A 110,519-nucleotide genomic window follows, 5' to 3' on the forward strand; every position below is an offset into this window, starting at 1 on the left:
GCCCTCGAAGAGTTGACCCTCGGACAGGCGGCGGACCGTCTCGATATCTCTCGAATGGAGATGCGAACCATTCTCAGCGACTCCGGTGTCTCTCTGCGGTTAGGACCGAAATCGAAAGACGAAATTCTGAGCGATATCGACGCGCTTTCTGACGAATAGATGAGTGGACACTCCCAATTTGTAGTTCTCGACGCTACTGTGCTCTCTAATTTCGCGCACACGGATTCGATAGACTTTCTCGTGGATGTATTCGACCAATTATATACTGCTCGTCAAGTAGTGGCTGAGCTAGAACAGGGTGTCGAAGATGGGTACGGATTTTTAGAGCGGGCACTTTCCGAATTGCCGCCTAAAACGGTTTCAAGTGCAGAGATTGGCTGTGAAATTTCTGCACCACGACTAAATAGTTCTTTCGTAGACATGATGTCTCCACGGCTGAACAGGGAACTGGATACTGGAGAAGCACATGCCCTCGCAGTTGCTCTTGATGAGAGTACGTGGAAAAGACATGCTCATATCGGTGGTCATGACGAATATTCGATCATCTTCGCAAGCGACGACGGAGATGCCCGGACGCTAGCACGAGACCTCGATGTCCAAGTCACTGGCTCGATTGGAATTTTAGTCCACGGAATTCGGAAAGACATGCTCTCGGTAAAAACCGCTGACGAGTGGCTTCGTGCATGGGTGGAAGACATCGGATACTATTCACCGGTCGATAGCGTCGAAGAAGTACTCTAACGACCTCTTCTACATCACCCGCAAAATGGCATTATTCCGGCGTCGGCACCGCGTCATCCCGCGCGACGGCGATGTCGAGGTAGGCGTCGGCTTGGTCGGCGTGAATCCCCTTGTCGATGAGACTGCGTTCCTCGTCGTACTGGACGAGTCCGGCCATCGCCAGTTTCGGCAGTTGGGTGTGCTGGAGGGACATGAGGACGTTGCGGCGGTGTTCGTCGGAGACGAGGTCGATGGATTTGTCCATCTCCCATGCGGCGACGGTGTCGACGATCGTGTCGAGGGTGACCGGCGTGTCCTCCGACCGCAGATTGTGAAGGATGTAGCGACTTCGACGGGACGCGAGGGCGTCGAAGAGGGCGTCCTGTGAAAGCGGTGGGACGTCCGTACTCGGCCCCGCTGGCGAGGCGGTGGCGCGTGAAGAACCACCGTCATCGTTTGTCGTCTGGTCTGCCATAAGGACTAGCACTCGTCGGACGAGGGTTACTCTGGTGGTTCAGTATTCAGGCTATTTATCTCCCTATCGATAATGAAGCTCAGTCGGCGGCGGGTTCCTGCACGTCACGAACGTACTCCGTGAAGTTCTCGAAGACGAGTTTCGTCTCGCAGGCTGCCGTGAAGTTTTCCTCGTTGATGCCGTCCAACACTTTCTGAAGGCGTTCCTCCGCGAGGTCCTTGCCCTGCGTGACCTCCTCGGCGGTGTCGGTGTCGTACTCGGGATGGAACTGGAGTCCGAACACGTCCCCCTTTCGGAAGCCGTGGTTCGAGTATTCGTTTTCCGCGATGGGCGTCGCACCCGGCGGGAGCTCCGCGACTTCGTCCGAGTGGGTCGTGAACGCGGTAAATTCGCGGTCGATACCCTCGAACAGCACGGATTCGCCGGTGTGCTCGACGACTCGATAGCCGATTTCGTACTCGCCCATGTCACGAACGTCGCCGCCGAGAACGTCGGCCAGCAGTTGATGGCCGTAGCAGATGCCGAGCATCGGCATTCCGGTCTCGATGGCGTCGTCCACCCACGATTTGAGGGGTGGAATCCAATCTTCGTCCCAGTACACCGACGCGCGCGACCCGGAGATGACGGCCGCGTCGAAGTCGAAACTGTCGGGAAGGTGGCGTTCGGTCGCGTCGAACTCGACGAGGTCCGCGTCGAGTTCGCGACGGAAGTTTCGTCGCGTGTTCGTATCGCCGTGTGCGGCGTTCAAAAATGCGATTCGGAGCCGACTCATTCGCCTACAGATAGCAACTCGATCCCTCAAATGCGTTTCGTTAGCGGGGATTTCGCCGCTGTCTACCCGCCCTCGGAGTTCCACGTTCCAAACCGTCGGCGTAGCTCACCCCGGTCGAGTTCGCCGCTCGAATGCCGAGGAAGCGACGGGACCGATTCGATGGACCGTGGCACTTCGTGCGCCGCGAGTCGTTCCTCCGCGAACTCCCTGAGTTCGCCCGGCGAAACGTCCCCGACGACGAGCGCCTTCGATGCCATCCCTCCGGTCTCCGCGACGGTTTCGACGATGCCCGCAGCGCGCACGTCCGGATGTGATTCGAGCACCGTCTCGACTGCCCAGGGGTGGATCGGTTCCGCTCCGCTTTCGATGGCTTCGTCGTCGGCGACGAGGACGTAGCCGTTCGACTCGTTCGAATCCTCCGAGTCCTTCGGTCCACGTCGGAACACGTCGCCCGTCGGCACCCACTCGCCGAACGCCTCGCCGTCGAGGGACCCGCTGGCCGTCGCCGGACCGCTGACGAACAGTTCACCGATCTCCTCGTCCGTTTTCGTCCCGTCTCCGATTCGAACCGCATAGCTCGGGAACGGATAGAGCGTTCCCTCCGACCCCGGCGACTCGCGGAGGACGTTCGGTCCCGTCTCCGGACGGCCGTAGACGCGGAGCAGTGGAACCGGGAACGCTTCGCGCACGTCCGGCGGCACGTGGCCGCGGGCTCGCGCCCAGTCGAGCGACGAGCGGTTCGTCAGCGACCCCCCTTCGTCGACCAGTTCGCGGAACTCGGTCGACCGCCCTCCATGCAGGTCACGCCGTGGTTCTCGATCGCGAACAACGCGTCCGCCGGGTCGAACGACACGCCGGAGCACGACTCGGCCGCCGACCGTGAGGAGCGGAAGCGCGAAGCCGAGCAAACAATCCGGGAGTGACAGCGGACGTACGGTGAGCGTACAGTCGTTTCTGCCGAGACCCCAGCCAGCGGTGGCCGCGCGACAGTTCCATTCCACTGCCCGGTTCGACAGACTGACGACTCGCGTTCCGTCCTCGGTGTGAACCAGTAGGGTGGTGTCTCGACCGTCCCCTTCGTTCTCATCCCACTCGACCGATTGTGCGTCGTTCGGCGTCACGCGGTCGAACTCCTCGAACGAACGGGCGTCGAACTGCCGAACGAGATCGCGCTGTGCCGACTCGAACAGCACGAGGTCGGGATCGATTTGCGCCATCGGTTCCGAGACGGTAGCCGGTGTCAAGTGATGTGAAACTGGTGCGAACACGCCGCCGACGCGGCGGACGGCGAACAGGTAAACCAGGACTTCGACGCGATTTCTGGAGACGAGGGCTACCCTATCCCCGTGTCCGACTTCGAGCGCAGTGAGTCGGCCCGCTGCCGTCTCGACGCGCGCTGCCAGTTCGGTATAGGAAACCCGCTCGTCCCCGTCCACGATTGCCGTCCGATCTCCCCAGCGATCGGCGTGTCGCTTCGATGCGAGCGACATACCTTCTCTGCGACGCGAGACGGGTTAGCAGTTCGGGGGCGAATCGACGTTTCTCGAACCTATCATGTATATGTCAGAACCATATAAAATAGGTTAATAAGCAAGTCCTACAATGTCATTCACGGACAAAATGACACAGGATAGTGAAACCGATACGGAGGACGTCCTCGTCGAGTGTGATGAGTGCGGAAAGCAGGTACTCTCGGTTTATATCGAAGACGGGACGTGCGACGAGTGTCGGATCGAATAGTTTGGGATCGGTAACAACGGAATCGGTTCGACGCGTAACGGTTAGTCGAACGTCTCGTCAACGTGTCGGGCGAGGAAGTCGAGCAGTGCGTCGTTGACCGCCTTCGAGTGCTCGACGTGAACGAGATGTGGCGCGTCCTCGAACGTCACCAACTCGCCGCGTGGCAGTCCATCGGCCAGTTCCTTTCCGGCCTCCACGGGGATCACTCGGTCGTCGGTGCCGTGACAAACGATTGCCGGCGTCGTTATTTCGTACAGTTCGTCGCTCACGTCGAACGCCTCTAGCGCCGCGAATTGGGCACGCTGGGCGGGGAGGGAGGCGTCGTCCGCGAGCCGCCACTCCACCACGTCCTCCAGTCCGGCCGCGAACGCTTCCTCGCTCACGGCCGGTCGGAGCGACTCGTGAAGCGCGTCGGGTGTCTTTTCGGCCAGCAGGCGGTCCCGAACGTCCGGCGCGAGGGAGGACCCGTCCGCCGCCGTGCCGATGAGCGTCAGCGTCTTCGCGCGCGAGAACTGCTTCGCGTAGTGGAGCGCGACCATCCCACCCAGTCCGGCACCGACGAGGTGAGCTTTTCTGACCCCGTGGTCGGCCAGCACCGCATCCAAGTCGCCCGCCATCTCCGCGACCGAGTAGGGTCCGTCCGGCGCGTCGGACTTCCCCGTCCCGCGGTGGTCCCACACCAGCGACTCGAACGGCCCGGTGACGGCGGCGTGTTGCCATCCCCACTGCCACGCGCCGTAGGCCGCATCACCCACGAACGCCACCGTATCGTGTTTCGACGACCCGTCCGTCTCGTAGTAGATCGAAGTTCCATCGTGTTCCGCGAAAGGCATCTCTGTCGAGTGTAGGTGGTTCGTGCGTTTCAAATCGTCCGTTTCGAACGCGACTAGAGATGGGTGTTGGTTATCTCTAACATCTACTTTTCTTTCTTATTTTCTACGGACATGTGAAGGATGTCTGGTGGTATCGTGTCCGACTTCGACAGCAACCAAGTTGCTAGGAAGCAGACCTCGGAAGCCTCCGTCCGGTCGCGCGAGCGCTGCGAGCGTGACGTCGTCAGAGCAACGCTCCGACTGAACTCGCTACGAATCGGTGCGGTTGGGTAGGCTGGCATTTCAGTAACCGAGCCGCATCATACCGCAACCGCAACGCACCACGAACCTCCCCAGCCGATTCCTCGCTGACGCTCGTCATCCCTCGCGCGCGTTTCTCGCACGCGCCACTCGGCCGGACGAACTAGCCGAGACGGACCAAATCGGAGCAAAAATCCCCTCTCCATCCTCGTCGTTGTCGAAAAAAACGAGACACTTTATCGCTCCCACAAAAATCTCCACCTCTCATGCAGGCGATCAAGGATAGCGTTCACGACTACGTGGAACTCCCGGCGGTCGCGGCGGCGTTGCTGGACACGGCACCCGTCCAGCGCTTGCGACACATCAAGCAGTTGAGTACGGTTCGGCTGGTGTATCCGTCGGCGAACCACACGCGATTCGAACACAGCATCGGCGTCACCCACCTAGCGGGACAGGCTGTGGACCGCCTCGGAATCGACGACCGCCGAGCGACGGCGGTGCAAGCCGCGGCCTTGCTTCACGACGTGGGGCACGGCCCCTACGGCCACCAGACCGAGGGCATCATCGAACGGCGACTGGGCAGACATCACGACGAAGTCGTGGACCTGCTCGATCACGGGGAACTGGCCGCGGTGCTCGAACGCTACGACCTGAATCCGAAGGAAATCGCCGCACTCGTCGCTGGCGAGGGCGAACTCGGCCAACTCGTGGCGGGCGAACTCGACGTTGATCGAATGGATTACCTCGTGCGCGACGCCCACCACACCGGCGTCCCCTACGGCACCGTGGATTACGGTCGCCTACTCAGTGCACTCCGGTTCGCGGACGGCAACCTCGTGCTGGCGGACGGAAACGTCCAGACCGCGGAAAGCCTCCTCGTCGCCCGCGCGTTGATGAACGCCACCGTCTACCGCCACCACGTCTCCCGAATCGCTGGTGCGATGCTGGAACGGACGAGCGAGCGACTGCTGGATTCGACGGAGATATCGTCCGAGAAATTCCAGCGATTCACCGACGCCGAACTGCTCGCGGCGCTCCGAAACTGCGAGGAGACGGCGGCGATTGCGAACCGAATCGCCGAACGAAACCTGTTCAAACGCGCGGTGTGGGCCGAATGGGGGGCGGTCCCGGACGACGTCGTGACGACGAGCCACGAGTCGGTCCGGGAGTTCGAGCGCGACATCGCCGCGAAGGCAGGGGTCGAACCCGAACACGTCCTGCTCGACACGCCCGGGGAACCGAGCATGCCCGAATCGTCGAGTCGAGTGGTCGTCAACGGCGAAATCAGGCGGCTGGCCGACCAATCCCCGCTGGTGCAGGGATTGCAGGAGTCACAGCGAACGCAGTGGCGGTTGGGCGTGTACGCGCCGGAAGCGACGACGGACGACGTTGAACGCGCGGCGAAATCGGTTCTCGGACTGGCACGCTGACGTAGTTGGCGTTTCCAATTACGAGCGAGCGGTTGCTGGATCCGAATTGGCTGCGTTTGCGGTCCGTCTTCGAACGACTTGATGGCGTGAAACGCCGTTATCCGCGGATATACGTCGTCTCCATTCGAATGATGGAAAACGAGGTGCTACGCGGCTGCTTCTGAATAAATTCTATGACGCTATATAGAATCTCCTGACGGAGATACCAGCCCGGACGAAACGGGTTCGGGTTCGAGGGAGGTGCGAGAACGCTATGACTACCGAATGCGTAGCGACCGTATGGACGACGGCATTCCGGACGCGGAGGAGATCATCGAACGCGGACGACGGTATCGGGACGAACTCGATGAGTACGGGGAACCCGAGCAAAAAGAGACGGTCGCGGAACTGTTCACGCTGCTCGGGCGTGCCTATGCCCTCCCTGTCCTCCACCTCTTCTCCCTGAACGAGGGACCGCTTCGATTCTCCGACCTCGAAGACCGACTCGACGTGTCGCCGACGACGCTCTCCAAACGGCTCTCGGAACTCACCGATGCGGGGCTTTTGACCCGTCACTCCTACGACGAGATACCGCCGCGAGTCGAGTACGAACCGACCGACGCCGCCAACGGTCTCGCGCCGGTTTTCATCCACCTCTACGAGTGGGCGTCGGTCTACGACCTCGACGGCGATGGCGATTGAGTCGCCGAAGGTTCCATTACTACAAATTCTGTAGTCGATACACTACTACTGACTCGATAGTATATGACTACAGAAGCGAAAGCAAAGGGCGTGATGAAACACATCCTTACACTCCAACCAGAGCGGACGGAGGGTCCGAGATGACCGACGCGATTCGCGCCGAGGACGTTCACGTCGTCTACCCCGACGGTACCGAGGCCGTCAACGGCGTGGACATGCGCGTTCCGGAGGGCGAGTTCTTCGGCTTCCTCGGTCCGAACGGGGCCGGGAAGACGACGACGATTCGAACGCTCGTCACGCTGTTGCGACCGACCGACGGCGCGGTGACGGTGAACGGCTACGACGTGGCCGAGGACCCGAAGAGCGTCCGCCGGTCGGTCGGCTACATGGCACAGGAGACGAGCATCGACGAGGAGTTGACCGCCCGCGAGAACGTCGAGTACATGGCGGCCGCGTACGGCATCCCAAAGCCCGATCGCGGCGAGCGCGCGGACGAACTGCTCGACCTCGCCGACCTGCTGGACGTCGCGGACAAGTCGGCGAAAACCTTCTCCGGTGGGATGAAAAAGCGACTCGACGCTGTCACCGCGCTGGTCCACCGCCCGCCGGTCGTCTTCCTCGACGAACCGACGACCGGACTCGACCCGAAGGCGCGCAACCGCCTCTGGGACTACTTCCGCGAGATAAACCGCGAGGGAACCACGGTGTTCCTCACGACGCAGTACTTGGAGGAAGCGGACCAACTGTGCGACCGAATTTCGCTCATCAAGGACGGCGAAATCGACCTGACCGGCTCCCCGGACGAACTCAAACGCGAGGTCGGCGGCGATATCCTCGAACTCGAACTCGCGCCGTCCGACGCGGACGTGGCGACCCGCATCGCCGAATCGGGTGACGTGTTCGACGACGCCGTCGTCACCGAGACGACGAACGGCATCTCGGTCGGGTCCACGAGGATTCGAACGAACACCCCCGACTACTTCGTCGCGCTTCGTGAGGCGGGCGTGGAAATCGACGGTTTCGACGTTCGCTCGCCGACGCTCGACGACGTGTTCCTCGCGGTGACGGGCGAAGGTGTCGAAGCGGAGGAGGCGGTCGAATCGAACACGGAGGTGATGTTATGAGCACCGATACGGACAACCACCACAAGCTCGCGCCCGGGAACGGCTTCCTCGGCGACACGTGGGTGAACATGCGGCGGTGGCTGCTCAAATCGGTTCGAAACCCGTTCATCGTCACGTCCTCCATCGTCCAGCCGCTCATCTTCCTCGTCCTGTTCTCGCAGGTGTTCGGACAGGTCACGGGTGGCGCTATCGGCGGACCCGGTCAGGACATCAAGTACATCAGTTTCCTCCTGCCCGCCATCGTCATTCAGGTGTCGCTCGTCGCCGCCGCGAGTTCCGGTATCGGGCTGGTCAACGACATCGAGACGGGAATGTTCGCGAAGGCGCTCGTCTCGCCGATGAATCGCGGAGCGGTGTTCCTCGGGAAGACGCTCGCCGAAGTCGCCCGTATCTGCGTGCAGATCATCATCGTCGTCGTGGTCGGCGTCGCCCTCGGAGCGAACATCGCCACGGGATTCCTCGGCGTGCTCGCGCTGATGTTCATCGGCATCCTGTTCTCGATTTGGTTCACGGCGCTCTCGAACGTCGTCGGGATTCAGACCGAGGACACTGAATCGACTATCATCGCCGTGAACTTCCTACAACTCCCGTTGCTGTTCGTCTCCAGCGCGTTCCTGCCGGTCGACCGGCTACCGCAGTGGATTCAGTACATCAGCGCCGTCAATCCCATCACTTACGGCGTCGATGCGGCGCGCGCGCTCGTCATCACCGGCTGGGAGTGGGACACCATCCTCCCGTCGATTGCCGTCCTCATCGTCCTCGACCTCATCCTCGCCGGACTCGCGTTGGTCGTGATTCGACGCGCCACCAGCGCCAGTGCGCGGTGAAGAACGGCGGCAACGGCGAGGACGACTCGCCGCGGATCAGAACAAGTCGTCGAGGATTTTCGACTCCGCTGCCGCGAGGTGTTCGCTGAACGTGGAGGGGTTGATGTCGAGCGCTTCGGCGATTTCCGTCGCGTTCGCCTGTCGCGGGCGCTCGAAATACCCCATTTCGTACGATTTTCGGAGAATCTGCCGTTGGCGAGCCGTTAGCTTGCCCCGGTCCACGAAGACGAGATCACGAGTCCGTTCCCCCGCTGGAGAACGAATGAACCGTTTGATGTCCACGTCGGGAAAGCGCTCACGGAGATCAGCGATAACGTCCTGTAGTTGGTCGTAGCCATCGGCGTAGAAAACCAGTATCAGCGTCCCCTCCCGAATATCGTAGCGGGTGATCGGACAGCCATGTTGCCCCAAGCACTCACACGGGCAGCTTACACCGTCCTCGTGGACGAACCGATACCGTCGCGTCGTCCCGTGCGAGAATATCGGCGTGATATCCCCCTCCGGGTCGTACTCCGCGTCCATCGAAAATTCGGTTACGAGTTCCGTGTCGTCAGAGGGGCGAGCGCTCACGGCGACCGAGTGGATAGTGGTTTCCGCCAACGCCGAGTGTTTGGCGAGCGGACACCCTTCGGGCGTCCGAAACTCCACGGTTGCTCGGATTCCAGGTAACATGGCTGTTTGCGGGATGGTTTGCGTTGGCGCTTTTTCGACCTACCGCTCCACTATCTAATCGCTCTCCTATCTACTCGACGTCGCTCTCCCGCTCGACTCTCACTCGGCGGCCGCTCAACTCGTCCGGCGTGAGTTGGTAGAGCTGAATATCGAGATTCTGCTTCGATTCGCCCCAAATCTCGAACAGCGGACGTTTCGCCTCGCCGTACTGTTCGATATGCTCGACGGTCAACTCGTCCCGCGAAATCTCCCGGAGGGTTCCGGTTGCGACGACGCTTCGATACAGATTCCCGTTCTCGTCGTACACGACGAGACGGGCTTGTGGCGCGGACGCCAGAAAGCGCCGCTTCTCGCTCTGTGGTGTCGAAACCAATCGTAAGTAGAACCGCCGGTTCTCGACGTCGTAGCCGTATGAAATCGGAATGGCGTACGGATCGTTCTCGCGCGCGAGTGAGAGCACGCCGGTTTCGTGATCGCCAAGGATTGTATCCGTCTCCTCTGTAGATAGCTCGACCTGCTGATCCAAAGCCATATCTTATATTGCCGAATGGAGAGAGTCCCATTAATAGTTGCCTGTGATGCTGTCCGTTTCGGACGAAATCACGTCCCTACAAGAAAGAACAGATGCGGCGGTATCACGAGGAGTCCGCAATCGACGCTTCCGTGAACGCGTCCGCCGTGACGGCACTCCCACAGATGACGCATCCCTTTCCGATAAGGGCGGCCCTCATCGAATCGTTCACGGTCAACGTTTCCCCGCACTCCGGACAGGCGAAGATGTACTCGTCTATCCCTTCGCTACTCATCGTATTCGCTACTACGCTTCCCCGTAATAAATACCATCCTCTCTTTCCGAACGCGAGAGAATCGGGGGTCTCCGCGTACAACGCGGCCAAAGCGGTGTCTCTCCTGATTCGATGAGAATCACGTGTCTGCCCGCTACTGTGAGCGAATCGAGGTCTTCCCACCAAACGATAACTCTTCTCACCGAACGGTAATTAGCGCTACACTTGGTACATCGACGGTCGTTTCTCGAACTGGAGTAAGACAAATGGTAGAAAACGTCAACACAAGTCTCCTCGGAAGGGAGGTCTCGTTCGACTTCTCGGGTCCGTGGTCGAGTTACGTGATCGTTCTCACGCGCCTCCTCGTCGGCTGGTGGTTCACCGCCGCGGGTCTCGAAAAGTTCGCAAATCTCTGGTACGCCCCCGCGGAATCGTTCGACGCGAGCGGATGGCTCATCCACGGTACGACCGCTGCACCGGACTGGCTTCACGGCTTCCTCGTGTGGGCCGGAAACACGGGATGGCTCCTCGCCTTCGCGAACGTCATGATCCCGCTCGGTGAACTGCTGATCGGTCTCGGTGTGCTTTTCGGCGTTCTCACCCGCCTCGCGTCGTTTTTCGGCGCGTTCCTGTTGTTCTTCTTCTATCTCGGCGGTGCCGACTTCGCCAACGGCTACGTGACCGGCGAGTTGCTGGGAATTCTCCTCTTCGTGCAGCTTATCGTGTTCGGCGCCGGTCGAATTTGGGGACTCGACGCCATCATCGAGGGAACTGACTTCGTGAACGACCACACGTGGATGCGGTACCTGCTCGGCTAAGGAGGCGACAAGACATGACAACAACACACTCGGAACTCGGTATCGTTGATAAGATTGCAATGGTCCTCGGCGGCGGGCTCATCCTGCTCGGAACGGTCGTGTTAGGGTTCATCGATACCTTCCTCGGGGACCCTTCCGCGATTGCGACGACGAACGACGCGGGACAGGTCGTCACGACCCCCGCGTTCCCAGTTGAGGTTCGCGGAACGATCATCGCCCTCGGACTCGTCGTGTTCATGCTGTACGCGGTTTACAAACTATTCACGGTGATCACTTCGCCGGAGGCGAGGCACACGCCCGAACGGAGCGCCTCAACCGGACATCACTGATCCCGGTTCGGGAGTTTCAACGACCGCTTCGAAGGATAATCGTGCTTTTCGTCCGGAGTCGCTTACCATCAGCGTCCCGCTACCGACCACGTCACGTCGAAGCGCCGCGAACGTGCGAGTGGACGCGAAATCGCGCGTCCGTCGCCCATCGCTGACGGGACGATTCGAACCAGTATATAAAGTACCCCGAGTACTGTGGCTGTTAATTGTTCCTCCAAGCACGTGATCGAATAGTATGAGTCAATCACAGAACGTCGTCGGTGCGGTTGAAACGTTCGAGCAGTCGCCGAAGCGACGGACGGTAGTCGAAAACGAGGACGCCGTTCGAGATCTCCTCACCGTACTCAACACGTCGGACTGTCAGGACATTCTCGATGCGACCAGCAACGAAGCGCTTTCGGCAAGCGAGATTTCGAACCGATGTGGATTGCCGCTCTCGACCACGTACCGCAAACTCAACCTGCTCGCGGACGACGGACTACTCGAAGAACGCGTGCGGATCAGCGGGGCCGGAAAACACGTGAGCGAGTACGTCCGAATCGTCGATAACGTGGTCATCTCGATGTCTCCCGAGGGGACGTTCGAACTACACATCTCACAGCACGAGGGACCCAAATCACACACCGGCTTTGGGTTCGGGATGGAGGACTGATCGTGATGAACCGAACCGAACGAACCGAGCATTTCGCGTCGCTGTTCGAGTCCATCACCGGAGAACCGACGATTACCGAACCACAGCAGACCGATATTCCTATTCGGTTGGACGAGTCCGGGGAGGAGGAAACGATATCCCAGTATCTCGCAACCGCGGGGGCACACGAGTTCGATGACGTCATCAACGAACCGGATACGTACTGAACTCCGATGGCCTGTGCCGACGATCCAGTCGCTCTCATGCGGTTCTACTGCGATACGTGATTTCTCCGGGACGATTCCGAACGCTCATCGCTCGGCCTTCGATGATTGAACCAGATTGCCTTTCATACTCCGGTTACAAACCTCGGCTATGAACCGACGGGGATATCTCCGTTCACTTTCGGCGACAGGAATCGCGGTCACGGCGGCCGGTTGTTTGGGGTCGTTCGGCGGTGACTCGCATCCGAACGTCACGATGAGCAAACCCGACGTGAATTACGACGTTTCGAAGCTTCCGTATCCCGCGTGGAATCAGCAAATCCCCGATTTGACGATTCCGGCACCGCTCGAAGAAAAGAAAATATCGCTCCGTGATGTGAACAAACCGAGTCTCATCACGTTCATCTATACGCACTGTAAGACGATCTGTCCGGTGCTCGTCTCGACGCTCAGAAACGTCCAGACACACGCACAGCAGAACGGATACGCCTCGGACGTCGCCTTCCTGCCGATTTCGTTCGACCCGCAGCGTGACGATGCCCAACGGTTGAAGAAATATTCGAAACAGATGAACATCGATCAGTCCATCGACGACTGGCACTTCCTTCGCCCGCAGTCGAAGAAACGGGCGAAAACTATCGTCACGGACGATTTCGGCGTCCATTTCGAACGAACGAAGCAAAAATCCAAGGACAAATACATGTTCACCCACTCGGCGCTCGTCCTACTGGCCAACGAGAAGGGCTACGTCGAGCGCTCGTACCGTGGACAGAGTCCGCCGCAGAAACAGATCATCGACGATCTCGAAAAAGTTCGAGGATGAACCGACGTCGTCTCCTCACCGGAATCGCCGGACTCGGCATTACCGGCGGCAGTGCGTGGATCGCGCTGAACGGCCTTTCGGGTGACGACGGCGGATTGCCGAGGAAGGTCACGACGATGCGTGCACCGGGTTCCGAATCCGGGTCGGTGCGGGTTCCGGTTTCGGACACCGTCACCGTTATCGACCTCTTTGCGACGTGGTGTTCGCCGTGTGCAAAGCAGATGCGGGCGCTCACGAAAGCACACGACGAGTACGGTGACGACGTCCGGTTCGTCTCGATAACGAACGAGCGAATCGGCGGGACGCTGACGAAGGGTGACGTTCGCTCGTGGTGGAAAAAACACGACGGTCAGTGGACGCTCGGTCTCGACCCGGACAGCGAGATTATGTCCTCGTTGAACGCGGGCGGTCTCCCGTTCCTCGCGGTCGCGGATGCGGACGGCACCATCGTCTGGTCGGATCGCGGTGTGGCCAGCATCGATACGCTGCGCTCAAAAATCGAGGCGGCAAAGAAACAGAGTAAATAGGGTAGATGAGATGAGCTCCTCGACACTCCTTCCGACGATTGCTTTCGCGGCGAGCGCGGGAATCGCGACGTTTTTCGCCCCGTGCGCGTTTCCCTTGCTTCCCGGCTACATCGGCTACTACCTCCAACACCGCGACGAGGAGTCCGTTTCGTCGGTGCTCCTTCCGGCCATGGGTGCCGCGCTCGGGGCGCTCGTCACGCTCGGCGTCGTCGGTATCGCCGTCTTCGCCGCCGGTGGTGAACTCGTCCGATACCTCCAGTGGTTCGAACCCCTCGCCGGGGTCGTCCTCCTCGTCGTGGGAGTGCTCGTGCTCGTCGGCAAGCAACCGACGATTCGCGTCCCGCTACCGGAACGACCCGCATCCACCACCGGATTCGTCCTCTTCGGCGGCGGGTACGCTCTCGCCGCCGCCGGTTGCGTGGCACCGGTCTTCCTCGGCGTCGTCACACAGACGTTGACGCTCCCGCTCACGGGCCGCGTCCTCTCGTTCGGAAGCTACGCTTTGGGCGTCGTCGTCCCGCTGAGCGGCGTGACGCTGCTGATGGCGGCGGGCGTCGATTGGTGGCGGGAACTGGGGAAGTACTCCTACACCCTCGAACGCGCCGCGGGCGGATTGATGATTCTGGCCGGTCTCGGCCAACTGTACCTCTCGTTCGTCGTGCTCAACGCGTTTTAAGCCGGAACGAGGTATCGATCCGTTCGCGTGTGTATCAGGGCCACACCGTTTGACGAGTTGTGGCCACGTCCCCGTCGAAGTGCGGTGCAGAAACATCCGAAGTCGTGCTCGAATTCCCCGTGACTCCGAGTAAACTTTTCCTCAATATAGCAAGAACGGTGAGCCATGGAAAATTCACCTTACGAGCCGGGCAGTCCGCGGGGGAGACGAGGGACGGCGTAGAGCGGTCCACGAAGGACGAAATCGTCGCGTTCACCGACGTATCGACGAAAAACACGTTCATCAACTACTACGAGACCGATCATCACTCACAGGACGTACTAGCACTCGACTACACCTATGACGTGTGAACGATCCGTGTCGTCCGACATAAATATCCGATCCTCGATCAACCAGTGATGATGCTATCACGAGTCTCGAACCTCGATTTCTCCGAACGGCTCCGGATCGGCGGGCTGTTCGGTGTCGTCGCGCTCATGCACCTCGTCGGATGGGGCGTCCTCTTCCTCGTCGCGCCCGACAACCCGACACTCCTCGGAACCGGTGTTCTCGCGTACAGCCTCGGACTTCGCCACGCGTTCGACGCCGACCACATCGTCGCTATCGACAACACCACGCGTGCCGCGCTACAGGACGGGCGCCGACACGTCGGCGTCGGTTTCTTCTTCTCGCTCGGCCATTCCACGGTCGTCGCCGCGATGGCGCTCGCGCTCGCCGTCGCAACCGACACCGCTCGGACGGCGCTTCCGTCGCTCGAAACCGTCGGTGGGTTCATCGGTACGCTCGTCTCCGGGAGTTTCCTCTATGCTACCGGGCTGCTCAATCTTCTCGTCCTCGTCGACCTCTTCCGGGTCTTCCTCCGGATGCGCGACGGCGACCACGACCCCGAGGGGCTCGAAGCAAAATTCCGGAAACGTGGCTTCGTCAACCGGTTCGCTGGCCGGTACTTCGATGCCGTGCGCCGAAGCTGGCACGTCTACCCGCTCGGCGTACTGTTCGGTCTCGGCTTCGACACTGCGTCCGAGGTTGCGCTGCTCGCGATTGCGGCCGGAGCGGCGTCCGACGGCCTGTCACCGACTGCCATCGCCGTCCTTCCGCTCCTCTTCGCGGCGGGGATGTCGCTCCTCGACACGGCTGACGGTGCGTTCATGCTCTACGCCTACGACTGGGCGTTCTCCACGCCACTCAGGAAAATCTACTACAATCTCACCGTCACCGGCGTTTCGGTTGCCGTCGCACTCTTCATCGGTACGGTCGAACTCCTCCAAGTCCTCGCAAGTGGTCTCGACCTCCGAGGCGGCCTCTGGACTGCTGCCCGGTCCATCGACACCGGAAACGTCGGCTACGCCATCGTCGCTCTCTTCGTCTTCGCGTGGCTCGCATCCTACCTCTTCTGGCGAATCGGCAACATCGAAGAACGGTGGAGTGCCGAGTCATCGTAGCCCTCGACTCGGCGCACTGACGACCATCCGTTCGACGGGTTCGTAATAATCGACTCGGTTCTACAGCACCGAATATCCGTGACCGGGGTCGATCGAATCGAGATACGAGTAGGGCGTTCCGTCCTCCGACGTTTTCCGCTTCACACCGAACGGGTAGCTCCCGTCCACTTCTATCTCGTCGTAGATTTCCGACGAACTCAGGTACGGAATTTCGATAGTCGTCTTCCCGAACGCATGCTTCAGTTCGACGTATCTGCTGTCTTCGTCCGGCGAAATCGTCCCAAAGCGCCCGTCCGTGGGTTTCTCCTTTTTCTCCGCGACCGTTCCGTCGCGGACGACCCGATGAAAACTCCCGATGGAATCGGTGATGGTGGTGGCGAGGATGACGAAGTCGTCTATCTGGACGGTGTTGAACTGGTCGACCGGAGTCGAATACCACTTCACCGAGCCATCCGCAGGCGCTAACTGTATCCCGTCGTACCCCTCGTGGCGTATCTTCAGATAGTAGCCGATATTCCCGTATTTTCGCCCCAACTTCCCCCGCAACTCCTCGTCGAGCACGAAACCTGGTCCGATAGAACGTCCGTGAAGGACGGAGCCGACCGATGGACCATCGCCGTCATCCGTCACACTCAGGAGTGGCGTCTGTCCACCACCGGACTTCCCCACCACTGACCGCTCGATGATCTTCCCTTTCGGCGGTGGGAGGGGATGGCTGCAACCGGAGACGAGTGAGAGACCCCCCAGCGCGAAGAGACGATTGAATGACCGCCGATTCATACGAAAGTAAAGACCGTTCTCGATGAAGAAAGTAGTGATAACTGCAATGGATTTCAACTGTGGGAGTTCGACGCTCGGGATCGAAATTATTCGCGCCGCGCACGATTTCATATAGCAATATGAGATTCACCATCCGTGACGTTGGCCGTTCTAACGACAATGAAATACACCACAAACTCCCTTCTAAACCTCTGTAATGGCTGTTCTTGGCAGTGTGGTGATTGTGTGACCATCCCCGAAGAACGTTGACTCCCGGTTCGCTAATTTCGACTGCCGGAATCGGGTCGGACGAGAACGACTTTTAAACGGGCTTTCAGAGCAGCACCGTGCTCTTGTCGTCGGGACACCAATCGATATTCAACGATGCAAGCAGCCATCTATCGCGGCCCGAGCGACATCCGAATCGAAGAAATCTCCGACCCCGCTATCGAGAAATCGACGGACGCAATCGTCCGCATCACCCACACCGCCATCTGTGGATCGGACCTCTGGTTCTACCGCGGACACCGCGACTACGAGGAGGGCGCTCCCGTCGGGCACGAACCGATGGGAATCGTCGAGGCGGTCGGCGACGACGTCCGTTCGGTCGAACCCGGCGACCGCGTGTTCGCGCCGTTCTCGATTAGCTGTGGGGAGTGTGAGTTCTGTCGGAAAGGACTCCACACGTCGTGTGCCAACGGCGATGGCTGGGGCGGTGACAACGGCGGCGCACAGGGCGAGAAAGTCCGTGCGACCCACGCCGACGGGACGCTCGTTCGCGTCCCCGACGAGTACGCCGACGACGAAGCCGTCCTCGAATCCCTCCTGCCGTTGACGGACGTGATGGGAACGGGACACCACGCCGCCGTCAGCGCGGGCGTCGAAGCGGGGGAGACCGCGGTCGTCGTCGGCGACGGCGCGGTCGGACTCTGCGGCGTCCTCGCCGCGAGACGCCTCGGGGCCGAGCGAATCATCGCGATGGGCCACCACGAGGACCGCCTCGAAATCGCCGAGGAGTTCGGCGCGACCGACGTCGTCTCCGCTCGCGGCGAGGAGGCGGTCGAGGAAGCGCGCGAACTCACCTACGGTGGTGCGAACCACGTCCTCGAATGCGTCGGCGCGGAATCTTCCATGGAGACCGCCGCCGAAGTCGCCCGCCCCGGCGGGACCATCGGTTACGTCGGCGTGCCGCAGGGCGTCGAGACGACCGGCTTTCTCGGAACGATGTTCGGGAAGAACGTCTCGCTCAAGGGTGGCGTCGCGCCGGTTCGGAACTACGCCGACGAACTCATGGCCGACGTGCTACAGGGAACCCCCGATCCATCACCGATCTTCACGAAGACCGTCGGTCTCGACGGCGTTCCCGAGGGCTATCGAGCGATGGACGAGCGCGACGCGGTGAAGGTCATGGTGCGACTCGACGAGTGACCGGTAACGACACGAACCGGGAGAAATGATTCGTCCCCAACGGATTGGGATTCGTCTCATCGACGATACCAACCGACGAAAACTGTCCGTCGAATCTCAGGCGTTTTCGACTTGCTGGAGCACGTCGGGCGCGCTCTCCAACGCTTCGTCGAGTTTGTCGGCGTCGGGGCCGCCGCCCTGGGCGAAGTCGGCGGGACCGCCGCCACCACCGCCGACGAGGGAGGCGAGTTCGCCGACGACTTCTCCGGCCTTCACCGAGACGCCGTCCGGAACCGCGACGACGAACTGCGCACCGTCAGCACCGCTGCCGATGACCGCGATTTTACCGTCCTCGACCATCGCGTTGGCGGTGGCGCGGAGTTCGTCCATGTCTGTGTCGATGCGCTGGATGACGGCGGTCGTGCCACCGACCTCTATTTCCTCGCCGCCGCCCGCACCGCTGGCGCGGGCCTCGGCGAGTTGCTCTTTCAGGTCCTCGATCTGTTTGCCGCGGGCCTTCCACTCCTCGAAGAAGCGCTCGGCGGTGTCGGGTACCTCGGACGGCGAAACCGAGAGCGTGTCGGCGGCCGTTCGGAGGTAGTCCTCGGTCTCCTGTGTCGCCTCGATGGCGGCGTCACCGGCGGCGAACGTGAGTCGTTCGACCCCGTCCTGCACGCGCTCCGTGTTCAGGAGTTTGATAGCGCCGACGTCGCCGGTTCGGCGGACGTGCGTCCCACCGCAGGCCTGCACGTCCTCGGCGACGTGGATGAGGCGGATGTTCGTTCCGCCGGGAATTCCACCCTGATAGAGGTCGAACCCGAACTCCTCCTCGGCCTCGTGGCGGTTGGGCCACTCCTGCTGGACCGTCGTGTTCTCCATGACGATCTCGTTGGCGAGCAGTTCGATGTGTTTGGCCGTCTCGCGGTCGATGCGCTCGTAGTGGCGCACGTCGATGCGCGAACTGTCGGTTCCCTTCTGGGCACCGGCCTGTCGGATGTGGTCGCCGAGTATCTGGCGGGCCGCGTGGACGACGATGTGGGTCGCCGTGTGATGACGCATCAACCTGCGACGGCGTTGGGCGTCGATCTTCCCGCGGACGATGGCTCCCTTATCGACGGCTTCGTCGGTTCGATGGAGGACGACGCCGTTCTCGATCTGCGTGTCCGACACCTGTACCGTCTTCTCGTCGGTCGAAAGCGTACCGTGGTCGCCCGGTTGTCCTCCGCCTTCGGGGTAGAACATCGTCTGGTCGAGGACGACGTCGTAGCCCTCCTCGCGGTCGAACACGTCGAGGACGACGGCTTCGAAGTCGGTTCGGTACTGGTCCTCGTAGTAGAGGCGTTCGGTCTTCGGCAGGTCGGTGAAGCGGTCGTCTTCGGACTCCTCCTCCTCGAAGGCTTCCCCGCTGTCGTGGCGTTCGGCGACGAGGCTGTAGAAGTCGTCCGGGACCGCCACCGACGCGCCGAACTCGTCGGCGATCTCCTCGACCATGTCCGGTTGCAGTCCGTGGGAATCGTACAACTCGACGAGCGTCTCGGTCGGAATCGGCTTGCCTTCCTCGGCGTGTCGCTTGGCGATGCGGCGAACGCGACGGCCGCCCTGTTCGAGCGTCTCGCGGTACTTTTCGACCTCCGTCCGGACGATGTCGCGGATGGTGTCGCGGTTCTGATAGCCCAGACGTTCGGCCTGCATGTCCACGAGTTCGTCCAGCGGTGCATCGACGCCCGCTGTGTCACAGAGACGCTTGGTTCGCCGGAGTACCATCCGGGCGAGGTAACCGGTCGCGACGTTGCTCGGGACGATGCCGTCACCGAACATGTAGGCGAGCGTCCGGCAGTGGTCGGCAATCGCGTAGATGGCTTCGAGCGGTTCCAGTAGCTCGACGAGTTCCGTCGTCGAGACGCCGATTTTGTCCGCGATGTTGTCGCGGGCGGCTTCCATGTCCTCGGCTTCGTCGATGTCCATGTGCCCCGCGAGCTTCGAGGCGCGGTGAACGAGTTCTTCCTCCTCGTCGGTGTGTTCGATTCCCGCGTTCTCCTTGAGGAAATCGATCATGTCGGGGTAGACGGCTTCGTACACCGTCGGCGTTCCCTGTGAAACCCACGTCCAGCGTTCGAGGCCGTACCCGGTGTCCACGATGTACGTGTCCATCGGGCTGTACCGGTTGCCGTCCTTCATCTCGTACTCGCCCTCCGGGTCTTGCTCCATCGACATGAAGACGAGCGTGGCGAGTTCGACGCCCCGGTAGATGACTTCGATAGCGGGTCCGGCGTTGCCGCCGCCGACCCACGGGTCCTCGATGTAGATGACTTCATCGAGGTTCGCACCCATCGACTCGAAGAACTCGTCACAGTACTCGACCGTCTGGTCCTTCCAGTACACCTCTCCCTCGTACGCGTACTGCTCGGGGTCGTCGATGTCCTCCCGGGCGTTGAACGCGTGATGGGCCATCATCTCGAAGGCCATCGTGTGTCGCCCCGTCTTCCCGACGTTGTCGATGTCCTGCATCCGGATGCAGGGTTGACTGATGGTCAGCGGGTTGGCCGGTGGTGGCGTCTCTCCGGAGGTGACCAGCGGCTGAAAGTCCGCGATAGAAGCGATAGTGAGTAGCATGTCGTCCCGCCAGCGGTTCGCCGCCACTGGGTACGGGTCGATCCGTTGGTGGTCGTTGTCCTCGAAGAACGACAGGAACGCTTCCCGCATTTCCGCCAGCGAGTACGTCTCGTCGAAACTCGGGTTGTCGATGAATCCGTACTCCTCACACGGTGGTTCTCCGCACGTCTTTCGGTCGTGGTCGCGCGTCCAGAAATGCGCTCCACATTCGGAGCATTCCTTTCGCACAAAGCCGTTTTCCTCGAAATAATCGAGGCGATACTCCTCCTCAAGTTGGCTCATTGTTGGTAGTTCTTCACCCACCGGGGCGTAAAACAGTTCCGCAACCGTGTGAGACCCCAGATACGACCGTCATCGTCCGTTCTGGGCCGAGCGATCCGAATCGAAAAGGGGCATCTGTCAGGCGTGATCGAACAGGTCGAACAATCCTCGGAGGGCGGCACTACCGGAATCGTCCCCGTCGAGGACGTACGAGTCGAACCGCCGAACCGAGTAGCGGTAGGCGGCCGGGGGTGCGACGAGACCGAGCACTGCCGCAACCGCTCCGGCGACGAGACGAACCCTTCCGGGTGAAATCTCCAGCGCGTAGCCGAGAACTCCGGTGAGGAAGTGAACCATCGAGGCGACGGAGGCGGCCGTGGATGGTGTGATCGCGATGACGGCACCGCCGTACCCGATCATCAGCACGGCCGAATACGTGACGAACGCCGTCTTGCTCGGGACGACCGCCCGGCGGCTTTTCGTGACGTTGACCTCGCCGAACCGGGGGAACGTCGATCCGATTCCGATCGCGACGGCGATTCCCGCCAGACCGAGCAGCACGCTCACCCCCATCAACAGGATCCAGCGCGTCGGTTCGAGCGGACTCAAAAACCCGGTGAGCGCCGTGGCGACGACGATAATCGGGAGTCCGACGATGCTCACCGCGATCATGTGGCCTTTGACGAACTGTTTGCCCTCGACGGTCGAGATGAGCGTCACGGGCAACATGGCTCCCTCGTCACCGAGCGGATTGAGCGTCGCGCCGCCGAGCGCCCACGCCCCGTAAAAGGAGACGAGGACGGGAAGGGACCCCGTGACGTGGCCCGCCTGCACGGCGTCCTGAATCGGACCGGTGAGGAAGAAGATCGGATAAATGACGTAGAGGAGTCGAAGCGGCGAGCGTTTCGTCCGCCGCCACACGTTTTCGACCACGGAGCGCGTCGGTCCCGACGCGATCCCGGCGAGGAAATCGGCGTTCGTCTCGTCGGCGTCGTACTGTTTGTTCTCGGGTTGGACTCGGTCGCCGTACCAGAGTCGCATCGCCAACTGAACGTCGATGACGGTCAGGATCGGAACGCCGACGACCACGAGGGCAATCGCGCCACCGACCCGAACCAGCGAGGGAGACGTTCCCGGAATGCCGAGCACGAGGAAGTCGCCGAGCCACGCCGTCGGCGCGTTCTGGAGTATCAGACCGAGCGACGTCATGATGTCACCGAACGCGTTCGTTACGATCGCTCCCATGTAGAGAACGAAGACGATGACCGTGATGATCGATTTGTACTGTGCGAGGACCTCCGAGCGCGCGAGTGCGAGTTTGAGCAGGAGACCGACGATGTGCCCGCTGAGCAGCGCCAGAAGTATCAATCCGAGCAGCGCGAGGACGATGGCGATGAGCGGAAGCGGCGTCCCGAGCGACGCGCTGAGTGCGCCGCTGATCGCCAGAACGGGAATCGCGCCGACGGTGACGAACCGCATGAGTTCCCCGCCGAGGAGACCGCCGACCACGTCGCGGGCGGGAACCGTCGTCAGCATGCCCGCCTCGTTGTTGATCCGTCCGGTTTTCCCGATGGAGCGCGAGGCAACCATCACCGAAAGACCGACCCACGCGACGGCGAACGCACCGCGTGCGCCCATCAGTATCGGTGCCGATGTCGTCCGGAGTTCACCACCCAACTTGTACGCGAGATACGCGCCGAGAACGGTCGCTCCGGCGGGTAGCAGGAGGAAAACCCCGAACGCGAGCATCTGCACGGGATTTTTGGCGATGGCGCGGATGCTCCGTCGATACTCCATTCGGGCGATACTGGCACTCCGTCGGGGTGTCGGCCAGTTCATTGTTCCACCGACGCCGCGGCGGGGTGTTCGCTCGTCACGTCGAGGAACACGTCTTCGAGCGTCTGTTCCTCCTCGGCGCGGTGGGTGAGTCGCTCGGGGGAGTCCTCGGCGACGAGCGACCCGTCGTACAGCACGCCGACCGTGTCGGCGAGTTCCTCCACGACGGGGAGGATGTGCGTCGAGAGGAAGACGGTCATCCCGTCGTGGGTGAGTTCCGAAATAAGCTCGCGTACCGTCCGTGCCGCACGTGGGTCGAGGCCCGACGTCGGTTCGTCGAGGAAGACGACGTCGGGTTCGTGAAGGACGGTCTGGATCAGCGCCGTCTTCTGTTTCATCCCCTTCGAGTACGTCCCGACGCGTTCGTTCGCGTCGTCGAGGAGGTCGAATCGGTCGAGAAGCCGTTCGATTCGGTCGTCAGCGTCCACGCCCCGGAGACCGGCGATGTACTGCAACTGCTCGTAGGCGGTGAGTTCGTCGTACAGCGGTGGCTCCTCGGGCATGTAACCGATGTGCGAAACGACGGCATCCCGGTCCGTGATGGGTTCACCGGCAACGCGGGCAGTGCCGCTCGTCGGCGGCGTCAGCGTCGTCAACATTCGCATGGTCGTCGTCTTCCCCGCGCCGTTCGGACCGAGGAATCCGTAGACGGATTCGGACGGAACGGTCAGTTCGAGGTTCGAGACGACCGTCGTATCGTCGAACCGCTTCGTCAACCCGTCCGTTTCGATGGCAGGCATCATCGTGTCGCCTCCGACCGCACGCGTTCGTCATCGATGTGGAGAGCAACGACAGCGGTGGGGACTGCGCGAACCATATCGGCTCCGTTGTACCGAGAGGTAAAAAACCCGATTGAAATGGTTGTTCACATTTCCAACCAATTCTGATATGTATTTTCAGTTCAGGGACAGTGACGCCAGCATCGCTTCGAGCTGTACGCGCTCGTTCGCACCCTCGGTGATGCGGAAGTCGGCCTCGCCGACGCGTTCGAGGACGCGAACCGCATCCTCGTCCTCCAACTCGAAGTCCCATATCGAGCGGTGGAGTTGGTCGATGATGTCCCCGCCCGCCATGCCGCGCTCGGTCAGCAGTTCGTCCAAGATGGAGCGTGCGCGGGTGAAATCCCCGTCGATGGCGTGTCGAACCATCTCCTTGATGTCCTCGGGGCGGGCCGTGCTGGTGATGACGAAGACGCTCTCCTCGTCCACCTGTTCGCCCATGACCGCGGCGGCTTGCAGGGCGTTGATGGCTTTGCGCATGTCGCCGTCCGCCGCGTACACGAGGGCGTCGATGCCGTCCTCGGTGGTTTCGATTCCTTCCTCGTCCGCGACGTAGCGGATGTACTCCGCCACGGCGTCGTCCGGAATCGGGCCGAACCGGAACACCGCACACCGCGACTGGATGGGGTCGATGATCTTCGAGGAGTAGTTACACGACATGATGAACCGCGTTCGCTTCGAGAACTGCTCCATCGTTCGGCGGAGGGCGGCCTGTGCGTCGCTGGTCAGGGAGTCCGCCTCGTCGAGGAAGATGATCTGAAAGTCAACCGCGCCGGGGTCGTGGCGGGCGAAGTTCTTGATCTGGTCGCGCACGACGTCGATACCGCGCTCGTCGGAGGCGTTCAGTTCGAGAAAGTGGCTCTGCCAGCTATCGCCGTACAACTCCTTGGCGATAGCGACGGCACAGGTCGTCTTGCCGATACCCGCCTGTCCCGAGAAGAGCAGGTTGGGCAAGTCGTTTTGCTCGATGTAACTCGCCAGTCGAGCGGTGATGTCGTCGTGACCAGCCACCTCGTCGAGGGTCTGTGGTCGGTACTTCTCGACCCAGATGGTGCCGCGTCCGGGGACGCTTTCCGCGTCGGCCTCGCTCATGGTCCAGCAAAGGAACCTATCGTTCTTAAAGCCCCCGAGAATCTACGCTGGCGGTTCGGAATTCCGGTGGGTGACGGCCGTCGGTTAGGCCGCCGATTCCGGCGTGAAAATCCACGATTCTCGTGGATAACGACTCAATTACTATTCTCCCGGAAATCGACACCTTGGACCATGTGCGCACTCGTAACTCGTCGTAGACTCGTTCCGATCATCGTCCTCGTGCTCCTTCTCGCCATCGCACCGGCGACGGCGGCGGCGGAGCAGACGCGGACCGGTGGAACCGTCGTCGTCGGACAGGGCCAAACCGTCAGCGGTGGCCTCTCCGCAACCGCCGGGACCGTCGTGATTCGCGGCACGTCGACGGTAATCTCGACGCGTTTTCGGGTAACGTCCTCGTCGCCCGAACCGGAACCGTCAACGGCGACGTGTCGGCGTTCGCCGGAAACGTCCGTATCGAGGGCACCGTCAACGGGAACGTGGACGCCCAGACCGGCAACCTCGTCGTCGCCAAAAGCGCGACGGTCGGACAATCACTCGAAGGGGCCTCGGGTTACACCCTGATTGCTGGAACGGTCAACGGCGACGCTCAAGTCGCGGGCGATACGCTCACGCTCGCCAACTCGGCGAACGTCGGCGGCAACCTCGTGTACGACGTGAACGAATTCAACCGGCAAAACGGCGCGACCGTCGGCGGAACCGTCCGGCAGGACGAGTCGTTGACGGACGCCGGTCCCTCGCCGATACCGAAAATTCCAGGCTGGGTCGGCGCGGTGTACGGTTTCTTCGTGAATCTCCTGCTCGGAATCGTGCTGCTGGCGCTGTTCCCGACGTTCTCCGATAGCGTCGCGGACAACGGCCGAACCAACCCGTTGTTCTCCATCGGGGTCGGCATCCTCTTTCTCGTCCTCGTCCCCATCGTCCTTCTCGTCTTCGCCATCACCGTGATCGGGATTCCCATCTCGATTCTCGGTGCCATCGTCTTCGCCATCTTCCTCTGGATCGCGTCCGTCTACGGGTCGCTCACACTCGGTGTCTGGTTGCTCTCGCTCGCCGACTCGGGTGGACACTGGCTTGGATTGATTCTCGGTCTGTTCGTGGTCGCAATCCTCTCCCGAATCCCGGTCGTCGGTGGAATCTTCACCTTCGTCGTCCTGCTGTTGGGTCTCGGGGCGCTGGCCGCCGCCCTCTGGTCGCGCTATCGCGGACGGCGGAACACGCCGGAGTACATGGAAGCCCCCACAGGCGGTGACGAGGAGACGCCCGCAGACTAACTTTTAGCGCGTCCTACTGATTCTCAACACTCTCCATCGACTTCCCGCTCGAACCTGTCGATGAACGTCTCCACGAACGCCCGTCGTTCGTCGGCCACGCGTCGGCCAGCGTCGGTGTACATCCGCGACGGAAGTCGGAGAATCTTCTTGTGGAAGTGGTTCATCGACGTCGCACCCGCCCGCGTTTCGTCGGCGTCGAGCGGCATACCGGGGTCGTGCATAGTGTTGCGGTGCTCGCCGCCGTAGCAGAAGACGCGCGCGATACCGACGGCACCGAGCGCGTCGAGGTTGTCCGCGTCGGACAGCAGTTTCGCCTCCAGCGTCTCGGGTTCCACGTCGTTCGAGAATCGATGGGCGCGAATGCAGTGTTGGACGGCACGGATTTCGTGCTCCGCCGCCCCGAACTCCGCGAGAATCCCTTTTGCCTCCTCGGCACCCCACTCGGCGTGGTCCTCGATTTCGCCGCGGTCCTCGCGCCCCCGGCCGATGTCGTGCAACCACACCGCCGAGAAGAGGATTCGTCCGTCCGGGTCGTACTCCGCGGCGAGCGTTTCGGCGAGATTGGCGACCCGTTGAACGTGATGCCAGTCGTGTGCGGGGGCGACGTTCTCGAAGTAGGGTTTCACACGGGGTCGGACCGCCTCGGGAAGGGTTTCCGTCATGGTTCGTCTCCCCTATCGATGGTTGTGACGATGCCATGAAACCTTGTTTTCGATTCACTCGAACGGGATTACATCGCGTCTTCGAGGGCCGCCCGAAGCGGGGTGGCGTCCCACTGCTCGTCGTAGCGTTCCCCGTTGATGAAGAACGTCGGCGTTCCGATCACGCCGCTTTGAGCACCCGAAATGATATCTTCGTGAACTCGGTCGCGGTACGCGTGTCGTTCGAGGTCGTCGTCGAACCGAGCGAGGTCGAGGTCAAGGGTTGCGGCGGCATCCCGCAATTTTGTCTCCCCTATCTCACCCGGTACCTCGAAGAGCAGGTCGTGCATCTCCCAAAACTTCCCCTGTGCCGCCGCCGCTTCCGCCGCTTCCGCCGCCTCCTCCGCGTGCGGATGTAGCTGTGAAAGCGGGAAATGCCGGAAGACGAACCGCACTTGGTCGTCCATCGTCCGTCTCAGTTCTTTCACCGCCCGCTGTGCACCCCCACAGTACGAGCACTCGTAATCACCGTATTCGACGAGTGTGACGGGTGCATCGTCGATTCCGTCGATGTGGTCGTTCCGATTAACCGGTACAGCAAGCTGTGAGACGCGTGATTGACTCATGGTTCCCCCGTCTACCCTACCGCTAGCATCGGTCATAGACCTATCTCACGGACGAGAATACGCTCCCGAGAATCGAGATTCGAGGGTTATCTCGCGAACAACTGCCGAGCGTCGTCCACGGCCTCGACCAGTTTATCGACCTCTTCGCGGGTGTTGTAGATGTAGAAGGACGCCCGCGCGGATGCCGCGACGCCGAGTTTGTCGTGAAGCGGTTGGGTGCAGTGGTCACCGGCGCGGATGGCGACGGCGTGGTCGTTGAGGATGCTGGAGAGGTCGTGGGCGTGAACGCCGTCCACGTTGAACGAGACGAGGCCGCCGCGGTCGTCGCCCGGCGGGCCGTAAATCTCCACGTCGCCCTCCTCGGTCAGGCGGTCGTAAGCGTACTCGGCGAGTTCCTCCTCGTGGCGCTGGATACGCTCCATGCCGATGTCGTCGAGGTAGTCGGCGGCAGCGGCCATGGCGATTCCTTGCGCGATGTTCGGCGTTCCGGCCTCGAACTTCCACGGCAGGTCCTCCCACGTCGAATCCTCGTAGGTGACCTTTCGGATCATCTCGCCGCCGTAGAGGTACGGTTCCATCTCCTCCAGGATGTGCTCCTTGCCGTACAGGCCGCCGATGCCGGTCGGGCCAGCCATCTTGTGGCCGGAGAAGGCGTAGAAGTCGGCGTCGATGGCCTCGACGTCCACCGGGCGGTTCGGGACGGCCTGTGCGCCGTCGACGAAGATGAGGGCGTCGTGGTCGTGTGCGAGGTCCGCGAGTTCGCCGACGGGGTTCGCCGTTCCGAGCGTGTTCGAGACGTGGACGACGCTGACCATCTTCGTGTCGTCGGTGATGAGTTCCGCGGCGGCGTCCATGTCGAGATACCCCTGTTCGTTCACGGGGATGTACTTCACGTCCGCGCCGGTCTTCTTGGCGAGTTGCTGCCACGTCACGAGCGACGCGTGGTGTTCCATCTCGGTGAGGACGACTTCGTCGCCCGGGCCGAGTTCGTTCAGTCCCCACGCGTAGGCGACGAGGTTCTCGGATTCGGTCGTGTTCTTCGTGAACACCATCTCCTCGCGCCCGCTCGCGCCGATGAACTCGGCCATGCGGTCGTGAGCCTCCTCGTAGGCGATGGAGGCCTCCTGGCTCAACTGGTGGATGCCGCGGTGGACGTTCGCGTTGTAGGTCCGGTAGTAGTCGCTGATGGTATCGACGACTTGGTCGGGCGTTTGGGTCGTCGCCGCGTTGTCGAGATACACCACCTGCTTGCCGTTGAACTCCCGCTGAAGAATCGGGAAGTCCTCCCGGATGCGTTCGACATCCAGTGTGTCCGACTGCTGTGATTCCATTAGGTAATGATTGGAGTTCGAGTGGGAACACTTCTTCGGTCTCCCCAAGCCACACCGCTATCTGGTTCGGGCTTTCGGTTGGCAACGGACGTTAAGACCCTTCAGTTCATAGGTCCGCTATGGTTTCGAAACGACGCTTGGTCGGCAATCTACTCTTTCTCGCCCTCCTGTTCGTCGGCCTCTTTCACACGTTTCTGACAGTGGCATTCCACGCTGGCTACCTACCAGTCGCTATCGGAACGGTCGTCGGTTCCCTCCTCTGTCTCATCGCGGTGAACGTCCCGGCGTATCTCGATTAGTCGATCAGTCGAATAGAAATAACAGTCCGCTTTTCGGCGCTTACATCCGCAGGAACTGCGCGTGTCGAGTGGAGTCGAGTTCGAGGACGTTCGTCTCGTCCACGAACCCGGCGTCCACCGCGAGCGCCACGGCGTCGGTGCCGACGATGTTGGCCACGTTGGCCCGCGTGAGGCTGCTTACGACTTCGTCCTCGTCGGCCTCGTCGCCGCCGTAGAACTCCTCGCTGACGGTGAACGAGAGGTCGCCGTTTTCGAACGTCTCGCCCAACACGTCGTCGTCACAGACCGCGACCAGCAGCCCTTCGCCCGTGTCGCGCTCCTTGAGTATCATTCCTGGATCAACTCTTCCTCGGCCTCCCGTCGCATCTCCTCGGCTTCCTCGGCGAGCTTTTCGGCCTCTTCGTCCTCACCCAACTCCTCCAGCGCGCGGGCCTTCTCCTCGATGACCTGCGCGTTCCGGAAGCCGAGGCGAATCGCGTTGTCGAAGCAGTTCACCGAATCCTCGACCAGTCCGCGTTCGAGCAGGAAGAAGCCGCGGTTGAACCACGCTTGCGGGAACCGCTGATCGATCTCGACCGCCCGCTCGGAGTGTTCGAGCGCCTGCTCCGTTCGGCCGGATTCCCAGAGCGCGTACGCGAGGTTCGTCTCCGCCGTCGCGGCGTGTTCGCTGTCGTCGTCGATGTGCAGCGCTTCGCGGTATGCGCCGATGGCCTCGTCCCACTCCTCCAGTTCTGCGTGGGCAACGCCTTTGTTCGCCCACGCTTCCTGTGCGTCGAGGGAGTCCTCGTCGGCGAACCGCGCCGCCCGCTCGAACGTCTCGGTCGCCTGCTCGAAGCGGTTGATCTGCATGTAGCTCAGCCCGACCTCCATGAGGTCGGAAACCGAAACCCTGTCCCGCGGAATCGCCTGCTGGTCGAGGAGGTCGGTCACGACTCGGGAGTCCACCGGGTCCACCTCGTCCGGATTCACTTCGAGTTCCGGCGGGTCCAAGTCGAACTCATCGTACGGGTCGTCGAAGCCTTGTCCCTCGGAGAATTTGTGACTTCGCTCGTCGGTCATTACATCCCGCTTGGTGCGGCGCACTGTTAAGGACTGCGCCACGAGGACGGCGAGAATCGAGATTCTGGGATGGTAGCCACTGAAGGGCGTTCCAATCAAAATCAACCCCCTCCCTTTCAGTCGTCCAATCGCGCCAACACGGCTTCCGGATCGTAGCGCAGCGACAGCGACCGCGACCGCCCGCGGCCATCGACGTTGGTGTAGGTGGCGTCGATGATGCCGAGTTGGTCGAGTTTGTTGATGATCTCCGAGTAGCGAGTGTAGCCCAAGTCGGTCTGGTCGTGGAACACGTCGTACACCTCACCCGCCTGCTCGCCGTCGTGTTCGGCGATGACGCGGACGAGGGTGACCTCGTGATCGCTCAGTGCGTGCAGGCTGTGCGAGAGGTGGACGAACTTGGACTTCTCGTAGGCGTCCTCCACGTCCTGCGAACTCACGGTTCGACTGGCGCGCATCTCGGCGTTCAGCCCCGCCCGCCGGAGCAGATCGATGCCGACGCGCAGGTCGCCGCTCTCGGACGTGAGTTCCGCGACGCGCTCCAGCACGTCGGGGCCGATGACGCCGTCGTGGAATCCACGCTTGACGCGCTCGCCGAGGATGTCGATTATCTCCTGGCGGTCGTACACCGGGAAGTACACGTCCTCGGGCCTGAAGACGCTCTGGACGCGGGTGTCCAGTTCCTCGATGACGTCGAGGTTGAGGTCGGACGAGATGACGAGAACGCCGATCTTCGCCCCGCTGTGGGCCTCGTGAGCGCGGAGGAGCGAATACAGCGTGTCCGACGCCTCTCCCTCGTAGAACAGGTAGTTCACGTCGTCCAGCGCGACGACCAGCACCTCGTCCTCCTCCACCAGTTTGTCCGTAATTTGTCGGAACAGCTTCTTGAACGAAATGCCGCTGGACGGCGGTTCGTAGTCGAAGATACCCTCGAAGATGCGCGAGAAAATCGCATAGCGCGTCGAATCGACCTGACAGTTGACGCGAACCGTCCGTACGTCCGTCTGGGCCGATAGTTCGTCGAACAACTTCTGGACGGACGTCGTCTTGCCAGTCCCCGGCGGCCCGCGTGCCATCACGTTGAGTGGACGCGACCCGCGAACTGCTGGCCGAAGCGCGTATTGGAGGCTCTGTGTTTGGGATTCGCGGTGTTTGAACGTCTCCGGAATATAATCGATTTCGAAGACGTGCTCCTCGCGGAACACCGACTCGTCCCACGACAACATCCCCTCCTCGGGGTCGTCTGCCATCACTTTCACCACGCTCCCGTAGCTACTTAATCCTTCGCCAGCGACAAAAGAGGTCGAACACAGGCGTTTGAGCTATCAGATCTGCTCTATTGCTCCTTGGACGTCATTTCTGTCCATCGACATACCGTGCTTTTCCTGGGCGTGTTCTTGCACCATATCGATGATTTCTTGCTCGTCGTTCGCCCGTACCATAAAGTCACAATCCTGTTGCGTACATTCGAATTCTTGTGCCATGATGAATCTCCCCCCGTTTCGGGGCACAAACGGGAACGGTATACTGATAGGTAACCGTTCTGGCTGTCGAAACGAGGAGAAGCGGTCAATCACGCTCGCTCACAGGACCTGTAACACGAGGCCAGCAGTGGATAGCACCGCCCCCAGAACGGCACAGTAAGTCAGTGGGCTTTTGGCGGCGGGTCCCCCCGCCTCGTCCGGCCGAAGCGTACCGTAAATGCCACCGACTATGATTCCGAGGGCGGCGACGCCGGTCACGAGCGATACGACGGTGAGGGGTCCCGGAAGCGATTCGGCGACCCACCGTATCGAGACGCTGATTCCGTACACCGCAAGAGCGACCCAAAAAACCCGAGACGAGGACATGTACATCTAATTCTCCAGCCAACCGAAAGTATATTCCGGAGGGTCACATCCCGCAGTTGGCGACGACCCCTAACCGAACTTCTCCAACAGGCGCTCGTAAAAGCCGTTTTCGCCTCCGTCGGCCAGTTTCTCCACGATGAGTTCGGGTGTCGAACGAGCGAGGTGGTCCTTGACCGGCGAGCGCTCCACCACGAGTTCGCCGTCGACCAACCCTTTCGCTTCGATTCCGTCGACCGCGACGTCGTAGTTCGCCACGGCCCGAATCTCGTCGGCGAGGTGTGAGACGAATACGCCGGTCACGTCGCGCTCGCCGAGTTCCTCCAGAATCCCCGCGATGATCTTCGCGCTCGCGCCCGGTTCGGTGATGCTTTCGAGTTCGTCCACCAGCACGAGTCTACCCGTCTCCCCGTCGGCGAGGGCGGCGAACTGTCGGAGCGTGCTCTCGAACGCGCCAGCGTCCAAGGTACCCTGCGTCTTCCCGTGGTAGTGCAGTTCCTCGAATCGCCGCAGTCGAACCGATTCAGCGGGAACTGGCAGGCCCATGTGGGCGAGGATGACGACGAGCGCCACCAGATCCAGCGTCGACGTCTTCCCGCCGCTGTTGACGCCCGAGAGCAGTGCCACACCGGAAACGCCGTAATCGACAGGGTCCACGTCCTCGAACGCCACGTCGAGGAGCGGCGAGCGCCCGCCGACGATGTCGAAGCCGTCCCCGTCGAAATCGGGCATCGTGCAGTCGAAGTCGCGGGCGAACCGTGCGACGGCCAACTCGACATCCAGTTCGAGCGCGGCGCGAACCAGTTCCCTCGCCGCCTCCCGTTCGTCCGCGAGTTCACGCGCGAGTTCGCGCTTGTGTCGCGCCGCGCGGCGTGATTTCTCCGCCGTCAGTTGCTCCCGAAGCCGCGAAATCACGCCCTCGTCGTGTTCGACGGGAAACGTCGGGTCGTCCGAGAACGCCTGTCGAGCGAGTTCGGATTCGCCCGCGTCCAGCGCCAGCGTCTCGATCAGATGCTCGCGGGCGGCGTCAACCGCGGCGTCGTACTCGTCGTTCAGTTCGCGCGAGAGGAGCGAATCCACCCCCGCGCCGCGTTCGACCAGCGAGAGCAGGTCGGAGCCTTCGATGGTCACGTCCTGCTCCCGAATCGCCTCGCGGAGTCGGTCGTTGGCGACGTTTTCGGCCATCGAGACGCCAGCGTCCAGATCCGAAATCGCGTCGGTCAACCGGGAGAGTTCCTCGTCGCCCGTCACGCCGCCGTCCGCGGTGACGCGGGCCAACGCGGATTCGAGTCCGTCGATGTCGAGCGGTGCGTCCAATCCCGCGACGCGATGAACCTCGGCGGCCGCGAGCAACGTCTCCCGATTCTCGGCGAAGAAGGCCAGCGGTCGTTCGGGAACGAGTTCCACCGGGGTGTCCAACGCGTCGGGTTCGACGCGAACGTCGCCGTCGATGGCGACGCCCGTGAACGCCTCGTCCAGCGCGACGACGGTCGAGTAGCCACGTGCGAGTTCCGCCAGTTCACGCGTGTCCTCCACGACCTCTATCGGCAGTTCCGGGATCGACTCGCGCGCTTCCGCGTACCGTTCGGCATCTGTCGTCGCCAGACAGCGGTCGTTGACTCGAACCCCCCGCGGACTCGATAGCGGTTCGACGCCCGCCAGCGCGTCGCGTACGTCGGCCGTCGGCGTTCGGTCCATCGCCCGACGGGTGAACTCGTGGACCTCCTCGATTCGGGACGCGGTGGAACTCGGGTACAGCGTTTCGAGGCGCTTCTCGGCGTACGTCGTGGCGGCGCGCGTTTGCACCAAGGAAAGCACGTCGCGGTACAGTTCGCGCGCTCTATCGGTTGCGAGAAAGCCACCGCCGTCGTCGTGTCGAATTCTGATGGCACCGCGCGCGATGGCGGCGGCGCGTCCTTCCGTGATGCCCGGCGCTCGCGCGAGCGTGGCGACGTCGCCGGTCTCCAGCGCTCGCTCGGCGTTATCCAGTTCCGCGAGCGCGTCGGCCGTCTTCGCACCGACGCCGGGTACCGCCTCGAACTCCATTCGCTCCGTGATATTGCGGCATACATAAAAAACGTTCCCGACGCGCATCGATCGGCGGTCGTCCGCTACCGTGGGGAGTCGGATCGGTGGAATTCGATGTACTTTCCCCCTCCAACGTGTTTTTGCCGGTCCACAACAATCACGAGGTATGTCGACCATTGACGAGAAACTGACCGCCGCGAAAGCCGACCTCGCGGACCGCGACGGCGTGCTCGTCGCGTTCAGCGGCGGCGTCGATTCGAGCGTCGTCGCCGCCATCGCATACGACGCGCTGGGCGACGACGCCGTCGCCTGTACCGCGAAGAGCGAAACACTGCCGGAAGCCGAACTCACGGATGCAAAGCGGGTCACCGATGAGATCGGCATCCGCCACGAAATCGCCGAATTCAGCGAGTTGGACGACCCGAACTTCGTCGAGAACGACGACGAGCGATGTTATCACTGCCGGACGATGCGCCTCGGTTCGATGTTCGAGGCGGCGGCGAAACTCGACATCGGGGTCGTCTGCGACGGGACGAACGCCGACGACGTGAGCGCGGGTCACCGCCCCGGCCTCCGCGCCGTCGAGGAACTCGACGCCTACTCGCCGCTTCTCCAGCACGACATCTCGAAATCGGAGGTGCGCGAAATCGCCGAGCGGTACGACCTCTCGGTCGCCGACAAACCCGCGATGGCGTGTCTCTCCTCCCGAATCCCGACCGGATTGGAAGTGACCGAGGAGCGACTTTCGCGCATCGAGCGCGCCGAAACCCTCCTTCGCCAGTGGGGGTTCACCCAGTTCCGCGTCCGCGACCACGACGGACTCGCCCGGATCGAACTCGGCGAGGCGGAACTGTCGCGGGCGCTGGACGAGGAGTTCGTTCGCACCGCCCGCGACCACTTCGCGGACCTCGGCTTCGACCACGTCACGCTCGACCTACACGGGTATCGGACTGGAAGTGTGAGTCCGGAGGGCGATGCGCGTGAACCGGATGGTGAGCGCGCGTCGGATAGTGAGCGGGGAGCGCGAGACTCCAACGGAGTCTCGTACGAGCGGTGAAATCGCCGAGCAAAGCTCGGCGGTCAGCCAGACTCCGTCTGGCAAAACCGCGAGTAGCGACCCGCGAACAAGAGGGCGATGTTCACTCGGCGACTGGCGAGTGAACATCGAAGAGCGAACGGTGTCCGAGGAAACGAATCTGACACGGTGAACCGCTGATCGAGGACGGGTTCAGTGCGGACTCGGGGACTGGCGATCCATAGAAAGCAGCGCCGGGCGTTCGCACCCAAAGGGTGGCAGTTTGCTGGCACGCGAACTGCGGTCTGTAGCTGCTGGCACGCGAGCTAAGGGCAGGTACGAACGCTACCACTACATTGAGGGCTGATCCCCTTAGTTATATACCGATTACAGCTATCGAAAGCTCCCATTGTGTAGCTCAACGAGAATGGGTGGACCAAAACTGTGTCAAACGGTCACCTGCCCGTCCATTTTAGGAGGAGCAGAGTTCCCTCGAACAGACCGACCATCGTGATCGCGACGAGGAACGGGGCCATTCCCGTCGGGTCGGGGCTGAAGAGGAAGGCGAACCCGGCGAACGCACCCCAGAAGTACAGGCGTTTGCTGGCCATCCACTGGCGTGTCGTCAGTCCCATCATGATGGCGAGCATGATGAGGAGCGGAATCTGGAAAACGATGGCCAACACGCCCATCATCATCAGGATGAGGTTGAACGTTTTCGTCAACCCGAAGGCGATGCCGACGTCCGCGCTCGACGTGTACGAGAGGAAGTATTTGAAGATGGCGGGCAGGATGAGGAAGTCGGCGAAACAGAGCCCGACGAACGCGAGGACGAGGCTGGTCGGGACCGCGGCGAGGTAGTAGCGTCGCTCGTTCGGGTAGAGTCCGGGGCGCATGAAGAGGTACGTCTCGTACACCATGACGGGGAGCGCCACGACGAGGCCGCCGAGGCTGGCGACTTTGAGCTTCGTCATCACGAGCGCCAGCGGGGCGTAGATTCGCGGTCGGGTGTCCTTCGCGACCGGCAGGATTTGATACCAGAGGAAGTTGATGATGTGGTCCGCGGTCGGAAGGATGAGAAGGGTGACGACCGCCGCGATGACGATGACGACGGCGAGTCGTTTTATCATCTCCTCGACGTGGTCGGCCAGCGGCATCTCCTCGTCCTCCATCGGCTGACTCGGCCGCTCGACTGCTTGCTCCGGGTCCTCTGGCTCGTACAGGTCTTCGTCCGGCGGCGCCGGCGCTTCTTCCGACGCCGGGACTTTGGACAGATTACTACCTGCCGTCGCATCCGATTCTTCGCCCATTCACCCGAGGATAAGCAGCCGTATTATTATAGGCTTTCTTCATCTCGCGAGACGGGAAGATTGATAACTGACACGGGGCTACCATCCCCAAGCAATGTCTACCTCGGGGAACAGTCTCATCGGCGAGGATACGGCGAGAACGGTTGCTTCAGGCCGTGAAACCATTGGCGGCCTATTGAGAACGGCACAGAAGGAACTCCAGAAGGTTTTCATCGTCTTCGTCATCGGGTTTCTCGGCACGTTCTATAGCATGTCGTGGGTGGTCATCCCGTTCCTCCGCCACGTGACGAAATCCGGGATGTCACCCGAGATACGGAGGCACGTCAACATCGTCGCCGTAACGCCATTCGACGTCATCCTTCTTCAGGCAAAAGTTGCGATGTTCGCCGGAATCGCCGTCTCCATCCCCGCTCTCCTCTACCTCGGCCGAAATTCGATCCGGGATCAGGATTGGTATCCCGATGCCTCCATCTCCTACTGGAAAATCATCCCGCTGGTGTTGCTCGGAATCCTGTTGTTCGTCGGCGGGATCGCCTACGGCTACTCCGTCTATCTCCCGATAATGTTCAGCTTCCTGGCGAAAAACGCCGTGAACGCCGGTTTGAATCCAAAGTACGGTATCGTACAGTGGATCGAATTCGTCCTCATCATCTCCCTTTCGTTCGGTCTCGCAGCGGAACTCCCGCTGATCATGAGTTCGCTGAGCTACTCGGGTATCGTGCGCTACGAGACGTTCCGTGACAAGTGGCGGTACGCCGTCCTCATCATCTTCGTCTTCGGTGCCGTGGCCTCGCCGCCCGACCCGTTCACGCAGGTGATGTGGGCGGTTCCGCTCTGTCTCCTCTACGGGTTCAGCCTCTACCTGTCGAAGTTCCTCGTCACCATCAAACGGGGAAGCAACGAGGTGAGTCCGAGGACGGCGATTCGGGACAAGTGGAACTACATCGCCGGAATCACGCTCGTCGCGGCGGCGGCGGCGTACCTGTTCATCACGCAGAACGGCATCGACTTCGTGAACGAACAGCTCCTTTCGGGACTCCCGGCGAAGTACCGTCCAGCGCCGTTCCCGCCGATACAACAAGCCATCGGCGTCCCGCGCGAAACGGCCGTCGTCCTGACCGCCGTCGCGGTCGCGCTCGTCGCGCTGATCCTCGCTACGCTCTACTTCCTGTTTACCTCCCTCGAAGAGAGCGCGGCCATCGGTCAGTCCACTGGTCTCGACCCGTACGAACTCGACGCGGCGGGTATCCGTGCCGCTCCGCCGGAACTGTTCGCCGAGATGGGCGAGGGCGAGTCGGTCGAGTACGCCCGCGCCGCGATGGATTCCGACCAACCCGAGAAGGCACAGGCCATCCTCGACCGCTACGACGCGGCACAGGAAGCGAAGGAGGCCGACGCGGCGGTTCAGACGGGCGAGAGTGATCCCGACGCACCCGAGGGCGAAGCACCACTCGCCGAGGACGTGGCACAACAGAGTACCGAGCAGGAGGGGAACGTCTTCCAGCGCACCACGGCGGGGATGGCGAGCGCGTTCACCGACGACGAGACGACCGAGGACGACATCGGCGGCTACTACTACGACTTCGCGTTCATCGCCCAGAGCCTCATGTCGAAGATGTTCCGCATCGTCATCGTGTTCATGCTCGTGCTCGCGGGCGTCTTCGTCTACCTCTATCAGGGTGGTATCGGAACCATCAACGAGGACTTCACCAGTCGCGTCCCGGCGGCCGTGACGGCCGTCGCCGGTAACGGACAACTGCTCAACGTCGTGACCCTCCATCCGGTCGAGGCGCTCATCTTCGAAGTGAAGATCAGCACGCTGCTCGCCGTCGTGTCCGTGCTCCCGATGGTGCTGTACTACGGATGGCCCGCGATGAAGGAGCGAAACCTCGTCCGCGGGAACCGAAACGTGTTCTTCGCGTGGGGTGGCGCGCTCTTCGCCGGTCTCCTCGTCGGCAGCTACATCGGCTACACCATCGTCGCGCCGGAGATCATCTCGTGGCTGGTCATGGACGCCCACCGCGCGGACATGGTCATTTACTACCGAGTGAAGGCGTTCTTCTGGCTGGTCTTCCTCACCACGGTCGGTATCGGCCTTCTCGCCGACATCCCCGTGACGATGTTCCTGTTCCACTGGGGCGGCATTCTCAACTTCAAGACGATGTTCGAACACTGGCGTCCGGCCATCATCGGCATCTTCGTCATCGCCGCGCTCGTGACCCCGGACAGCCTGTACACGCTGTTCCTCATCGCGATTCCCCTCTCGGTCGCCTACCTCATCGGTCTCGGCGGCCTCTGGGTCGGGACGCTCGGCGGTCGGCGCGCCTGACGGTGCGCTTAAGTATTCTTCACGGAATACCACGGTATGAGCAAGATAAGCGTCGAGATACCCGACGAACTGCTCGCCGACTTGGACGACCACGTCGGCGACGACGGTAAATTCGTGAACAGAAGCGACGCCATTCGTGCGTCGATCCGGAAAATGCTGGATATTTTGGACGAGATAGACGAACGTCACGGACGACTCGAAGATGACTGAGAGAGTGCAACCGGGGTCCGCGCTCGCAACCGGTCAACTCGTCCTCACCGGGTTGTTCGTGACGGCGCTGGTGACGGCACAGCTCACGGCGGCGAAAGTGCTCCAGTTCACGATTCCGCTCTCGCTTCCGGTCACGGGCGACGCGCTCGTTCTGCCGGGGGCGGCGCTGGCCTACGCGCTGACGTTCTTCGCGTCGGATTGCTACGCCGAAGTGTACGGGCGGAAGGCGGCCCAGCGACTCGTCAACGTCGCTTTCGTGATGATATTCGTCATGCTCGTGCTCGTCTGGTCCACCATCGAGGCACCCGCCGCACAGTCCAGCGTGGACCCCACGAAGTTCCAGACCGTCCTCAGCGCGAGCACGAACATCGTGATTGGAAGCCTCTGTGCGTACGTCGTCAGCCAGAACTGGGACGTCATCGTCTTCCACGAAATCCGCGAACTCACCGACGGCGACCACCTCTGGGCGCGCAACATCGGTTCGACGGCGACCAGTCAGGCCATCGATACGGTCATCTTCGTCGGAATCGCGTTCTACGCGCTCCCCCGATTCGCCGGTATCGGTCCGGAAATACCGACGAGCGTCGTCCTGTCGCTCATCGTCGGCCAGTACGTCTTCAAGCTGTTCGTCGCACTCCTCGACACGCCCTTCGTCTACGCCGTCGTGGGCTATCTGCGTTCACAGACGAACGCCGGTCGAGTGCCGAGTTCGGCGGACTGAAAATCAGACGGAAGTGATTCGGTGATGGACGACGAGAACCGTTAGTCCAGTCGCTGGGCGAAGCCGAACTTCGGCTTCACGTCCTCGACGCGGATTTCGACGGTTTCCCCTTCCTCGGTGTTCGGCACGAACAGCGTGTACTCCTCGACTTTCGCCACGCCGTCGCCTTCGCTTCCCACGCCTTCGATGGTCACTTCGAGTCTGTCGCCCGCTCTGACGGGTGCAGTGAGGCGCTTGCGGGCGACGAGGTAGACCTCGGAGGACTCGTCACGCGAGGCGTCGGGACTCATCGTTCGGACGTACTCGAATTCGGGTTCCATGTCGTCGCGCAGGTCGTCCAAGTCCGGTCCCTGAAACACTTTGACGACGAAGTCGCCGCCCGAATCGAGCAGTTCGAGTGCCGTTTCGAACGCCTGTCGGGCGAGGTACACCGAGCGAGCGTGGTCGAGGCTGTACTCGCCGGTCATGTTCGGTGCCATGTCGGAGAGGACGACGTCGGCCGAACCGGCGACGTCGATGACTTCCTGTTGGGTTTCCTCCTCGGTCATGTCGCCGCGGATGGTCTCGACGCCGTCGATGGATTTGATTCGCTGGAGGTCGACACCGATCACGGTTCCGTCGTCGCCGACTTCCTCGGCGGCGACCTGCAACCACCCACCGGGGGCCGCCCCGAGGTCGACGACCGTCTCGCCCTCGTGGAGGAGATGTGCGGATTCGTCCAACTGCTTCAGTTTGTAGGCCGCCCGCGAGCGGTAGCCTTGCTGCTTGGATTTGTTGTAGTAGTGATCTTTACGGGCCATTTGTTAGGAATGAGTTGTCTACGAGGATGTTTACGCCCTTCGTTGTCCGTCGCTCTCCGTGGCGTCCCACCGTTCAAAAATCGTAACTGGCCGACGAGGAACGCCCCGTCAGCGGTATTCACACTCGTCCTGATGACGAACGAGGTCGGATTTGTTCTTCCCGCCGACGAAGACCTTCTTCTTGCAGTAGTTGCACACTCCCCATCGAGGGTCGTCTTCGTCGAGCGTGTATTCTTCTGGCCGCCACTCCTGCGACATATTTCTTCAGAGTACCTTCTAGCGTAAAAAGTTTATCAAAAATCTGTATATTATCTCTTGTAATAATGGGGTAGCGGTGGTATGATTGTCCTCCGTTCGATGGCGTGGTGCGCCCTCAATATGCACATGCCGCGCGCGCGAACGGATGACTTTTATGCCACCCTTTCATACCCCCTATCAACATGTTCAAGGCTATCGTGAGCGCAGATACGCTCCGGACGACAATCGATTCCGTGGGCGTTCTTGTGGATGAATGTAAAATCCACTTGGAGGAGGATGGCCTCACTATCAAAGCAGTCGACCCGGCCAACGTCGGCATGGTTGACCTCCAACTCGACGCCGAAGCGTTCGAGTCCTACGAGTCGAACGGCGGTATTCTCGGCGTCAATCTCGACCGCCTCGAAAGCGTCGCAGGCATGGCTAGCTCCGACCAACTCATCGAGATGGAGTTGGACGAGGAGACGCGAAAACTCCACATCAAGATCGACGGCTTGGAGTACACCCTCGCGCTCATCGACCCCGATTCCATCCGCCAGGAACCCGACATCCCGGACCTCGATCTCTCCGCTACCATCGTCGTCGAAGGGTCCGATATCGACCGTGCGGTCAAAGCGGCCGACATGGTGTCCGACCACATCGCCCTCGGCGTGGACGAGGACGACGAGTTGTTCTACGTCGAAGCGGAAGGTGACACCGACGACGTCGATCTGAAACTCGACCGCGACGACCTCATCGACCTCACGACCGGACCCGCCCACTCCCTGTTCAGTCTCGACTATCTCAAGGACATGAACAAGGCCATCCCGAACGACGGCGAAGTGAGCATCGACCTCGGCGAGGAGTTCCCCGTCAAACTTCACTTCGAAATCGCGGAAGGCATGGGTCAAGTGACGTACATGCTCGCACCGCGCATCCAGAGCGACTGAAAACAGCCTCGACGACTCTCGTACCTCTCGTTCTACAGATTCCGGTCGATAACGGCCTTCGTCGCTTCCGCCTTCTCCTTCCAGCCATAGCCGACCTCGTAGACGTGACGCTTGTTCTCGACCAGTTCTTCGGGCGTGGACTCCTCGAATCCGCCGCGTCCCCACGTTCCGCTCTTGTGCAGCCACTCGACCACGTTTTCACGCGTCTCGGGCCACGACAGGCCGACCATCTCGTACCACGCGACCATGGCGAAGACGGCGTTGTCGTGACACCCCGGTACGCTCCCCTTCTCGTAAATCGTCCGCATCGGCTCGAAACTCGGTTCGGAGACGGTTTCGCGGAACTCGTCGCCGGTGAGCAATCGGAGCGCACCGTCGCTCTCCACGACGCGCTTTTCGTGTCGAAGTCGGTCGAGTGCGGCAGCGTGGGTCGCATCCCACCGTCCGTGAACCGTTTCGCGGAGTTCTTCCTCGGGGAGGGAGTCGGCCGATAGGATCGAGACGATGTCCGTGTACGCCTTTTCGATGTTCGTCCACGGCTCCCCGTCGAATCGGCAGTCGGGGCCGTGGAGGTTCGTCGTGGTCCGACAGTCGGGACAGGGATAGTCGAAACGTGGCACGCAATTCCGTTCTCACGCGTCGGTAATAGGTGATTGGATTCGGCCGAATCGAGGAAATGCGGCATTTCCGTCCCCTTTGTTCGAGAAATCTCTCGTTACTGGCGACCGTCGCGTTTATCCGCCACCGCTCGAAACGGCGAACAATGAATTCGCTCCATGCCCGATACCCGTTCCTCGCGTCCGCCCGCGAGGCGGTTCGGGACGCAAACCTGGACCCTGCGGCGGTTATCGCGGGCGAGGGAGAGCGCCACCCCGCCGTCGAGCGTGGCGTGGAGCGCGTGCGCCGAGCACTGCTCGATGGAACCGTGCGCGCCCCTGACGACGGACGACGGTGGGCGACATCGACGGAGGTGCTTTCCTATCCCATCGCCCGACTGTTAGTGTCGCTCCTCAACGCACCGGGTGCGGTGGAAAAGTACGCCAGCGCCGAGGCGACGACGGCCTACGAACGGTTCACCGCCGATTTCGAGACGCCCGACGACGGCCTGAAGAGCACGGGCGGAACGTCGCTCACGCTCCAACAGTTGCTCGCGGATTTCGACCTCTCGGAGGACGTTCGTCGCGCGCGGCGACGACTTCGGCGTCGACGTCGTCACCTACATCTCGCTCGCGGGTGACTACGGCGACGATTGGCGACTCGTCACGCGCCAACTTTCGGACGGCGTCGTCACCGTCTCGCAGGCCGAACTGCACGAACTGCTCCGGACGGCGGTGGAGGTGCGAATCGCCGAGGATCTACCGCTTTCGGTCCCCTCGGAAATCGCGGCCGCACTCGACGAGGAACTGTCGGAATTGGAGTCGTCGTTCACCGACGCGGACTTTTCACACGATATCGACACGCTCGCCCCGGAACTGTTCCCGCCGTGCATGACGGCGCTGCTCTCGCGGATGCGGGACGCGGAAACGCTTCCCGCCCACTCCGAGTTCACGCTCGTCTCGTTTCTCGCCAGCATCGGACTCGACGCGGACGAGATACTGTCGCTCTGTGAGGTTCGAGAATCGGGTCGAGGAGATCGGCTACGCGCTCGAATCGAGCGCGTCCGCGACGAGCGAACGACGCAGTTCGCGCCGCCGAGTTGCGCGACGTTACAGGCGTACGACGACTGCGTGAACCAGGATCAGCGCTGTGAAACGGTGACGCATCCGCTCGTCTACTACGAGGATGCGCTGGATGAAAACGGGACCGTGACCGACTGGCGCGACCGTTAGTGCTGATTCGCCAACCAGAATCCGACGCCAGTCATGACGAGAATGAAGAGTGCGATGACGCCGACGATTTCGAGCGCTCCCGCTCCAGTGATACCGCCGGTATCGTACTGAGATCCGACGATATACATCGCTACGATAAAGAATCCAACCGACACGACGGAGACGACGATGTCGCGGAGCGTATCGCCCTCGAGTTCCATGCTCTGGATTTCCCGGGGTTACATCAAAAGTTCTCCGCTTCGCGGTCGGCGCTCGTCCGTCGTCGTGAGCCACAGATTTTCCTTCATTTTTGACGGCTCAGAAATACGAATCGAGGATTCAACGAGCCATTTCCGTCGAGTTCGCCGCCGAAACGGTCTCAGCTTGCGTTGACAGGTGAAAGCCTTAGGGTCGTTCGGCACGTACCCTAATACGTCGAAACCACCGCTGAGGAGTCGCAACGTGCTGATTTTCGTCGCCGGGTTTCACGGAGGAAGCACCCATGATAGACACAGCCGCTTCCAGAAAAGTATCGCTGGCTCCGCTGGCGGAGACGGAGGAGACGAATCCACGCTCACAACGTGCCAGAGCGGAGCGAATGTCCGTCACGCCGCTCGGTGGCGGACTGTACGAAGTCGAAAGCCAGAGCGACAACACGTACTTCGTGGACCTGATCGGGGGTCGCTGTACCTGCCCCGACCACATGATGCGGGGCGTCCGGTGCAAGCACATCCGGCGGGTCGCCATCGAAATCAACGAGGGGCGCGTACCCCCGCCGGGAAAGGAGGCCGTCGAGTGTACACGATGTGACTCGACCGTCTTCGTGGACGAGAAGACGGCCGCCGCCGGGCCGCACTTCTGTGACCACTGTCGGCTCGAACCCGGCGAACCCGTCGTGGACCGCGCGAGCGCGACCTGCTGGTCGTCGTTCGGATGACCGACTACAGGGCCGACCAGGTCGAGGTACCGGGCCGCGACTGCACCGTCGCCGAGTATCCCACGAACGAGGGCTACCCGGCGGACGACCCGGTGGTCGAAGTGCTCTACCCGATTCCGTCGGGGCTTCGACCCGAACAGGTTGAGTCGCGTCACCTTCGGCGCTACTCGTTCCCGCGCTCGCGGCTCAAGCGGCCGGGACGCCCGAACGAGCAGTCCGAGTTGACCGACTTCCCGGACGCCGAGTAGTCGGATCGATTTTTCAGTATTTTCGAGCTTGACCGCGGAGCGACCGTTATTCCAAAATTTCCGTCGCCTCTTCCACCGAGAGAACGCCTTGATCGACCGCGTGCAGGATGTCCGAGACGCTGTGTTTCGATTCCTCGTCCTCGTCGTCGCTTTGGAGGTCGTCCATCGAGTCCCCGTCCTCCAGCGCTTTCTCCTTTTTCACCCGGTAGTTCCCGCCTTTCGTCTGGTGCACGTCGGCGGGGTGGAAGAAGTACCAATCCTCGCGGTCGAAGCGCACGCCGATCTTCGGTTTCGCGCCGAAGTTCTGCGAGAAGTAGACCAGCGCCTCGACTTCCTCCCCCGTGAGATAGATCGGGTCGCCGGAACTCGATTTCGCCTCGATGGCGTAGAAGACGTTCCCGTTCCCGGCCAGCACGTCCGGCAGTTCGCGCTGGGTCGCACCCCCGCTCGCGGGAGCGCGCATGACCGCAAATCCGACCTCGTCCAACCTGTTGACGAGTTCGCGCTCCCGTCTGTCGCCTTTCCGATTCGCCATATGGTCGATGGTCGGCGGTCGCGGGCAATAAAACGGCCGATAGCGCGGCGAAAGTGGAAGCGAGGACGTGATGATTCTTGTTTTTGGTCGAGCAGGTCCATGGAAAGTCCCTAACCGTTCGCTACGATGAGACGTTTCTGATTCATATGCGATTTCAATAACTGTGATGAAGACTTCGAAAGCCCCCGCCCGCTCGCGGTTGCTGTGCAGGATATTTTGGCCTCTCAACACCGCTCGGCCAAAATAGTGGCCCACACAGCAACCAAGTAAACGCGACCGAGCGGCCCCTTTCAGTCCACCCACACATCGCAACCGCCACCGCACCACGTCCTCCCCAACCGATTTCTCCTTCGTCGTTTCACTCCTCAGTCGTCATCCCTCGCGCGGGCGCACTGCCGTGCGCCTTCGCGCGCCGTGCATCTGGTCCGTAGCACTCAGTCCATCCAGCCGGGCGGCGCGCGAGAAACGCGTGCGAGGGATGAGCGGAACGACTGTAGGGAGTGGAGTTCCCGTGAGTTTGCGAACGGGAGCAGGGGAGAGCAAAGCTCTCCCGAAGCGAATCGGTTGGGGAGGCGTGTGGTGCGGTGCGGTTGCGGTATTCGTGCGGCTCGGTCATTGCAATCACAACTGAATCAGATTCGTCTGTTCGTAGCGGGCGGATGGTGGTTTTCGAGGTTGTCCTTTCGGTAACTGTAATCGCAGAATGACAGAACTCAGCAACTCGTCGTAATCGGACGCGAAACCCCACAAAAATCCCCTTTCTATTCCTGTTTACGTCCCATGCTGCCAGCTTCCCATGTACTCCGTCTGCTCGTCGGAGAGGGAATCGAACTCCACGCCGTCGGCGTCGAGTTTGATCTCGGCGATTTCCTTGTCGAGTTCGTCGGGCACGTCGTGGACGCCAGCGTCGTATTTCTCGCCGTTTTCGACCATCTCTCGCACACAGGCCGACTGCACGCCGAAGCTCTGGTCCATGACTTCGACGGGGTGACCCAGCGCGATGGGTGCGGCGAGGTTGACGAGGCGGCCCTCCGCGATGACGTTGAGTCGGCGGCCGTCCGCCATCTCGTACTCGTGGACGCCGTCGCGGGCGTCTCGCTCGGCGACGGCGAGGTCCGAGAGGTCGTTGAGGTTGACTTCCACGTCGAAGTGACCCGCGTTGGCGAGCAGGACGCCGTCCTTCATGACCTCGAAGTGCTCTTCGGTGATGACGTCGCGGTTGCCCGTCGTCGTGATGAACACGTCGCCGACCTCGGCGGCCTCGGCCATCGGCATCACGTCGTAACCCTCCATGTGGGCTTCGAGCGCGCGGCGCGGTTCGACTTCGGTGACGATGACGTTCGCGTTCTGGCCCGCCGCCTTCTTCGCGACGCCTTTGCCGCAGTAGCCGTAGCCGCCGACGACGACGTTCTTCCCGGCCCACGAGAGGTTGGTCGTCATGGCGATGGTCGCCAAGGACGATTCGCCCGTGCCGTGGACGTTATCGAACAGGCGCTTCATCGGCGTGTCGTTGACGGCGAAGACGGGGTAGTCGAGCGCGCCGTCCTCGTCCATCGCGCGGAGTCGGTGGACGCCGGTGGTCGTCTCCTCACACCCGCCGATGACGGTGTCGATGAGTTCCGGATAGTCCTCGTGGATGGCGGCGACCATGTCCATGCCGTCGTCCACGGTGATGGTGGGTTCGAGGTCGATAACGGATTCGATGGCCTCGTAGTAGCCCTCGTCGTCCACGCCACGCTTCGCGTAGCTGGTGATGTTCGGGTGTTCGTCCAGCGCGGCGCTCACGTCGTCGTGGGTCGAGAGCGGGTTACAGCCTGTGACGGCGACTTCCGCGCCACCCTCGGCCAGCGTCTCGACGAGGACGGCGGTCTTCGCCTCGACGTGCATTGCCATGCCGATTCGCTGCCCCGAAAGCGGTTTGTCGGCGACGAACTCCTCCTGAATCGTCGTCATGATCGGCATGTGCTGGCGCGCCCAGTCCATCTTGCGGTGCCCCTCGACGCGAGCGGACTCCAGGTCGTCCAATTGCTCGCTTATCGGCGGGTAGTCTGCCATACGTTCGAGATGGACGAGCGCGTTGAAAACGGTACCGAAGAAAACAGGGATTCGAATCGTCACCAGCGATCAGTCGTCCGGCGCGTCGAAGATGTCCTCGATGGAACAGCCGAAGTATCCCGCCAGTCGAAACGCGAGTTCGAGGCTGGGGTCGTATCGCCCTCCCTCGATGGCGTTGATGGTCTGACGGGAGACATCGACCACGTCCGCGAGGTCGGCCTGCGTGAGGTCGGCTTTCGCCCGCCTAACTTTGAGGTCGTTTTCCATCGCTACATCACGCGTCTGTAGTACAGTCCCGACCCGAAGTAGACTGCCTGTCCGAGCAGAAACGCGAGAAATTCGAACCGAACCTTCTCGAAATTGTCGAAGCCGTGCTGGTAGACGTGGGCCACCACCACCGCCAACAGCAACGCCGATAGCGCGATGTACGCCGTCCGAGAACTTCGGCGACCGATTTCGAGCGCGCGTTCGTCTGCGGTTTCCATGTAAAGTACTCTTTACTTGATGTCTGTAAAACTTTCCACCGGACTGGCTGTTCTGTCGCTACGTGGACCGGCTTTCCACTCGTGTCCTGTCGCTATCGAGTCGGCAGCAGGAAAATCGAGAGACCCTCCTCCGAAAGAGACGCCCTTCCAAAGACAGAGACGCCCTTCCAAAGACAGAGACGCCCTTCCAAAGACAGAGACGCCCTTCCGAAAACTCACTCCGTCGCGCGTGCGACCAGTTCGTGTGCCTTCTCCTCGGCGGTCTCCCGGACCGATTCCTCGTCCAGCGTCAGCACCTCGCGGTCTTCCATGAGGATGCGCCCGTCACCGATCGTGTGTCGAACGTCGCTCCCGTTGACGGCGTAGGCGAGGTGGCTGACGAGGTCGTGGTGCGGGGTGAGGTGCGGTGCCGATAGGTCGATGACGGCGAGGTCGGCGTTCGCCCCTTCCTCGATTCGGCCGCTGTTGAAGCCGATAGCGTCCGCGCTTCCGGCGGTCGCCATCTCCACGACCGCCTCGGCGGGGACGGCGCTGGCGTCGTTCGCGGCGAGTTTGCCGAGCATGGCCGCGTCGCGCATCTCGTCGAACATGTCGAGGTCGTTGTTCGACGCCGCGCCGTCGGTTCCGAGTCCGACGGTGACGCCCGCGTCCAACATCGCCTGTACGGGAGCCATCCCGCTGGCGAGTTTCATGTTCGAGGCCGGGCAGTGGACGACGCCCGTGCCCGTCTCCGCGAGCAGTTCGATTTCCGCCGTGTTGACGTGGACGCCGTGTGCGATGAAATCCCCTTCCTCGGTCATGCCCTCGTCGCGAGCGTATTCGAGCGGCCGCTCCCCGCGCTCTTCGACGATGGGCGCGACTTCGTCACGCGTCTCGTTTGCGTGATAGTGCACGGGAACGTCCGCTTCCCGGGCGAGCGGGACGTACTCGTCCAGATACTCCTCGCCGACGGTGGTCAGACTGTGTGGCATCACCGCGGTCGAGATGCGACCGTCCGCCGCGCCGTCGAACTCCTGGGCGATGTCGAGGCTCGTTTGGAAGTCCTCGCGCGCGGCGTCCTCGTCCCGTCCGATGGTGACCACGCCGTGGCCGATTCGGGCGCGAAGACCCGCTTCCTCGACGGCCTCCGCGACTTGTTCCATCTCGAAGTACATATCCGCAAAGCCGGTCGTTCCGGATTTGATCATCTCCAACAGACCGAGGTCCGTTCCGGCGCGAACGTCCTCCGGCGTCAGTTCGGCCTCGACCGGCCACACGTCCTCCCGGAGCCACGTGCCGAGCGGTTTGTCGTCGGCGTAGCCGCGCAGGAGCGTCATCGCGGCGTGGCAGTGGGCGTTCACGAGCCCCGGAATCACGAGGTCCCCCTCCGCGTCGAGGGTCTCGTCCGCGTCCGCGACGTCGCCGACGGAAAGGATCGTTCCGTCGTCCTGATTCACCAGCACGTCCGCGCGTTCGACGGTCATGTCCGGTCGTAGTACCTTCCCACCAGAAATTTTGAGCGTCGTCATGGGCCGAAATAGTTCACCCCCTCGCATGACTCTGCTGGATTCCCCCGTGATACGGTACAGTATGGCACAATTTGCAGTTTGAACCGGGAAAGCAAGAGTAATCCGTCTGGCCGACCGAAGCCGAGATAATGCGAATCGCGGTCCCTAACAAGGGCAGGTTGCACGACCCGTCGATGGAATTGCTCGAACACGCCGGGCTGCATGTCGTGGACGGTGCGGACCGCAAGCTGTACGCGAACACAGTGGACCCGGACGTGACGCTGCTGTTCGCCCGCGCCGCCGACATCCCCGAGTACGTGAGCGACGGCGCGGCCGACCTCGGCATCACCGGCCTCGACCAAATGCAGGAGGCAAACCCCGGCAACGTCTCGGACCTCCTCGATTTGGGCTACGGCCAGTGCCGACTCGTGTTGGCCGCACCCGAAGAGGGCGACATCAAAGAGGTAACCGACCTCGCGGGCAAGACCGTCGCCACCGAGTTCCCCAACGTCGCGAAGCAGTATTTCGCGGAAACCGAGGTCTCCCCCGAAATCGTGGAGGTCTCCGGCGCGACCGAACTCACGCCGCACGTCGACATGGCCGACGCCATCATCGACATCACGAGCACCGGCACGACGCTGCGCGTCAACAGCCTCGGCATCATCGACGAGGTGTTGGCGAGTTCGGTTCGACTGTTCGCCCGCGACGACGTGGTCGGCGACGACAAGGTCGATCAGGTCACCATGGCGCTCCAGTCGGTCATCTCCGCCGAAGGCAAACGCTACCTCATGATGAACGCGCCCGAGGACAAACTGGACGAAATTCGAGAAGTAATTCCCGGCCTCGGCGGCCCGACGGTCATGGACATCGCCGGAAACGGCAAGGTCGCCGTCCATACCGTCGTGGACGAACAGGACGTGTTCGAGACCATCAACGAGGTCAAACAACTCGGAGCCAGTGGCATCCTCGTGACGGAAATCGAACGCCTCGTGGACTGAACGGCTCTTTTTGCGCTTCGTTGCGTTTTTGTGGGCAGAAAGAACTTATTTTCTGACGATCGATCACTGATATGGACGTGCTCGCAGTCTACGGATTTTCTGACGCCACCGTCGGTACCGTCATCGCGGTGGCGTGGTTCGCCCTCCTCGTCGTCGGTGTCGTTCAGTATCGGAAGGGTACCCGCTCGCGTCAGCGACTGTATCGAACGATAGCGCTCTCCTTCTTCTGGTTGGCATACGGTTTGTTTCAGATATCGACCGCGCTCGACGGCGTGTTGGACATCGTCATCGGCCTCTTCGGCATGGTTCTGATGATACTCGGTTTCGTCTTCGGCATCCGGTGGTGGCGAGGTCGGAGCAGTGCTGAAAATCCCGAAACATCCGGATAGACTCCCGCGAAGAAATTACTCTCACTTCTGACCGACGGTTCTCATCGACTACGCGCTTGCCGACGAACGTCGGCCGCTCCCCGCAGAGAGCATGTCTACTTCGATGGTGATTTTCTCGTACGGCACGAATGGGGCTTTTGCTCGCCCTTCCTCGCGGAAATAGACGATTCCGTACTCGGCGAGGAGGTTCACATCTGCAACCACTTCGCTCGGGTTGCGGTCGAGTCGCTCGGCAAGTCGTCGGAGACTCATTGGCGGATCATTCTTGATGCTCCGAAGGACTTGGAGCCGCCGCTGTGTCAGAAGTTTTCGCAAATCCTCGGGATTATCGAAATTCAGCAGGTGTGGTACCTGTTCGCCACGCTCGAAGCGCTCCGCAAGTTCGATTTCCCGCTCGGTCGCTTTCTCCTGTGAATCCGCAGTGATGAGCAGGAGTTCGGGATATTCCGCTTCTTCAGGCGTTGGTTCGGTGGTGTGGTCGGTGTCAGTCATCGGTCGTTCACTTCTTGTTTGAATTGCCGGACGTGGCTTGCGAGTCCCTCGAATTCGATTCCGTCGACGGTATCCGGTGTGTGGCGGTGATGCATCCCGACACCTTCCCGGTAGGGGCTGTTGTCGCATCGAAGCAAGGTAGTCCCATCGGCGGTCATATACTGAAATCGGTAGCGAATCCCGTTCGGATACGCTTCACTTTCGGGAACTTGCCATGCACGCATTTCGTATCGGCTCCCGTCTTCGAACTCTGTATCGGCTTTGTAGACCAGCGTCGCCAACCTTGTCGCACCTATGTATGGGTGACACCCCTACACAGATAGTTGTTTGGGTGTATGCCAAACACCCAAACAATCTCCCCGCTCCCCTAAATCCCTGTTGAACTCCAACCCGTCCTCCCCTCTACGCCGTCCCCAACTCCGCCAACAGGTGTGAAATCTGCAACCTGTCGCTCGTCCCTTGTGCCAAGTCCATGTCCACCTCGGCGGCGAGGACGACGAGTTCGGCGAGTTCCTCCCCTGAATAGCGGTTCTGCCGGAAGGCGTCCATGATGGCTTCGAGCACTTCCTCGCCGCTGTAGCCGTCGTCCACGAGCAGGTCGTCCAAGTCCTTGCGGGCGTCGTTGAAATCGCCGCGTTCGGCCTTGTCGAGCATGTCGCCGATGCGGCCGCTGATACCGAAGTTGCGGATGATTTCGTAATCCTCGCTGCTGACTTGGCCCTCCTGTTCGTAGAGCAGTTGCGCGTAGAGGATGGCCTTCCGCACGTCGCCTTTGACGTACCCGGAAATGAGTTGCACGCCGCCTTCGTCGTACTCGACGTCCTCGGCGTCGAGAATCCTCGTGAGAACTTCCTCTATCTCCGTGCTGGTCGGTTTTCGCATCGCCACGGGGAAACACCGCGACTTGATCGGCGGGATGAGCTTCGTCGGTTGGCGCGTGGTGATGACGAACTGCGTCGTCTCGTGATACTGTTCCATCACCCGGCGAAGCGCCTGCTGGAAGTCCTCGCGGATGGATTCGGCGTTGTCGAGGACGATGGTCTTGTAGCTCCCGGTGGAGGGCGCATAGCCCGCGTACTCCTTGAGGACGTGGTTTATCATCTCGCGCTTCGACCAGTTGCGCTTGTACTTGTTCTTCCCCGACCCCTGTCGGTACTGCTTGGAGAACTCCGTCTGCCCCTGGAGGAAATTAGAGAACCGCGGGTCCTCCCGAATCTCCTTCTTCGTTCGGTCGAAGAAGTCGGCGACGTTGATCTCCACGAGGTCGTTGTCCGGGTCGTCGTGTGCCTCGCGGGCCAGTGCTCGCACGGCGGCGGTCTTCCCACTCCCCTCCGGGCCGTGGATGACGAGGTTTATCGGCTCGTTCACCGCCCGCTCCAGATAGTCGCGGACTTCGGGTTGGGGCAGGTCGGCGAGGTCCGGCGCGTGCGTTTCAGTCCACAGCGGCGACTCCATTGCCGTTTTCTACGAAGTCGCCGGACAAGAATCGGTCGGTTGCGCCGCACGCTGAATCGATCCCGACAAAAGAAGCGGTTGATGACTTATAGCAGGTTCCCGATGGCGCTGAAGACGGAACCGATGACGCTCGAATTCGTCGCGTTGGTGCTGGTCGTTCCTGCTTGGGTCGTCGTCTGCTCGGTCATCGTCGCGTTTCCGGCACTCGTCGTTTCGCTCTGGGTCGTCGCGGTACCGGCACTCGTCGTCGGTTGTGCAGTCGCGGTCGCTTGCGACGTCGTCGTCGCAGTCGTGCTCGTTCCTGCACTCGTACTCGTCGTGGTTCCTGCCTGTGTCGTCGCCCCTGCTGTCGCGGTCTCCTGCGACGTCGTTGCGGCCGACGTCGTGGTCGTCGCGTTACCGGCCGACTCGAACGTTATCGTCGCTATTTTGCCGAAGTTACGGGTGTACACGCCGTGCGTGTACGTTCCGGGTTCGACACCGGTGCTGTCGACCTCGTAGCTCACGCCCGTCTGTTGTCCGGGCGAGAGGGTGACGTTCTTCCGCTGAACGACGTTCCCTTCGATTCGGAAGTCCACGGCCTGCGTGAGCGTCTGGTCGGTCGGGTTGTTGATCGTCGCTTTCACGGTGAACGTGTCACCGGCCGTCACGTTCTCCGGTGCGCTGAGACTCTGCACGTCGAACGACGGGCCGAGGTCGTTGACGTTCTCCATGTTCCCACTCGTGGTCGTCGCGGTCTGCGTGGTCGTCTGCTGTGCCGTAGTCGTCGTCGCTGGCGACGTGGTCGTCGTGCTCGTACTCGGCGTGCTCGTCGTTGTACCTGCCTGTGTCGTCGTCGGCGACGTAGTCTGCGTGGTCGCCGCTCCACCACAGCCACAGTTGGCCCCGCTGGTCGTGGTTGCTTGCGACGTGGTCGACGTGGTCGTCGGCGTCGCAGTCGTGGTCGCAGCGGTCGTCGTTGCGGCCGTCGTGGTCGCGGCCGATGTCGTGGTCGCACCACCGGCCTGCGTCGTGGTCGACGTGGTCGTCGGTTGTTCCGTCGTAGTCGTCGTCGCGCCGCCGCCCTGCACCGTCACGTAGGCCGGGTCAATGACGATGTTGTTGTCCACGATGTACGGGATGTCCGCAGTGCCGCCCGACGTGACGAAATCGTACACACGATTTCGGTTGGTGTCGAGATGCGGCATGGCGATGAGCGTCTGGCTCTCGGTCAACGGTTTGTCGAGCGTCACGGTGACGTCCTTGTGCGTGCCCGGCCCGAGGTACTGCGAGGTGCCGACCACGCTACCGATGACGTTCCCGTCCGCAAGACTCGCGTCGTGGATGGTGACGAAGCCACCCTCCGACATGGTGACCGAATCGACCGTCACCGTCTGCCCGTCGCTAGTCTGGTTGTCGAACGTAACGTTCGCGTTCAACTTCGACGGGGACGTCGGTCCTTCCGGAATCCCCGGCCCGCCCGGCATGTAGGGCGCGAGGTTGGGAAGGCTCACGTTCCCCGGCGCTTCCACGACGAACGTCGTGTTCTGCACCGAGATGTCGCGGAGCACCACGCGAACGCTACTGACGTTGCCCGCTGCCGCCGCTTTGGCGTGTTCGGACGCCCGCTTCAGGTCACCCTCCGAAACGCTCGGTCCGTTCTGAACGACGTCGTTTGCCGATTTGTTTTCGAGCAAAGCGGTCGCGTTGATGCGGACCGTCTCGTCCTTCAGGTGAACTCCTTCGACGACCTCGGTTCGGTCCGGGGTCGAGTCGGTCCCGACCACGAACGACCAGTCGGCGATGGAGAACGATTTGACGTGGAAGACGAACTGCTGTCCGGTCGCGTTCGTCTCGTTCGTCGCGTTCCCCGCTCCGCCTTGCTGGCCGACCGAGATCTGCGCCTGGTCGATCACGACCGTGCCGTTCGCGGTGTACGGCCCATCGACGGACCCGTTACCGATGACGAAGTCGTACACTTGGTTCGAGTTCGTGTCCATGTGCGGCATGGCGATGAGCGTCTGGCTCTCGTTGATGGGACGTGCGAGCGTCACGGTGACGTTCTTGTGCGTTCCCGGTGAGAGGTAGACGGAGTTGCCCACCACGCTGCCGACGACGTTCCCGTCGAGCAGGCTCTGGTCGTGGATGGCGACGAAGCCACCCTTCTCCATGGTCACGGACGAGATGACGATCGTCTCGCCGTCACTTTGTTGATTGTCTATCGTTACGTTTGCCTGCGATGTATTCATCTGAGTGACATCGTTCAGGCTCGTAACCTGTGTTTCCGATGCTGTATTTGCTCCCCCACCACCGCCCGACGTCGCTAGCGATGTCGCAACACCGCCGGCGAAGACGACGAGAAGGGACACGAGTACAGCACTCACTGTTCTCGGGATTCGTGTCATATCTCTCCCATTCCGCGTCCGACGTGACGACGAGATGTCGGATAAACCGGTTCGACCGTTCACGCGTTAAGACGCCGATTCGCCGGGTTAAGTCGAAGTTGCGGCGGTTCCCTCGAACGCCCCCGAAACGCGGCGAAGCGGGACAATTCGGAATTTCACTCGCTACGTTCCGACCGACAACGGTGATTTCGAACGACGAGGACGGCTTCGGAAGCGGTTTCGAAGGCTGTTTAATCGTCCGCCCGCGAATTGCGAGTAGATGTCGATGCGCGTTACCTTCCTCGGAACCAGTGGGGCAGTGCCGACGACGGAGCGAAACCCGAGTTCTATTCTCGTCAACCGGGAAGGCGACCGCTTGCTCTTCGACGCCGGGGAGGGCACCCAGCGCCAGATGATGCGCTTCGGGACCGGATTCACCATCTCCGACCTGTTCGTCACGCACCTCCACGGCGACCACATCCTCGGGATTCCCGGTCTGATCCAGACGTGGGACTTCAACGACCGCGACGACCCGCTCATGATCTACACGCCGCGGGGGACCGGCGACGCCATCGACTCGCTCGTCCGAACGGCGGGCCACCAGCCCTCGTTCCCCATCCACATTACGGAAGTCGCACCCGGCGAGGTCGCCGTCCGTCGCGACGACTACGAGGTTCGCGCCTTCCGCACCGACCACGACGCCAACTCGCTCGGCTACGCGCTGGTCGAGGACGAACGAAAGGGCCGCTTCGACCGCGACCACGCCGAGGAATTGGGCGTTCCCGTCGGCCCGAAATTCCAGCAACTCCACTCCGGCACCCCCGTCGAGTTGGAGGACGGCACCGTCGTTCGCCCCGAACAGGTCGTCGGCGAACCCCGTCCCGGCCGCCGATTCGTGTACACCGGGGACACCCGCCCCACGGAGCAGGCCGTCGATGCCGCCGAGGACGCTGACCTGCTCGTTCACGACGCCACGTTCGCCGACGACCGGGCGGACCGCGCGGCAAAAACGGCGCATTCGACCGCACGGCAGGCCGCCACCGTCGCCCGCCGCGCTGAAGCGAAACGGCTCGCCATCACCCACGTCTCCTCGCGGTACGCCGGGAACGTCTCGGATCATCTGGCGGAGGCCCACGAGGAGTTCGACGGCGAAATCTTCGCCCCCGACGACGGGGATACGGTCGAGATTCCGTTCCCGGACGAGTAGCGGAACTGGCATTTCGGCGGTCGTTCTTTCGAATTTGAAACCCGTCAGAACCAATAGAATTAACTCCCCATAGTCAATACTCCCATCCGAAGCATGCGGGGTAAAGCCGCAAAAGGCCAGTGCAGGAACACTGACCCCGTCTGCTTCGGAGCCTACCGAAGCATGTCGGACAACGAACCTTCTAATGAAAAGCGTATCGCCACCACACAAACCGTTCTCTGTCTCAAAGGCATCGACCGCGAGGACGTGGACGAGCAGTTGTTGGAACTGATCCACGAGCATTTCAAGCAAAAGGGGCTGGTCGTGCGAGATATCTCGGTTCACGCCCAGCGACGGTACGCGTCCGGTCGTTCGTGGCGTGAAACACCGTGAAGAGGACAGCGAGTGGTAGAATTCTTCTGTTTTTTGTGAGTTGCTCAGTCACGGCTCGTTGATTCTGGTGGAGTAAGTGCAGCAACTGCGATGAAGTCCTCGAAAGCCCCCGCCCGTTCGCGGTCATTGCGCGGGATATTCGCGCTCTCCACAACGCCCGCGCGAATACTGGCCCGCGCAAGCGACCAAGCAAGCGCGAGCGGACGGAAGCTTTCGGGGTCTGCCTCTCAGTAGCTGCAATCGCAATAGAATCAAAACTAAACGCATCATTTCGCCACAAGCGCAGTCTAGTCCCTCCCGCCGTTCGTGTTGCGCGTCGGATTTATATTTCGAGAGACCCTACCACGAATCGTGAGCGAGCGAACGAGTGCCCTCGACGCCCTCGTTTTCGGTGTCGATATCCAAAGCGGGGACGTTCGGGGTGATTCTCCCTCTTACGCGCTCGTCGTCTACGACGGCGAGGGAATAGACCGCGATGTCGTCTCTTACCGCAAACTCCGGCGGCTCATCCACCGCGACGAACCGACGTTCGTCGCCACGGACAACATGTACGAACTCGCCGCCGACAAGAACGCTCTCGTCCACTTCCTCGGCTCCCTGCCGGACGACACCCGCCTCGTGCAGGTGACCGGCGCGGAGCGACCCGAACCGCTTTCCCGGGTCGCCTCGCGCCACGGCGTTCCATACGGCAAGAAACCGATGCGCGAAGCGGAGGCTGCGGCCCGCCTCGCGGCCATGAACGTCGGCCAAGAAGTCTCGGCGTTCACGAACACCACACAAGTCAAAGTCGCACGTGGGCGTTCGACCGGAAAGGGTGGCTGGAGTGCCGACCGCTACACCCGCCGGATTCACGGCTCGGTGAAGGAGTACTCCCGGAAAGTCGAATCGAAGCTCAAGGAGGCTGGACTCGACTACGAACGCGACGTGACCGAGAAGTACGGCGGCTACTCGAACGCGATTTTCAGCGTGGAGGCCCGGCCGAGCGACATCCCGGTCTCGGCCCGGCGTTCCGGCGACATCCGCGTCGAAGTCGAACGCCTCCGCCGCGACGGCATCGAGTTCGAACCGCTGGCGAAGCGCCGCGATCACGTCATCGTTGGGATCGACCCCGGTACGACCACCGCTGTAGCGATGACCGATTTGGACGGCAACGTGCTCGACGTGTTGAGCACGCGAACCGCCGACACGGCCGACGTCATCGAGTGGATCATCGAACGCGGGCGCCGGTCATCATCGCGGCGGACGTGACGCCGATGCCCGAGACGGTCGAGAAGTTCCGCCGGAGTTTCGACGCGGCCGGATGGACTCCCGACACGGACCTGCCGGTGGACGAGAAGCAACACCGCACGAGAGAAGACGGCTACGACAACGACCACCAGCGCGACGCGATGGCGGCCGCGCTGTTCGCCTACGACAGCCACGAGGACCAGTTCGGGCGAATCGCCCGGAAGGTCCCGCCGGGAATCAGCCGCGGCGAGGTAACCGCCCGTGTCGTCGCGGGCGACGAGAGCGTCGAAAGCGTCCTCCGTGACCTGTCGGACGACCCGGAACCCGAGGAGGAACAGTCCGAACACACCGTCCGCGAACTCTCCCCCGAGGAGAAACGCATCAAACAACTCGAATCGCAGGTCGAACGCCTCCAGTCGCACGCGGACGATTTGAACGAGAAAGTCGAGCGAAAGGACGAGCGAATCGACGAGTTGGAGACGGAACTCTCGGACACGCGGCGGAAGGAACGGCAGAGCGCCCGCGAACGCAGGGAAATCTCGCGCCTGCAACGCGAGAACAACAGACTGGAGGACGAACTCGACGACCGCGACGAGACCATCGAGGCGCTGGAAGGCAAACTCGCGCGACTCAAGGAACTGTGGAAACTCGACCACTCGAACTTCAGCGACGTGTCGGAGAAGCAGGCCGGACTCGTCGCCGTCAAACCTATCGAGAAGTTCACCAACGACGCCATCGACGCCGCCGACGAGAGCTACGGCCTCGCCGACGGCGACGTGATTTTCCTCCGCGACGCGAGCGGCGCGGGACATTCGACCGCCGAGCGGTTAGCGGACATCGCTCCCCGCGTCGTCCTGAAAGCGGGTGGCATCTCCGACGCGGCGGACGAGGTACTGTTCGAACACGACGTTCCGGTCGGCCCCGCCGACGGAGTGACGATTCAGGAGATAGACGAACTCGCCGTCGCACGCGAGTCGGAAGTCGAAGCCGTCATCGACGACTGGCACGACCGGGCCGAGGAACGCCAGAAACAGGAAAAGGCCGACCAACTCGACCAACTCATCAGCGAACATCGGGCTGAGAGTCGAGCGGACGGTCGCGGGTCGTCCTCGCTCGGGAACTGATCTTACGTCGTCCAGTCGGTCGTCAGCGTTCGCAGGACGCTCAATCCCCAGATGGCGACACCGAATCCGAGTACCAGCACGGTCGCATACAGAAGCACGTACTCCGGGAGCGTCGTCGAAACTCCTTCCTGAAATCGAATGGCAGGATACAGCGCGAGGGCGCCGACGACGGTCATCCAGAGACCGATCCGTTTTCCGTTCATACCTCCGGGTTTTTCTTCCGACGACTTGGCTGTTGGGAGTGCGATTCCCAGTAGCATGATGACGCAACCCTAAAGCCGGTGAACCATCTTTTCCCGAGCATGGATGCCTACGAGTTAATCTCACGGAACGCCGAGGAGTTGGTGACCGAGGAGGAAGTGCGCGAACTCGCGGCGGACCCCGAGGGCAAGCGCGCCTACGTCGGCTACGAACCCTCCGGCGTGCTCCACATCGGGCACATGCTCACCGCCAACAAACTCATCGACTTGCAGGAAGCCGGCTTCGAGGTCGTCATCCTGCTCGCGGACGTGCACGCCTACCTGAACGACAAGGGAACGTTCGAGGAGATTCAGGAGACCGCGGAGAAGATGAAAGAGCAGTTCATCGCCTACGGACTGGACGAGGAGAACACGGAGTTCCGATTCGGGTCCGAGTTCCAGATGGACGACGACTACGTCCTCGACCTCCACTCGCTCGAACTGGAGACGACGCTCAACCGTGCGAGCCGCGCGATGTCGGAAATCCAGAGCGGCGAATCCACGAAAGTATCACAGGCGGTCTACCCGCTCATGCAGTCGCTCGACATCGAATACCTCGACCTCGACCTCGCCATCGGTGGGATGGAACAGCGTAAAGTCCACATGCTCGCCCGCGACACGCTACCGAGCATCGGCTACGACGCGCCGACCTGCATGCACACTCCGCTCATCGCCGAACTCTCCTCCGGCGAGGGCAAGATGTCCTCCAGCAAGGGCGTCACCATCTCGATGGAGGATTCGACCGAGGACATCGAGGAGAAGGTCAACGGTGCGTTCTGCCCGCCGACCCGCGACCCCGAGGGTGACCTCGAAAACCCCGTCCTCCAAATCTTCGAGTACCACGTCTTCCCGCGCTTCGAGCAGGTCGTCGTGGAACGCCCCGACAAGTACGGCGGCAACCTCGAATACGACGACTACGAAACTCTCGAAGACGACTTGGAGAGCGGCGAACTCCACCCCGCCGACGCGAAGGGCGCGCTGGCGACCTATCTCGACGAACTCATCGCACCGGGCCGCGAGAAGATTCGACAGGCCGAGTAACGCGTTCTAATTGCAGCGCTTTTGACCGTCCGTCGTGGATTTCCGTACTACTTCCCTTCCATACACACCGAGACGCTATACGAAATCCCGTATCTGGACGGCAGTGGCGGGGTGACCGTTTCGGCGTTGTCTGATGGTGGGGAAGAATAATATCGCCTGAAAGTCTCGCCTCAAACAATGACCACATCCCTACCGGATGGCGTCCGCCACGTCGACTGTCGAACACGGGACAAACCGAACGTGTACATCGTCGACGACGGTGAAATTACGCTCGTAGATGCCGGTTGGCCCGGCGACGAAGCGACCGTACGGGACGGCGTTCACGATGCCGGTCTCGAACTGGCGGATATCGACCGCGTTCTGTTGACCCACTACGACGGCGACCACGTGGGAACGCTCTCGCGGTTGACGCCCGACTTGGATGCACCGGTGTACATCCATCGGTTGGAAGCACCGTACGTCGCCGGGGACCAACTCCCGCCGTGGACCGCTCGCCACGGGATCGAGGCGCTGCAACGATTGTATTATCGGCGGCTCACGCTTCCCGACCTTCCGATTCGTTCTATCGAGGACGGGGAAACGATCGGCGACTTTCGGGCGTACCACACGCCGGGGCATACGCCCGGCCACGTGGTTTACCTTCACGAGGACCTCTCCGCCGCGTTTCTGGGTGACCTCGCGTACGGGCTCGGGGACAGTCTTCGTTCGTCCGGCAGGATCACCAGTTACGACACCACCCAAGTCACCGAAAGCATCGAATCACTCTGTGAACGAACCGAGGAGTTTCAGTACGCGTGTCCCGGGCACGGTCCCCCGCTCGAAGACGGTCACGACCTGTTGGCGAGCCTCGTCGCGTAATCTGCGGCCTGCTGTCGTCTTATTCTCCCGAACTCGACGCTTTCCGAATCATTTCGACTACGCCCTCCCCTCGAAACGACGTTCCAACCCGGACCCCGTTCTCCCGTGATGTCGATTTGATATCGCTGATTTGGGTTTATCGACGATGGGATTCGGACCGCTTTTCCGGCATCTACGATCAGGAACGGTGTTCGAAAAGAAGAAAACAGCCCTTGAGAACGGATATATCGACGGAATCCCTGGATTACTATCCGCTGCCGGAATGAAAACCGCCCGTCGATTATTCGAATCCGCCGCCCATCATCCCGCCCATTCCGAAGTTGGCGAGCAGGCCCGAGACCAGTCCCCACGCGGTCAGCACGAAGCCGACGACGACGAGCGCGATTCCGGCGGCGATAATGAGGCTCTGAACGGCGATGACGCCGATTCCGACGATGAGGACGAGTAGTCCCGCGATACCTTTCGTGCCGAGTTTTCCGAGCATAGCCCGGATTGTGTCTGCCACGGCCTTAAAACCGACAGTTGGAGAGATGAGCCTTACAGCTCCCCCATCGCTTGACGCCGACCAGTTCGTCGTCGGCGTACATACCGAACAGGCGGTAATCCGGTTCGTCTTTCCATTCACGAATCGCGGACGCGTCTGTTTCCGCCCACAACTGTTGAATGACCGGAATCGCGGTTGCCCACTCTCGGGTCGTCGTCAACTCTTCGACGCTCGTCGTTTCCACGTTCAACTGTCCCAATGGACGGCGGATTTAAAAGCATACCAACCGAATATACACGGTGAGACATGAGTGACAGCAGTGGACGGAATAACCTCCGAATGCCGGACGACAACGAGGTATTCGCCACAGTCACGAACATGCTCGGTGCCAACCGGGTGAAAGTGCGCTGTGCGGATGGTAAGGAACGAACCGCTCGTATTCCGGGCAAGATGCAAAAACGCGTCTGGATTCGTGAGGACGATATCGTTCTCGTCGAGCCGTGGGACTGGCAGGACGAGAAGGCCGACATCACGTGGCGCTACGAGAAGCAACAGGCCGACCAACTTCGACGCGAAGGCCACATCAACTGAGCCGAATCGGGAGCGTTTTACCCGTAATCCGTTGCCGAGAGTACCAACGCGGTCTCACTATGATTCCTGGTATCATACTGCAACCGGAAAGCGCGGCCGTTTCCGCTGTTCGGTTAAATACGTGGTTCCTCCGTCCCTCTATGTCCGAACAGATCACTGTCCAAGACGTTGCACACGATGCGGAGTTCCCGGAACTCATCGAAGGGATTCGAAGCCGACGCTCGGGTCACAACTACGACCCGGACGAGGACATCTCCGACGAGACGCTCGAAGAACTGATCCGGGATGCGGCGATTGCGCCGTCGTCGTACAACCTCCAACCGTGGGAGTTCGTCGCCGTTCAGGACGACGAACGACTCGACGAAGTCGTGGACATCGCCTACGGGCAAGAACACATCCGCGACGCCGGAACGGCCATCCTCGTCGTCGGCCACACGAACGCGAAGACGGCCGACCGCGTCTTCGAGGAGTGGGCCGAGGCGGGTCGAATGGACGAGGAAACCGCACAGCAGACGAAAGCGCAGACGGCGGAGATGTACGAGGGCGACGCGATGGGCCGTGACTACGCGATTCGGAACGCGAGCCTCGCCGCCCAGAACCTCATGCTCTCCGCGCACGCACGCGGGCTGACGGCCACGCCGATGATCGGTTTCGATCAGGAACGCATCGCGGAGTTCCTCGACCTGCCGGACGACGAGATTCCGGTGATGTTGCTCGCTGTCGGTCCAAGTGGCGGCGATGAACCCGAACGTCTCCCCCGCCGTTCGGTCGACGAAATTCTCCACCGCGAAACGTACTAACCGAACAGGCCATCCTTTTACGGTTCCTCCACATAGTCCGGTGTAGATGAACGAGGAGTACGGATTACTCGACCCTGACAACGCTGACGCCCCCGGCGACGAGTGGGAGGAAATCGACGTTTCCGACACCGAAGCGGACCGCATCGCGCGCCGTCGTGACCGGGAGTTCAACCAGTTCAGAAAACGGGTCAAGGATTCCGACCAGTTCAAAGTCGAACAGTCGGTGTTCGACGACGCGACACTGGCCGCGCTGTACAAACTCGTTCAGGACGGCTACGTTCAAGCCTTCGGCGGGCCGATTTCGTCCGGAAAGGAGGCGACGGTTTACTCCGCACTCGGCGGCGACGGAGAGGAAGAAGTCGCCGTCAAAATCTACCGCATCAACGCCAGCGACTTCCGCGACATGCGGGAGTATCTCGTCGGAGACCCCCGATTCGAGGAACTCGGCGGGAACAAACGGCGAGTCGTCGTCGCGTGGGTTCGCAAGGAATTCGCCAACCTCGAACGCGCCCGTAAAGCCGGGATTCGGGTTCCGGAACCGGTCGCCGTCCAGCGGAACGTACTCGTGATGGAGTTCATGGGCAACGACGGCAAGCGTGCGCCCACGCTCGCCGACGCCCACCTCGAAAATCCCCAAACCGCGTTCGAAGTCGTTCGGGAGTACATGCGGCGGTTGTTCGACGCGGGCCTCGTCCACGGCGACCTCTCGGAGTACAACATCCTCGTCAGCAACGGCGAACTCTGCATCATCGACGTGGGACAGGCCGTCACCTTCCACCATCCGAACAGCGGCGAATTCCTCACGCGCGATTGTGTGAACATCGCCTCGTTCTTCCGCCGACAGGGGCTGGAGATTCAGGGCGACGAACTCGAAGAGTGGATTCGGGAGAATGCCGAGACGGAACGCTGATCTCTCATTAGTTGACAGCTAGGGTATGAGCGACATCGAGATTCGCCACGCGCGCCGCTCCGATGTTCCCCACATTCGCCGTGTGGCGAGACGCGGTTGGCAAGAAGCCTACGCCGATTTTCTCTCGGAGACCGTCATCGAAGCTGAACTCTCGACGTGGTACACGTCGGATGCGGTCGAAGCCGCCATCAGGGACGAGACTCGTCCGTACTTCGTCGCGACGCACGACGAAACCGTCGTCGGCTATTCGAAAGCGGTTGCCGACACACCAATCGCTACTCTCTCGACGTTGTACGTGTCGCCCGATTGCTGGAGCGGCGGTGTCGGAACGCGACTGCTCGACGCCGCCACGACCGAACTCGAATCCCGTGGCGCAACGGCACTCGAACTGACCGTCTTCGCCGAAAACGGCGCCGCGATTGGATTCTACGAATCGAACGGCTTCGAGCGCGTCGGCGAGCAAATCTCAGAACTCGAAGCGGGAAGCGCCCCGGAGTACGTGTATCGGAAGTCGATCAACCGCCCGAAATAGGCCGGTGACACAACCGCTAGAAATCAGCAAGCTACTCAGCCACCAGTCACTAGCGTTTTCTCCGGAAAATCGCAGATTTTCCGGGCCGACGACCGAATGGAGCGCAGCGAAATGAGGGAGGAGCGCTTTTGCTCCAGCTGTTACAGGGAGACTGCCAGCGGGTGCGCGCTATGGCACGCACCCGCTGGCTCTCGACCGTCGTAAAAGGTGGCAGTCAAAAGGTCGTGGGGAAGGGCTTAAACCGTCTCAAGTGATAGAATTTTCCATGAAGCACGTGACGATTCCGCAGGACAGGATTGGTGTTCTCATCGGCCAAGGTGGTGAGACGATGCGAGAAATCGAAAGCCGTGCAGAGGTGCGTCTCGATATCGACTCGGACGACGGTTCCGTGCGCGTCGAACAGACCGGCGACCCGCTTCAGGGGTTGAAAGCACCTGACATCGTGAAGGCCATCGGTCGAGGGTTCTCGCCCGAGGAGGCGCTTGCGTTGCTCGACGACGACTTGATGCTGTTCGATCTCGTGGATATCGAAGCCGCAGCGCGGAACAAGAACGACCTTCAACGACAGAAGGGCCGTCTCATCGGCGAGAACGGTCGAACACGGCAATTGCTGGAGGAACTATCGGGTGCGAACGTCGTCATTTACGGAACGACGCTCGGCATCATCGGCCAACCACAGCAGGTCGAAGTCGTTCGAAGCGCAGTCGAGATGCTCCTCGACGGTGCGCCACACGGCTCGGTGTACTCCTTCCTCGAACGCAAACGCAACGAGATGAAGCGCCAAGGGATGGAATACCACCAGTTCAGCGGTTAAATCCGATTTTTCACATATAAACAATTCGTGTTACTCCGTGGCACTCCCCGTCGAGAGGCTCGTGTGCCTCGTTCTCATAGCACCAAGGAAAGATTTATATAGAATCGCAATCAACGGATGTGATGACTATGTCACAACCAATGGGCAACCAGCCACTTATCGTTCTTTCCGAGGACAGTCAGCGAACCTCCGGACGGGACGCACAATCGATGAACATCACGGCCGGGAAAGCGGTCGCAGAGGCCGCACGTACCACACTCGGCCCGAAAGGGATGGACAAGATGCTCGTCGATTCGACGGGCGACGTCGTCGTAACGAACGACGGTGTAACCATCCTCAAAGAGATGGACATCGAGCACCCGGCGGCGAACATGATCGTCGAAGTCGCCCAGACGCAGGAAGACGAAGTCGGCGACGGGACGACCAGCGCCGTCGTCGTCGCTGGTGAACTCCTCCAGAAGGCGGAGGACCTGCTCGAACAGGACATCCACGCCACGACCCTCGCACAGGGGTACCGTCAGGCCGCCGAGAAGGCGAAGGAAATCCTCGAAGAGAACGCGATCGAAGTCGATTCCGACGACACCGAGTATCTCGAAAAGATCGCCGCGACGGCGATGACCGGCAAAGGCGCGGAGAACGCCAAAGACCACCTCGCCGAACTCGTCGTTAGCGCCGTGCAGAGCGTCGCCGACGAGGACGGCGTCGACACGGACAACATCAAAGTCGAGAAGGTCGTCGGTGGCACCATCGACAACTCCGAACTCGTCGACGGCGTCATCATCGACAAGGAGCGCGTCCACGACAACATGCCGTACTTCGCCGAGGACGCAAACGTGGCCCTCGTCGACGGTGCGCTCGAAATCGCCGAGACGGAAATCGACGCGGAAGTCAACGTCACCGACCCCGACCAACTCCAGCAGTTCCTCGACCAAGAGGAATCCCAACTGCGTGAGATGGTCGATTCGCTGGTCGAGTCGGCCGCCGACGTCGTCTTCGTCGACGGCGGTATCGACGACATGGCACAGCACTTCCTCGCACAGGAAGGCATCCTCGCCGTCCGCCGTGCGAAATCGAGCGACATGCAGAAGCTGGCCCGCGCGACCGGTGCCTCCCTCGTCAACAACGTCAACGACATCACCGAGGACGACCTCGGATTCGCCGGAAGCGTCGCCCAGAAGGACGTCGGCGGCGACCAGCGCATCTTCGTCGAGGAAGTCGAAGAGGCGAAATCCTGCAGTCTCATCCTCCGCGGCGGCACGGAACACGTCGTCGACGAAGTCGAGCGCGCAATCGAGGACAGCCTCGGTGTCGTTCGCGTCACGCTCGAAGACGGCAAAGTGCTCCCCGGCGGTGGCGCTCCGGAAACGGAACTCGCCCTCTCCCTGCGTGACTACGCCGACAGCGTCGGCGGCCGCGAACAGTTGGCCGTCGAAGCGTTCGCTGACACGCTGGAAGTCATCCCGCGCACCCTCGCCGAGAACGCGGGTCTCGACCCCATCGACTCGCTCGTGGACCTCCGTAGCAAACACGACGGCGGTCAGAAGAGCGCAGGTCTCGACGCATACACCGGCGACATCGTCGACATGGAAGAGGACGGCGTCGTCGAACCGCTCCGCGTGAAAACGCAGGCGGTCGAAAGCGCCACGGAAGCGGCCGTCATGCTCCTCCGCATCGACGACGTCATCGCGGCCGGTGACCTCTCCGGCGGCAAAGTCGGCGACGACGATGACGAAGCGGTCGCCCGGCGGTGCCCCCGGCGGAATGGGTGGCATGGGCGGTATGGGCGGCATGGGCGGTATGGGCGGTGCGATGTAAGTTTCGACGAAAGGAGAAACTTCATCGACGGCCGAGGGAACCTCGGCCAAGGCTATGTAAGAGAGGTTTCGAAGACACCTCTACTGTCGAACGGGCTGTGCCCGTGAGACAATTTCGACGAAAGGAGAAATTCATCGCACGACCGAGACCCCCTCGGTCGAGGCTATTGAAAATCGGTCAACGACCGGTTTTCATAGTCCGTCAGGCTCTGCCTGACGGAGACGATGTAACCGAGGTTCGTTCCGAACCTCGCTCCATAGAAGTGACGACTGCCCATTCGACGATCGAAACGAATCCCGTTTCGAACGTTATTTTTCGCGCATCGATTCGTATCGTTCCGCCAGCACCAGGTACGGTTCGATAGCTTCGATACAGTTTCCGAGCGTGACGATATCGTCCTCGACTGTGACCATTCCCGAATCTTCGAGCTTGGGGAGATGGCTGTGATGTAACTGGGCGAAAATACGCCTGGAGTCGGTATCCGGGTGCTCGTCCGAAATATTCTCCGAGAGGGCTGTTACTGTCAACGATGGGCCATTCTTGATGAGTTCTCGAAGCACGACTCGGCGTCGTGCACTCGCCAGTGTGGAGAAGATGACGGACGGTGCGGGCCTATCGACGTTGTCTAGTGAGGGCATCGGTGGAATATCGTGGAATTCGTAGTTACTGGTATCTCCCGTCGCTGGATATCTATGTACTAGAATGTATTCGCACGAATCGATCTGAACCTTGGCCTTATATTTCAGGCTTTTTATGACGTGTTTTCACCCTGCCGCGAATCTCTTTTTTACTAAAATAATTATGAATGCACTTTCCTCGGCTCTATCGTGGTTTACCCTTTTCTCCGAGGACGGTGTTCTCGACGAGGCGTGATTGTGCCCGTCGCAAACGCTCCGAAACGGACTGTTTGCTGATGTCCAGCGTGGTACTCAGGTTCGTAAGGGTGGCGTCGCGAGGAACTTCGAAATACCCGGATTCGTAGGCGGCGACGAGGGCTTCGCGCTGTGGCTCGGTGAGGTGAAACGCCGTTTCGTTGTCGCCCGGCGTGTACAATCGCTTGAGGGAAAAATCGACGTGCTCTCGTCGGCAGAACTGTTGAAATTCGATCAGGGCGGATCGCTCCGGAAACCGGACCCGTCGCGTCCACGTTCCCGACGTGCCGTGACCCGCCATCGGAACCGCACCGAGTTCCTGATAGGTGGGATAGACGGGAAGGATCGATTCCCGTTCCAGTCGAAGCCGATAGAGTTTCCGAACGTCCAACTCTTCGACGATGGAGTACGACTCGATCGTCGGGTCGGTGCGAAGGGAATCGTCGAACGCGTCGAAACACCCTCCGGTTGCCCAAACGATGAGGAGCGCGGACCCGGCCGTGCTCGCCATCTGCTGTTCGAGTTCGACGGTCATTTCCGGAACTGCTTCGAGCGTCTCGGTAAGAACGAGGTCCGGAGCACGTATCGTAAACTCCGCGATGACGCTCATGACCGGTGGAACTCGCCCCGGGGTCTAAGTAGTATTGGTCGGTTACCGGGACTCGTCCAGTTTGAACTGTTCGTGCTCGCTCGCAGCGTTGAGCACGACGCTCGTGTTACTCTCTTTGATATCGGGGTCGATGAGCAGCTTTTTGATCTGTTCGTTCATTCCGTCCGTGTCGGTAAATTTGCCGATGGCGATGATATCATAGTCCCCGGTAACCTCGTACACACTTATCATCTGATCATGGTCTTGCAACCGTTCGGTCACTTCCGGCAGGGCGTTCCCCTCGACTTTCAGTTGGACGACTGCCGTCACGTCGTATCCCAACTCGTCGTAATCGACGAGCGGAGAGTACCCTTGAATGACCCCCTGTTCTTCCAAGTGGGTCAAGTGATTCGAAATCGTCGTCACCGAGACGTCCAGTTCCTCCGCGAGGCTTCGGAGACTCGCTCGTCCGTCGCCGAGTAGTTCGTTTACGAGCTTCGCATCCAGATTTTCGTACGTCATTACACCAACCAACTCACTCCACCCATTAGAATTTAACGAATATCCAATTCTAGGTCTAAATCGTACAGTTGACTAACCGATACTGTTTTAATGGTGGATGTATTTGCATACGGTGTCTATAAAGATGACAGACGGAAATATTGCCACCGAAAAGGATACAGGGTTATCCGCTGAAGAACAGGAAGTTCTCGACGCAATCGAGACCGAAAACGTCGATTTTGTCCGTCTCCAGTTCACCGACATCACTGGGACGGTGAAAAACGTCAGCATCCCGGCCCACCAAGTCGAAAAGGCGTTCGAGGAGGGCATTTGGTTCGACGGGTCGTCCATCGAAGGATTCGTTCGCATTCAGGAGAGCGACATGCGTCTCGAACCCGACCCATCCACGTTTGCCGTCCTCCCGTGGCGCTCCAACGGTGACTCTGCAAGTGCACGTCTCATCTGTGATGTCGTCAACACCGACGGAACGCCGTTCGACGGCGGTCCACGCCAGGTTTTGAAGCGTGTCCTCGACCGTGCGGACGAGATGGGATATACCGTCAGCATCGGTCCCGAGCCCGAATTCTTCCTCTTCGACAAGGACGAGGACGGAAACGCGACCACCGTCCCGCACGACTCGGGCGGCTACTTCGACCTCGCACCCAAGGACATGGCGAGCGACGTCCGCCGAGAAATCATCTTCACGCTGGAGGAGATGGGCTTCGAAATCGAGGCCAGCCACCACGAAGTCGCCGACGGTCAGCACGAGATCAACTTCAAGTACGAGGACGCACTCGCTGCAGCGGACAACATCGCCACCTTCCGTGCCGTCGTCCGCGCCGTCGCGGAACAGAACGACATCCACGCGACGTTCATGCCCAAGCCGATCAGCGAAATCAACGGCTCGGGTATGCACAGCCACATCAGCCTCTTCGACGAGGACGGTAACGCGTTCGACGACCCCGACGACGAGTTCAACCTCTCCGAGACGGCCTACAATTTCATGGGCGGCATCCTGAACCACGCCGAGGCGTTCACCGCCGTCACGAACCCGACCGTCAACTCCTACAAACGTCTCGTTCCCGGCTACGAAGCACCCGTCTACGTCGCGTGGAGCGACACCAACCGCTCGGCGCTCATCCGCGTCCCCGACGCCGCGGGCGCGAGTTCGCGCTTCGAAATCCGGAGTCCGGACCCGTCGTGCAACCCCTACCTCGCGCTCGCGCCGTCATCTCGGCCGGTCTCGAAGGTATCGAAAACGACGCCGACCCCGGCGAACCGGTTCGTGAGGACATCTACGAGTTCGACGACGAGAAGCGTGAGGAGTACGGTATCACGACGCTCCCCGGTTCGCTCGACGAAGCGGTCGACGCGCTCGAAGCCGACGACGTCGTCACCGAAGGACTCGGCGAGCACGTCACCGAGAAGTTCATCGAGGCCAAGCGTGCGGACTACGCCGACTACCGCGTGTTCGTCTCCGACTGGGAGAAAGAGAAGTACTTGGAGAAGTTCTAAGCGCGAATCCCTCTCCGTCCAACTATTTTTGGATACGCGACGATTACACCCTGTACTACCGCGTTGATGGCGAAGATGGCGGCGAGCGGCAGCGATGCTTGGAGTCCGATGTACGAGAGGACACCGAGGGAAAAAAGCCCCACGACGGCCGTCGAACGGGACACCGTTCCGTCCGGTGGTCCGACCGACTCCCACGCGATCAACGCCCCGACGGTCCCGCCGAGTGCGGTGACGGCATCCACCAGGTCGGTTTCCGCGAGTGCGGCAGTGACGGGTGGCATGAGGACGACGATACAGAGCGCCGCGAAGGCCCAGAGGACGGCGAGGGCGAACGCCGGTCTCGGCCGTCGCTTGAAGCCACCGATGAGGACGGCGAGATAGACGAGGCCGATTCCGACGCCCGCGATCACGTCGACGGTGAAATGAACGCCGAGAACGAGTCGTGTGAGACAGATGAGCGCAACGATGACGCCCGCAACCGCCAGCCGTGTCGCTCTGCTCCCGCGGTCGAACGTCAGCGCGAGGAGGACCCAAAACACGGTCGAACCGAGCGCGTGACCGCTCGGAAAGCCGTATCCCGACGCGTTCACGACGTGATACGTTTCGGGCGGCCGTGCCAACGCGAAAAATCCTTTCAGCGCGAGCGTCAACGACAGTGCCCCCAACGTCGCGGCGAGGAGGAATCCGTACTTCTCGCGGTCGTCGCTGGTCCAGTAGAGCAGCGCACCGAGGACGAAAAACAGCCCCGCATTACCGAGTTGGGTGACGTAGGCGAACACCTGCGGTATCCAATGCGGTAATACTTGATGGAAGAACTCCACCACTCCCAAACCACGGGACATGATTACGAGCGCCAGTCCTGAATCCGACCGCCGACGCGTCCGGGGACCATCGCGGCGTTCACGCCGAACCCGACGAGCATCATCAGGGTGTATAGCCCGAGCGTCGAGAGCCAGATGATGAACATGGCGAGGATGGCCCACCAACTTTTGAGCCACCAGAACGCGCCGAGCGTCATCGCCGTCCCGTACAGGAGAACGAGATACGGACCCCATCCGCGCGCGTGCCCACGGCGCATCCGCCTCCGGACGTATCCCTTCAGTTCCGACTCCAACTTGGATTTCTGAACTGTGCGCTCATCGACATCGTGTTCGAACTCCTCGAACTCCGACTGTAGACGTTCCACGTCGTCTCGGAGGTCGAGGATGTCCGGTGCGGACTGCTCTGTATCGTCGGTCATGTCCTCTCCTTTGACTTCCTGCTGTCTTTCCCTGGTGCCTGCCACGCCTTTAGTTTTCCTGAAATGCCGTCCCGCGAGAACCGCGTTGATGACCGCGCCGAACAGGAGGACGATGCCGCCGAGGTAGAGCCACGTGACCAACAACAACGCGCCGCCGAGAACGCCGTATGCGGAGAACTGCGCCGCTGAATCGACGTAAATGCTGAACACCGCTTGGAGCGCCGTCCAGCCGAGTGTCGCAAATATCGTTCCGGGAAGTATCTCACGGACCGTAACGTCGGTGTCGGGGAAGAAATAGTACAGGGGTAAGAACACCGGAACCAAAACGAACAGGAGGGCAATCGACGTGAGCGTTCGCTCGAACGGCAGCCACGCCATGGACGGAAGGAGGATGTTGACCACCGCGACGCCCGAGACTCCCACGGCGATGACGGCCAACACGAGGCCAGCATCGGTCAGCGTCTCGGTGAACGGTTCCGCGACGTTCACGCCGTAGACCCGTGAAAACGCCTCGTCCAATCCACGAAACACCCGCAGGGTACTCCAAACGAGGACGAGAGAACCGACGACCGTCGCGCTTCCGCGTCCCGACGCGCTGGAGAGCGAATCCTGGACGATGTCCTGTGCCTTCGGGGAGAGGAGGGTCTGGACCGTGCCGACGACGTGATTCGCGAACGCGTCCCCGCCGACGAACGACGCGATGGCGAGCGCCAACAACAGCGCCGGAAGGATCGAGACGAAGGCGTAGTAGGCGATTCCCGCCGCGAGAAACGTGATCTCCTGTTCACGCGCGTAACCGACGGTTTCCCGTGCCGTAGTTCCGATATTCACGGGGTGTACTTCGGCGAAATCAACCAAAAGCGTTGGCCACTATCGAATCCGTGCTACGGTCGCGTCGCTTCACGTATCTCGGCGACGTTCGCGGGCGTCTTGAACGTCGTCCCGCCGTAGTGGGTGCGGGAGGCTTCGTAGCCCGCGTCCCGAAGGCGCTCCAGGAACTCGTCCATGCCAGAGGCCGAGCGCGTCCACTCCTTACAGAGTCGGTGTTGGTCGTAGTGGGTCGGTCGGTGGAGTTCGCCCGAGAGTTGGGTTAGGAGTTTGTTCGCCTTCTTCGCGGTACCCATCTCCTCGGTGACGTTCTCGGCGACCGCGTCCACGAAGTCGGCGTCGTGGGTCGGTCCGAGCCAAACGGGACCCGCGGTCAGCAAGCGGTTGCTCTCACACGCCGGGCAGGTTTCGGGCGGGTTCGCGATGAGGCCGTACTCGTGCTCGCGGTGAAGACAGTCCTCGCAGTGATAGAGGTGGCCGAGTTCGTCGATGGCACCGTTCGCGGTCGTCGCGCCCTCGTCCAGTTCGAGGTAGGTTCGGACGTAGTGGCTCGTCGCGTGGGTGAGCAGCGGCGTGACGCCCTTGTCGTACCGGGCGGCGGTGCGGGCCAGCGCGGAGAGGAGAATCCTGACGCCCATCTCGGCGTGGTAGTCCGTGTTGCGCGGGGTCGCGCCGTACTTTCGAACCCCGCTGTGGAAGTGCGCGCCACAGAGCGGTGCGGTGTCCGTCGCCGTGACACAGACCAGATCGCGCGTGTTGGCGAACGCCGCGTCGGCGAACGGAATCGGCGTCCCGAACGGGTCGATGTCCACCACGTCGAACACCTCCTCGTGCATGAGCGCGTTGGCGTTCCTGTGGAGCACTTCGCCCGGCAGGTCGTTGCGCTCGAAGTTCTCCCGACAGAGTTCGATGGCGTCCGGGTCGATGTCGGCACACGTCACGTTCCAGCCGTTTTCGGCGGCGCGGACGCCCCGAATCCCCGTGGCCGCCATCGCATCGAGGTAGTACTCTGCTCGCGGTTCTCTGTCGACGTACGTTCGCAGGACCGCGACCGTGAGGTCGCGGTTCAACTCCTGTACCGGGTTGAAAAACACGTCGTCGATGATGGCGTCCCCCTCCTGTTCGGGGACCTCCACCTCGACGTTCCCTTCGCGGACGTTCATACGTCGAGTCGGCGTTCAGCCCCGAAAAGGAATGCGGGTTACGGGCGACGACGGGAACGTCGGAGATGACCCTCCGGGAACTGTCCTGTGAACCGATGGATCGCAGAAACTGGGCGAAAGACACGGCCGAACGACGAGCGGGCCAGTACTGCCCCGCCCGCCGATCCTACGCTAACAAGCCGCTTTTCGTCGTCGCTATCGGAACCGGTTTATTTCGCCCCTCCGAACCGATGGTCCGTGCGTTCGGTTTCCACCGCCATCGACCGTTCACTGATGCTCGCGGAGTTGATACTGTGAACAGCGTCGAGGCGTGGGAATCCGAACTGGCGGAGGTGGGGACGCTCACGCCGGATGTCGTCAGTCGAATCCTCTCGGTTCACGACGACAGGGGACGACAGGCCATCGAGGCGGTGTCCGAGCGGCGGGTCAAGGAGTATCGAGACTTCGTCGTGGTCGTCGGGTTCGAGGACGAGTACATCGTGGAGGAGGGGTGTACCTGCCGCGATAGCGAGTACAATCTGGATCCGGACGACCCGACAGACCTGTGCTGGCACGTCCTCGCCGCCAAAATAGCGCGTCGGATCGACGCGATGGATCACCACGACATGTGGTACTCCGACGTGCGCGAGTTCCTGTAGCGTATGCAGTTCAGGACTGCTGGCAGATATCTACGAAGTTTTGGAGGATTTTCAGGCCGGTCTCGCCGCTCTTTTCCGGGTGGAACTGCGTGCCGAAGACGGTTCCCGATTCGTCGGCGATGACGCTCGGGAAGTCCGTCCCGTAGTCGGTCGTCGCCACTATCGCGTCGTCGTCTTCGGGGACGGCGTAGTAGGAGTGCACGAAGTAGGCGTGCTCGCCGTCGACGCCCTCGACTAGCGGGTGGTCCCGTTCGACGGAGAGTTCGTTCCAGCCCATGTGCGGCACCTTCTGTTCCCCGGTGAATCGAACGTTCGTTCCCGGGATCAGGTCCAGTCCGGTGACTTCGCCTTCCCCGGCGTGTTCGGCTTCCTCGCTCGTCGTCAGCAGCATCTGCATCCCGAGACAGATGCCGAACACCGGCGTTCCGTCGTTCGCGGCGTCGGCGAGCGCCTCCCGGTACGGTCCGGCGTTCTCCATCCCTTCGCGGAACGCGCCGACGCCCGGCAGGACGATGCCGTCCGCCGTCCCGAACGTGGCCGGGTCTCGGTGATTTCGACGTCCGCTCCCGCACGTTCGAGGCCGCTGACGGCGCTCCGGAGGTTTCCGAGCCCGTAATCGACCACGACGACGGATGCGGTACGCTGTTTTGCGTGCGTACTGGCTTCCATACCGTCATCTACCAACTCGATCTACAAACGGTTTCGCGTTTGCGCGAAATTTGACCTCTAATCGTGACTATGTATCACATTGTTGGGCCAAATGGTTTGAATAGGAAGATTTAACCTACAAGTACAGAACGAATAACATGTATTCAGATGGTAAATCGACGCACGTTCATCAAATCCGCGAGCGGGGCGGGACTCGTCGGCCTTTCGGGCATGGCCGGGTGTATCGGAACCTTCGGAAAGCAAGCCTACAAGGACGGCAAAATCAAGTTCTTGATGTCTCCGACCGAGCCGCAGGAACAGATGATGGCACAGTACACGCCCATCAAAAAGCGTCTGAACAACTACATCGACGCTATTGACACCGTGAACATGAAGTACGCGAGCGACTACAGCGCGACGCTTACCGCACTCGACAGCGGAACGGCGGACATCGCGGAAAGCGGTCCCTTCGCGGCCGCACTCGGCGTCAAAAACGACCGTGCGGACATCATCCTTCAGCGCCACGCATACGGAACGTGGACGTACTACAGCGTGATCATCACGCGCGAGGATTCGGACATCTCGTCGCTGAAGGAACTGAAGGGGAAGACCATCGCGTTCGCCGACCCCCTGAGCGCCAGTGGGTCACTCTACCCGCTGTACATGCTGAAACAGGCGGGCCTCTCGATTCCGGAGTCGCCGGGCGACCCGAAGGGTGCTGACTTCACCCCAAAGTGGTCCACCCACGACAAAGCGTACAACGCGCTGAAAAGCGGTCAAGCCGACGCCGCCGGTGTCGGTCGATTCATCGTCTGGGACTACGACACGAACGATTACGTCAAGGGCGTCAAGGAACTCGATATTCGCTCCGAAATCCCGCGTGCGCCGATCATGGTTTCCCCGAAACTCGCGGACGACGAGAAGGAGAAGATCACGAAGGCCTTCACCGAAGCGCCGGACAAGATGTACTATGGAGCGGACGGCAAGCAGGACACTGACGACGACATTTGGTTCGATGGCGTGAAGAAAGCCGACGCCTCGACGTACCAACCCGTCGTCAAGGTGGCCAACAAACTCGGTTACGGCGAGGACATCTTCAAGAACTAACCCTGTCGAAGAATGGATCAACGACAGTAAATAATAAACTATTAGATTTCAGGACTTCGTTCAAATAATCACATGGCATCATTGACGGTATCGGACATCACCAAGGTTTACGGTGGCGAGACGGTGGCGCTCGACGACGTTTCGTTCGAGATTCCCGACGGGGAGTTCGTCATCCTTCTCGGTCCGTCCGGGGCGGGGAAATCGACGTTGCTTCGTCTCCTGAACGGTCTCGAACGGCCGACGGAGGGAGAGATTCGGATCGGAGACGACCGGGTTTCGGGTACCCGTAGCGACGTGGCGATGGTGTTCCAGATGCACTACCTCGTCGAAAGCATGAGCGCGTACCGAAACGCGCTCACCGGGGCGCTCAACCGGACCGACACGGTCGATAGCGTCTTCACACGGTACGACGAGGAGGACAAGGAAATGGCGTTGCGGTCGCTCGAAACCGTCGGGTTGCTCGAAGAAGCGAACCAACGAGCGGACAGCATGAGCGGTGGCCAACAACAGCGCGTCGGCATCGCTCGCGCACTCACCCAGGACCCGCAGCTCCTTCTCGCCGACGAACCGGTCGCGAGTCTCGACCCGAAAGCCGCCCAAGACGTAATGCACTACATGAAGCGTGCGGCGGAGGAACGGAATCTCACGTCCATCGTGAGCCTCCACCAGGTCAACATCGCCCGCGAGTTCGGCGAACGGTTCATCGGGCTCAGGGACGGGAACGTGGTGTTCGACGGCGGTAAAGACGACCTGACGATGGAAGACGTCGACCGGATCTATTACGGCGAATCACCGGAGGATTCGGCCATCAACAACATCGCATAACATGGCTACGGACATCACCGAAATCAAACAGCGAATCGAACACGAACAGCGCATCCGGCGAATATCCGGCGGCTTGGGAATCCTCGCGGTCCTTCTGATAACCGGACTGGGGATGACCTATCTCGGCTTCCTGCTGGCGGACCTCGTCCGCCAGTTCGGAACGTGGATCAACTTTATCGGTGCGTTCCTCAAGCCCAACTTCGTCGATTTCACGAGCTATACTCACCAGCACGATATCGGCGGCCTTCGTGCGATCTGGGTCAGTTTCACACATCCACAGTATTTCGTCAGCACCATCGCCGACGCGTCCGTTTCGAGCGGCTCCGTACTGGTTTCGGCGGCGTTCGTGACGATTCTCGTCGGCTTCTGTGGTACCGTGATCGGGTTTCCGCTCGCGCTCGTCTTCGGTATCCTCGGTTCCGAACGCGTGACCCCGTTCCCGTTCAACTTCATCTTCCGCGGGGCGATGAGTACCATCCGCGCGGTTCCGGCGTTGGTTTGGGTGCTCATCTACATCCCGCTGACGGGCATCAATCCGTACGGTGCGGTGCTCGCCATCGCAACCGATACCATCGGCAATCTCGGACGACTGTTCACCGACGAACTCGAAGAGATCGATAACGGCCCGATAGAAGCGATTCGCTCGACCGGCGCAAAGCGCCCGCAGGTAGTCATCTTCGGCATGCTCAGTCAGGTGTCGAACTCGTTCATCGCGTGGACGCTCTACGTCCTCGAAATCAACACCCGAATCGCCGTCAGCCTCGGCGTTGTCGGTGCCGGTGGGTTGGGGATGTACATCAACCTCCGCCTGCAGACCGTGAGTTCCGCCTCGTACGCCCGTGCAGCGGCGGGACTCGTTACGGTCGTCGTCATCGTCGTGACCGTCGAACTCCTCTCCTCGCGCATTCGTGCCCGCCTCCGCCCGGGCGAACACGAACGCTCGGGATTCTTCGAGACGATACGAGGACTCGGAGATACGAGTCGTTGGCTCGGTTCCGGCAACAAAAATTAACGCCACTCGTTCCAAATCTCCAACTATAAATAACTCCGTCGACTGGGTTCGTGTATGAATCCCTCGCCCTCCTCCCTCTCCAGACGCGGATTTTTGGCGACCGCCGGAACGCTCGGGACGGCCGTCGGTCTCGGCGATGCTCAAACGACGACGACCACGATAGGCACCACCACGTCCTCGAAGGACGCACCGAAACCCGACTGGACGTTTCCCGAGAATCCGGACGACTCGTCTTCCGACGACGAAGAGACGGTTCGATTCGCCTATCCCATCGTCGTGGAAGACGGACTACTCATCGTTCTCAGCGCCTACTCGGGCGAGAATCGCGGACAATCACGCTATTCGCTTCAGGCGTTGAATACGGACGACGGTTCCGTGAAATGGTCCAACGACGACTTTTTTCCGGTGACGCTTCCCGTCGTCGAGGATGGGACGGTCTATCTTTCGGCGCAACTCGAACAGGGTGACGGGTCATCCCGGCGGTTCGTGGCGCTCGACCTACGGACGGGGGACGAACAGTGGCACAATTCGGTGTCCGCCGCGTCCTCCGTGGTGAAGGTCGATGACAGTCACGTGTATCTGTTCGCGGAGCAGGACGCGCGATTCGTCGCGCTCGATGCGGAGTCCGGGAAGCAGGCGTGGACCTACGAAGTGACGGGGGATTATGCCTCCCAGATTTTCCTCCTCGACGGCACCGTGTACTTCCGAGTGAAAAGCGGCCTCTACGCGCTTTCGGCCGAGGACGGGTCCGAACGATGGAAACTGCAGAGTTCGAACACCAGTTTGTCCTCCGTCACCGAAGAGGGGATATTCTGTCGCAGACGTGACTCGTTCGTCGCTCTCGACCGCAAGAACGGGGACGAACTGTGGTCGGTGCAGGGCAGCGGTACCGCGACCGTCGAGGACGGACGGGTCTACCTGTGGGGTGAGACGCTACGAGCCATCGATCCGGAGAACGGGTCGGTGGAGTGGCAGTACGACGATGTCCACTCTATCACTAACGAACCCGTCGTCGCCGATGGAATGGTTTTGGGTGTCAGTGGAGATGGAACGTTCTCCGCGGTAAACACGGACGGGACGAAGGCGTGGACCTTCGAGACGGAGACGCAGACCGACTACTATTCCACCGTTTCCGAGGTCAGCGACGGGGAGGTATACTCGATGATCGGGCAAACGCTCTACGTCCTCTCCGCCGAAGATGGCTCCCTGAAGTGGTCGTTTTCTGCAGCGAAGAGGGGCATCCACATGCTCGTCACGTACGACAACGTCTTTTTCGGGACGTACGACGGTCTTTACACCTTCGAGCGCCATCATTCGCTGCTCGATACGGCCGTCGACGGGACGAGCGAGTTCCTCACGTCCGCTCCCGGGTTGGGATTGTCCGGAATCCTCGTCGGAACGGCCGCGTTCGTGGCCTACCGACGATTCAACGGCGACGACGATTCGACGGCGGCCGCCGTCGAATCGCCCGCGGAACCGGAACCGGAACTGGAGTACGGCCGCCTCGAACGGCTTTCGGCGGACGAGTTCACCGAGACGTATCGGGTGAGAAAACGGACCGACGACGGGCCGAAACTCGTCGCCGAACGGCAACTGACCGAACCACGGGTCGCCGGAACGTTCCGCTCGGCGGTCGAACGGTGGGCGGAACTGAACGACCGTCCCGGCGTCGTGCCGGTGCTCGAAATCGACGGCGACAGCATCGAACTGCCGTACTACGAGGACGGTTCGCTCGCGGATTCAGACCGGCCGTTCCCGGAGCGACTCGACGCGCTCTCGGCCGCGGGTGCGGTCGTTCACGACGCCCATGCCGACGGCATGATTCACGGAGGCATGACACCGGCATCGGTTTTCTCGGACGGCGACGACGCGTTCGTCGCCGACTGGGAACTCGGCTCTGCCCTCGCCGAGTTCCGCGACTCGGCCGACCCGTCGCCGTACGATGCGCCGGAGCAGGTCGCGGGAACGGAAGCGGACGAACGAACCGACGTGTACCGTCTCGGCGCGATTGCGGCGTTCGTTCTGACCGGAAAAAGCCCGGACGAAGGATCACTTCGTGCCCTCGACCCGGAACACAGGGAAGTCATACTAGCACAGGCGGGTCCACAGGAGTTCGAGTTGCTTCGTGACGACCCCATCTCGGAGGACCTGTACGAAATCATTTCGAAAGCGATGGCCGAGGACCCCGCGGACAGGTACGAGTCGGTCGTGGCGTTCGACGACATGCTCCGCTGGGCGGCATTTCGTGCGTGAGATCGGACGCTGATTCGGACGGGCAAAAAGGGATAGTCCTCGCTCCCGTTGTACGATTGGGGGAACAGCGTGGTTAGTGTACTACTGTTAGTTGGATTGTTCGTCGCCGTGTTCGTCGGCTACAACATCGGCGGTTCCTCGACCGGGGTCGCGTTCGGTCCCGCGGTCGGAAGTAGAATCATCGGGAAGGTCGGAGCGGCGGCACTCTTCACGGGCTTTGCGCTCTGGGGTGGTTGGACGGTCGGGAGGAACGTGATCGAGACGATGAGCAACGGTATCGTCCCGGCCAGTCAGTTCACGCTGGGGACGAGCATCGTCGTCCTCTTTTTCGCCGGGTTTGCGCTGCTCATCTCGAACCTGTTCGGCGTCCCTGCGTCGACGTCGATGACGGCCGTCGGCGGCACGTCGGGTTGGGGTTGGCGACGAACTCGCTCAACGAATCGCTGATGTTCACCATCGTTTCGGCCTGGATCGTCGCACCGCTCTCGGCGTTTCTCATCGGGTTGATCGTCGGCCGCTATCTCTATCCGTATCTCGACGCCCACTTCTCGTTCTCGCGAATCGAGGGTGGGCTGATTACGTTCGACCGCTCGGGGTCGATTCCGCGACCCGAACTGGGCAGTGGCGTCGGTGGGCGCGAGGCTGGCGGTGCGGCCTCGGTGCTCATCATCGCCTGCTACATGGGGTTCAGTGCGGGTGCGTCGAACGCGGCGAACGCCGTCGCACCGCTCATCGGGAACGGATCGATCACGGCGAGTCAGGGAATCCTGCTGGCTATCGGTGCGATCGGTCTCGGTGGCTTTACCATCGCTCGGCGGACGCTCGACACCATCAGCGACGGGATCACGGATCTACCGATCCTGGCGGCGCTCATCGTCTCGCTCATCGGTGCGACCATCATCACGATCCTTTCACGGCTCGGCATTCCGGCGAGCCTCGCGGTCAGCACCACCTCGTGTATCATCGGCCTCGGATGGGGACGAGCGAGCAGAGCGGTGACGGTCGCCGAGGTCGCGGATGCCGCGATACAGGGGGAACAAACGCCCGTCGCCGAGCTTTCATCGGGTGCACTGATCGCCGAGACGAGCGAAACCGAGGTGCCGCCCGGTCCGACGATCGGCGAGATGGCGGAGGGGGAAACACCCGAACCGCCCGCGGCGCGGGACGGCGGCGAACCCGGCCAGGTCGCGCCCATCGGTGAGGAGAGCGTCGAGGAACTGGCCGCGGAGAACTTGTTCGACCCGGCGGCGACGAGTCGTATCGTCCTTCTCTGGGTTCTCTCGCCGACGCTTTCGGCAGTCGGGTCGTTCCTCATCTTCGAGTTCATCCTGCACACCTGATGGGTTTTGTTCTGTGCGACCGATGGGTTCGTTTTTACGCGGTTCCTGATTGGGACAGAGAAAATCGTTTTACCTCCCTTCTGTCGTCTCGTGTTCCATGAGCGAACACGTTCTCGTTCCGCTCGATGGTTCGCCCAAATCGATAGAAGCGTTCGAGTACGCACTCGAAATACCTGACGCGGAACTCACCCTTATCACCGTCGTCAATCCGTTCGACATCGATCCGTTGTCACCGGGATACCAGTCACCGCTCGGCAAAGCCGGGATGCCCGCTTACTCACAGGAATGGTATCAGAAGGAGTGGGACAGCGCCCACGAACTCCACGACGGACTACGGGAAAAAGCGGACGACGTTCCGATCGAAAGCGTCGTCAAGATGGGACAGCCCGCCCGTCAAATTCTTACCTACGCGCGCGAGAACGATATCGACCACATCGTCATCGGAACCCACGGACGGGACGACATCTCGCACATCCTCCTCGGGTCCGTCGCCGACAGGGTGATGCGCCGTGCGCCGATGATGGTGACGGTCGTTCGCTGAGGTCGTTTGGGTTTCGGTGACGAAAAGAGCGGGAGTGACGACGCCGGGTCGGACTCCGTCGCTTCCACGTCCTGCCCTCCTCGACTCCACCAGCGATGGCCGCAAACGACGCGCTCACCCGTCACGTCTCCACTGATCGAACCGAACGCCACGCCGACGACGGTACTTCCGAAGCCCACTGACTCACCATTTTCACGCCCGCTTGACTTGCTATCATATCCCATCGATGGCGTGTAACGATCCTCATACGTTTACTTAATAGACATATATCTATTTACTCGGACGAAATTTTTGTCCCGATTTCGGTTATAGTGAGCTCCTACTGGATTAGTATTCTCATCAGGTAGCTCATAACGAAATGTGAATCGCTGTTTTACCAGGATGCGCTATGCGAGGAAACAACCGCTCTCTCGACAACGTCAAACGCAGAGGTTATTTGAAAGGAATCGCGGCTGCCGGTATCACTGCCGGTGCTGTTAGCAGGGTCCCCGGTGTGGCGAACGCCGTATCGGGCGACACCGTTCACGCGGACGGGGATAACGTCTATCTCATCTTCGGCGTGGACACCAGCTCGACGGACCTCGAATCGTGGCTCGCGGATCACAAGGGCGACGTGCATTCGAGTTCACAGACGTCCTCATCGGATGTCATCCAGTATCAGGACGTTTCCCAGTTGAACGTCAACCAGCAGCAGAAGGCGGTCGCAATTTCGATCGACGGTGGGAACGCCAGCGCGATTCAGCGCACCTACCAGCACAACAAGAACGAGCAGGTGGGGAAAGCGTGGTCGATCAACGCGAGCGCTGAAGAAAAACAGCGGACGTTCACCGACCTCAAGGACGTGTACATCGTCTTCGCACACGAGACGGAGTCACGCGACTTCTCCGGTTGGGTCGTCAGCGACCACGAGTACGAAAGCGAACAGCACGCGGAAGCCGAGATCGATCAGGAACAGGACGTCGAACAGGCCAACATCAGCAGCCAGAACTTCGCGATCGCTCTCGCCGAGGACAGCAGCTACGCCCGGTCGTACCAGCGAAGCTTCCAGATCAACAAGAACGTTCAGGACGCCGAAGCCCTCGCGGCGAACGTCGGCGACGGCGACGACCAGAGCGCCGACTCGTCCGTCGATCAGTCACAGGAAGTCGACCAACTGAACTACAACCAACAGGGCGTCGCCGTCGCAGTCGCCGTCGGCGACACCAGCAAGGCGAAAGCGTGGCAGGTGAGTTGTCAGTTCAACCGGAACCAGCAGATAGCGAGCGCCGCTGCGCTGAACTTCGACCCGAAACTCGTCGACGAGTTCATGGCGACGGCCAACATGACCGGCGACTACTCGGACTCGGACGTGAAATGCGGCTCGGACGGGTCGGCGCAGGCGAACGAGCAGGGTGCTGAATCCAACATCGATCAGTTCCAAGCCGTCAGCCAGCTCAACAGGAGCTCCCAGAAAGCCGCGGTCGCTATCGCGCTCAGTAACAGCGAATCGAAGGCCACGCAGGCGAGCTACCAGGGCAACTTCAACGCACAGATCGCGTCGGCGACCTCCGTCAACGTCGACGACGGCTGGTACAAGCTCGACGGCGTGACCAAGGGTACGGACGCGAAGGGCGACGGTTCGTGGGCAGTCGCCTACGACAACGGCGGCAAACAGGTCAACGAACAGACCGCCCTCTCCGAAGTCGAGCAGGAACAGTACATCAGACAGCTGAACGTGAACGAACAGAACAGCGCCGTCGCCTTCTCCGCGAACGACGGGACCGCGACGGCGGAACAGCTGAACTACCAGCGAAACGAAAACGTCCAGTACGCCGAATCGAATTCCGGCAACGAGAACGACCAGGACGACCCGAACGACGACTGCAAGGACGGCGAGAAACGCCACCACCACGACGACGATTGCCGCGACGGGAAGAAGCGCCACCACAAGCGCAAACACCACAAAAAGTGCGACTGAACCGACCCCGGTTCAGTCGACTCCGCCATAGGTAACGCTGACATTCGTCTCCGCCACGACGCTTCATTCGCCTCCGTGATCGTTTTCTTTCCGTTATTTTCCCAGACCCCTAGTGACGACACTCTTCCCGTCCGAAATCAGAAATCGCCGAGGTTCGACTGGCCGCCGTTCGACCCCGCCATCGTCGCGGCTTTGTCGAGCGCGTTCTCGAACGTGGACTCCTGACTCCGGTCGTAGAGCGTGGCCGCCGGGTGTAGACAGATGAGCACGTCCCGTTTTGCCCCGCCGAGTTCGACGGCTTCTATCGATCCTGCTTCGTTCGTCACGGCCACGTCCCTGTCGAGGACGTGCTGACTCGGTACCTTCCCGAGCGTGACGATGACCTCTGGATCGACGAGTTCGATTTCCCGCTCCAGATACTCCCAGCAGTTCCCGAGTTCCTCCTTCGTCGGGTCGCGGTTCTCCGGCGGCCGACAGCGCACGCAGTTGGTGATTCGAACGTCCGCCCGCGACAGCCCCCTGTCGCGGAGTTTCTCGTCCAGCACCGACCCGCTCCGACCGACGAACGGTTCGCCTCCCTCGTCTTCCCGTGCGCCGGTGCTTCCCCGATGAACAACACGTCCGCGTCCTCCGGGCCGACTCCGTTGACGATTTGGCTCCGACACTCGACCAGCGCCGAACAGCGCGTACAGTCGGTGACGTTCAAGCCATCCATCGTTCCCATGCTCGCTCGAACGAACGGGACACACTAAGTAACCTCGGCCTACGCCGCCACAAGCGCGCGGAGAACGGGAGTGGACGCTCCGTACTCGTCACTTTCGACGACGGTTACGAGATGGTGGGATTCTTGCGAGATGGTGTGAATCGGTACTCGCCGATGGTTTTCTTACTCCAGTTGAGCGACGCCGACGTACACTAGCACGGAGTAGACGAACAGTCCCACGAGAAGCGCGAAGGCGAGGAACATCGTCGGTGCGGAGAGGTAACGGGCGGTTCGGTAGGAGAGCAGGAGTCGTCCGAAGCCGAGCAGAACGAAACTGACGATAGTGAGCGCGAACGCGCCGAGGCCGAGCAACGTGAACGTTCGCTTTCGCATCGGTTCGTACGTGTTTTTCGGGGGCTATAGCGGTGTCGTTCACGGTTCGGGGTTCGCAGGACGGAAGAGGTAGCTGTGCCGGACGTCGGCGTCGTAACAGAGCGTCCCGTCGGGTAGTCGCCATAGCCGCCACGCCATGTAGCAGTCGCCCACCCCGCCCGAGGTGTTGACGAGGAGGGCGAGATAGGCCACTAGCGCGATGGGAATCGGCGCGGCGAGCAGGGGAATCCCCACGACGGTCACGACGACGAGCGGAGCGACTCCGGTGAGCAGGTTGTCTCGACGCGTGACGAACTGGTCGAACGCAGCGGTGTAGAGCGCCGGGACGCTTGCAGCGAACCCGAAGGAGACGCGGTAACCAAGCAGTCGAAAGACGACCCCGTGAATCGCTTCGTGGATGACGAACGTACCGATCACCGTGAGGAACGCGACGACCAGTTCGACGAGGCCGAAGGTGATCGAACCGCCTTCTGGCCGTCCCTGAAACACCCAGAGGATCGCACCGAACCCGACGACGGAACCGACGAGGGCGAGGACCGAGGCGACCCCCAGGAATCCCGACGGGTAGGTGAACGGTTCGGGCGGTCGATATCCGGCGGGGGTGTCCGGCGCGCTCATTGTGCTGGAATGGCGGTCGGTGGCCTTCGTCCTTTCGTGACGGCCGTGGACGGCGACGGTCGACCCCATCGATTCGGTGGAATTATGTCGAAAAGACGACCGTCTTCACGCATGGCCGACCCCGATTCCGAATCCGCTCCGGACTCTGGCCTCGCGGCGATACGTCGAAAGCTGAATTGGCTCACCGCGGCGGTTATCCTCCTGTTCGTCATCGAAATCTCCCGCTTCGTCGTCGGTACCGTTTCCATATCCGGGAACGGATCGACGCTTATCGTCCTCCTCGGCGGCGGGATTGTCGCCCTCGCGGCACTGCTCGTGCGTCTCACTCCGAAATACGAATGAGTTCGAACGGTTGACTCCTCACCCTGTGACATCGATTCGCACGATCTGCAAAGGTTGCCGTAACTATTGGTTATAAAATTCTGGGGAAATATGCGTACTACACATGAGCAACGACCAGCCCCGGTTCGATACTCGGAGCGTTCATGCGGGGCAACGTCCGGACCCCGCGACAGGGGCGGTTGCGCCCCCACTCTATCAAACCACGTCCTATGCGTTCGAAACCGCCGACTACGCCGCCGAACTGTACGCGCTGGAGCGGGACGGCCACATTTATTCCCGCCTGAGCAACCCGACCGTCGAGATGCTGGAGGACCGCATCGCCTCGCTCGAAGGCGGAACGGGTGCGGTCGCCACCGCGAGCGGCATGGCCGCGTTGGACTCCCTGACGCTGGTCCTCGCCGAAGCGGGTGACAACGTCGTCCTCTCCACCGACACCTACGGCGGCACCACGGCCTACTTCTCTCACACCGCGTCCCGCCGGGGAATCGACGCCCGTCTGGTGGACACGCTCGATTACGAGGCGTACGAGGAGCAAATCGACGACGACACGGCGTTCGTCCACGTCGAAACGGTCGGCAACCCGTCGCTCGTCACGCCGGATTTCGAACGCGTGGCCGACATCGCCCACGAACACGGCGTTCCGCTGGTCGTGGACAACACCTTCGCCACCCCTGCGCTGTGTCGCCCGCTCGAACACGGCGCGGACGCGGTCTGGGAGTCGACGACGAAGTGGCTCCACGGGAGCGGAACGACGGTCGGCGGCGTCCTCGTGGACGGCGGCGACTTCGACTGGGACGCGGACGATTACCCCGAAATCGGCGGCGAGAACCCCGCGTATCACAGCGTGAACTTCTCCGAGGACTTCTCCGACGCGCCGCTCGCCGCCGCCGCCAGACTCCGTTCGGTTCGAAGCCTCGGTAACCAGCAATCCCCGTTCGACGCGTGGCAGACCCTACAGGGACTCGAAACCCTCCCGCTTCGAATGGACCGCCACTGCGAGAACGCCGCCGTCGTCGCGGAGTACCTCGCCGACCACGAGGACGTGTCGTGGGTCGCCTACCCCGGCCTCGACGACCACCGCACGCACGACAACGCGGAGCGGTATCTGTCGGGTGGATTCGGCGGTATGATCGCCTTCGGCCTCGGCGAGTTTGAGGCCAGCAAGACGTTCTGCGAGGACGTCGAACTCGCCTCCTTCCTCGCCAACATCGGGGACGCGAAGACGCTCGTGATTCACCCCGCGAGCACGACGCACGCACAACTCTCGCCCGACGAACAGCGCGCGGCGGGCGTCACCCGCGACCTGATTCGACTCTCCGTGGGCATCGAGGACCCGGCCGACATCCTCGCCGACATCGACGCGGCAATCGAGACGGCGACAACGACACGAACGGAGGAACCGACACGATGACCGATTCGGGAACCTCGTCGGCCGACGGAATTTCGAACGGATCGTCACGCTCGCTCGGTTCGTTCGAGTTCGAGTGCGGCGAGCGCCTTCCCGAACTCGAAGTCGCGTACGAAACCCACGGCGAGTTCACTGGCGACAACGCCGTCCTCGTCTGCCATGCGCTGACCGGAAGCCACCGCGTCACCGGGGCGGTGGACGGACAGGGCGAAGGCTGGTGGGACGAGGTCGTCGGCCCGGGCAAACCCATCGACACCCACGAACAGTTCGTCATCGCCGCGAACGTCCCCGGATCGTGCTACGGAACCACCGGCCCGACGAGCACGAACCCGGAGACGGGCGAACCGTACGGTTCCGACTTCCCGACCGTCACCGTCGGCGACTGGACGCGCGCCCAGCGCCGACTGCTCGACGACCTCGGCATCGACCGACTTCGCGCGGTCATCGGCGGGAGCGTCGGCGGCATGAACGCCCTCGAATGGGTGAAGCGATACCCGGACCGCGTCGAGCGCGTGATTCCCGTCGCCACGGCGGCGCGCCTCGACCCGCAACTGCTCGGTCTATCGGCGGTCGCACGCCGAGCGATCACGTCCGACCCCGTCTGGCAGGGTGGCGATTACTACCCTGACCATCCCGATTCCGGCCTCGCGTTGGCTCGCCAACTGGGTCACATCACTTACCTCTCGAAGGAATCGATGGACGAGAAGTTCGGCCGGGACCTCGCCGATTGTCGGCCCCGGTCGTTCCCGTCCAGCGTCGGGGAGAACGACGGCCAAACCGCCGACTTCGCGGCCGACTCCTACCGCGACGTCGAGAGTTATCTCGACTATCAAGCACAAAAGTTCGTCAAACGATTCGACGCCAACAGTTATCTCCACCTCACGAACGCCATGGAGAACTACGACCTCGCCGGAGACTGTGATTCGGACGCCGAAGCCCTCTCGAAGTTCGACGGGGAAGCGCTCGTGGTTTCGTTTTCCGGCGACTGGCACTTCACGGTCGAACAGTCCGACCACCTCGCGGACGCGTTTCGACGCGCCGGTGTCGAAGTCACGCACCGCTCCCTCCACAGCAACCACGGCCACGACGCCTTTCTCGCCGAACCCGAACTCGTCGGCCCGCCGATTCGGCGATTCCTGTCGAACGACGCCGGACGGTTCGCGCCGGTTCACGCCAGTCTGTTCGCACAGTGAGTCGAATCCGATTTTCCGCCGTCTCTCCCTTGTGACCCCGACGCGGGCCGCATCGCGTCGGCCGTGGCACTCATTAACATTCGTGTCGTCCAACGTTCGGGATGGGAAATCGACCGTCGCGGCCGCTCGTCGCACTCGTCGTGGTTTCGCTCGCCCTCGGTAGCGTCGCGTTGGTTCCGAACGTGACCGCGCAGACGCAGGATACGCAAACGCAGGGTACGCAGGTGGGGGGTACGCAAACGCAGGCGGGAGGACGGACCGCGACCTGTGATTTCCCCGCGCTCTACGACCGGAGCATCAACTCGGTCGTCTCCGTCGGCGTCCGAACGCCGCGCGGCGCTGGCGAAGGCTCGGGGTTCGTCTACGAACGCTCGGGTTCGACGGGTTACATCGTCACGAACAACCACGTCGTCGCCGGTGCAACTCGTCTTCGCGTCCAGTTCAATCGCGGACAGATGCGCGATGCGGAAGTCGTCGGCACCGCACCGAAGCGCGACCTCGCGGTACTGGGGGTTCGAAACGTTCCGTCCTACGTTGATACTCTCCCGATCGCAAAAGGAGAGGCCGAACCCGGGCAAGCCGTCGCCGCACTCGGAAGCCCGCTCGGCTTGCAGGGAACCATCACGGAGGGCGTCGTCAGCGGGGTGAATCGGACGCTGCCGTCGCGCCACGGGGCGACGATTTCAGGCGTCGTCCAGACCGACGCGGCCATCAACCCGGGTAACAGCGGCGGCCCGCTCGTAAGCTGTGAGGGCAGGGTCGTCGGCGTCAACACCGCCGGAATCGTCGGCGGGGAGAACCTCGGCTTCGCAATCTCGTCGCGGATGCTCCGAAAGACGGTGCCGCCGCTCGTCCGTGACGCCCGAAAAAATCAGTCCGAAATCTCGATGCGGTCACCGTCGTCGGTTTCCGTCTCGGCGATGGGGAGTCTGACTTCGAGGACGCCGTTGCGGTAGGTCGCCTCGATGCCGTCCTTTTCGACCGACTTGGGCAGGGTCACGCGTTCCGAGAGTTCGCGGGCACGGTTGAAGTCGTCACCCGACACCTCGTGTTTTCCGGCGACAGTCAGCGCGTCGTCGTTGAATGAGACTTCGATTTCCTCCTTCTCGAATCCGGGGAGGTCGGCCACGAGGATGAATTCACCGTCGTGCTCTTTCAGGTCCAAGTGCGTGCCGCCGTGGGAGTGGCCTTGTAGGTCCTGCCGCAGGTCGCTCACGCCCCACATGCGGGCGCGCATCTGTTCGAACATTCGGTCCATGTCCTCGAAGGGAGTGTATCGTTCCATGACAATCACCGAATGTATTAGACGCTCGCTGAGATATTAAAGATAGCGAGATACGGAATATCACGCGTCTCTGGACTTCTACTACAACATCTCCGATTCAGATATCGATCAGATAGCGTTCTTATCGACCAACACGTCGTGCAGTTCGTTCATGTGCGTGACGATGGTATCACAGGCGGGTGCGACGGCCGGTTTGGGGTCGAAGCCGACGGCCAATCCGGCGACTTCGAGCATCGGCAGGTCGTTCGCGCCGTCGCCGATAGCGATGGTGTTCACCATATCCACGCCCAGTTCCTCGGCGAGCGACCTGAGCGCCTTGTCCTTCGTCCCCTCGATGAGCGGGCCCTCGGTTTCTCCCGTGAGTTTCGTGCCGTCGTCCACGACTCGGTTGGCGACGATGGTGTCCACCGACACGCCCTCGCGGTCGAGCGCGACTTTGACGCCGCGTTCGAACCCTCCCGTGAGGATGGCGACGTGGGTTTCCTTGTCGGCCAAATCGTCGAGGATGTCGGCCGCGCCGGGTCGGAGCGTCACCTCCGAAAACGCGTCGGCGGACTTCTCCAGCGACAACCCTTCGAGGAGGGAGACCCGGTCGCGGAGGCTCTTCGCGTAGCTGATTTCGTCGTTCATCGCACGAGCGGTGATGTCGGCCATCTCGTCGGCCGCACCGACCTGTTTCCCGAGCAGGACCGTCATCTCCGAATCCGAAAGCGTTCCGTCGAAGTCGAACGCGACTAGCTTCATTCGAATCGAGGTTCGCGCTTTTGGTTGTTAAAGGAGTGTGGTCGTCGTGGAAATTGCCACGGTCTACTGCCCGAACGGCTTACCGTCCCAATCTCACCAACGTCATCAGTTCCCGCGCATCGTCCAACTTCTTCCGTCGCATCTGCTCGCCGATACTCGGTGAATCCAGTCCCTCCAACGCGTTGTACGCCCGGTCGATGCCCCGGATGCTCTCGACCAGTTGCTCGCCCTCTACGTACGAAATGTCGTCCCGTTCTATCCGGTGTTTTCGTTCGAGGCGTTCCCGCTTGAGTTGCCGTTTCACCTCCTCGATACGGTCGCGTTCGCCGTCCGGAATCGTTTCGAGTCGTTTGCACTCGAAGACGAACGCGTTCAGGTCGACGGTCGTTCCTTGGATGGTGATCTTCTCGGGGATTCTCTTCCCGATGGTTCCCGAGGGGCGGTCGACTTCGTCGAGGAGTCGCTCCCGCTGTCGCTCGTTCATATCTCGTCTTCACCTGACAGCAAGATAGGGGTTCGGAGCACGGACATACTCCAAAATATCTGACAAACACCCACGATTTATTTTCCAACCGGACGACGTTCGAACGATGAGCGACGAGGTACCGAGTTCGACCGAACTCCTCGGACGGGTCGATAACGCGACCCGGTTCGAAATCCTGCGGTCGCTGGCGAACGCGTGCCACGAGTCGCCGCCCGACCCGTGGCTCGAATACTCCGAACTCCGCGATGCGGTCTCCATCCGCGACAAGGGTAACTTCAACTACCACCTCGACCGACTCGGTGACCTCATCGAGAAGGGACCGGCCGGATACTGCATCTCGTCCTTCGGCATGCAGGTCGTTTCGGCCATCGCGTCCGGCACCCTCGACCCGGATTGGACGTGGGGTCCGATCGATGCGCCCGGCGAGTGCGTCTTCTGTGGCGATTCGGTGACCTTCCGCTACGAAGACGGTGCGCTCCGTCTCTCGTGCGGAACGGACGACCACACGCTGTTGCTTCCGGGTTCGCCGAGTTTGCTCGATACGGGACCGGAGGAAACCATCGTCGAGCGTATCGCGCTCTCGTCGTACCACGAGTTCGCACTGACCTACCGCGGTATCTGTCCCGGATGCGAAGGGTACGTCGACGGGACCATTCATCGTGACGACGTACGACCGGAGCATTACCACTACCACGCAGACTGCCCGCGGTGTGGATTCCAATCCGGGTTTCCGGTCGGAATCATCGCCCTCTTCCATCCGGACGTAATCTCGTTCTTCGCCGAACACGGAACGGACGTTCGCTCGACGCCGTTCTGGACGCTGGACTTCTGTCGTCCCGGACACGAAACGGTGCTGTCTACGGACCCCCTCCGCTTCCGCGTCGACGTGACCAAGGGGGACGAGACGCTCTCGGTCGTGCTGAACGACGGGGAGGACCGTTGTTTCTGAACCCACCCCCTTCGATACACGTCCCTGGCGACAAACACCAAGAGCTATAACATATCTGTCGAGATATGTGGCTACATCTGAATGAGTTCCGATAGTGACATTCCGATAGACCCTGACGGTTCCTCGGGACCGAGCATCCCCGATATCGATCTTCGAAGCATCTTCGGCAACACCCTCCTCATCGTCCTCGTCATCCTTCTCATCGCCGCTCCGGTGGTCGGATTTCTCTCGTGGACGCCCACTGATGAGGGGAACGTTCAAGTCGTGAAAAAGTGGGGTGCGGCGACGGGAACGGTGTTCGAACCGGGTGCCCACTTCATCAATCCGGTTTCACAGGACACCGTGTCGCTCTCCACGCGCCCGCAGTCCTACACGATGTCCAGCCAACAGGGCGAAGGGAGCAAGTCCGATACCGACGACTCCATCACCGTCCTGACGGAGGACGGACTCCGCGTGGACATCGACATCACCGTCCGGTATCGCGTGGATGCGGGACAGGCCGTGAAGTTCTACAAGAACTATCGGACGCTCGGGTCCGCGGAACAGCGACTCATCCGGCCGAGCATTCGGTCCGTCCTCCGAACCGAGGCGGGTGCCCTCCCGGTGACCGAAATCTACACCGGAAAGGGCCAAACGAAGCTGAAACAGACCGCACAGAGCGCCCTGAAGAAGGATTTCAGCCGTGACGGCCTCATCCTCGAAGCGGTTCAGATTCGGAAGGTCAACCTGCCCAAACAGTACGAGCAGGCGGTCGAACAGAAGGAGATCACGAAACAACGCCGCCAGCAGAAGGAGAACGAACTCGAAGTCGAGAAACTCGAAGCCGACCGGAAGAAAATAGAGGCGAACGGTGAGGCGGAAGCGAACCAGATATTGAGTCAATCGCTCGACCAGAAAGTCCTCACGCAGCAGTACATCGACAAACTGGACGACACCGATACGGTGTACATCCCGGTCGGCGACGGCGGTTACCCGCAGTTCGTGCGGAACATCGGCGGGTCGAACGACGATTCGCCGTCGGGAACGACCAACAACTCGACGAACGCGTCGGCCTGATGACGGACGACGCCACGACCCGATTGGCGAAGTGGGTCCTCGTCGCGGTCGGATTCGCCTCGCTCGCGGTGCTCCTCGGCGTCGTCGTCAGGTCGTTCGTGAGTTGGAAGGCCCTCCTCCTCTCTCTCGTCGTTCTCGTCCCGGCGGCGCTGCTGTCATATCGCCTCAGTCGGGCGGAACGCGCCTACGACCGAGGTCGGTACGGCATCGGCCGCCGCGTCGTGGCGGAGCGAACCTCGCTCGGCGACGAGGAGTGCGACGTCTGTGGCACCCACGGAGGGAACGGCGTTCGGCGGCGGTTCGTGAAGGAACTCGTCGTCGATGGCGTTCCGGTCGCGTTAGTCGAAAGCGGTTACAACGACTACTGTCGGGAGTGTTTCGCTGCCGAATCCACGAGGGTCGTAGCCGACCGGAACGATGAGAATCGTGAGGACGGAGAACCGGCCGAACCTGTCGGGAAGCGTGAAAGAGACGATCCCGAACGGTCCACATCGAGCGGACACGAACGAAGCGAATAACCTTCCTGACCGCGATTATGGTCCAAATTGCCAATATTTTTTCAAAAGTGAAAATAAGAAAATAAATTGGCAATCTTCGCTGTGAGAGAAAGGGTTAACGGGTGTGGGGTGTATTCTCTCCAGCAATGAAGGTACTCGTCACGGACCCGATCGCGGACGCGGGTCTTGATCGACTTCACGAAAGCGGTTACGAGGTAGAGACGGCCTACGACGTAGAGGGCGACGCACTTTTGAACGCTGTTTCCGACGCCAACGGGCTCATCGTCCGCTCCGGGACGGACGTGAACCGCGACGTGTTCGAGGCCGCTTCCGACCTCGTCATCGTCGGTCGTGCAGGTATCGGCGTGGACAACATCGACATCGAGGCCGCCACCGAACACGGCGTCATCGTGGCGAACGCGCCGGAGGGCAACGTCCGCGCCGCCGCGGAACACTCCGTGGCGATGGCGTTCGCCGCCGCACGCTCCATCCCGCAGGCTCACGCTCGACTCAAGGACGGCGAGTGGGCGAAGGGAGATTACCTCGGGACGGAACTGAACGGCAAGACGCTCGGCATCGTCGGCCTCGGCCGCGTCGGGCAGGAAGTCGCCAAGAAGCTCGACAGCCTCGGGATGAACCTCGTCGCGTACGACCCGTACATCAGCGAGGACCTCGCCAGACAACTCGGCGCGGAACTGGTGGACCTGGACGACTGTCTCGCCCGTGCCGACTTCCTGACGGTGCACACGCCGCTCACGCCGGAAACGGAGGGGCTCATCAGCACCGAGGAACTCGCGCAGGTCGAGGGCGGTTACCTCATCAACTGCGCCCGGGGTGGCGTCGTGGACGAGGACGCGCTCGCCGAAGCGGTGGACGACGGAATCCTCGCGGGCGCGGCGCTGGACGTGTTCGCCCAGGAGCCGCTCCCCGAGGACAGCCCGCTGCTCGACGTGGAGGACGTCATCCTCACGCCGCACCTCGGCGCGAGCACGGAGGCGGCACAGGAGAACGTCGCCACCAGCACGGCCGACCAAGTGGTCGCCGCGCTCCGCGAGGAACCGGTCATCAACGCGCTGAACGCGCCGTCCGTCGAGGAGAGCGCGTTCCCCCGCGTCCGTCCGTACATCGAACTCGCGGAGACGGCGGGCAAGATCGCCACGCAACTGCTGGACGAGCGCATCGAGCGCATCGAGATCGGCTACGAGGGCGACATCGCGGAGGAGACCGTGGACCTCGTCACCGCGAGCGCCCAGAAGGGCGTGTTCGAACCGCTCGAATGGCAGGTCAACGCCGTCAACGCCCCGCAGATCGCCGAGGAGCGCGGCGTCGAAGTCACCGAGAGCAAGACCCGCCAGGCCGCCGACTTCCAGAGCCTCATCACGGTCACGGTCGAGAGCGACGACGAACACATCTCGGTCGAAGGGACCCTCTTCGCCGACGACGACCCGCGAATCGTCCGCATCGACGGCTACCGCGTGGACGCCATCCCGCACGGCCACATGCTCGTCGCCCGTAACCAGGACAAACCCGGCGTCATCGGGTTCGTCGGAACCGTCCTCGGTGAACACGACATCAACATCGCGGGCATGTTCAACGCCCGCGAAACCGACGGCGGCGAGGCGTTGTCGGTGTACAACCTCGACAGCGAGATCAATTCGGCGGCGAAGGAGCGCTCGAAGCCGACGAGCGCATCATCGAAGTGCGGAACATCGCGCTGAACGGAAACTGAACCGCGATCGTCAGCGGCGAACCTTTTTGTACGAAAACGGGACCAGAAGCGGATGTGATGATCGCAACGGAACCCCGCTGACCATCCCCCTGCCGAGAAAGCCGGACTCAAGTAGCCCCCATTCCACCGTCGAACCGTGAGTTCCGTCGAATCTCTCCCATCTGACGAACGAACTTCGCACGAGGAACGACTCGTGACGGGGTATTCTGGACGGTTGCTGCTCGTCGTCTCGGTCGGCTGGATGATGATTCAGGCCGGTCGTCTCGTCCTCTCGCCTATGCTTCCGACCGTGATGGGTGAACTCCACATCACGGAACTACAGGCTGGCATGGCGCTCTCCCTGCTCTGGGCGCTGTACGCGCTCGGTCAGTATCCGAGCGGTCGGCTCTCCGACCGCTTCTCGCGGAAGACCCTGCTCGTCTCCGGACTCGCGCTCCTCTCCGTCGGGTTCACGTCGTCGCTGGCGCGCCGACCTACGCGGTCTTTCTGGTCGGCATGGCCGTCGCTGGCGTCGGTGCCGGACTGTATCCGACGCCCGCGCGGGCGCTCGTCTCCGACCTGTTCGTCTCCCGCCGAGGGCAGGCGTTCGGGCTTCACGGCGCGTCGGGCGACTCGGGGGGCGTCGTCGCAGCGGGATTGGCGGTGGCCGTCCTCGCCGTCGCAACGTGGCGGGCCGCGTTCGCCCCGGTCGTCTTGGTGGCGATACTGGCGCTCGTCCTGCTCCACCGCTGGAGTCGGGAATCGTACACCCGACCGACCATCGACGCGGGCGCTGGACGGGCGGTCGTGGCGGACATCACGACGACCGCTCGTCGCTTTGCCAACCGTCGAACCGTGGCGCTCCTCGTGGCCTACTCGCTGTACGCCTTCGTCTGGCAGTCCGTCGCGGGATTCCTCCCGTCGTTTCTCCAGGAGGCCAAGGATTTCTCGCCCGAACTCGCGGGGAGCGCGTTCGCGGCGCTGTTCATCGTCGGAACGCTGGTGAAGCCGATTTCGGGGTCGCTCGGGGACAGGATTTCCCGCCCCGTCGTCGCCGCCGGATCGCTCCTGGTGGGGACGGCCGGTATCGCCGCCCTCGTGATGGCGAACAGCACCCTCGCCGTCGCCGGGAGCGTGGCGCTCTTCGCGGCGGGATTGATGGCCTACCCACCGGCCATGCAGGCACACCTGATGGACGTGTTTCCGGACGGGAGTATGGGCGGGGACCTCGGCGCAACGCGAACGGTTTACATCGGCTTCGGAAGTCTCGGTGCGACGTACGTCGGTTACGTCGCGGGACACTCGGGGTATGAATCGGCGTTCGCCGGACTGCTCGCGTGCCTTCTCGTCAGTGCGAGTATCGTGTTCGGGTTGGCTCGCTGGTCGGAATCGTCCTGAACGCCCAACCGTATCGTCTCCGGATCGAATCCACGGGACGCACTGCTTCTACGCACTCCGGTGGTAAACCTGAGATCGATTTTATCGGTCGAGTTCTTCCTTCGGCGTTGCGACCTGCACGCCGCTGATGTGGAATCGTGCGCCGTGCTGGTCACCAGCCGTCGCACTCACCTCCCAGCCGTGCCGTTCAGCGATGTCGGCGATGATCGAAAGCCCCGCACCCGTCCCGCCCGCTCGGGTCGAATAGCCGTGTTCGAAGACGCGAGTTCGTTCGGTTGGTGGGATACCGTCCCCGTCGTCTTCGACGTAGAGCGTGCCGCTCGTTCCTTCGGTTTCTATCCACCCGACTTCGATAGCCGCCGTCGGACCGGCGTGTTCGATGGCGTTTCGAAACAGGTTTTCGAACACGCTCGACAGTTGCCCCGCGTTCGCTCGAACGAAGACGGTTCCGACCTCGATGGAGACGGTGGCGGACTTCGTTTCGACGTTCTCCCACGCTCGCTCGGCGGTCCGTGCGAGGTCGAGGGTTTCGAATCGTTCGGCCTGATCGAGGCGAGCCATCGAAAGGACGTCGTCGATTATCTCCTCCATCCGGTCGTGAGCGCGTTCGACGTTGTCGAAGTATTCACCGTCTCCGTCCGACCGTTCGAGGTCGAGATACCCCTTCGCGATGTTGAGTGGGTTTCGAAGGTCGTGAGCGATGGTGTGGCCGACCCGCTCCAGCCGTTCGTTTTGTCGCTCTACGCCTCGCTTTTGTCGTTCGAACTCGGTTACGTCCCGAACGATGAGCACCGTTCCAGAAAGTTTCGTTCCCGAAGCTGACAACGTCGAGTGGTGTACATCGAGGTACCGACGTTCGCCACCGAGGTCGGCGATGATCGGATTTTCGGGGTCTTGGCCCGTCTGATAACTGCTCACGAGGGCCGGAAACGCCGCACAGATCTCGACGAACTGTCGTCCGATATCGGACTTCGGAACGCCGAGCAGTCGAGTAGCCGCCGGATTCAGGTCTATGAGACGGCCGGTTTCGTCCATGACCACGACCCCGTCCGCGATTTCCTCGACGACCGTCGTGCGACCGACCGGAACGAGGTCGAACAATCTGTGATGCCAAATCGCGTAGGCGAACGCGATGGCGGTGACGGCGAAGAACACCTCCGGTTCGATGTGTAACCTGCCGTTGTAGAACAGGACCGTGGCCGACCACGGTACCATCGTCCCGACGATCAACGCGATTACTTGCCCATGGAAGAACCGACGCGCTTGCACCAACCCTCGAAGGAGAAACAGCGTTCCCAGACTGTCCACGAGGTTCGAGTAGACGACGCTCACCCAGAACCACGGGCCGAACGTCCGGTCCAATCGGATTGCCCCGCCCGTGACGACGAGTCCGCTCGACGCTCGAACCAGGTGGTGGACCGGATTGGTCCAGACGAGTACCAACGTCGCTCCCGCGTACAGAAAGAGTATCGAGAGCGACCGCCGCGTTAGCCACTCATCGTGGCCGGTGTATTCACACCCGAAGGCGAACCACGCAATCGGGATGACGACGATTCCGAAGTACTGGACGTTGACCCAGAACAACTTCCCCGCCAGTGTCGTGCTCGCGTTCTGTAGCGCGTTTCCTCCGGTCCAGACTGCCGCGGCTACCGTGAACGCGAACAGCGGTATCGCACCCGGTCGAACCCGATATCGCCACGTGAATCCGGCAGCACAGAGTATGATGAACGTCGAAAATATCGACAGAGTAACGGACAGTGTGACTTGCATTTCACTATTTCTTTGCTGTTCATCTTTCGTACTCGGCGTGATAAATCATCGCACACATTCATCAACTGCTGAATTATGGGATCCCTGCGTCTACTTGTGCCGATATCGGCTATTTCCACGAGACGGGAAGAATGATTTATCGAGCTGTCGATGAATTGGAATTTGCCGTTCTAATCCGGACCGGTGGAACTTGCGACCACGGTTGTCGTCGGATTGGAAGACCGAGCTATCAGTGGTGCAGGTCTGCGCGCTATCGGTGAAGCAGGTCCAACACGTCGTCCGTGTCCGCCGGGACCGGTTCCGGTTCGACACCCGCCGCGGCGGCTGCGTCGGGGTCTTTCAAGAGATGGCCGGTCGTCAGACAGACCACGTTCTCGTCCGCCGTGATTTCGCCGGACTCACGGAGTTTTCGCAGTCCCGCAACGCTCGCGGCGCTGGCGGGTTCGACGCCGATACCGTCCCGTGCCAGCGTGCGCTGGGCGTCGGTTATCTCCTCGTCGGTGACGGCGACGGCGGTGCCACCGGTTTCCCGAATTGCGGGAAGCGCCTTCGGGGAGTTGACCGGGTTGCCGATTCGGATGGCGGTCGCGATGGTTTCGACTTCGTCCCAGCGGCGGATTTCGTCGGCGTCGTTCTCGACGGCTTCGACCATCGGGGCCGCACCCTCGGCCTGTACGCCCGTCAGCACGGGTACCTCGTCGGACGTGAGTTCCCCGGCGGCGACGAGTTCGCGGAACGCCTTGAACAGCGCGCTGGTGTTTCCGGCGTTGCCGACGGGGAGGACGATTCTGTCGGGCAGGTCGCCCGTCTGGTCGCGGAACTGCTCGATAATCTCCAGTCCGATGGTCTTCTGTCCCTCCAGTCGGAACGGGTTGAGCGAGTTGAGCAGGTATGCTTCGCCACGATTTGCGAGTTCGGAGACGATGTCCAGACAGTCGTCGAAGTTGCCGTCCACTTCGAGGATTCGTGCGCCGTGGAGGCTGGCCTGTGCGACTTTCCCGGCGGCCACTTTTCCGGCGGGAAGGAGCACCAGCACCTCGGTTCCGGCACGTGCGCCGTAGCAGGCAAGCGCGGCGCTGGTGTTCCCGGTGCTCGCACAGGCGAGTCGGGAGACGCCGAGTTTCTCGGCGACTTTCACGCCGAGGGTCATGCCGCGGTCCTTGAAACTCCCGGTCGGGTTCATCCCCTCGTGTTTGACTCGAAGCGCGTTGACGCCGGTCTCGTCCTCGATGGTCGGCACCTCGTACAGCGGGGTGTTGCCCTCCTCGATGCTGACACCCGATTCGACGGGCAGGGCGTCGGCGTAGCGCCAAACGCCGTGTCCCTCGAAATCGTCGAACGTCGGGTGGTCGGCGTAGCGAACTTCGAGCAATCCGTCGCAGTCCGGACAGCGATAGCGAATCTCGTCGAACGGCGCGCCGGTCCACTCGCAGTCGATACAGGCGAGCCAGACGCCGTCGTCCGCACTGTCGGGGGCCGATGCCGTCGGGTTCGAGAGCGTTAGGTTCATTGCCGGACCCGATGGGTTCCGGGTTCAAAAAGGCGCGGACGGTGGCAACGATGGCGTCTCGTCTCCGATTCGAATCCCGTAAAATCGGGCTACAGCGGGAGGAGGAGGTCGTCGTCCTCGCGCTGGAATTCGGTCCCGAAGGCGGATGAGAGCGCGTCCATCTGCTGGACGCTCCACGTTCCCGCGTAATGTTCGGCCTCGTGAACCGCCAAATCGTATATCTCGGTGGGGCGGAGGCGGAGGTCGGACAGTTCACCGTCCGCCACACCGACCTCGAAGAGGAAGCTCCGGTCGTTGTGCTGTTCCGAGTCGGTCGCGTAGTCGTCCACGAAATCGCCCGTGTCGTAGCAGACGAGCGTCTCGTCCACGACTTCGACGCCCTGAAAGACGTGCGCGCTGTGGCCGTGAACGACGTCTACGCCCTCTTCGGCCAACCATCGAGCGAACTCCCGGAACTCGACTGTCGGTTCGGTTCGCATGTTCGGTCCCCAGTGGAGCGACGCCACAAGCAGATCGGGGTCCGCATCCCGTGCACGTCCGATCGAGTTGCCGACGAGTCGAACCGCCTGCGGGTGGGTGACGTCGAAATCCACGTACGCTGTTCCGGGTTCGTCGGGTCCCGCCTCGAACTCCGACGTGTTGTCGGTGAACGAGACGAACGCGATGTCCAACCCGTCCACGGTGACGAACGCGGGAGCGCACGCCGCTTCGAGGGTTTCACCCGCGCCCGAGTGGGCGATTCCGGCGTCGTCCAGATATCCTATCGTGTCGGCGAGTGCGTCCGGCCCGTAATCCAGAATGTGGTTGTTCGCCAGGTTCACCCAATCGACGCCGACCGATTCGAGCGCCGGAACCGCCCAGTCGGGGTCGGCTCGGAAGTGAAACGGCCGATACGTGTCCGTCCACGGCGTGCCCCGTGCCGAGAGACAGCATTCGAGGTTGATGAAAAAGCCGTCGAGTTCGCGCAGGGTGTCCTCCATGTTCCCCCAGATTCCGGAGACGCTCCGCTCTCTCTGTCGTTCGTCTATCAGCCGTCCGAGCATTACGTCCCCCGCAAACCCGAGTCTCGTCATATCCCAGTTTCCCCCTGTGTAGTTGGCGGGACACGGGGAAAAGGCTACCCGCTCGAAGGAAAATCAGTTCGCGTCCGCGAGGAACGCCAAGAGCGCTTTCTGTGCGTGCAACCGGTTTTCGGCTTGATCCCACGACAGCGAGCGGTCGCTTTCGAGCACGTCGCCCGTAATCTCCTCGCCGCGATGGGCGGGCAGACAGTGCATGACCGGCATCGAGTCGGGGAGCAACTCCTCGTTGAGTTGGAAGCCGTCGAACGCGGCCAGTTTCGACTCGCGTTCGTCCTCCTCGCCCATGCTGACCCAGACGTCGGTGTACACCACGTCAGCATCCGCCACGGCCGCTTCCGGGTCGTTCGTCAGGCTTGGTTTCGGCCCGCGGTTCGCCGCCGTCGAGAGGGCATCCTCCGAGGGTTCGTAGCCTTCCGGCGTGGCGACCGTCAGGTCCATCCCGACCGTCGCCGCCGCGATGGCGAAGGAGTTGAGGACGTTGTTGCCGTCGCCGACCCAGGCGACCGTGAGGTCGTCGAAGCCGCCGAAGTGCTCCTGAATCGTCTGCAAGTCTGCGAGCGCCTGACACGGGTGAGCGACGTCCGAAAGCCCGTTGACGATGGGAATCGTGGCGTGCTCGGCCATTCCGACCAGGCTCTCGTGTTCGAACACGCGGCCCATGACGAAGTCCACGTAGCGCGAAAGCACCCGTCCTGTATCGGAGACGGGTTCGCCCCGATTCAGTTGCGTGTCGTTCGGGCCGAGGAAGATGCCGTGGCCGCCCAAGTGCGTCATGCCCGTCTCGAACGAGATGCGGGTGCGCGTGCTGGGCTTCTCGAACAGCATGGCGAGCGTCTGTCCCGAGAGTTCGGGTGGCGAGCCGTTTTCCTTGTACTCCGACGCGAGCGCCAACACCTCCGCCAACTCGTCCGGCGAGATGTCGTCCACATCGAGGAAGTGACGCGTCATGCTGCCACCTCCAGGTTCCCGCAGACGTCCTCTAACACCGCAATCGAGCGGTCGAACTCGGCGAGTTCGATGTGTTCTTCGGGCGTGTGGTCGAGCGACGAATCGCCCGGTCCGTAGGTGACGACCGGACAGTCCCACGCCTCGGCGTAGAGGTTCGCGTCGCTCGTTCCCGTCTTCCGGAGCAAACTCGGGTCGCCGCCCTCGTTCCGGATGGCGACGCGGAACGCACGTCCCAGTTCCGTCCGCGGACTGGAGAGCGTCGGCGGAATCGGTTCGTTCCACGACACCGCCCCGACGTCGAGGTGGTCTTCGGCGACCGACCGAATCCCGTCGGCCGTCATCCCGGACGGAATCCGGAACTTGATCTCGACGGTCACTTCCGTCGCGAGGCCGTCGGGCGTGAGTCCGCCGTCGAACGAGACGGGTTTCACGGTCACCGACTCCACCGTCGAACCGTCCTCGTCGGAGTCGAATTCGGATTCGACCCCCGAGAGCCACTTCGTCGCGTACTGAATCGCGTTCGGCTCCGGCCGTGAGGTGTGGACCGATTCCACCGTGGCCGAGTACGTTCCCGAGAGGAACCCGCGGTAGCCGAGCGTCACGGCGTCCCAGCCGCTGGGTTCGCCGTTGACGACGAATTCTGGCTCGTCCGCGTCCTCGACGAGATGGCGCGCACCGCGCGAATCGGTCTCCTCGCCGACGACGCCGACGAAGCTCGCCCCGGTTTCGACCGCAGCGACCGCCATCGCGGCCAGCGGACCTTTCGCGTCCACGCTTCCGCGTCCGTGGAGGATGCCGTCCTCCAGCTTTACCGGCACGTCGCCGGGAACCGTGTCGATGTGCGAGGTGAGCAGAATCCCGTCTCCGGGCGCACGGACGTTGCCAACGTCGTCCATCCAGACCTCGCGCCCCTCGGATTCGAGGAAGTCGGCGAGATGCTCGGCGCACGCCGCTTCGTTCCCTGACACCGACGAAATCCCGACCAGTTCTATCAGCAGGTCGCGCGCGGCGGCCGGTGAGACCGAATTCGTCTCGGTCATATTCGCCATCATTCGTCGCCTCCTAACACGTCGGTCAGCGCAGAGACGACGGCGTCGATGTGCTTTTCTTCCACCGTCAACGGCGGCAGGAGGCGCAGAACGCTCCGTCCCGCCGGGAGCGCCAGAATCCCGTGCGACAGCGCGAGTTCCTTGAGGAGACGATTCGCGCCGCGCTTCACCTCGATGCCGACCAACAGGCCGTGTCCGCGAACGTCGCGCACGGGCAGGTCGGCCGATTCGAGTTCGTGCCGGAGATATTCGCCCATCTCGGCGGCGTGCTCCGGCAGGTTCTCGTCCACGAGCACCGAGAGGGTGGCGTTCGCCGCCGCGCTGACGACGGGGCTTCCGCTGAAGGTCGAGCCATGCGACCCGGCACCGTCGGCTATCCAGTCGGCGCACAGCGTCGCGCCGATGGGGAGGCCGCTCGCCAACCCTTTCGCCGTCGTGAGCACGTCCGGGGAGACGCCAGCGTGTTCGCAGGCCCAGAAGGCCCCCGTCCGTCCGAGTCCGGTCTGCACCTCGTCGAAAATCAACGCGGCACCGGCGTCGGCCGTCAGGTCGCGGGCCGTCTGCAGGTACGTCTGCGTGGCGGGGTTGACGCCGCCCTCGCCCTGTACGGGTTCGAGGATGACGGCGGCCGTCTCGTCGTCCACGACGTCGGCCAGTTCCTCCTCGTCGCCGTAGGTGACGAACTCCACCTCGTCCACGAGCGGTTCGTACGGCGCGCGGAACTTCTTCTTCCACGTCACCGACAGCGACCCCATCGTGCGGCCGTGGAAGCCGCGCTTCGCGGCGACGAGTTTCGAGTTGCCGGTCGCGCTCCGGGCGAACTTCAGCGCCGCCTCGTTCGCCTCGGTTCCGGAGTTGTTGAGCCAGACGTTGTCGAGGCCGTCCGGGGCGAGCGTCGCCAGTTTCTCGTACAGTTCGTCGCGGCTCTCGGTCGGATACGAGGCGTGGACGAACAGCAGTTCGGCGGCCTGTTCCTGCACCGCGGAGACGACCTCCGGGTGGCAGTGTCCGACGGGGGAAACCGCGTAGCTCGCGCCGAAGTCGAGGTATTCGGTTCCGTCCTCCGTGTAGAGATACGGTCCCTCGCCGCTCGCGATTTGGATCGGTTTCTCGTTGTAGACGAACCCGCTCATGGCGACACCTCCAGTGCGGCCGGTGTAAACCGCGTCCCGTGGCCGTTCCGCGCCGCCGTGATCGGATCGTGGTTGTTCGCGTCCGCGACGACGACGGATTCGGCACCGCCTTCCAGCGCCTCCGTGGCGGCCAAGACTTTCTTGGTCATGAACCCTTCCGCAGCGGATTTCGCCGCCTCCAACTCGCTCGGCGTGGACACCTGTTCGATGAGCGTCGTCTCGTCGTCCGGGTCGGCCAGCAGTCCCGGAACGTCCGTCAGGACGACGAGTTCGCCGCCGAGTGCGGCGGCGACCGCCGCCGCCGCACGGTCGGCGTCCGCGTTGACCGGCGTTCCGTCGTCGGCCAGCATCGGAACCGTCACGACCGGCGTGTAGCCGCTATCCAAAAGCGTTTCCAGCAGGTCCGTGTTCACGGACTCGATTTTGCCGGAGTGGTCGCCGCGGCGAATCTTGCGCTTGCCGTCCTCGACCACTCTCACCGCGGATTTGCGCGCGCCGGTGAGGAGCGCGCCGTCCACGCCGGACAGTCCGACCGCGCGGACGCCCTCTCCCTGCAAACTCGCCGTCAGTTCGGTGTTGAGTTTGCCGGGCATCACCATCTCGAACACTTCCATCGCTTTCTCGTCGGTGAATCTGCCCATCACGCCGCTGGTCGATTCGACGTACTCGGGTTCCTCTCCGAGCGCGTGGAGCGTGTCGTCCACGGCGGTCGAACCGCCGTGGACGACCACCACGTCCTGCCCGTTGGCGGTCAGGTGCGCCACGTCGCTCAGCGCGCCGTCGGGATTCACCGCCCGTGCGCCGCCGATTTTGACGACGACGGGAGCGTCGTCTGGTTCGTTATCTTCGACGATTCCGCCGTCCGTGACGAGTCCGTCGTCGTTGTCGTTGTCGATGAGTTGGTCGTGTGCGGCCAGCAGTTCCTCGCGGCTGTATTCGTCAGTCATGGGCTTCCCACGGGATGTAGTCCCTCGAATTCCAATCCGGCTGTTTCCTCGAATCCCAGCGCGACGTTGGCGGCGTGGACCGCCTGTCCCGCCGACCCTTTCATCAGGTTGTCGATGGCGCTGAAGACGACGATGCGTTTATTGGTCGGGTCGAGTTCGAACCCGACCTCGGCGTAGTTCGTCCCGGCGACCGCCTTGGGTTCCGGGTAGCGATAGACGCCGCCGCCGCCCGCGACGAGGCGGACGAACGGTTCGTCCTCGTAGGCCTCTCGATACGCTTTCCAGAGGTCTCCCTTCGAGACGGGCGAATCGGGGAACACGTGGCAGGTCGCGGAGGCTCCGCGAACCATGTCCACGGCGTGTGCAGTGAACGACACGTTCGTTCCCAGAATCCCCTCGATTTCGGCCTCGTGGCGGTGGCCCGTCGGCGCGTAGGGGCGGACGATGCCCGAGCGCTCGACGTGGCTGCTCGCCTTGCTCGGCGTCGCGCCGCCCTCCGACGAGCCGACTTTGACGTCCACGACGACCTGCTCGCTCCCGAAGAGGATTCCCGCGTCGAACAGCGGCGACAGGCCGAGGAGCGTCGCGGTGGCGTTACAGCCACCCGCGGCGATGAGGTCCGCACCGGGCAGTTCCTCGCGCGTCAGTTCGGGCAGGGCGTACACCGCCTCGTCCAGGTATTCGGGACAACTGTGTCCGTCGTACCACTGGTCGTACTCCTCTTCCGTGTCGAGGCGGAAGTCAGCGCTCAGATCAACCACGGTGTCCGCGGCGTCGCGGAACGAATCGATGTGCTCCATCGAGACGCCGTGGGGCGTCGCGGCGAACAGCACGTCCACCGATTCGAGGTCGCTCGGTTCCGAAAAGCGCAGGTCGGACGCACGTAAATTCGGGTGGACCGACCCGAGCGTCTTGTTCGCGTACTCCCTGCTGGTCGCCTGTGCGAGTTCGAAGTTCGGGTGTCCGGCGAGCAGGCGGAGCAGTTCTCCGCCGGTGAACCCGCTGGCTCCGATGACGGTCGCCGAGAGCGTCTCGGCGCTCGTGTCGGCTTCCGCGTCGGTCGCAGTAGCCATCAGGACACCACCTCCGCGGGGACCTTCGTTTCGAGCCAATCGACGACCGCGGCGGGGACGTCCGTCTCGACCGCCTCGTTCAACGCCTTGAACTCGACGGTGTGATTGACCTCGTGGACGGTGTAGCCCGACTCGGTCTCCATCAGGTCGACGCCGAGGAGACCGCCGCCGACGGCGTCGCTTGCTTTCTCAACCAGCGACTTCGCTTCCGCGTCGAGTTCGAATTCTTCCGTCTTCGCGCCCTTCGCGGCGTTCGTGAGCCAGTGGTCCGAATGGCGGACCATCGCGGCGACCGGCTTCCCGTCCAGTGCGACGACGCGGATGTCGCGCTCCGGTTTGTCCACGAACTCCTGCACGTAGAACACCTTGTGCTCGTAGTGGCCGAGCGTGGCCTTGTGCTCCAGAATCGCCTCCGCTGCACTGCGCGAGTCGATTTTCGCCATCAGGCGACCCCACGACCCGACGACGGGTTTGAGGACGCACGGGTAGCCGAAGCTTTCGATGGCCTCCATCGCGCTGTCGGTCGTGAAGGCGACTTTCGTCTCGGGCGTGGGGACGCCCGCGCCCGCGAGCGCGAGACTATTCTTCGCCTTGTCCGAACACACCTCCGCGGTTTCGTGGCTGTTGACGACGGGAACCCCGTACGCCTCGCAGAATTGCGTAGCGTAGAGGCTCCGGCTCGTCGCCAGACAGCGGTCCACGACGAGGTCGAGCCCCTCGAATGCCTCAGGTGGCTCGGTCAGATCGAACGTCTGCTTGCGCACGTCGATCTTCGTCACCTCGTGTCCGCGCTCGCGGAGCTCCGCGAGGAGGAGCTTTTCGTCGCGGCGAATCCTGGAGTAGAGGATGCCTACTTGCACGTTACTCCCCCCAGTCCTCTTCGAGCTCCGGCGCTCGGTCGAGGACTGGCGGGTTCACGTCGATGACTTCCAGTTCGACACCACAGGTACCGCAGTCGATGATTTCACCCGTTTCCAGATCGTCGTGCAAAGCCACATCGGCTCCGCACTCAACGCATTCTACCATTGTACTCTTCCGTATCGCCCTATCGGACTTAAATCCATCGTTATTAATAATGAAGAAAAAGCTCGGACTACCGTCTAACGGAAGTAGAAGGCTTATACCGCGGTTCTGAGTTAGTAATCAAGTAATTCCCCACGCGGGGGTCGCGGTAGTTCAGGCATAGTCGTTTACCTCCATCTGGAGCGTTTCACCGGCCGCTTCGAGCGACTCGGCGAGTTCGGTCGTCGTCGTTTCGTCGTCCACGAGCGTTGCCCTCGCGTTCGCCAGCGCTTCGACGACCGTCTCGGCCGCTGGACCGCCGACGGAATCGCGCATGGCGACGCTCGCTTCCACGTTGAGTGCCGATTCGACTTCCTCCGGTGGGACGAACTCGGCGAGCGGTGCACCGAGCACTTCCTCGGCGGCCGCATCGAGGGCATCGTAACCGCTCGTTCCCGCCGTCGCAACGACCTCGTGGGCCGTGCGGAACGGCACGCCGCACATCGCCAGCAGGTCGGCGACGCCGGTCGCCGTCGAAAAGCCCTCCCCAGCGGCGTCCGCGAGTGCGTCCTCGTTCCACGTCGCGGTCGCCACCGCACCGGCAGCGACGTCCGTCGCGTCGATCACGGCGTCGAGGGCGTCCCACGCGTGCGGGGTCGCACGTTGCAGGTCGCGGTTGTACGCGCGCGGCAGTCCTTTTAGCGTCGTCAACAGTCCCGACAGTCCGGAGTGAGCGTCGCCCGCGACTGCGCGGGCGAGTTCCAAGGTGTCGGGGTTCTTCTTCTGTGGCATGATGGACGACGTGGACGCATAGTCGTCCGAGAGTTCCACGAACCCTCGGTTCGAGTAGATCACGAGGTCCTCGGCCAACCCGGACACCGTCGTCGCGAGATTCGCCGCCGCCGCGACCGTCTCGACGAGGAAGTCGCGGGTCGAAACGGCGTCCATCGAGTTGTCGAGGAGTGCGTCGAAGCCGAGCAGTTCCGCCACGCGCTCGCGGTCCACGTCGAACGGGGTTCCCGCGAACGCCGCCGCGCCGAGCGGGCACTGGTTGATCCTTCCGTACGCATCCAGCAGACGCGCCGTGTCACGGGAAACCGCCTGCTCGTAGGACGCGAGAAAGTGCCCGACGGTCGTGGGTTGGGCGGGTTGGAGATGCGTGTATCCCGGCATCACCGTCTCCGCGTTCGATTCGGCGACTTCGAGGAGTGCCGAACGGAGCGCGAGCGTGGTTTCGAGGAGCGCGAGCACGTCCTCGCGGAGGCGGTAGCGGATGCACGTCGCCACTTCGTCGTTCCGACTGCGGGCGGTGTGCATCTTCCCGCCGTCGTGACCGACCTCTCCGACGACGGCCGTCTCGATGGCGGCGTGGACGTCCTCGCCTTCGGGGAGCGAGTCGTGCCCGTTCACCTCGACCACGTTCAGCGCGGTGAGGATGTCGCCCGCAATTTCGTCCTCGATGATCCCCTGTTCGGCGAGCATCACGACGTGCGCGCGGTCGACGTCGAGGTCGGCCGCGAAGATGCGTTCGTCCGCGGCGAGCGACGAGAGGAACCCGCGGGCGGGACCGCCGCTGAAGCGGTCGCCGCGGACGACGTCGCCGTCCGTGGCAGGTTGGTTTTCTTCGCTCTCTGCTCCGTCTCCCTTACTCATCGTTCGCGATGCGAGCCTGGTAACCGTGATATTTGGCGACGCCCGTCGCGTCGGCCTGCTCGATCTTTCCGACCGTCTCGGTGTTGAACGAGGCGGCGTCCTCGGAGTAGACGGCGTGCTCGCTCTCGCGGGCGACGGCGCGGGCCTGTCCGCCTTCGAACTTGACCGTGACCGTGCCGGTGACTTTCTCCTGCGTGGTGTCGATGAAGCCGTCGAGGGCGTCCACGAGCGGCGCGGAGAGCAGTCCCTCGTAGGCCTTCTCGGCCCACTGGTGGTCGATGTTCTTTTTGAACGAGCGCTCTTCCTTCGTCAGCACCAGTCCTTCGAGGGCTTCGTGGGCGTTGAGCAGCGTCGTCGCGGCGGGGTGCTCGTAGTTCTCGCGGACTTTCAGGCCGAGCATGCGGTCTTCCATCAGGTCGGTGCGACCGACGCCGTGTTTTCCGGCGAACTCGTTCAGGTACTCGATGAGTTCCACGGCACCCATCGATTCACCGTCGATGGCGACCGGCTTACCGTCCTCGAACTCGATTTCGAGGAGTTCGGTTTCCGCGCTCGGTTGTTCGGTCCACTCGTAGATTTCCTCCGGCGGGACGTAGCCGGGGTCCTCCAGATTGCCGCCCTCCACGGAGCGACTCCAGAGGTTCGTGTCGATGCTCCAGACGCCCTCGTTGCCACCCTCCACGGGCAGGTCGTGTTCGTCCGCGTAGCCCATCTCCCACTTGCGGGTCAGGCCGAGTTCGCGCACGGGGGCGATGACCTCCAAATCAGAGGCGCGCCAGACCGCCTCAAAGCGCAGTTGGTCGTTCCCTTTGCCGGTACAGCCGTGAGCCACTGCGTCACAGTCGTTTTCCTTCGCCACGTCGAGAATCGCTTCCGCGATGACCGGGCGTGCGAGCGCGGTTCCGAGCGGATAGCTCTGATACGTCGCGTTCGCCTTCACCGCATCCAGACACTGCTCCGCAAATGCATCCTTGGCGTCGATAACGTAGTGTTCCAAATCCAGTGCTTCCGCAGTTTCCTCCGCCTCTGCAAACTCCTCTTCGGGCTGACCGACGTCCACCGTGACGCCGATGACTTCGTCGTAGTCGTACTCCTCTTCGAGGAGTGGGACGCATACTGTCGTGTCGAGTCCGCCCGAGAAGGCGAGTGCAACCGTTTTCATTGTATGAGTTGCCAAGGGCTACAGGTACTTAAATTCTTCTCAGAAGTTTGAGAAATAAAGGTGGAAAATGGACTAAAGACGAGTTAATCACACGTGAGTGAGTTTTGAACAAACGACCGGTCGGAGTGGAATGGGTATTATTGGGACTAGAAAAGCCCCGGTCGTCGTCGTCGGACGCAAAATGAGCCGTGGTCGACTCGTCGCTCATTGGAGGGCAAACCCCGGTGGCGCGAGTCCGCGACATTATCGAATCCTTCTGGTGCATACCGCTTAAAGTCTTTCGGGACGGCAACGATTGCCAGCGATTCTGTTCAACGAAGTTTATGACGCGCCAAAAGAATCATCGACTATGCGTCGTCTCGCCCCAGTCCTCCTCGTCCTTCTCGTTCTCACGGCCGGGTGTGCAAACTTCCTGCCGTGGTCTGACTCACAATCGGATCCTCAACAGACAACTGCCAACCACCCAGCATCCTACCTACCCGGAGCCAACGGCCAGTGGATATTCGACGCCGAGCAACTCGTCAAGGCGCACAAAGCGGCGCTCAGCGGGGCGAACTACCGGATGCACGCTCGCGTCCGGCCGAACCAGCAAACCGCTTCGGTGAAGTGGCAAAATACGACTACGACCGTACATATTGGTAGCGGTCGAACCCTGGTACAGGGGAGCGGCGGGTCGTTCGGACCTCGGGAGCTAACCGAATCGTATCGGAGTTACTCCACGGACAACATGACCGTGCAGTGCCGACGCGGCGCTGAAAAATGTCGGTATCTCTCCACCAGGTCCACTCAGGGACAGCAGATCACGAAGCGTACCACTTCACGAATGGAATCGCTCATCGCCAGTTCGGACTTCGTGGCGAACGGAACGACGGTTCGCAACGGAACGACGTTGTATCGATACGAAGCCAACGGTTCCACGACGTTTTCGGGCGC

Annotated in this window: 114 protein-coding genes and 9 pseudogenes (2 of these 123 cut by a window edge); 59 read left to right on the top strand and 64 right to left on the bottom strand. The window is 61.8% G+C overall.

The annotated features are described in order from the left end of the window. On the top strand, nt 1–159 hold the 3' portion of the coding sequence (locus A4G99_RS05360) for a UPF0175 family protein (RefSeq protein WP_066140376.1). It extends 66 nt beyond the left edge of the window; 159 of the gene's 225 nt are visible here — the last part of the coding sequence; the start codon falls outside the window, past its left edge; the stop codon is at nt 157–159. Between the two features lie 120 nt (nt 160–279). Then, nucleotides 280–741, top strand: coding sequence for a hypothetical protein (locus A4G99_RS05365; RefSeq protein WP_223301725.1), 462 nt, complete (start codon nt 280–282; stop codon nt 739–741). Nucleotides 742–772: 31 nt separating this feature from the next. Here the strand turns inward: A4G99_RS05365 and A4G99_RS05370 are convergent, their stop codons facing one another. From A4G99_RS05370 to A4G99_RS05385, 4 genes are all read right to left on the bottom strand, one after another. Beyond that, the gene (locus tag A4G99_RS05370) at nt 773–1,195 is read right to left on the bottom strand and encodes a hypothetical protein (protein ID WP_066140382.1); all 423 of its coding nucleotides are present in this window, start codon (nt 1,193–1,195) and stop codon (nt 773–775) included. 79 nt (nt 1,196–1,274) lie between these two features. Then, a complete protein-coding gene (locus tag A4G99_RS05375; RefSeq protein WP_066140385.1) occupies nt 1,275–1,967 on the bottom strand; it encodes a type 1 glutamine amidotransferase in 693 nt (230 codons plus the stop codon). 62 nt (nt 1,968–2,029) lie between these two features. Beyond that, nucleotides 2,030–3,457 carry a class I adenylate-forming enzyme family protein gene (locus A4G99_RS05380; RefSeq protein WP_223301726.1) on the bottom strand — a complete coding sequence of 476 codons (1,428 nt, stop codon included), beginning with the start codon at nt 3,455–3,457 and terminating at the stop codon, nt 2,030–2,032. 291 nt (nt 3,458–3,748) lie between these two features. After that, nucleotides 3,749–4,540 carry an alpha/beta fold hydrolase gene (locus A4G99_RS05385; protein WP_066140388.1) on the bottom strand — a complete coding sequence of 264 codons (792 nt, stop codon included), beginning with the start codon at nt 4,538–4,540 and terminating at the stop codon, nt 3,749–3,751. A 506-nt stretch (nt 4,541–5,046) separates the two neighbouring features. Here A4G99_RS05385 and A4G99_RS05390 point away from each other — a divergent pair. The 4 genes from A4G99_RS05390 to A4G99_RS05405 all read left to right on the top strand — a co-directional run bounded on the left by A4G99_RS05390 (nt 5,047) and on the right by A4G99_RS05405 (nt 8,842). Beyond that, nucleotides 5,047–6,210 carry an HD domain-containing protein gene (locus A4G99_RS05390; protein ID WP_066140392.1) on the top strand — a complete coding sequence of 388 codons (1,164 nt, stop codon included), beginning with the start codon at nt 5,047–5,049 and terminating at the stop codon, nt 6,208–6,210. 279 nt (nt 6,211–6,489) lie between these two features. Then, nucleotides 6,490–6,891, top strand: a complete 402-nt coding sequence (locus A4G99_RS05395; RefSeq protein WP_066140395.1) for a helix-turn-helix domain-containing protein — start codon at nt 6,490–6,492, stop codon at nt 6,889–6,891. Between the two features lie 140 nt (nt 6,892–7,031). Next, a complete protein-coding gene (locus tag A4G99_RS05400; RefSeq protein WP_066140398.1) occupies nt 7,032–8,015 on the top strand; it encodes an ATP-binding cassette domain-containing protein in 984 nt (327 codons plus the stop codon). Beyond that, nucleotides 8,012–8,842 carry an ABC transporter permease gene (locus tag A4G99_RS05405; protein ID WP_066140401.1) on the top strand — a complete coding sequence of 277 codons (831 nt, stop codon included), beginning with the start codon at nt 8,012–8,014 and terminating at the stop codon, nt 8,840–8,842. Before A4G99_RS05400 ends, A4G99_RS05405 begins: the two co-directional genes overlap by 4 nt. Nucleotides 8,843–8,878: 36 nt before the next feature. Here A4G99_RS05405 and A4G99_RS05410 read toward each other — a convergent pair whose 3' ends face one another. The 3 genes from A4G99_RS05410 to A4G99_RS25730 form a co-directional block, all read right to left on the bottom strand. After that, a complete protein-coding gene (locus A4G99_RS05410; RefSeq protein ID WP_066140404.1) occupies nt 8,879–9,514 on the bottom strand; it encodes a helix-turn-helix domain-containing protein in 636 nt (211 codons plus the stop codon). 70 nt (nt 9,515–9,584) lie between these two features. Next, nucleotides 9,585–10,046: a pyridoxamine 5'-phosphate oxidase family protein gene (locus tag A4G99_RS05415; protein ID WP_066140406.1), complete on the bottom strand. Its 462-nt coding sequence runs from the start codon at nt 10,044–10,046 to the stop codon at nt 9,585–9,587. Between the two features lie 103 nt (nt 10,047–10,149). Continuing rightward, nucleotides 10,150–10,320, bottom strand: a complete 171-nt coding sequence (locus A4G99_RS25730) for a hypothetical protein (RefSeq protein ID WP_190303694.1) — start codon at nt 10,318–10,320, stop codon at nt 10,150–10,152. A gap of 245 nt (nt 10,321–10,565) precedes the next feature. Between A4G99_RS25730 and A4G99_RS05420 the strand changes: the two genes are divergently transcribed. From A4G99_RS05420 to A4G99_RS05460, 9 genes are all read left to right on the top strand, one after another. Then, the gene (locus A4G99_RS05420) at nt 10,566–11,117 is read left to right on the top strand and encodes a DoxX family membrane protein (RefSeq protein WP_066140408.1); all 552 of its coding nucleotides are present in this window, start codon (nt 10,566–10,568) and stop codon (nt 11,115–11,117) included. A gap of 14 nt (nt 11,118–11,131) precedes the next feature. After that, on the top strand, nt 11,132–11,446 hold the full coding sequence (locus A4G99_RS05425) for a hypothetical protein (protein ID WP_066140410.1): 315 nt from the start codon (nt 11,132–11,134) through the stop codon (nt 11,444–11,446). 235 nt (nt 11,447–11,681) lie between these two features. Further along, nucleotides 11,682–12,098 carry a helix-turn-helix domain-containing protein gene (locus A4G99_RS05430; protein WP_066140413.1) on the top strand — a complete coding sequence of 139 codons (417 nt, stop codon included), beginning with the start codon at nt 11,682–11,684 and terminating at the stop codon, nt 12,096–12,098. A gap of 5 nt (nt 12,099–12,103) precedes the next feature. Continuing rightward, on the top strand, nt 12,104–12,304 hold the full coding sequence (locus A4G99_RS05435) for a hypothetical protein (protein ID WP_150123044.1): 201 nt from the start codon (nt 12,104–12,106) through the stop codon (nt 12,302–12,304). Between the two features lie 148 nt (nt 12,305–12,452). Then, nucleotides 12,453–13,124 carry an SCO family protein gene (locus A4G99_RS05440; protein WP_066140419.1) on the top strand — a complete coding sequence of 224 codons (672 nt, stop codon included), beginning with the start codon at nt 12,453–12,455 and terminating at the stop codon, nt 13,122–13,124. Beyond that, nucleotides 13,121–13,651 carry a TlpA disulfide reductase family protein gene (locus A4G99_RS05445; RefSeq protein WP_066140421.1) on the top strand — a complete coding sequence of 177 codons (531 nt, stop codon included), beginning with the start codon at nt 13,121–13,123 and terminating at the stop codon, nt 13,649–13,651. Before A4G99_RS05440 ends, A4G99_RS05445 begins: the two co-directional genes overlap by 4 nt. Nucleotides 13,652–13,661: 10 nt before the next feature. Then, on the top strand, nt 13,662–14,327 hold the full coding sequence (locus A4G99_RS05450; protein WP_066140426.1) for a cytochrome c biogenesis CcdA family protein: 666 nt from the start codon (nt 13,662–13,664) through the stop codon (nt 14,325–14,327). 158 nt (nt 14,328–14,485) lie between these two features. Next, a complete protein-coding gene (locus tag A4G99_RS05455; protein WP_150123045.1) occupies nt 14,486–14,677 on the top strand; it encodes a hypothetical protein in 192 nt (63 codons plus the stop codon). A 48-nt stretch (nt 14,678–14,725) separates the two neighbouring features. Continuing rightward, nucleotides 14,726–15,769 carry a HoxN/HupN/NixA family nickel/cobalt transporter gene (locus tag A4G99_RS05460; protein ID WP_223301728.1) on the top strand — a complete coding sequence of 348 codons (1,044 nt, stop codon included), beginning with the start codon at nt 14,726–14,728 and terminating at the stop codon, nt 15,767–15,769. 60 nt (nt 15,770–15,829) lie between these two features. Here the strand turns inward: A4G99_RS05460 and A4G99_RS05465 are convergent, their stop codons facing one another. After that, complete coding sequence (locus tag A4G99_RS05465) at nt 15,830–16,549, bottom strand: hypothetical protein (RefSeq protein ID WP_150123046.1); 720 nt, start codon at nt 16,547–16,549, stop codon at nt 15,830–15,832. A gap of 363 nt (nt 16,550–16,912) precedes the next feature. Between A4G99_RS05465 and A4G99_RS05470 the strand changes: the two genes are divergently transcribed. Then, nucleotides 16,913–17,956, top strand: a complete 1,044-nt coding sequence (locus tag A4G99_RS05470) for a zinc-dependent alcohol dehydrogenase family protein (protein WP_066140435.1) — start codon at nt 16,913–16,915, stop codon at nt 17,954–17,956. 96 nt (nt 17,957–18,052) lie between these two features. On the opposite strand, the gene alaS is transcribed toward A4G99_RS05470, so the two are convergent. From alaS to A4G99_RS28600, 5 genes are all read right to left on the bottom strand, one after another. Then, nucleotides 18,053–20,830: an alanine--tRNA ligase gene (gene alaS / locus A4G99_RS05475; protein WP_066140438.1), complete on the bottom strand. Its 2,778-nt coding sequence runs from the start codon at nt 20,828–20,830 to the stop codon at nt 18,053–18,055. A gap of 117 nt (nt 20,831–20,947) precedes the next feature. Further along, entirely contained in the window at nt 20,948–22,648 is a 1,701-nt protein-coding gene (locus A4G99_RS05480; protein WP_223301729.1) for a hypothetical protein, read from the bottom strand. Further along, nucleotides 22,645–23,388, bottom strand: a complete 744-nt coding sequence (locus tag A4G99_RS05485; RefSeq protein WP_066140441.1) for an ABC transporter ATP-binding protein — start codon at nt 23,386–23,388, stop codon at nt 22,645–22,647. Before A4G99_RS05485 ends, A4G99_RS05480 begins: the two co-directional genes overlap by 4 nt. Before the next feature lie 153 nt (nt 23,389–23,541). Continuing rightward, a complete protein-coding gene (locus A4G99_RS05490; RefSeq protein WP_066140444.1) occupies nt 23,542–24,516 on the bottom strand; it encodes a replication factor C small subunit in 975 nt (324 codons plus the stop codon). A 134-nt stretch (nt 24,517–24,650) separates the two neighbouring features. Further along, nucleotides 24,651–25,046 carry a hypothetical protein gene (locus A4G99_RS28600; RefSeq protein WP_255359049.1) on the bottom strand — a complete coding sequence of 132 codons (396 nt, stop codon included), beginning with the start codon at nt 25,044–25,046 and terminating at the stop codon, nt 24,651–24,653. Between A4G99_RS28600 and A4G99_RS05495 the strand changes: the two genes are divergently transcribed. Further along, the gene (locus A4G99_RS05495) at nt 24,942–25,787 is read left to right on the top strand and encodes a polymer-forming cytoskeletal protein (protein WP_342764450.1); all 846 of its coding nucleotides are present in this window, start codon (nt 24,942–24,944) and stop codon (nt 25,785–25,787) included. The two genes, A4G99_RS28600 and A4G99_RS05495, sit on opposite strands and share 105 nt — an antisense overlap. Before the next feature lie 23 nt (nt 25,788–25,810). On the opposite strand, the gene A4G99_RS05500 is transcribed toward A4G99_RS05495, so the two are convergent. From A4G99_RS05500 to A4G99_RS05510, 3 genes are all read right to left on the bottom strand, one after another. After that, nucleotides 25,811–26,449 (bottom strand): HD domain-containing protein, encoded by a 639-nt coding sequence (locus A4G99_RS05500; RefSeq protein ID WP_066140445.1) that lies wholly within the window; start codon nt 26,447–26,449, stop codon nt 25,811–25,813. A 68-nt stretch (nt 26,450–26,517) separates the two neighbouring features. Next, on the bottom strand, nt 26,518–27,054 hold the full coding sequence (locus A4G99_RS05505; protein ID WP_066140449.1) for a DsbA family protein: 537 nt from the start codon (nt 27,052–27,054) through the stop codon (nt 26,518–26,520). 86 nt (nt 27,055–27,140) lie between these two features. Further along, entirely contained in the window at nt 27,141–28,385 is a 1,245-nt protein-coding gene (locus A4G99_RS05510) for an aminotransferase class V-fold PLP-dependent enzyme (protein ID WP_066140453.1), read from the bottom strand. Nucleotides 28,386–28,504: 119 nt separating this feature from the next. Here A4G99_RS05510 and A4G99_RS05515 point away from each other — a divergent pair, with 119 nt between their 5' ends. After that, nucleotides 28,505–28,684 (top strand): hypothetical protein, encoded by a 180-nt coding sequence (locus A4G99_RS05515; RefSeq protein WP_066140458.1) that lies wholly within the window; start codon nt 28,505–28,507, stop codon nt 28,682–28,684. A gap of 40 nt (nt 28,685–28,724) precedes the next feature. Here the strand turns inward: A4G99_RS05515 and A4G99_RS05520 are convergent, their stop codons facing one another. The 6 genes from A4G99_RS05520 to A4G99_RS05535 all read right to left on the bottom strand — a co-directional run bounded on the left by A4G99_RS05520 (nt 28,725) and on the right by A4G99_RS05535 (nt 33,633). Next, a complete protein-coding gene (locus tag A4G99_RS05520; RefSeq protein ID WP_066140465.1) occupies nt 28,725–29,015 on the bottom strand; it encodes a DUF424 domain-containing protein in 291 nt (96 codons plus the stop codon). Next, nucleotides 29,012–29,743 (bottom strand): tetratricopeptide repeat protein, encoded by a 732-nt coding sequence (locus tag A4G99_RS05525; RefSeq protein ID WP_066140468.1) that lies wholly within the window; start codon nt 29,741–29,743, stop codon nt 29,012–29,014. The genes A4G99_RS05520 and A4G99_RS05525 overlap by 4 nt, the downstream gene beginning before the upstream one ends. 116 nt (nt 29,744–29,859) lie before the next feature. Next, the gene (locus A4G99_RS05530; protein ID WP_066140474.1) at nt 29,860–30,990 is read right to left on the bottom strand and encodes an ORC1-type DNA replication protein; all 1,131 of its coding nucleotides are present in this window, start codon (nt 30,988–30,990) and stop codon (nt 29,860–29,862) included. A gap of 75 nt (nt 30,991–31,065) precedes the next feature. After that, the gene (locus A4G99_RS24295; RefSeq protein ID WP_082837713.1) at nt 31,066–31,224 is read right to left on the bottom strand and encodes a DUF1059 domain-containing protein; all 159 of its coding nucleotides are present in this window, start codon (nt 31,222–31,224) and stop codon (nt 31,066–31,068) included. Nucleotides 31,225–31,323: 99 nt separating this feature from the next. Further along, nucleotides 31,324–31,590: a hypothetical protein gene (locus tag A4G99_RS25080; RefSeq protein ID WP_190303695.1), complete on the bottom strand. Its 267-nt coding sequence runs from the start codon at nt 31,588–31,590 to the stop codon at nt 31,324–31,326. A 69-nt stretch (nt 31,591–31,659) separates the two neighbouring features. Beyond that, complete coding sequence (locus A4G99_RS05535) at nt 31,660–33,633, bottom strand: DNA mismatch repair protein MutS (protein WP_066140477.1); 1,974 nt, start codon at nt 33,631–33,633, stop codon at nt 31,660–31,662. A 148-nt stretch (nt 33,634–33,781) separates the two neighbouring features. On the opposite strand from A4G99_RS05535, the gene larE reads away from it, so the two are divergent. Beyond that, nucleotides 33,782–34,672, top strand: a complete 891-nt coding sequence (gene larE, locus A4G99_RS05540; protein WP_066140479.1) for an ATP-dependent sacrificial sulfur transferase LarE — start codon at nt 33,782–33,784, stop codon at nt 34,670–34,672. A gap of 413 nt (nt 34,673–35,085) precedes the next feature. Here larE and A4G99_RS05545 read toward each other — a convergent pair whose 3' ends face one another. Continuing rightward, a complete protein-coding gene (locus A4G99_RS05545) occupies nt 35,086–35,940 on the bottom strand; it encodes a twin-arginine translocase subunit TatC (RefSeq protein WP_066140483.1) in 855 nt (284 codons plus the stop codon). 94 nt (nt 35,941–36,034) lie between these two features. Here A4G99_RS05545 and A4G99_RS05550 point away from each other — a divergent pair, with 94 nt between their 5' ends. From A4G99_RS05550 to A4G99_RS05560, 3 genes are read left to right on the top strand one after another with little or no spacing between them, the layout of a single operon-like run. Continuing rightward, nucleotides 36,035–38,269 carry a twin-arginine translocase subunit TatC gene (locus A4G99_RS05550; protein ID WP_066140487.1) on the top strand — a complete coding sequence of 745 codons (2,235 nt, stop codon included), beginning with the start codon at nt 36,035–36,037 and terminating at the stop codon, nt 38,267–38,269. Nucleotides 38,270–38,305: 36 nt separating this feature from the next. Further along, on the top strand, nt 38,306–38,479 hold the full coding sequence (locus A4G99_RS05555) for a ribbon-helix-helix domain-containing protein (RefSeq protein WP_066140492.1): 174 nt from the start codon (nt 38,306–38,308) through the stop codon (nt 38,477–38,479). Beyond that, nucleotides 38,472–39,200 (top strand): queuosine precursor transporter, encoded by a 729-nt coding sequence (locus A4G99_RS05560; RefSeq protein WP_066140496.1) that lies wholly within the window; start codon nt 38,472–38,474, stop codon nt 39,198–39,200. The genes A4G99_RS05555 and A4G99_RS05560 overlap by 8 nt, the downstream gene beginning before the upstream one ends. Before the next feature lie 41 nt (nt 39,201–39,241). Here the strand turns inward: A4G99_RS05560 and A4G99_RS05565 are convergent, their stop codons facing one another. Continuing rightward, the gene (locus A4G99_RS05565) at nt 39,242–40,000 is read right to left on the bottom strand and encodes a 23S rRNA (uridine(2552)-2'-O)-methyltransferase (RefSeq protein ID WP_066140499.1); all 759 of its coding nucleotides are present in this window, start codon (nt 39,998–40,000) and stop codon (nt 39,242–39,244) included. 108 nt (nt 40,001–40,108) lie between these two features. After that, nucleotides 40,109–40,258: a hypothetical protein gene (locus A4G99_RS25735; RefSeq protein ID WP_190303696.1), complete on the bottom strand. Its 150-nt coding sequence runs from the start codon at nt 40,256–40,258 to the stop codon at nt 40,109–40,111. Between the two features lie 182 nt (nt 40,259–40,440). Between A4G99_RS25735 and A4G99_RS05570 the strand changes: the two genes are divergently transcribed. Continuing rightward, a complete protein-coding gene (locus tag A4G99_RS05570) occupies nt 40,441–41,184 on the top strand; it encodes a DNA polymerase sliding clamp (protein ID WP_066140502.1) in 744 nt (247 codons plus the stop codon). Nucleotides 41,185–41,216: 32 nt separating this feature from the next. On the opposite strand, the gene A4G99_RS05575 is transcribed toward A4G99_RS05570, so the two are convergent. After that, nucleotides 41,217–41,804, bottom strand: coding sequence for a hypothetical protein (locus A4G99_RS05575; protein ID WP_066140505.1), 588 nt, complete (start codon nt 41,802–41,804; stop codon nt 41,217–41,219). 143 nt (nt 41,805–41,947) lie between these two features. Here A4G99_RS05575 and A4G99_RS26985 point away from each other — a divergent pair, with 143 nt between their 5' ends. Beyond that, nucleotides 41,948–42,421 (top strand): hypothetical protein, encoded by a 474-nt coding sequence (locus A4G99_RS26985; RefSeq protein WP_223301730.1) that lies wholly within the window; start codon nt 41,948–41,950, stop codon nt 42,419–42,421. Further along, nucleotides 42,405–43,013 carry a hypothetical protein gene (locus A4G99_RS26990; protein ID WP_255359077.1) on the top strand — a complete coding sequence of 203 codons (609 nt, stop codon included), beginning with the start codon at nt 42,405–42,407 and terminating at the stop codon, nt 43,011–43,013. Before A4G99_RS26985 ends, A4G99_RS26990 begins: the two co-directional genes overlap by 17 nt. On the opposite strand, the gene A4G99_RS05585 is transcribed toward A4G99_RS26990, so the two are convergent. After that, a complete protein-coding gene (locus A4G99_RS05585) occupies nt 43,010–43,213 on the bottom strand; it encodes a transporter (RefSeq protein WP_066140509.1) in 204 nt (67 codons plus the stop codon). The genes A4G99_RS26990 and A4G99_RS05585 overlap by 4 nt on opposite strands. Before the next feature lie 281 nt (nt 43,214–43,494). On the opposite strand from A4G99_RS05585, the pseudogene A4G99_RS29775 reads away from it, so the two are divergent. Beyond that, nucleotides 43,495–44,177, top strand: a pseudogene (locus tag A4G99_RS29775) (SWIM zinc finger family protein). 46 nt (nt 44,178–44,223) lie between these two features. Here A4G99_RS29775 and hjc read toward each other — a convergent pair. The 5 genes from hjc to A4G99_RS05615 form a co-directional block, all read right to left on the bottom strand. After that, nucleotides 44,224–44,712 carry a Holliday junction resolvase Hjc gene (gene hjc, locus A4G99_RS05595; protein ID WP_066140512.1) on the bottom strand — a complete coding sequence of 163 codons (489 nt, stop codon included), beginning with the start codon at nt 44,710–44,712 and terminating at the stop codon, nt 44,224–44,226. A gap of 771 nt (nt 44,713–45,483) precedes the next feature. After that, nucleotides 45,484–46,767, bottom strand: a complete 1,284-nt coding sequence (locus A4G99_RS05600; protein WP_066142355.1) for an adenosylhomocysteinase — start codon at nt 46,765–46,767, stop codon at nt 45,484–45,486. Nucleotides 46,768–46,836: 69 nt separating this feature from the next. Next, complete coding sequence (locus A4G99_RS05605) at nt 46,837–47,034, bottom strand: helix-turn-helix transcriptional regulator (protein ID WP_066140515.1); 198 nt, start codon at nt 47,032–47,034, stop codon at nt 46,837–46,839. A 2-nt stretch (nt 47,035–47,036) separates the two neighbouring features. Continuing rightward, complete coding sequence (locus A4G99_RS05610; RefSeq protein WP_066140517.1) at nt 47,037–47,252, bottom strand: hypothetical protein; 216 nt, start codon at nt 47,250–47,252, stop codon at nt 47,037–47,039. 215 nt (nt 47,253–47,467) lie between these two features. Further along, nucleotides 47,468–48,760 carry an amidohydrolase gene (locus A4G99_RS05615; protein ID WP_066140520.1) on the bottom strand — a complete coding sequence of 431 codons (1,293 nt, stop codon included), beginning with the start codon at nt 48,758–48,760 and terminating at the stop codon, nt 47,468–47,470. A 128-nt stretch (nt 48,761–48,888) separates the two neighbouring features. Between A4G99_RS05615 and hisG the strand changes: the two genes are divergently transcribed. Beyond that, nucleotides 48,889–49,737: an ATP phosphoribosyltransferase gene (hisG, locus tag A4G99_RS05620; protein WP_066140523.1), complete on the top strand. Its 849-nt coding sequence runs from the start codon at nt 48,889–48,891 to the stop codon at nt 49,735–49,737. Between the two features lie 71 nt (nt 49,738–49,808). Beyond that, nucleotides 49,809–50,126: a hypothetical protein gene (locus tag A4G99_RS05625; RefSeq protein WP_066140526.1), complete on the top strand. Its 318-nt coding sequence runs from the start codon at nt 49,809–49,811 to the stop codon at nt 50,124–50,126. A 48-nt stretch (nt 50,127–50,174) separates the two neighbouring features. Here A4G99_RS05625 and A4G99_RS05630 read toward each other — a convergent pair whose 3' ends face one another. The 4 genes from A4G99_RS05630 to A4G99_RS05645 form a co-directional block, all read right to left on the bottom strand. Further along, nucleotides 50,175–50,618 (bottom strand): transcriptional regulator, encoded by a 444-nt coding sequence (locus A4G99_RS05630; protein WP_066140529.1) that lies wholly within the window; start codon nt 50,616–50,618, stop codon nt 50,175–50,177. Beyond that, entirely contained in the window at nt 50,615–50,899 is a 285-nt protein-coding gene (locus A4G99_RS05635) for a DUF6516 family protein (RefSeq protein WP_223301733.1), read from the bottom strand. Before A4G99_RS05635 ends, A4G99_RS05630 begins: the two co-directional genes overlap by 4 nt. 121 nt (nt 50,900–51,020) lie before the next feature. Next, on the bottom strand, nt 51,021–52,073 hold the full coding sequence (locus A4G99_RS05640; protein WP_066140533.1) for an AAA family ATPase: 1,053 nt from the start codon (nt 52,071–52,073) through the stop codon (nt 51,021–51,023). 86 nt (nt 52,074–52,159) lie between these two features. Next, on the bottom strand, nt 52,160–54,301 hold the full coding sequence (locus tag A4G99_RS05645) for a hypothetical protein (RefSeq protein ID WP_066140536.1): 2,142 nt from the start codon (nt 54,299–54,301) through the stop codon (nt 52,160–52,162). Nucleotides 54,302–54,716: 415 nt separating this feature from the next. On the opposite strand from A4G99_RS05645, the gene rnz reads away from it, so the two are divergent. From rnz to A4G99_RS05660, 3 genes and pseudogenes are all read left to right on the top strand, one after another. After that, nucleotides 54,717–55,643 (top strand): ribonuclease Z, encoded by a 927-nt coding sequence (gene rnz, locus A4G99_RS05650; RefSeq protein WP_066140540.1) that lies wholly within the window; start codon nt 54,717–54,719, stop codon nt 55,641–55,643. Nucleotides 55,644–55,805: 162 nt separating this feature from the next. Next, the gene (locus A4G99_RS05655; RefSeq protein ID WP_066140543.1) at nt 55,806–56,015 is read left to right on the top strand and encodes a hypothetical protein; all 210 of its coding nucleotides are present in this window, start codon (nt 55,806–55,808) and stop codon (nt 56,013–56,015) included. A 351-nt stretch (nt 56,016–56,366) separates the two neighbouring features. Further along, nucleotides 56,367–58,366: pseudogene (locus A4G99_RS05660) on the top strand (DUF460 domain-containing protein). Between the two features lie 2 nt (nt 58,367–58,368). On the opposite strand, the gene A4G99_RS05665 reads toward A4G99_RS05660, so the two are convergent. Beyond that, nucleotides 58,369–58,569 (bottom strand): hypothetical protein, encoded by a 201-nt coding sequence (locus tag A4G99_RS05665; RefSeq protein ID WP_066140546.1) that lies wholly within the window; start codon nt 58,567–58,569, stop codon nt 58,369–58,371. A 99-nt stretch (nt 58,570–58,668) separates the two neighbouring features. On the opposite strand from A4G99_RS05665, the gene A4G99_RS05670 reads away from it, so the two are divergent. Both A4G99_RS05670 and A4G99_RS05675 read left to right on the top strand, forming a co-directional pair. Then, entirely contained in the window at nt 58,669–59,646 is a 978-nt protein-coding gene (locus tag A4G99_RS05670; RefSeq protein WP_066140548.1) for a tyrosine--tRNA ligase, read from the top strand. 177 nt (nt 59,647–59,823) lie between these two features. Beyond that, nucleotides 59,824–60,504, top strand: a complete 681-nt coding sequence (locus A4G99_RS05675) for an MBL fold metallo-hydrolase (protein WP_066140551.1) — start codon at nt 59,824–59,826, stop codon at nt 60,502–60,504. 280 nt (nt 60,505–60,784) lie between these two features. Here A4G99_RS05675 and A4G99_RS05680 read toward each other — a convergent pair whose 3' ends face one another. Together A4G99_RS05680 and A4G99_RS05685 are read right to left on the bottom strand one after the other, a co-directional pair. After that, entirely contained in the window at nt 60,785–60,988 is a 204-nt protein-coding gene (locus A4G99_RS05680) for a hypothetical protein (protein ID WP_066140553.1), read from the bottom strand. 25 nt (nt 60,989–61,013) lie between these two features. Continuing rightward, nucleotides 61,014–61,232: a hypothetical protein gene (locus A4G99_RS05685; protein ID WP_150123048.1), complete on the bottom strand. Its 219-nt coding sequence runs from the start codon at nt 61,230–61,232 to the stop codon at nt 61,014–61,016. A gap of 62 nt (nt 61,233–61,294) precedes the next feature. On the opposite strand from A4G99_RS05685, the gene eif1A reads away from it, so the two are divergent. The 6 genes and pseudogenes from eif1A to thsA all read left to right on the top strand — a co-directional run bounded on the left by eif1A (nt 61,295) and on the right by thsA (nt 66,450). After that, complete coding sequence (eif1A, locus tag A4G99_RS05690) at nt 61,295–61,579, top strand: translation initiation factor eIF-1A (RefSeq protein WP_066140559.1); 285 nt, start codon at nt 61,295–61,297, stop codon at nt 61,577–61,579. A 140-nt stretch (nt 61,580–61,719) separates the two neighbouring features. Further along, nucleotides 61,720–62,379: a nitroreductase family protein gene (locus A4G99_RS05695; protein WP_066140561.1), complete on the top strand. Its 660-nt coding sequence runs from the start codon at nt 61,720–61,722 to the stop codon at nt 62,377–62,379. Between the two features lie 46 nt (nt 62,380–62,425). Next, nucleotides 62,426–63,289 (top strand): serine/threonine-protein kinase Rio1, encoded by an 864-nt coding sequence (gene rio1, locus A4G99_RS05700; RefSeq protein WP_066140564.1) that lies wholly within the window; start codon nt 62,426–62,428, stop codon nt 63,287–63,289. 25 nt (nt 63,290–63,314) lie between these two features. Continuing rightward, nucleotides 63,315–63,821: a GNAT family N-acetyltransferase gene (locus A4G99_RS05705; protein ID WP_066140567.1), complete on the top strand. Its 507-nt coding sequence runs from the start codon at nt 63,315–63,317 to the stop codon at nt 63,819–63,821. Nucleotides 63,822–64,086: 265 nt separating this feature from the next. Then, nucleotides 64,087–64,635 (top strand): pre-rRNA-processing protein PNO1, encoded by a 549-nt coding sequence (locus tag A4G99_RS05710; RefSeq protein ID WP_066140570.1) that lies wholly within the window; start codon nt 64,087–64,089, stop codon nt 64,633–64,635. A 140-nt stretch (nt 64,636–64,775) separates the two neighbouring features. Next, nucleotides 64,776–66,450 (top strand): annotated as a pseudogene (thsA, locus tag A4G99_RS05715) (thermosome subunit alpha). Nucleotides 66,451–66,758: 308 nt separating this feature from the next. On the opposite strand, the gene A4G99_RS05720 reads toward thsA, so the two are convergent. From A4G99_RS05720 to lrp, 3 genes are all read right to left on the bottom strand, one after another. Then, a complete protein-coding gene (locus A4G99_RS05720; RefSeq protein ID WP_066140572.1) occupies nt 66,759–67,088 on the bottom strand; it encodes a helix-turn-helix transcriptional regulator in 330 nt (109 codons plus the stop codon). 184 nt (nt 67,089–67,272) lie between these two features. Further along, on the bottom strand, nt 67,273–67,932 hold the full coding sequence (locus A4G99_RS05725) for a helix-turn-helix domain-containing protein (protein WP_066140575.1): 660 nt from the start codon (nt 67,930–67,932) through the stop codon (nt 67,273–67,275). 42 nt (nt 67,933–67,974) lie between these two features. Further along, a complete protein-coding gene (gene lrp / locus A4G99_RS05730; RefSeq protein WP_066140578.1) occupies nt 67,975–68,433 on the bottom strand; it encodes an HTH-type transcriptional regulator Lrp in 459 nt (152 codons plus the stop codon). Nucleotides 68,434–68,557: 124 nt separating this feature from the next. Here lrp and glnA point away from each other — a divergent pair. Then, nucleotides 68,558–69,927 (top strand): annotated as a pseudogene (glnA, locus tag A4G99_RS05735) (type I glutamate--ammonia ligase). Here glnA and A4G99_RS05740 read toward each other — a convergent pair. The 3 genes from A4G99_RS05740 to A4G99_RS05750 are packed head-to-tail and all read right to left on the bottom strand — an operon-like array spanning nt 69,924 to nt 73,158. Continuing rightward, nucleotides 69,924–70,748 carry a phosphatase PAP2 family protein gene (locus A4G99_RS05740; RefSeq protein ID WP_223301734.1) on the bottom strand — a complete coding sequence of 275 codons (825 nt, stop codon included), beginning with the start codon at nt 70,746–70,748 and terminating at the stop codon, nt 69,924–69,926. The pseudogene glnA and the gene A4G99_RS05740 overlap by 4 nt on opposite strands. 23 nt (nt 70,749–70,771) lie before the next feature. Beyond that, entirely contained in the window at nt 70,772–71,998 is a 1,227-nt protein-coding gene (locus tag A4G99_RS05745) for a YihY/virulence factor BrkB family protein (RefSeq protein ID WP_223301735.1), read from the bottom strand. A gap of 53 nt (nt 71,999–72,051) precedes the next feature. Continuing rightward, the gene (locus A4G99_RS05750; protein WP_066140587.1) at nt 72,052–73,158 is read right to left on the bottom strand and encodes a tRNA (guanine(26)-N(2))-dimethyltransferase; all 1,107 of its coding nucleotides are present in this window, start codon (nt 73,156–73,158) and stop codon (nt 72,052–72,054) included. A gap of 293 nt (nt 73,159–73,451) precedes the next feature. Here A4G99_RS05750 and A4G99_RS05755 point away from each other — a divergent pair, with 293 nt between their 5' ends. Continuing rightward, entirely contained in the window at nt 73,452–73,796 is a 345-nt protein-coding gene (locus tag A4G99_RS05755; RefSeq protein ID WP_066142359.1) for a hypothetical protein, read from the top strand. A 10-nt stretch (nt 73,797–73,806) separates the two neighbouring features. On the opposite strand, the pseudogene hisH reads toward A4G99_RS05755, so the two are convergent. After that, nucleotides 73,807–74,465 (bottom strand): annotated as a pseudogene (gene hisH, locus A4G99_RS05760) (imidazole glycerol phosphate synthase subunit HisH). 147 nt (nt 74,466–74,612) lie between these two features. Between hisH and A4G99_RS05765 the strand changes: the two are divergent. The 7 genes and pseudogenes from A4G99_RS05765 to A4G99_RS05795 all read left to right on the top strand — a co-directional run bounded on the left by A4G99_RS05765 (nt 74,613) and on the right by A4G99_RS05795 (nt 83,479). After that, entirely contained in the window at nt 74,613–75,551 is a 939-nt protein-coding gene (locus A4G99_RS05765) for a phosphate/phosphite/phosphonate ABC transporter substrate-binding protein (protein WP_066140592.1), read from the top strand. A gap of 72 nt (nt 75,552–75,623) precedes the next feature. After that, on the top strand, nt 75,624–76,376 hold the full coding sequence (gene phnC, locus A4G99_RS05770) for a phosphonate ABC transporter ATP-binding protein (protein WP_066140596.1): 753 nt from the start codon (nt 75,624–75,626) through the stop codon (nt 76,374–76,376). A gap of 1 nt (nt 76,377) precedes the next feature. Then, a complete protein-coding gene (locus tag A4G99_RS05775; protein WP_066140599.1) occupies nt 76,378–77,388 on the top strand; it encodes a phosphate ABC transporter permease in 1,011 nt (336 codons plus the stop codon). A 54-nt stretch (nt 77,389–77,442) separates the two neighbouring features. Then, nucleotides 77,443–79,641, top strand: coding sequence for a PQQ-binding-like beta-propeller repeat protein (locus A4G99_RS05780; protein ID WP_066140602.1), 2,199 nt, complete (start codon nt 77,443–77,445; stop codon nt 79,639–79,641). Nucleotides 79,642–79,710: 69 nt separating this feature from the next. Further along, nucleotides 79,711–80,981 (top strand): annotated as a pseudogene (locus A4G99_RS05785) (inorganic phosphate transporter). 97 nt (nt 80,982–81,078) lie between these two features. After that, nucleotides 81,079–81,522, top strand: coding sequence for a universal stress protein (locus tag A4G99_RS05790; RefSeq protein WP_066140605.1), 444 nt, complete (start codon nt 81,079–81,081; stop codon nt 81,520–81,522). 436 nt (nt 81,523–81,958) lie between these two features. After that, on the top strand, nt 81,959–83,479 hold the full coding sequence (locus A4G99_RS05795; protein WP_223301736.1) for a hypothetical protein: 1,521 nt from the start codon (nt 81,959–81,961) through the stop codon (nt 83,477–83,479). Between the two features lie 137 nt (nt 83,480–83,616). Here the strand turns inward: A4G99_RS05795 and A4G99_RS05800 are convergent. From A4G99_RS05800 to A4G99_RS05810, 3 genes and pseudogenes are all read right to left on the bottom strand, one after another. Next, nucleotides 83,617–84,203, bottom strand: a pseudogene (locus tag A4G99_RS05800) (uracil-DNA glycosylase family protein). 162 nt (nt 84,204–84,365) lie between these two features. Beyond that, entirely contained in the window at nt 84,366–84,575 is a 210-nt protein-coding gene (locus A4G99_RS05805; RefSeq protein ID WP_066140611.1) for a hypothetical protein, read from the bottom strand. A gap of 39 nt (nt 84,576–84,614) precedes the next feature. Continuing rightward, a complete protein-coding gene (locus A4G99_RS05810; protein WP_066142362.1) occupies nt 84,615–85,193 on the bottom strand; it encodes a DUF3267 domain-containing protein in 579 nt (192 codons plus the stop codon). A 111-nt stretch (nt 85,194–85,304) separates the two neighbouring features. Here A4G99_RS05810 and A4G99_RS05815 point away from each other — a divergent pair, with 111 nt between their 5' ends. The 4 genes from A4G99_RS05815 to A4G99_RS05830 all read left to right on the top strand — a co-directional run bounded on the left by A4G99_RS05815 (nt 85,305) and on the right by A4G99_RS05830 (nt 89,092). Continuing rightward, nucleotides 85,305–85,535 carry a hypothetical protein gene (locus tag A4G99_RS05815; protein WP_066140614.1) on the top strand — a complete coding sequence of 77 codons (231 nt, stop codon included), beginning with the start codon at nt 85,305–85,307 and terminating at the stop codon, nt 85,533–85,535. Between the two features lie 103 nt (nt 85,536–85,638). Further along, a complete protein-coding gene (locus tag A4G99_RS05820) occupies nt 85,639–86,946 on the top strand; it encodes an O-acetylhomoserine aminocarboxypropyltransferase/cysteine synthase family protein (protein ID WP_066140617.1) in 1,308 nt (435 codons plus the stop codon). Continuing rightward, the gene (gene metX / locus A4G99_RS05825; RefSeq protein WP_066140620.1) at nt 86,943–88,136 is read left to right on the top strand and encodes a homoserine O-acetyltransferase; all 1,194 of its coding nucleotides are present in this window, start codon (nt 86,943–86,945) and stop codon (nt 88,134–88,136) included. The genes A4G99_RS05820 and metX overlap by 4 nt, the downstream gene beginning before the upstream one ends. Nucleotides 88,137–88,237: 101 nt before the next feature. Next, entirely contained in the window at nt 88,238–89,092 is an 855-nt protein-coding gene (locus A4G99_RS05830; RefSeq protein ID WP_066140623.1) for a S1C family serine protease, read from the top strand. Here A4G99_RS05830 and A4G99_RS05835 read toward each other — a convergent pair. From A4G99_RS05835 to A4G99_RS05845, 3 genes are all read right to left on the bottom strand, one after another. Then, on the bottom strand, nt 89,008–89,421 hold the full coding sequence (locus A4G99_RS05835) for an Hsp20/alpha crystallin family protein (protein ID WP_066140626.1): 414 nt from the start codon (nt 89,419–89,421) through the stop codon (nt 89,008–89,010). The two genes, A4G99_RS05830 and A4G99_RS05835, sit on opposite strands and share 85 nt — an antisense overlap. Before the next feature lie 108 nt (nt 89,422–89,529). Continuing rightward, complete coding sequence (serB, locus tag A4G99_RS05840) at nt 89,530–90,165, bottom strand: phosphoserine phosphatase SerB (protein ID WP_066140629.1); 636 nt, start codon at nt 90,163–90,165, stop codon at nt 89,530–89,532. A gap of 79 nt (nt 90,166–90,244) precedes the next feature. Beyond that, on the bottom strand, nt 90,245–90,649 hold the full coding sequence (locus tag A4G99_RS05845; RefSeq protein ID WP_066140632.1) for a DUF5788 family protein: 405 nt from the start codon (nt 90,647–90,649) through the stop codon (nt 90,245–90,247). 106 nt (nt 90,650–90,755) lie between these two features. Here A4G99_RS05845 and A4G99_RS05850 point away from each other — a divergent pair, with 106 nt between their 5' ends. The 6 genes and pseudogenes from A4G99_RS05850 to A4G99_RS05870 all read left to right on the top strand — a co-directional run bounded on the left by A4G99_RS05850 (nt 90,756) and on the right by A4G99_RS05870 (nt 96,257). Continuing rightward, a complete protein-coding gene (locus tag A4G99_RS05850; RefSeq protein WP_066140635.1) occupies nt 90,756–91,598 on the top strand; it encodes a hypothetical protein in 843 nt (280 codons plus the stop codon). Nucleotides 91,599–91,679: 81 nt separating this feature from the next. Next, nucleotides 91,680–92,654, top strand: coding sequence for a prohibitin family protein (locus A4G99_RS05855; RefSeq protein WP_066140637.1), 975 nt, complete (start codon nt 91,680–91,682; stop codon nt 92,652–92,654). Then, nucleotides 92,654–93,172, top strand: a complete 519-nt coding sequence (locus A4G99_RS05860) for a hypothetical protein (protein WP_066140640.1) — start codon at nt 92,654–92,656, stop codon at nt 93,170–93,172. Before A4G99_RS05855 ends, A4G99_RS05860 begins: the two co-directional genes overlap by 1 nt. Nucleotides 93,173–93,297: 125 nt before the next feature. Further along, a pseudogene (gene serA, locus A4G99_RS05865) lies at nt 93,298–94,880 on the top strand (phosphoglycerate dehydrogenase). Nucleotides 94,881–95,172: 292 nt separating this feature from the next. Then, nucleotides 95,173–95,283 (top strand): annotated as a pseudogene (locus A4G99_RS28605) (hypothetical protein); the annotation flags it as partial. A 92-nt stretch (nt 95,284–95,375) separates the two neighbouring features. Beyond that, nucleotides 95,376–96,257: an MFS transporter gene (locus tag A4G99_RS05870; RefSeq protein ID WP_255359050.1), complete on the top strand. Its 882-nt coding sequence runs from the start codon at nt 95,376–95,378 to the stop codon at nt 96,255–96,257. 81 nt (nt 96,258–96,338) lie between these two features. On the opposite strand, the gene A4G99_RS05875 is transcribed toward A4G99_RS05870, so the two are convergent. The 12 genes from A4G99_RS05875 to A4G99_RS05930 all read right to left on the bottom strand — a co-directional run bounded on the left by A4G99_RS05875 (nt 96,339) and on the right by A4G99_RS05930 (nt 109,586). Beyond that, on the bottom strand, nt 96,339–98,027 hold the full coding sequence (locus A4G99_RS05875) for a histidine kinase N-terminal 7TM domain-containing protein (RefSeq protein WP_066140643.1): 1,689 nt from the start codon (nt 98,025–98,027) through the stop codon (nt 96,339–96,341). A 250-nt stretch (nt 98,028–98,277) separates the two neighbouring features. Further along, nucleotides 98,278–99,537: a threonine synthase gene (gene thrC, locus A4G99_RS05880; protein ID WP_066140646.1), complete on the bottom strand. Its 1,260-nt coding sequence runs from the start codon at nt 99,535–99,537 to the stop codon at nt 98,278–98,280. Between the two features lie 89 nt (nt 99,538–99,626). Continuing rightward, nucleotides 99,627–100,610 carry a CapA family protein gene (locus A4G99_RS05885; protein WP_082837714.1) on the bottom strand — a complete coding sequence of 328 codons (984 nt, stop codon included), beginning with the start codon at nt 100,608–100,610 and terminating at the stop codon, nt 99,627–99,629. 63 nt (nt 100,611–100,673) lie between these two features. Continuing rightward, nucleotides 100,674–101,567: an ornithine carbamoyltransferase gene (gene argF, locus A4G99_RS05890; RefSeq protein WP_066140652.1), complete on the bottom strand. Its 894-nt coding sequence runs from the start codon at nt 101,565–101,567 to the stop codon at nt 100,674–100,676. Beyond that, nucleotides 101,564–102,607 carry a [LysW]-lysine hydrolase gene (locus A4G99_RS05895; protein WP_082837755.1) on the bottom strand — a complete coding sequence of 348 codons (1,044 nt, stop codon included), beginning with the start codon at nt 102,605–102,607 and terminating at the stop codon, nt 101,564–101,566. The genes argF and A4G99_RS05895 overlap by 4 nt, the downstream gene beginning before the upstream one ends. Before the next feature lie 8 nt (nt 102,608–102,615). After that, nucleotides 102,616–103,749, bottom strand: a complete 1,134-nt coding sequence (locus A4G99_RS05900; RefSeq protein WP_066140655.1) for an aspartate aminotransferase family protein — start codon at nt 103,747–103,749, stop codon at nt 102,616–102,618. Continuing rightward, the gene (locus tag A4G99_RS05905) at nt 103,746–104,696 is read right to left on the bottom strand and encodes an acetylglutamate/acetylaminoadipate kinase (protein ID WP_066140657.1); all 951 of its coding nucleotides are present in this window, start codon (nt 104,694–104,696) and stop codon (nt 103,746–103,748) included. The genes A4G99_RS05900 and A4G99_RS05905 overlap by 4 nt, the downstream gene beginning before the upstream one ends. Beyond that, a complete protein-coding gene (gene argC, locus A4G99_RS05910; RefSeq protein ID WP_066140660.1) occupies nt 104,693–105,769 on the bottom strand; it encodes an N-acetyl-gamma-glutamyl-phosphate reductase in 1,077 nt (358 codons plus the stop codon). Before argC ends, A4G99_RS05905 begins: the two co-directional genes overlap by 4 nt. Beyond that, a complete protein-coding gene (gene lysX, locus A4G99_RS05915; protein WP_066140662.1) occupies nt 105,769–106,629 on the bottom strand; it encodes a lysine biosynthesis protein LysX in 861 nt (286 codons plus the stop codon). Before lysX ends, argC begins: the two co-directional genes overlap by 1 nt. A 1-nt stretch (nt 106,630) precedes the next feature. Further along, nucleotides 106,631–106,795 carry a lysine biosynthesis protein LysW gene (gene lysW / locus A4G99_RS05920; RefSeq protein ID WP_066140665.1) on the bottom strand — a complete coding sequence of 55 codons (165 nt, stop codon included), beginning with the start codon at nt 106,793–106,795 and terminating at the stop codon, nt 106,631–106,633. Nucleotides 106,796–106,945: 150 nt separating this feature from the next. Continuing rightward, entirely contained in the window at nt 106,946–108,424 is a 1,479-nt protein-coding gene (gene argH, locus A4G99_RS05925) for an argininosuccinate lyase (protein ID WP_066140669.1), read from the bottom strand. Further along, on the bottom strand, nt 108,417–109,586 hold the full coding sequence (locus A4G99_RS05930; protein ID WP_066140671.1) for an argininosuccinate synthase: 1,170 nt from the start codon (nt 109,584–109,586) through the stop codon (nt 108,417–108,419). Before A4G99_RS05930 ends, argH begins: the two co-directional genes overlap by 8 nt. Before the next feature lie 349 nt (nt 109,587–109,935). On the opposite strand from A4G99_RS05930, the gene A4G99_RS25085 reads away from it, so the two are divergent. Further along, nucleotides 109,936–110,519: the 5' portion of a hypothetical protein gene (locus A4G99_RS25085; protein WP_066140674.1), read on the top strand. 562 nt of this gene lie beyond the right edge of the window; 584 of the gene's 1,146 nt are visible here — the first part of the coding sequence; it begins with the start codon at nt 109,936–109,938; its stop codon lies off the right edge, out of view.

Source organism: Haladaptatus sp. R4 (assembly GCF_001625445.1).
In the GTDB taxonomy this organism is placed as follows: domain Archaea; phylum Halobacteriota; class Halobacteria; order Halobacteriales; family Haladaptataceae; genus Haladaptatus.

What these genes read in the sequence shown, in the direction of transcription:
- A4G99_RS05370 (WP_066140382.1), bottom strand. Translation starts at nt 1,195, where the DNA reads ATGGCAGACCAGACGACAAACGATGACGGTGGTTCTTCACGCGCCACC.
- A4G99_RS05375 (WP_066140385.1), bottom strand. Translation starts at nt 1,967, where the DNA reads ATGAGTCGGCTCCGAATCGCATTTTTGAACGCCGCACACGGCGATACG.
- A4G99_RS05380 (WP_223301726.1), bottom strand. Translation starts at nt 3,457, where the DNA reads ATGTCGCTCGCATCGAAGCGACACGCCGATCGCTGGGGAGATCGGACG.
- A4G99_RS05385 (WP_066140388.1), bottom strand. Translation starts at nt 4,540, where the DNA reads ATGCCTTTCGCGGAACACGATGGAACTTCGATCTACTACGAGACGGAC.
- A4G99_RS05390 (WP_066140392.1), top strand. Translation starts at nt 5,047, where the DNA reads ATGCAGGCGATCAAGGATAGCGTTCACGACTACGTGGAACTCCCGGCG.
- A4G99_RS05395 (WP_066140395.1), top strand. Translation starts at nt 6,490, where the DNA reads ATGGACGACGGCATTCCGGACGCGGAGGAGATCATCGAACGCGGACGA.
- A4G99_RS05400 (WP_066140398.1), top strand. Translation starts at nt 7,032, where the DNA reads ATGACCGACGCGATTCGCGCCGAGGACGTTCACGTCGTCTACCCCGAC.
- A4G99_RS05405 (WP_066140401.1), top strand. Translation starts at nt 8,012, where the DNA reads ATGAGCACCGATACGGACAACCACCACAAGCTCGCGCCCGGGAACGGC.
- A4G99_RS05410 (WP_066140404.1), bottom strand. Translation starts at nt 9,514, where the DNA reads ATGTTACCTGGAATCCGAGCAACCGTGGAGTTTCGGACGCCCGAAGGG.
- A4G99_RS05415 (WP_066140406.1), bottom strand. Translation starts at nt 10,046, where the DNA reads ATGGCTTTGGATCAGCAGGTCGAGCTATCTACAGAGGAGACGGATACA.
- A4G99_RS25730 (WP_190303694.1), bottom strand. Translation starts at nt 10,320, where the DNA reads ATGAGTAGCGAAGGGATAGACGAGTACATCTTCGCCTGTCCGGAGTGC.
- A4G99_RS05420 (WP_066140408.1), top strand. Translation starts at nt 10,566, where the DNA reads ATGGTAGAAAACGTCAACACAAGTCTCCTCGGAAGGGAGGTCTCGTTC.
- A4G99_RS05425 (WP_066140410.1), top strand. Translation starts at nt 11,132, where the DNA reads ATGACAACAACACACTCGGAACTCGGTATCGTTGATAAGATTGCAATG.
- A4G99_RS05430 (WP_066140413.1), top strand. Translation starts at nt 11,682, where the DNA reads ATGAGTCAATCACAGAACGTCGTCGGTGCGGTTGAAACGTTCGAGCAG.
- A4G99_RS05435 (WP_150123044.1), top strand. Translation starts at nt 12,104, where the DNA reads ATGAACCGAACCGAACGAACCGAGCATTTCGCGTCGCTGTTCGAGTCC.
- A4G99_RS05440 (WP_066140419.1), top strand. Translation starts at nt 12,453, where the DNA reads ATGAACCGACGGGGATATCTCCGTTCACTTTCGGCGACAGGAATCGCG.
- A4G99_RS05445 (WP_066140421.1), top strand. Translation starts at nt 13,121, where the DNA reads ATGAACCGACGTCGTCTCCTCACCGGAATCGCCGGACTCGGCATTACC.
- A4G99_RS05450 (WP_066140426.1), top strand. Translation starts at nt 13,662, where the DNA reads ATGAGCTCCTCGACACTCCTTCCGACGATTGCTTTCGCGGCGAGCGCG.
- A4G99_RS05460 (WP_223301728.1), top strand. Translation starts at nt 14,726, where the DNA reads ATGATGCTATCACGAGTCTCGAACCTCGATTTCTCCGAACGGCTCCGG.
- A4G99_RS05465 (WP_150123046.1), bottom strand. Translation starts at nt 16,549, where the DNA reads ATGAATCGGCGGTCATTCAATCGTCTCTTCGCGCTGGGGGGTCTCTCA.
- A4G99_RS05470 (WP_066140435.1), top strand. Translation starts at nt 16,913, where the DNA reads ATGCAAGCAGCCATCTATCGCGGCCCGAGCGACATCCGAATCGAAGAA.
- alaS (WP_066140438.1), bottom strand. Translation starts at nt 20,830, where the DNA reads ATGAGCCAACTTGAGGAGGAGTATCGCCTCGATTATTTCGAGGAAAAC.
- A4G99_RS05480 (WP_223301729.1), bottom strand. Translation starts at nt 22,648, where the DNA reads ATGAACTGGCCGACACCCCGACGGAGTGCCAGTATCGCCCGAATGGAG.
- A4G99_RS05485 (WP_066140441.1), bottom strand. Translation starts at nt 23,388, where the DNA reads ATGATGCCTGCCATCGAAACGGACGGGTTGACGAAGCGGTTCGACGAT.
- A4G99_RS05490 (WP_066140444.1), bottom strand. Translation starts at nt 24,516, where the DNA reads ATGAGCGAGGCCGACGCGGAAAGCGTCCCCGGACGCGGCACCATCTGG.
- A4G99_RS05500 (WP_066140445.1), bottom strand. Translation starts at nt 26,449, where the DNA reads ATGACGGAAACCCTTCCCGAGGCGGTCCGACCCCGTGTGAAACCCTAC.
- A4G99_RS05505 (WP_066140449.1), bottom strand. Translation starts at nt 27,054, where the DNA reads ATGAGTCAATCACGCGTCTCACAGCTTGCTGTACCGGTTAATCGGAAC.
- A4G99_RS05510 (WP_066140453.1), bottom strand. Translation starts at nt 28,385, where the DNA reads ATGGAATCACAGCAGTCGGACACACTGGATGTCGAACGCATCCGGGAG.
- A4G99_RS05515 (WP_066140458.1), top strand. Translation starts at nt 28,505, where the DNA reads ATGGTTTCGAAACGACGCTTGGTCGGCAATCTACTCTTTCTCGCCCTC.
- A4G99_RS05520 (WP_066140465.1), bottom strand. Translation starts at nt 29,015, where the DNA reads ATGATACTCAAGGAGCGCGACACGGGCGAAGGGCTGCTGGTCGCGGTC.
- A4G99_RS05525 (WP_066140468.1), bottom strand. Translation starts at nt 29,743, where the DNA reads ATGACCGACGAGCGAAGTCACAAATTCTCCGAGGGACAAGGCTTCGAC.
- A4G99_RS05530 (WP_066140474.1), bottom strand. Translation starts at nt 30,990, where the DNA reads ATGGCAGACGACCCCGAGGAGGGGATGTTGTCGTGGGACGAGTCGGTG.
- A4G99_RS24295 (WP_082837713.1), bottom strand. Translation starts at nt 31,224, where the DNA reads ATGGCACAAGAATTCGAATGTACGCAACAGGATTGTGACTTTATGGTA.
- A4G99_RS25080 (WP_190303695.1), bottom strand. Translation starts at nt 31,590, where the DNA reads ATGTCCTCGTCTCGGGTTTTTTGGGTCGCTCTTGCGGTGTACGGAATC.
- A4G99_RS05535 (WP_066140477.1), bottom strand. Translation starts at nt 33,633, where the DNA reads ATGGAGTTCGAGGCGGTACCCGGCGTCGGTGCGAAGACGGCCGACGCG.
- larE (WP_066140479.1), top strand. Translation starts at nt 33,782, where the DNA reads ATGTCGACCATTGACGAGAAACTGACCGCCGCGAAAGCCGACCTCGCG.
- A4G99_RS05545 (WP_066140483.1), bottom strand. Translation starts at nt 35,940, where the DNA reads ATGGGCGAAGAATCGGATGCGACGGCAGGTAGTAATCTGTCCAAAGTC.
- A4G99_RS05550 (WP_066140487.1), top strand. Translation starts at nt 36,035, where the DNA reads ATGTCTACCTCGGGGAACAGTCTCATCGGCGAGGATACGGCGAGAACG.
- A4G99_RS05555 (WP_066140492.1), top strand. Translation starts at nt 38,306, where the DNA reads ATGAGCAAGATAAGCGTCGAGATACCCGACGAACTGCTCGCCGACTTG.
- A4G99_RS05560 (WP_066140496.1), top strand. Translation starts at nt 38,472, where the DNA reads ATGACTGAGAGAGTGCAACCGGGGTCCGCGCTCGCAACCGGTCAACTC.
- A4G99_RS05565 (WP_066140499.1), bottom strand. Translation starts at nt 40,000, where the DNA reads ATGGCCCGTAAAGATCACTACTACAACAAATCCAAGCAGCAAGGCTAC.
- A4G99_RS25735 (WP_190303696.1), bottom strand. Translation starts at nt 40,258, where the DNA reads ATGTCGCAGGAGTGGCGGCCAGAAGAATACACGCTCGACGAAGACGAC.
- A4G99_RS05570 (WP_066140502.1), top strand. Translation starts at nt 40,441, where the DNA reads ATGTTCAAGGCTATCGTGAGCGCAGATACGCTCCGGACGACAATCGAT.
- A4G99_RS26985 (WP_223301730.1), top strand. Translation starts at nt 41,948, where the DNA reads ATGAATTCGCTCCATGCCCGATACCCGTTCCTCGCGTCCGCCCGCGAG.
- A4G99_RS05585 (WP_066140509.1), bottom strand. Translation starts at nt 43,213, where the DNA reads ATGGAACTCGAGGGCGATACGCTCCGCGACATCGTCGTCTCCGTCGTG.
- hjc (WP_066140512.1), bottom strand. Translation starts at nt 44,712, where the DNA reads ATGGCGAATCGGAAAGGCGACAGACGGGAGCGCGAACTCGTCAACAGG.
- A4G99_RS05600 (WP_066142355.1), bottom strand. Translation starts at nt 46,767, where the DNA reads ATGGCAGACTACCCGCCGATAAGCGAGCAATTGGACGACCTGGAGTCC.
- A4G99_RS05605 (WP_066140515.1), bottom strand. Translation starts at nt 47,034, where the DNA reads ATGGAAAACGACCTCAAAGTTAGGCGGGCGAAAGCCGACCTCACGCAG.
- A4G99_RS05610 (WP_066140517.1), bottom strand. Translation starts at nt 47,252, where the DNA reads ATGGAAACCGCAGACGAACGCGCGCTCGAAATCGGTCGCCGAAGTTCT.
- A4G99_RS05615 (WP_066140520.1), bottom strand. Translation starts at nt 48,760, where the DNA reads ATGACGACGCTCAAAATTTCTGGTGGGAAGGTACTACGACCGGACATG.
- hisG (WP_066140523.1), top strand. Translation starts at nt 48,889, where the DNA reads ATGCGAATCGCGGTCCCTAACAAGGGCAGGTTGCACGACCCGTCGATG.
- A4G99_RS05625 (WP_066140526.1), top strand. Translation starts at nt 49,809, where the DNA reads ATGGACGTGCTCGCAGTCTACGGATTTTCTGACGCCACCGTCGGTACC.
- A4G99_RS05630 (WP_066140529.1), bottom strand. Translation starts at nt 50,618, where the DNA reads ATGACTGACACCGACCACACCACCGAACCAACGCCTGAAGAAGCGGAA.
- A4G99_RS05640 (WP_066140533.1), bottom strand. Translation starts at nt 52,073, where the DNA reads ATGGAGTCGCCGCTGTGGACTGAAACGCACGCGCCGGACCTCGCCGAC.
- A4G99_RS05645 (WP_066140536.1), bottom strand. Translation starts at nt 54,301, where the DNA reads ATGAATACATCGCAGGCAAACGTAACGATAGACAATCAACAAAGTGAC.
- rnz (WP_066140540.1), top strand. Translation starts at nt 54,717, where the DNA reads ATGTCGATGCGCGTTACCTTCCTCGGAACCAGTGGGGCAGTGCCGACG.
- A4G99_RS05655 (WP_066140543.1), top strand. Translation starts at nt 55,806, where the DNA reads ATGTCGGACAACGAACCTTCTAATGAAAAGCGTATCGCCACCACACAA.
- A4G99_RS05665 (WP_066140546.1), bottom strand. Translation starts at nt 58,569, where the DNA reads ATGAACGGAAAACGGATCGGTCTCTGGATGACCGTCGTCGGCGCCCTC.
- A4G99_RS05670 (WP_066140548.1), top strand. Translation starts at nt 58,669, where the DNA reads ATGGATGCCTACGAGTTAATCTCACGGAACGCCGAGGAGTTGGTGACC.
- A4G99_RS05675 (WP_066140551.1), top strand. Translation starts at nt 59,824, where the DNA reads ATGACCACATCCCTACCGGATGGCGTCCGCCACGTCGACTGTCGAACA.
- A4G99_RS05680 (WP_066140553.1), bottom strand. Translation starts at nt 60,988, where the DNA reads ATGCTCGGAAAACTCGGCACGAAAGGTATCGCGGGACTACTCGTCCTC.
- eif1A (WP_066140559.1), top strand. Translation starts at nt 61,295, where the DNA reads ATGAGTGACAGCAGTGGACGGAATAACCTCCGAATGCCGGACGACAAC.
- A4G99_RS05695 (WP_066140561.1), top strand. Translation starts at nt 61,720, where the DNA reads ATGTCCGAACAGATCACTGTCCAAGACGTTGCACACGATGCGGAGTTC.
- rio1 (WP_066140564.1), top strand. Translation starts at nt 62,426, where the DNA reads ATGAACGAGGAGTACGGATTACTCGACCCTGACAACGCTGACGCCCCC.
- A4G99_RS05705 (WP_066140567.1), top strand. Translation starts at nt 63,315, where the DNA reads ATGAGCGACATCGAGATTCGCCACGCGCGCCGCTCCGATGTTCCCCAC.
- A4G99_RS05710 (WP_066140570.1), top strand. Translation starts at nt 64,087, where the DNA reads ATGAAGCACGTGACGATTCCGCAGGACAGGATTGGTGTTCTCATCGGC.
- A4G99_RS05720 (WP_066140572.1), bottom strand. Translation starts at nt 67,088, where the DNA reads ATGCCCTCACTAGACAACGTCGATAGGCCCGCACCGTCCGTCATCTTC.
- A4G99_RS05725 (WP_066140575.1), bottom strand. Translation starts at nt 67,932, where the DNA reads ATGAGCGTCATCGCGGAGTTTACGATACGTGCTCCGGACCTCGTTCTT.
- lrp (WP_066140578.1), bottom strand. Translation starts at nt 68,433, where the DNA reads ATGACGTACGAAAATCTGGATGCGAAGCTCGTAAACGAACTACTCGGC.
- A4G99_RS05750 (WP_066140587.1), bottom strand. Translation starts at nt 73,158, where the DNA reads ATGAACGTCCGCGAAGGGAACGTCGAGGTGGAGGTCCCCGAACAGGAG.
- A4G99_RS05765 (WP_066140592.1), top strand. Translation starts at nt 74,613, where the DNA reads ATGGTAAATCGACGCACGTTCATCAAATCCGCGAGCGGGGCGGGACTC.
- phnC (WP_066140596.1), top strand. Translation starts at nt 75,624, where the DNA reads ATGGCATCATTGACGGTATCGGACATCACCAAGGTTTACGGTGGCGAG.
- A4G99_RS05775 (WP_066140599.1), top strand. Translation starts at nt 76,378, where the DNA reads ATGGCTACGGACATCACCGAAATCAAACAGCGAATCGAACACGAACAG.
- A4G99_RS05780 (WP_066140602.1), top strand. Translation starts at nt 77,443, where the DNA reads ATGAATCCCTCGCCCTCCTCCCTCTCCAGACGCGGATTTTTGGCGACC.
- A4G99_RS05790 (WP_066140605.1), top strand. Translation starts at nt 81,079, where the DNA reads ATGAGCGAACACGTTCTCGTTCCGCTCGATGGTTCGCCCAAATCGATA.
- A4G99_RS05805 (WP_066140611.1), bottom strand. Translation starts at nt 84,575, where the DNA reads ATGCGAAAGCGAACGTTCACGTTGCTCGGCCTCGGCGCGTTCGCGCTC.
- A4G99_RS05810 (WP_066142362.1), bottom strand. Translation starts at nt 85,193, where the DNA reads ATGAGCGCGCCGGACACCCCCGCCGGATATCGACCGCCCGAACCGTTC.
- A4G99_RS05815 (WP_066140614.1), top strand. Translation starts at nt 85,305, where the DNA reads ATGGCCGACCCCGATTCCGAATCCGCTCCGGACTCTGGCCTCGCGGCG.
- A4G99_RS05820 (WP_066140617.1), top strand. Translation starts at nt 85,639, where the DNA reads ATGAGCAACGACCAGCCCCGGTTCGATACTCGGAGCGTTCATGCGGGG.
- metX (WP_066140620.1), top strand. Translation starts at nt 86,943, where the DNA reads ATGACCGATTCGGGAACCTCGTCGGCCGACGGAATTTCGAACGGATCG.
- A4G99_RS05830 (WP_066140623.1), top strand. Translation starts at nt 88,238, where the DNA reads ATGGGAAATCGACCGTCGCGGCCGCTCGTCGCACTCGTCGTGGTTTCG.
- A4G99_RS05835 (WP_066140626.1), bottom strand. Translation starts at nt 89,421, where the DNA reads ATGGAACGATACACTCCCTTCGAGGACATGGACCGAATGTTCGAACAG.
- serB (WP_066140629.1), bottom strand. Translation starts at nt 90,165, where the DNA reads ATGAAGCTAGTCGCGTTCGACTTCGACGGAACGCTTTCGGATTCGGAG.
- A4G99_RS05845 (WP_066140632.1), bottom strand. Translation starts at nt 90,649, where the DNA reads ATGAACGAGCGACAGCGGGAGCGACTCCTCGACGAAGTCGACCGCCCC.
- A4G99_RS05850 (WP_066140635.1), top strand. Translation starts at nt 90,756, where the DNA reads ATGAGCGACGAGGTACCGAGTTCGACCGAACTCCTCGGACGGGTCGAT.
- A4G99_RS05855 (WP_066140637.1), top strand. Translation starts at nt 91,680, where the DNA reads ATGAGTTCCGATAGTGACATTCCGATAGACCCTGACGGTTCCTCGGGA.
- A4G99_RS05860 (WP_066140640.1), top strand. Translation starts at nt 92,654, where the DNA reads ATGACGGACGACGCCACGACCCGATTGGCGAAGTGGGTCCTCGTCGCG.
- A4G99_RS05870 (WP_255359050.1), top strand. Translation starts at nt 95,376, where the DNA reads ATGGCCGTCGCTGGCGTCGGTGCCGGACTGTATCCGACGCCCGCGCGG.
- A4G99_RS05875 (WP_066140643.1), bottom strand. Translation starts at nt 98,027, where the DNA reads ATGCAAGTCACACTGTCCGTTACTCTGTCGATATTTTCGACGTTCATC.
- thrC (WP_066140646.1), bottom strand. Translation starts at nt 99,537, where the DNA reads ATGAACCTAACGCTCTCGAACCCGACGGCATCGGCCCCCGACAGTGCG.
- A4G99_RS05885 (WP_082837714.1), bottom strand. Translation starts at nt 100,610, where the DNA reads ATGACGAGACTCGGGTTTGCGGGGGACGTAATGCTCGGACGGCTGATA.
- argF (WP_066140652.1), bottom strand. Translation starts at nt 101,567, where the DNA reads ATGACGCGTCACTTCCTCGATGTGGACGACATCTCGCCGGACGAGTTG.
- A4G99_RS05895 (WP_082837755.1), bottom strand. Translation starts at nt 102,607, where the DNA reads ATGACCGAGACGAATTCGGTCTCACCGGCCGCCGCGCGCGACCTGCTG.
- A4G99_RS05900 (WP_066140655.1), bottom strand. Translation starts at nt 103,749, where the DNA reads ATGAGCGGGTTCGTCTACAACGAGAAACCGATCCAAATCGCGAGCGGC.
- A4G99_RS05905 (WP_066140657.1), bottom strand. Translation starts at nt 104,696, where the DNA reads ATGACTGACGAATACAGCCGCGAGGAACTGCTGGCCGCACACGACCAA.
- argC (WP_066140660.1), bottom strand. Translation starts at nt 105,769, where the DNA reads ATGGCTACTGCGACCGACGCGGAAGCCGACACGAGCGCCGAGACGCTC.
- lysW (WP_066140665.1), bottom strand. Translation starts at nt 106,795, where the DNA reads ATGGTAGAATGCGTTGAGTGCGGAGCCGATGTGGCTTTGCACGACGAT.
- argH (WP_066140669.1), bottom strand. Translation starts at nt 108,424, where the DNA reads ATGAGTAAGGGAGACGGAGCAGAGAGCGAAGAAAACCAACCTGCCACG.
- A4G99_RS05930 (WP_066140671.1), bottom strand. Translation starts at nt 109,586, where the DNA reads ATGAAAACGGTTGCACTCGCCTTCTCGGGCGGACTCGACACGACAGTA.